The organism is Streptomyces sp. NPDC102270, from assembly GCF_044766405.1.
Classification (GTDB): Bacteria; Actinomycetota; Actinomycetes; order Streptomycetales; family Streptomycetaceae; genus Streptomyces.
In genome coordinates this window covers 39118-154460 of the sequence record NZ_JBIWLX010000001.1, presented here as the reverse complement: position 1 = coordinate 154460, position 115343 = coordinate 39118, and the positions used below count along the sequence as shown (strand labels likewise).

Genomic DNA, 115343 nt, shown 5'->3' with positions numbered 1-115343 from the left:
ATGGGGCTCGCCGTCTTCCGGATCATGGCGGTCATGGCCGTCAACGGCGGCTTCCTCTTCGTGCTCACCCTGTACGTGCAGGGCGGCCTCGGCTACAGCCCGCTGCGGGCCGGACTCTCCTTCGCGCCGACCGCGGTGGTCTTCGGCATCGTCGGACTGACCTGGCGCCACTGGCCCGCGTCCTGGCAGCGGCTGCTGACGCCCGCCGGGTTCCTGATCACCGCCCTGGGCGCGCTGGGCGTGGGCCTGGCGCTGAAGGGCGGCGGCGACGGCGGTGTCGCGCTGTACGCCGCGTACGCCGGCGTGGGCGTCGGGCTCGCGCTCGCCTTCAGCCCCACGCTCACCGGGGCCCTGGCCACGGTGGAGCCCCGGCACGCGGCGGACGCCAGCGGCCTGCTCGCCACGGTCACCCAACTCGGCCAGCTGATCGGCGTCGCGGGGTTCGGCACACTGTTCTTGAACCGGCTTGAGTCACTCGGCCCCTCCGAGGCGTATACCTCTGCGGAGGCGCTGTGGGCGTGCATGTTCGCGCTGGCCGGGACCGCCGCGGTGGGCGCCGTGTCCGGACTGGTACTCAGGCGTCGCTGACCGTATTGGTCCGGCCGTGGCAGAATCAAACGGCCGGAAGGGGGCGCGGCCCGACGGGAGGGAGTAGTGATGCCTGCGAGCATCCTCGTGGAGGGCGGCCACCTCCGCGAAGCGGCGTCGACAAAGGACACGACGGTCCGCCTCATCTGCCCTTCCTGCGGTTCTGTCCACGTGGCCCAAGTACTCGGCGACAACGGCGGAATCTCCTACGTGTGCACGGCCTGCGGCCACAGCTGGAGCTGAACGATGGGTGCACACAGGCGAAAGTGCGACTGGTGCGGCAGCGGGACGCCGATCGTACGGGACATGGAGCCGGTCAATCCCGACTACCAGTACTGGTGCGAGGAGTGCGCGCGGGCGCTGATCATAAAAGGCGACCCCATCGAGACGTACCGCGAACTCGAGGGTGAGCCGATCTACGGCCGTCTCCTCGAAGAACACTGCACGCTGAAGCGGTTCTACTCGTTCGTGACCGCTTGACGTCGTCCCTGCTGCCCGCAGGGAAACGATTTGGTGTTCCCCCCGGTGGACCGTGTAATGTTGGCGTCGCCGCCAGGGAAGCCGGGCGGAGCGCAGCACGGGGCTATAGCTCAGTTGGTAGAGCACCTGCATGGCATGCAGGGGGTCAGGAGTTCAAATCTCCTTAGCTCCACACAAAGATCCCGCCAGATCATTTGATCCGGCGGGATTGCTGCGTTTCCAGGGGGAGTTGTCCGCATACGACGAAGGGGGCCGCCCGGATTCCGGGCGGCCCCCTTCGTGACGTCGGCTCAGCGGCCCAGCGCACGCCTCCCGCGACCCTGGGACAGCACCGGCAGGTTGCGGGTGGGGCCCTTGTCGCGCGGGCTCTCGTCCTCCAGGCGCAGGGCGAGCGCCGGGCAGCGACGCACCGCGCGTAGAGCCTTGGCCTCGGCGTAGCGCGGCACCTGAGCCTGGGCGACGGTCGGGAAACCGTCGGCACCGAGCTCGAACACCTCGGGGAGGATGTCGGCGCACAGGCCGTGGCCCCGGCACAGCGTCCAGTCGACGTAGATCTTCTGACGGCTGGGACCGGTCTCCTCGGCCTCGCCGCCGCCTGAGATGCCGGTCGCCATCCTGCCGCCCTCGAAGAGCGGCAGAACGCCCTCCACGGGCCGTCCGCAGCCGTTGCCGAGGACATGGGCGGCCAGGTCGTCCGTGAACGCCTTGATGGTCGACTCCAGGAACATCGCGGAGCCGTCCGGGTGGGAGCACGCGCCACGCCGCTTCACGTTCTTGGCGACCTGCTTGAGCGCCTCCAGGGCGGCGGGACCGCCGCCGTTGAGGATGTCCTCCATGCCGCGCGCGGCGGCCGGCAGACCGAGGTAGCAGGGGCCGCACTGGCCCGCGCTCTCCTCGGCCAGCCACTGCGCCACCCGCAGCGACTCGCCCAGCGGGCAGGTCTCCTGAGTGATCGGCAGGATCGCGCCGGCGCCGAGCGCGCCGCCCACGGCGTCCAGGGAGTTGCGGGAGACGATCGCCTCGTTGACCGTGGCCGCGTCGATCCACTTGCCGTGGTAGCCGCCCGTCAGCACACCCTGCGGGACCGGCGGGGCGCCGGCCAACTGCAGGACGTAGCGCAGGGGTACGCCGGTCGGGACCTCGATCACCATGGGGCGCGCGACAGCGCCGGAGACCGTGAGCAGGACGGTGCCCGGCTCGTCGTACAGCCCGGTGTTGCCGTAGCGCTCCGGGCCGATGCGCGCGGCGATCGCCAGCTGCGCGAAGGTCTCGGCGTTGGACAGGAGCGTGGGTGCGCCGCCGACGCCGTTCTGCGATGCGCTGACCTTGCGGCCGGGCGGGATGGCCGGGCCGCCGTCGATGGAGCGGATCAGCGACGCCGCCGCTCCGGTGACCATACGGACGGGATTGCGCTGCACGCGTGCGCGTAGCGCCGATCTGCGGCCGTTGCTGAGGCCGCGCTCGGCGAGGGCGGCCTCCATGGAACGCTGCGTGGACTCCCGGGTGACCCCGATCACGAGGGTGCGGGCACCCAGGGCCTCGGCGGCCAGGAGAGCGCCGTCCAGGATGAGGTGCGGGGCCCGGTTGATGAGGACCGTGTCCTTGCGGCAGGCGGGTTCGTCCTCGCTGCCGTTGACGACGACGACCGGCCGGACACCGCGCTTGATCGCCGCTTCGGCGACCGAGCGCAGCTTCTTGTGGAAGGGGAAGCCGGCACCGCCGCGCCCCTTCAGGTTGATGGCTTCGGAGAGCTTCGCGAGTTGCTCGCCGCCCATGGGTTCGAGCGGCCCATGCACCTTCAGGTGCATGGGCAGGTCAAGTCGTTCGACAAGGTCGAAGCCCGACGTGAGCTGGGGAAGACCGACCACGCGGACTTCTGGTACGTCGGGCAGGGCCTCGTTCACCTATAGCCTCCGGAAGGCGTGTTCCAAGGTTCGCCCGGCCCCGGTGAGTCGAAGTCGTACGACTGACCGGGCGTTGGTTCAGCGGCGGGACCGGTGTTGTACGTGTCGTTCGGGTTATACGTGCCGTAAAGGGTGTTCGACTCACCGGTGTCGCGTACATCACCCGTGAGATAGCTGGCCGTGCCCGAATTGCCGCCATAAGTGGGGATGTTGTACCCCGTGTCCTGGAGTGGGTCGTAGACCGACGGGGGTGCCTCGCCGACCGGCGGCGGGGACGGGATCGGCCAGCTGCCGGAGGTGCTGCCGCCGCCGTCCACGCGCGCGATGGGATCGGTGGCGGCCTGCATGTCCATCGGCATGTCCATGCGCGCGGTCTGGCCGGTGTCGTAGGGCTGCTGTGCGCCCGGTGACATGGCGCGGTAGGCGGCGGCGAATCCGCTGCCCGCCGGTTCCGGGGCGGGCGGGGCCTGGTAGGCGGGTATGGAGCCGGTCTGCGTCAGGCCCTCGTAGCCGGGCAGGGAGGACTCCGAGCGCCGGCCGGCGGACTCCGGTGCCCTGCGGCGGCCCTCGCGGCCCGGTCCGGCGCTCTCCGCGGCCCTCCTGGCCCGGCTGGCCTCCAGCTCCTCGCGGCCCGGACGCTCCTCGGCGCCGAGGAGCATGGCGACCCGGTCGGTGATCTTGCGCTTGAACGGGCGCGGAGCCGCGCGCAGGGCGAGGGCCGCGATGACGCCGAGCACGCAGAGCGCGTACATGTAGGTGAAGATCGGGGCCTTTACCGCGCGGCCCGCGTACAGGCCGTGGATCAGGCCGGCGCACCAGGCCGGGTAGGCCAGCATGTGCATCGCCCGCCAGCGGGCCGCGACCGGGGCCGGGGACGCGAACCGGTTGCGCAGGGCGCCGGTGATGCCGACGAAGATCATGAGCTGGCCGGCCAGGGTGCCGAGACCTATGAGGCCGCCGCTGCTGCTGAAGCCCAGCCCGAACGGGATGAACGCGGCGATCCACGTCGTGTGCTCAAGGGTGAGTTTGATCCCGACGTGCAGCAGAAGGAAGGCGATCGAGCCGACGGCGGTGATCCGGTGCACACCCTGGGCCACGATCCGCTGGCGGGTGTTGAGGACCAATCGGTCCTGCGCGACCAGCCCCCAGATCACGGAACAGGTGAGGAGGACAAGCGTCACCACGCCCGCCCCGAAGTTGAGGAAGTCCTGGAGCCAGACACCTCCGTACACCACGACCAGAGGAATGGTCAGCAGAAAGACGGCCGTCGCCACCCCATAGGCCGACCGGCCGGTCCTGGGGAGTGTGTTGTTGCTACTACGAGGGTTCATGGGGGCAACTCCGAGCGGTTCGGGAAGGCGGTCCCGCTGCCGCACTCTAAGTGGCGCCATACCGATGGGTACGGCGTTTGAGTTATTGCGTTGTTATCAAACGGCCGTGGGGCTGGTGCGATGCCCCTTAGTAGCTGTTACGCGAAGTAATCATTGACCTTGGTTCAGTTCCTGTCGGATCGGACGGTGCTCTCGACTGCGGCGGCGAGTGCGGCACCCGGTGCCAAAGAGGCATACGTAAGCTCGTCGCGGCTTGCTCAACGGCTGCGGTACTCTGACGCCATGCGTGCCGTACGCCTTCTGCTTAGCGAGCCGCGCTGATCAGTCCCGACCACCGGTGAAGACGTGGTCGGAATCGGCGCGGCGTCCCCTCCTGTGCGAGGGGATTTTTCGTTTCCGGACGACACAGCCGCTGGCAGAGACGATCGATGGAGCTTTGAGGACCATGAGCGAGACGAACCCCGCTGCCCCCGCCGAGGTGGCCGCGCCGCACCGCTACACGGCCGCCGTCGCGGCCGAGATCGAGGCACGCTGGCAGGACTTCTGGGACGCCGACGGCACCTACGCGGCGCCGAACCCCAAGGGTGACCTGGCGGGCGACCCCGAGCTGGTCGCGCGGCCCAAGAAGTACATCATGGACATGTTCCCGTATCCCTCCGGTGCCGGCCTGCACGTCGGCCACCCGCTGGGCTACATCGCCACCGACGTCTTCGCCCGCTTCCAGCGGATGACCGGCCACAACGTCCTGCACACCCTGGGCTTCGACGCCTTCGGCCTGCCCGCCGAGCAGCACGCCGTACAGACCGGCGAGCACCCCCGGGTCACCACCGAGGCCGCCATCAACAACATGAAGTCCCAGCTGCGCCGGCTGGGCCTGGGCCACGACAAGCGCCGGTCGTTCGCCACGATCGACCCGGACTACTACAAGTGGACCCAGTGGATCTTCCTGCAGATCTTCAACTCCTGGTACGACGACAGGGCGAACAAGGCCCGCCCGATCTCCGAGCTGGTCGCCGCCTTCGAGTCCGGTGAGCGCGCGGTCCCAGGTGGCCGTTCGTGGGACGCCCTGTCCGCGGCCGAGCGTGCCGACGTCCTGGGCGGGTACCGCCTGGCGTACGCCTCCGACGCGCCCGTCAACTGGTGCCCGGGCCTGGGCACCGTGCTGGCCAACGAGGAGGTCACCGCCGACGGCCGCTCCGAGCGCGGCAACTTCCCGGTGTTCAAGGCCAAGCTGCGCCAGTGGAACATGCGGATCACCGCGTACGCCGACCGTCTGCTGGACGACCTGAACGAGCTGGACTGGCCCGAGGCCATCAAGCTGCAGCAGCGCAACTGGATCGGCCGCTCCGAGGGCGCCCGCGTCGACTTCCCCGTCGACGGGGAGGCGATCACCGTCTTCACCACGCGCCAGGACACGCTGTTCGGCGCGACCTACATGGTGCTGGCCCCCGAACACCCGCTGGTCGACAAGTTCACACCGCAGGAATGGCCCGAGGGCACGCACGACGTGTGGACCGGCGGACACGCCACCCCCGCCGAGGCGGTCGCCGCCTACCGCGCGCAGGCCGCCTCCAAGTCGGACGTCGAGCGGCAGGCCGAGGCCAAGGACAAGACCGGCGTCTTCACCGGCGTGTACGCGACCAACCCGGTCAACGGCGAGCAGATCCCCGTCTTCATCGCCGACTACGTCCTGATGGGCTACGGCACCGGCGCGATCATGGCCGTACCGGCGCACGACACGCGTGACTTCGCCTTCGCGCGCGCCTTCGAGCTGCCGATCCGCTGCGTGGTCGAGCCCAGCGACGGCCGGAGCACGGACACCTCGACCTGGGACGACGCCTTCGCCTCGTACGACGCCAGGATCGTCAACTCGCACGGCGAGGACGTCTCCCTGGACGGCCTGGGCGTGACCGAGGCCAAGGCGCGCATCACCGAGTGGCTGCAGCGCAAGGGCATCGGCGAGGGCACCGTCAACTTCCGGCTGCGCGACTGGCTGTTCAGCCGCCAGCGCTACTGGGGCGAGCCCTTCCCGATCGTCTACGACGAGGACGGCATCGCCCACTCGCTGCCCGAGTCGATGCTGCCGCTGGAGCTGCCCGAGGTCGAGGACTACTCGCCGCGCACCTTCGACCCGGACGACGCGGACACCTCTCCGGAGACCCCGCTGTCCCGCAACCAGGACTGGGTCAACGTCACCCTGGACCTGGGCGACGGACGCGGACCCCGCCCGTACCGCCGCGAGACCAACACCATGCCCAACTGGGCCGGTTCCTGCTGGTACGAACTGCGCTACCTGGACCCGCACAACAGCGAGCAGCTGGTCGACCCCGAGATCGAGCAGTACTGGATGGGCCCGCGCGCGGGACAGCCGCACGGCGGAGTCGACCTGTACGTCGGCGGCGCCGAGCACGCCGTGCTGCACCTGCTGTACGCGCGCTTCTGGTCCAAGGTCCTGTTCGACCTGGGACACATCTCGTCGCCCGAGCCGTTCCACAAGCTGTACAACCAGGGCATGATCCAGGCCTTCGTCTACCGCGACAGCCGGGGCTTCCCGGTGCCGGCCACCGAGGTCGAGGAGCGCGACGGCCAGTTCTTCTACGCGGGCGAGCAGGTCAAGCGCGAGCTGGGCAAGATGGGCAAGTCCCTGAAGAACGCCGTCACCCCGGAGGCGATCTGCGAGGAGTACGGCGCCGACACGCTGCGCCTGTACGAGATGGCGATGGGCCCGCTGGACGTCTCGCGACCGTGGGACACGCGCGCGGTGGTCGGCCAGTACCGCCTGCTGCAGCGGCTGTGGCGCAACATCATCGACGAGGCCACCGGCGAGGTGACCGTCGTCGACGCCGAGCCCGACGAGGCCACGCTGCGTGCCCTGCACAAGGCGATCGACGGGGTGCGCCACGACCTGGAGGGTCTGCGCTTCAACACCGCCATCGCCAAGGTCACGGAGCTGAACAACCACCTGACCAAGGCGGGCGGCCCGGTCGCGCGACCGGTCGCCGAGGCGCTGGTGCTGCTGATCACGCCGCTGGCCCCGCACATCGCCGAGGAGCTGTGGCGCCGGCTGGGCCACACCGAATCGGTCGTCCACCAGGACTTCCCGGTCGCCGACCCGCAGTACGTCGTGGACGAGACCGTGACCTGCGTGGTTCAGGTCAAGGGCAAGGTCAAGGCCCGCCTGGAGGTCTCGCCGACCATCTCCGACGACGAGCTGGAGAAGGTCGCGCTGGCCGACGAGAAGGTCGTGGCGGCGCTGGACGGGGCGGGCATCCGCAAGGTGATCGTGCGGGCGCCGAAGCTGGTGAACATCGTTCCCGCGTAAGGCCCCCTAAGGGTCGCGTGCGGGCAGGTTCGGGGTTCTTCCGGAACTCCGGACCTGCCCGTCGCGTTTACCTTTGAAGAGCGGCGAGTGCCGTGTCGGGGCGGAGGAGGAGTTTCGTGGAAGCAGTGATCGCGGTCGTGGCCCTGCTTTTCGTGCTCTTCGTGGCCCTCGGCGCCTACGCGACGGTGAAGGTGGTCGGGGCCGCCAAGCGCGGTGTGGACCGCACCATCACCCAGGCCCGGCGCACGGTCGAGGATCACACCCTGCGGGCCAAGTCCTTCGCCCAGCTCGGCCCGGCGGGCGAACTGGCCCAGCTGCGGCTGAAGCTGCGCACCTCGATGCGGGCCACCCAGGACGCGCTGCACGCGGGCGTGGCCGAGGACGCATCCCTCAAGGAGTCCCTCGGCCTCTTCCAGCGGCTCAGTGCCCACGGCCACGAGCTGGACGGCGAACTCAAGCGCCTGGAGTCCGAGCCCGACCGGGCGACGCTCACCGAGCGCCTGCCGGGCCTGCGGGAGCGCACCGAGCGCATCACACAGTCGGCGGACTCCCTGCGCTGGGCTGCACGCGACCGCGCCCACCGTTTCGCCGACGACGACCTGGACACACTGAGCGCGCAGATCGACGTCGAGTCCGGCGCCCTGCGGCACTGGACGAAGACCGAGCCCGCCGCGACACCGCCCCCGTGGCCCGAAGCTTCCGCCGCCGACGCCGGCCCCGGGCAGCAGACCTGGCCCGAGACGTCCCGCTCTCGCACCGCCGAGGAGCCGACGCGGCCCGCGATCACTCCGCCGGGCCCTCGACCCACCTATCCCTGGCAGAAGAAACCCCGTCCTGAGAGCACGACTTGATCCCGACACGGCGGCCCCGGGTGACAGGGGCTGGGCTGCCACCCGGACGCTACGGCAGGTAACCTCCAGCTCATGTCCCGCCATGTCGCGATCGTCACGGATTCAACGGCCTACCTGCCGCAGGGGACGATGGAGCGGCACGGCATCACAGCGGTACCCCTGACCGTGGTCCTTGGTGACCGCGCGCTGGAGGAGGGCACCGAGATCACGGCTCGGTCGCTGGCCCAGGCGCTTCAGAAGCGACGCCCCGTCACCACCTCGCGACCCAGCCCCCAGGCTTTCGCGGAGCACTACCGCAAGGTCGCCGAGTCCGGCGCGACCGGCATCGTGTCGTTGCACCTGTCCGCCGAGCTCTCCGGAACCTACGACGCCGCCGTCATGGCGGCGCGTGAGTCGCCGGTGCCGGTGCGCGTGGTCGACACCGGCATGATCGCCATGGCTCTCGGGTTCTGCGCGCTCGCCGCCGCCGAGACCGCGGAGACGGGCGGCACGGTGGACGAGGCGGTCACCGCCGCGGAGAAGCGGGCCGCGGGCACGTCCGCCTACTTCTACGTCGACACCCTCGACTATCTGCGCCGTGGCGGCCGGATCGGGGCCGCGCAGGCCCTCCTCGGTTCCGCGCTCGCCGTCAAGCCGCTGCTGAAGCTCGTCGGCGGTCGGATCGAGCCGCTGGAGAAGGTGCGGACGGCGTCCAAGGCCATCGCCCGCCTGGAGGAGATCGCGGCCGAACGGGCCGGCAGCGCGCCGGTCGACATGGCGGTCCATCATCTGTCCGCCCCCGACCGGGCGTCGGCCCTCGCGGACCGTCTGCGGGCGCGGGTGACCGGACTTGCCGACCTGCATGTGAGCGAGGTCGGGGCGGTGATCGGGGCGCACACGGGGCCCGGGCTGCTGGGGGTCGTGGTCTCGCCCCGGTGACGGAACCGCCCGAGGTGCCGGAATCACTCGTGTGGGTGGCGGAGTTTTCCACAACCGGTGGGTAATCCCCGGGAATTGACCAAGATCATCGCGAGATCGCGGACCTGTCCGATCCTCGGCGCATGGCACTTCGATCACGCTCACGCACAGCGACACCGACCAGCGGGCCGGGCCGCGGCCCTCATTCCGACGGACGCTCACGTCACCGCCGACCGCCCCTCACCCGGGGCCGGGTCCGGCCTCGGCATGCCGATTCGGCGGAGGAACTCCAGCGACGGGCGGAGGTGCTCTTCGCCGAACGGGCGGGGGAGCGGGGGGACTTGGGGAAGGGGCCGCCGGGTGGGGACGGTGAGGTGGCGGGGGGCGGTCCGGAGCGCCTGGAGGCTGCCGGTGCCGTCGGTGGTGCCGAGCCGGGTTCGGCAGGCGGTGCGGTCGGATTCGTGGAGGAGACCCGGTGGGGGGCGGGTGCTGCCGAGAAGGCTGTGCGGGACGGTGGTTTCGCGGAGGGGGCGCGGTGGGACGGCGGTCCTGCGGAGAGGGTCCGGCCTGATCTTGGTTCCGCGGAGAGGGTCTGGCCTGACGTTGATTCCGCTGAGGGGTTCCTGCGGGATGGTCGTTCCGCCGGGACGGGCCTGCGGGACGGTCGTTCCGCCGGGACTGCCCTGCGGGACAGTGGTGCTGCGGAGGGGGCTCCGCGGGATCGCGGTTCTGTGGACGAGGTCCTGCGGGGCGGTGGTCCTCGGGAGGAGGCTTGGCGAGACGCCGATGGCGGGCGTGGTGCCTGGCGAGGTACCGATTCCGGCGGCGGGGACTGGCGGGAGCGGGCCGGGTCGGCTCTGCGGGAGCGGATGCCCGTGTGGCTGCAGGCGCGGTGCGGGCTGGAGCGGCGGAACGTGGTCGCGCTCTCGGTACTGCTCGTCGTGGCCGCGGTGTTCGCACTGCAGCACTTCTGGACGGGCCGGGCACAGTCCGTCCAGGCGCCCGAAGTGATGCGCGCGGCGGCTCCGTTCGGGCAGTCCGGCGCGGGTGGACGGCGAGAGGTGGCCGAGCCGGCCGTCTCGGGCGGGACTTCGAACGCGGCGGGACCGGCCGGGGCCGAGATCGTCGTGGACGTCAGTGGAAAGGTCCGGGAGCCCGGAATCCAGCGGCTGCCGGCCGGTTCGAGGGTCGCCGACGCGTTGAAGGCGGCCGGTGGCGTGCGGCCGGGCACGAAGACCGACACGCTCAACCGCGCGCGGTTCCTCGTGGACGGCGAGCAGGTGGTCGTCGGCGGCCCGGCCGCACCGGCTCCCGTGCCCGCGCCCGGCATGGGAGGTCCCGTCGCCGGGGTGCCGGCCGGTGCGGCTGCCGCTCCCGTCTCCTTGAACACGGCCACCCTGGACCAGCTCGACACTCTGCCCGGCGTCGGCCCCGTGCTCGCCCAGCACATCGTCGACTACCGCACCCAGCACGGCGGCTTCCGCTCGGTGAACGAACTGCGCGAGGTCAACGGCATCGGCGACCGCCGCTTCGCCGATCTGCGGAATCTCGTACGGCCATGAGGTACGGCTCGGAGGTGCGGCGAAGGCAGGAGGACGAGGCGCGTGCGCGGGCCACCGTGCACGCCGTCTCGGGGAAGCGGCTCGGGGATGCTCACCCGCGGCAGGAAGGGCCTACGGATCTGCGGCTGGTACCCGCGGCGCTCGCGGCCTGGGCCACGGCCGCCGTGACCCTGGACGCGTCGCCGTGGTGGATCACGGGGGTGGTGGCCGGCTGTCTGGTCCTCGCCTGCGTGCTGGTGTCGGGACGATGGCGCGGAACGCGGGGTCTCGGTGGGGGAGGCCGGGTGCCGGTGGCCGCTGTGCTCCTCTGTGTCGCGGCGGCCGCCGTGTCCGCCGGACTGCACGGGGCCGATCTGCGGCGGGGACCGGTGCCCGCGCTGGCACGGCAGTACGCCACCGTGACCGCCGAGGTCCAGGTGACCTCCGACCCCCGGCTGACGCGACCTCGGATCACCGGGGACCACGCGGCCCCCACCGCCGTCGTCATCGGTGCCGACGTCCGGCGGGTGGAGACGGAGGACGGGAGGGTGGTGGCGACACGGGCGCCGGTGCTGTTGATCGTCGACGCGCGTGCGGGAGCCGGCTCGGGCACGGAGGTGGTCGCCACCGGTCGCCGTGGGAGCGGTGGGTCGACGCCCGGGCCGGCGCCGGCCGTGGAAGGTCCCGCTCGATCGCCCTGGCTCGGGTTGTTGCCGTCCACATGGGTGCGGGTCACCGCGCGTGCCGCGCCGCCGTTGGTGGCGGGCGACCGAGTCGCGGCCGTACTGCGGGTACGGAACCGGGGAGGGCCCGAGGTTGTCAGGGAGGCGTCGGGGACGCAGCGGTTCGCGGGGCGGTTGCGGGCGGGTCTGCGGGAAGCCACCGACGGGTTGCCGGCGGATGCCCGGGCCTTGCTGCCGGGGCTGGTCGTCGGGGACACGGCGCGGATCACACCCGAGTTGGACGAGGCATTCAAGGAGACCGACCTCGCGCACACGCTCGCCGTCTCCGGCAGCAACCTCACGATCCTGCTCGCCCTGCTCATCGGGCCGCCCGGCCTCGCCCAACTCGTCGAGCGACGGGGACTGGCGCCCCGCCTCGGGGTGTCACTGCGGACGACGGCGCTGCTCGGCGGCGGACTCACACTCGGATTCGTCGTGGTGTGCCGGCCGGACCCGAGCGTGCTGCGGGCCGCGGCCTGCGGGGCCGTCGCCTTGCTCGCCCTCGCGACCGGACGCCGCCGCTCACTGATCCCGGCGCTGGCGACGGCCGTACTGCTGCTGGTGCTGTACGACCCGTGGCTGGCCCGTAGCTACGGCTTCCTGCTCTCCGTGCTGGCGACCGGCGCCCTGCTCACGCTCGCGCCTCGCTGGAGCCTGGCGTTGCGACGACGCCGGGTGCCGCCGCGGCTGGCGGAGGGATTGGCAGCCGCTGCCGCCGCGCAGGCCCTGTGCGCGCCGGTGGTCGCCGTGCTTTCGGCGCGGGTGAGCCTGGTGGCGGTGCCGTGCAATCTGCTCGTGGAGTTCGCGGTCGCCCCGGCCACGGTGCTGGGCTTCGCGGCGCTGGCGACGGCACCCCTGGCGATGCCGGTGGCCGAAGCGCTTGCCTGGTGCGCGAGTTGGCCCGCCGGGTGGATCGCGGACGTCGCCCGGACCGGCGCGTCGTTGCCCGGCGGGGGAGTGGACTGGCCGGGCAGCTGGGTGGGGGCGGGGCTGCTCGCCCTCGTCACCGGGCTCCTGCTGCTCGTCGGGCGGCGGTTGCTGCGACATCCCTGGTGGTGTGCCGTCTGCGCGATGGTGTTCGTACTCGCGGTCGTGCAGCCGCCGCCGCTGACCCGGGTGATCACGGGATGGCCGCCACCGGGCTGGCGGTTCGCGATGTGCCTCGTCTTCCCTGTTGGATCTACGTGTTGGAGCGGATCTTGTTGGGGTGGTACGTGCCTGGTTGGCGTGTGTATTGGGTGCCGGAGAAGCGGGTCGTTGTACCCGAGCGTGTACCTGAGTTGGCGGACTGGACGGACTTGTCGGAAAGAGAAGAGCGCACAGGGATCCACTCGGGAGACCCGATCTTGTTGTCGCCGGACTGTCGGATCGACGAGTTGCTGGGCACGTACTTGTGCCGCTCGTCGTTCGTTCGGCTGGAGCCGGAGACGAAGCGCAACTACACGGTGGACTACTGCGTGTTCTTCGACTTTTTATGGAGCCGGGGCAAGGTCTGGACACAGGCCACGGCAGACGATCTCTGGGATTTCGAGGACTGGCGGACGCGGTCTGTGAGGAACCCGAACAAGGTGGGCCCGGACCGGTGGAACCGGGGCCTTGCGGCGATCACCCGCCTCTACGGGTGGGCGGCAGCTCAAGGGCACATCGAGGCGAGTCCCGTGGTCATGCGATCGGCGGTCGGTCGGCACGGAGAAGTGATCGCGATTCCTGAGGCGCGCGCGAAGAACGCCAGGGCGAGCAACGTGCGTTGGCTGACGCCGCGGGCTTTCCGAAGGTGGGTCGACGTGGGGTTGCGAGGCCACAGCGCGTCTGGGGTGCCCACGCCGGGCTGGCGGGGTCGTCTAGAGGACCGCAACACAAGCTTCGCCGAGGTGCTGATGTCGTCGGGGATGCGGCTGACGGAGGCCGCCTCGTTGCTGACCTTCGAGATGCCCCGCACTGAGTTAGGCGGCGGCCGCTACTACACGGGCAGGCTGGCCCGGGCTGTCACGAAGTCGAAGAGGGCGCGGACCTTCTACGTCGCGGCCCCGGTGCTCGGCGCGGTCGAGGGCTATGCGGAATCGACGCGGGCGGCGGCGGTGCGGCGCGCCCAGGCCAAGGGCCGGTACGACGCCCTTCCCGTCCGGCGGGTCGTCACGCACCAGACGGGGTTCGCGCGGAGGCTGTTGCACTGGGTCGACCAAGACGGAGTGGCGGGCCAGACGCCGTTGACGGAGGCGACGGTGGCGGAGCGGATGGTGTTGTTCACCGAGGGTTCGGAGGGGCCGGAGCCGTTGTGGTTGTGGTTGAACGAGCAGGGGCTGCCGTTTCATCCGCTGTCGTGGGAGAACGTCTTCCGCTCCGGGTCGGAGCGCTGCCGCGAGGTCCTTGGCGGGGTGACGGTCGAGCCGCCGTTCTGCACGCCCCATATGTGCAGGCACAGCATGGCTCTGCACATGCTGGTGGTGCTGCACTTCGTGATGGACCAGCGCCTTGGCCTGACGGCGGAGGAGCGCAGGGACTTCCGACTTCTCTACGGTGACCCCTGGCGGATGGTCCAGGACCTGCTGGGCCATGCCCAGGTTGAGACGACTCGGGACATCTATCTCGCGCCGGTCGCGGACCTTCAGCTGAGGGCCTTGCTCGCGGACCCCGAACCGATGGGTGAGGACGGGGGCGGGGCGCGCTCGGACGCCTGGGTGACCTCGCTGCTGGCCCGCATCGCCCAGGAGAGTGAAGGCATCCAGGACGTCGACACTCTTCTGGAGCCGGCATGAGCCGCCGCGGCCGCAGGGCCGCACTGCCGGATGGGCCTCACCACCGGCCCGCGGTCCTGGAGCCCGCTACGCTCGTAGTCCACCACCGTGATCGTCAAGGGCGCGCCGCTGTCTTCGACTTCGCCGAGCTGCCCGTGGCCGCGGCGATGCAGCGCTCTCTGGTCGCATTGTTCGCGGCCCGTTGCGCTCCCGGCGGAGGGTGGGACTCCTTCCAGACCAGCCGCGGCAACTGGTACTCCGTGCGCGCGTTCAGCAAGTTCCTCGCCTGCGAGCAACCGTCACCCGACGATGTCCCTGACCTGAGTCCAGCCCACTGGCATGCCTGGCGGCTGAGCCGCCCCGCCTCGGTGACCGGCTACAAGATCTATCGCGAGGTCGCGAGCCTGTTACGCGGCGACCCCCGGCTCAGCGCATCGACCCGGGAGGCCATGGCCAAGCGCATGCGCAGGGTCAAGACGCAGGAGAAGGCCTACACCCCCGAGGAGTTCGACGAGGTCCGCCGCACCGCACGGAAGATCTTCCGGACGGCGCTGCTGCGGATCCGTGAGAACACCCGCATGCTCACCGAGTGGCGCGAGGGCCGCTTCCCGCCTGGGAGCGCGGAGTGGGTGACTGGCGAGGCCCTGGACGTTCTGGCGCGCACAGGCAACGTTCCCTTGCAGGAGAACTTCCCCTCCGGCCACAGCCGGTGGCGCCCGGTTACCCGCGTCGCACGGGTGCTGGGCGGCGAGGGCGCCGAGCACACCTGGACTCGGCTCTATCTGGGCCTGGGGGAGGCCTGCGCGCTGGCCGTGCTGCTGGTGACCGAGTACGGGGTGAACGCGACGACGGTCTGCGAGATGCCCGCGCCCCGCGCGACGCCGGACGCGGAGGCGAACGAGATGCTGGTCTATCGCGTCGAGTTGGAGAAGCGACGCCGCGGCGCCAGCCTGCACCACGAGACCCGCAACCTCGCCGACTTCGGCGCCGCCTCACCGGGCCGGCTGATCACGGAAGCGCTGGAGGCCACCGCGCACGCGCGCGCTTTCACCGCGGCGGCCGGAGCGAGACGGGACCGCCTGATTGTCTGGCATGAGCACGCAGGCCAGCGTCGGCAGCTCGGTGACCTCGACGGCTCGAAGATCGGTCCGTTCACCGTGGGCCTGAGCACGGAAAACGTGTCGCAATGGGCAACCCGCCTGGGCCTGCCGGGATCAGTGATGCGCCGCAGCCGCAAGACCGTCAATGTGATCCACCGCCGTGGACCCGCCCAGAACACCCAGGACACCCACGACAGTATCTACGTGCTGCCGGACCCCCAGGCCCACCAGGTGGCGATCCCGGTGATCGCCGCCGGAGCCGAGGCCGCGATGGAATCGGCCCGGCGCACGGTCCTCCGCGCCGAGTTGGTGGACGCTCCGCGCCCGGGCGATCAGGAGACCGCGACGGCCGGCTGCCGCGACTACACCCATAGCCCCTTCACGACGGGCGGAGTGAACTGCCGGGCCTCGTTCCTGCTCTGCACCGCCTGCCCGAACGCCCGCATCGCCCCGGCCCACCACCCTCGCCTTGCCCACCTTCATGCCGCGCTGGAGAACCTCCGGGGTGTCCTCGGCACCGATGTCTGGACGGCGGACTGGTCCGAAGCCCACGCCCGGCTCGAAGGCCTCCGCCACCGGCTCGGGTCCGCGGTCTGGGATGCGGCCCTGGGCGCCGCCGCCGACACGGACCGCGAGATGATCGACCAGCTCCTGAACGGAACCTTTGACCTGTGACCTCCCCGGCCCACGACCTTGTGCTGCTGCCCGGCCCGGACACCCCCGTCATCCCCGGCCACCTGGTGGTCGCGACCGAGCCCGGGCCGATCGCCCGCTTCGGCGACGCCCGCTGGCCGCTGCTGCCGCTCATCGACAACCCCAGCGCGGACCGCTCAACGATCCTCTGGGAGCCTTTCCCGCCGGCCCTGCGGGAGGAACTCCGTCACCTGGCCTGGCAGCTGATCAACAGGAGCCTTCCCGAGACATTTGTGACCGGCCGGAGCGGAGCCTGGCGCACCCGCCAGTCCCCGACCGGCATCTACCAGACCGTGCTCATCTGGCGGCAGTTCGCCTCCTGGCTCACCGGCCGGGGCATCACGACGCTCGCGGCCTGCACGACCGAGACGTTCCTCGACTACAACCACGGCCTGCTCGACGGAGGAGGCCTGAGCCGTTCCTCAGTCCAGTACCGGCTCAGCGCGCTGCTGCGGCTCTGGGCCTTCGATGCCGAGGGCCCCGCTCCCCTCGGCATCGGGGAGCCGCCCTGGCTGCGGGAAGGCGTCGACGACTACCTGCCCGCCGCGAGTGGCGGCGGCGAGAACGCCACCGAGCCGATCAGCGAAGCGACCATGGGCCCGCTGCTGGTCTGGGCCCTGCGCGTGGTCGAGGACTTCTCCGAGGACATCCTCGCCTCTTGGCGCGACTACCAGAAACTGAAAGAGGCGGGCGAGAACAATGCCTCCACCGCCGAGGGACTGGCCGCTGCCAAGGCCTATCTGGACGGCCTCATAGCTCACGACCTTCCCTTCCCGACCGTCCACCACGCGCGCGGCCGCGCACTGGCCACCACCTACATCGCCGCGGTCACCGGGGCCGCGACCCGGCAAGTCCAAAACGCCATACGCCGAGCGGGACGCAAGGAACACCTCGCCCGGTCACCGGACATCCGCTGCCCCCTGCCCACGCAGATCACGGGCACGGTCGCCGGACGACCCTGGACCGACCACGTCAACTACTCCGAAGCTCACATGCTGATGCGCCACCTGGGCACGGCCGCGTTCATCGTCATGGGCTACCTCACCGGGATGAGGACCGGCGAGGTGCTCGGGCTCCGTTCCGGCTGCTGTCCGCCGGTGGCCTCCGGCCGCCACCTGATCTACGGGCACGTCTTCAAGACCGCCCGCGACGAACACGGCAACCACCTCTCCAGCGGCATGGAACGGGAGGTCCCCTGGGTCGCGATCACCCCCGTGGTCAAAGCGATCCGCGTCCTCGAACGAATCGTCCCCCACGGGGCCTTGCTCTTCGACGCGACCACCCACGACTTCGCCCGCCAGCGCAAGCAGACCGGCTCCCTGAAGGCCATCTCCTTCAGCCAGCGCATAGGCGACTTCGTCCCCTGGGTGAACGAGCTCGCGAAAAAGCTCGGCAGACCGCACGAAGCAGTCCCCGACGACCCGCACGGCGCCGTCGTGTCCTTACGCTTCCGCCGCACCCTGGCCTGGCACATCGCCCGCCGCCCCGGAGGACTGGTCGCCCTCGCCATCCAATACGGCCACATGCGCACCACCATCAGCGGCGGCTACGCCTCCCGCAGCCGCGACGGCATCCACGAACTCCTCGACACCGAGACCGCCTTCGCCACCGCGGACAACCTCGCCGGCCTCCACGAAGACCTCGCAACTGGCGGCGGACTCTCCGGACCCGCCGCCCGCCGGGCCCTCCACGCCGCGACTCAGGCACCGGCTTTCGCCGGCACCACCATCACCGCCCGCCAGGCCCGTGACCTCCTACGCAACCCCGCCCTCGCAGTCCACGACAACCCCCATGCGCTCCTGCTCTGCGTCTACAACCGGGACAAGGCCCTCTGCCACCGCCTCGGCGCCCACGACACACCACACCTCGACCGATGCGTCCCCACCTGCGCGAACATCGCCCGCACCGACCTCCAGGCCGAGCAACTCATCGTCCAGGCGGGAGAGTTGGAGAAACAGGCCGTGTCACCGATGGTCCCCGCACCGCTCGCCGACCGCCTCCAGAACAAGGCAGCTGGCCTCCGCCACCTTGCCGAACAGCACGACCAGAACCGGATCACGCTCCAGGAGAAGCCCGCATGAGCCCCGCACCCGACGAGCGTGACCGCATCCGCGCGGCTATGCACCGCATCCTCGCCGGCACCCCCGAACACTCCAACGGCGCCCTGACCATCGTCGCTCTCGCCGCCGAAGCCCAAGTCCCCCGCAACGCCCTCACCCAGCGCCACCCGGACCTCAAGAACGAGTTCTACGACAAGGTGCGCGCCCGCGGACAGACCCCCGACAGTGAGAAGCGGCTGCGCCAACAGGTCAGGAAACTCAAGGAACTCCGGGCGGCAGACGCCGAGGAACTGCGCCAGCTCCGCTCGGACAACCAAGCTCTGGTCGGCGCCCTGCACCAGAGCGTGATGGAGAACCGTCAGCTCCGCCAACAGCTCGCCGAGCAACCTCGAAACCTCCGCGTCCTTCCCAACCAACCTCGTCCGTCAGGCCACGGAACACGGGAATGAACGCCCGGCAGGGACTCAAGAGCCCTGTGATCAGCCAGTTCTCTCGGAGGACTGCTTACGGCAGGTCTCCTCACACAGGCCTGGAAAAAAGATCTTGTCTTGACAGTGTGAGGTTCTCAGGACCTCGCCGTCACACTCCACAGGAGCGGATGACGCGCACGTCTCTCCTGCCGTCACAGGACGGCTAGCACGCGGAGAGGGACGCCACCGAAATGCAGGCCCGATCCAACCTTGCGGGGCAGTCGCCGGCAGTGAACGAAGCCACTCGCCGACAGCACTGGCCCAAGTCTCTCCTCCGGGAGGGGCCGAGGCGGAATTCCAGCCGGGATGCCGCCAGTGGATGAGAAGCCGACTATCAGCGAATGGCTGATCGAAAACTTCTACGTGATCCACATGTATATGCGGCGAGGGGAGGCAGACCCCGAAGTCGCAGCGGAACTCGCACAGGAAGCAATCGCGAGGATCTCCGCAGCGGAAAACCGAGGCGTGGATATCGGAAACATCAGACCCTACGCCTACGGAGTCGCGCGAAATGTCCTGATCGACCATTACAGGGTCAAGGGGCGTTTCAAGTTCTCCGAGATCGAGGACAACATCCCTGATCCGCGAGAATCTGCCGAATACGTTCACGGGCTCCGTGACCTGCTTCGTCCCGAGATCAAGAAACTGCCTCGTCGGCAGCGCCAGATTATCTGGCTCCGCTACTACGAGGATAAGTCCCCGAAGGAAATCGCGGACGAGCTCGGGATCGGTGCGGCGACCGTGCACAACATCCACAGTCTGGCTCTGAGGCGCCTTCGAGAGGCCCTCATCCAGCAGGGGATCGAATACAGGAGGGCGTAATTGAGCATCGAGGCCATGCTGCGCCGCGATGCTCAGGCCCTCGCCCGGAGCATGAACGACGCTGAAAGGCAGCAACTGCGGGACGAGATCTTTTCCGCAGACGATGCTTCGGACAGTTCGGCCGCTGGCCGGTCCGGCAACCTTCGGGTTGCCGGACCGGCCCCCGGTCGGGGCCTGAGCGAGAGGGAAGAAGCACTATCCGTCTCGGGAGGGGATCACACGATCCTTGACCGATACCGAGAGGAAGGAGTCAGGCACGCGGCGAGCGCACGCCGCGCGGCAGAACTTCTGGAACTCATCGGGGACGACGAGTCGGCTGGGCGCTGGTGGCGCACCGCAGCACGACTTGGTGACCCCGACGCCATCGACTACGTCGATGCGTTTCTTGGCACACAACCGAACCACGGCGCACTAGCGCCGCAGAGAACAGAACGGAGGTGAATACCTGTGAATAACCGAGGACCCGCTCTCGCCTACAGGACCCGCGGGTTCGGAACGGCCGTGCTCGCAGTCTTGACCACGGCTCTCGTCAGCTGGCTTGCCAGCTTGCTGACTGCATGAAATCGAGGGGCTATGGTCTTCTCGTGTCGCCTCCACAAAAAAGGCGAGTGGAGTCGCTCGCTTAGTTTGATCATGTGGAATAGGGGTCAACGGCTCACTATGCGACATGAGTAGACCACGACAGGTGCCCTCCAGCCTTAAAAGGCTGGGGGGCATCTTCTTTTTTCCCTGTGAGGTTTCCATTCCCCCTGCGTCTCACGAGGCAACACTGCTTACAGGGAGGGGCGCGGCATGGGATCCGCATCCGGCGAGGGAAATGCGCACGAGGCGTCGAATAGGGCCAGGAGCACACGGGGGAAGATCATTCGTCGAGTTCTCCTCAAGATCGGGATCGGCCTCCTGGCGCATGAGGCGATCGAGGAGCTTGACGACCTGCTCGATGACATCTCGGAGGCCGCGCGCGACGCGATCGAGGATGCAGGAGAGGGCACCACGAGCTGATCATGGTTGCAGCGGCCCGCCGCTCCCGTTCGGGGCGCACCGTCCACACCGCTCGGTCCCTCCGGAGAAATCCTGAGGGATTGTCAGCACCGAGGGTTATCCTCACAGATGGCTCAAAAGAGGACCCCGGCGCCGTCGAGGTCGACGGGCACCGGGGTCGCTCCTGATTGGCGTCTGGAACCTACCTCGAACACAACACCGAAGGCACGCAGTGTCATGTTGTTGTGATCATTGCCTCTCGACACGGCACGCCGGGCCTCCTCGCAGAAATCGAGGAAGGATTCCCAGGCAAAGTGCAACTGGTCAGCGCACACATCACCGACTACCGGTCCGTCGAGGACTCCGACATATTCGACATCGAGAAGGACGTCACCTGCCTCGTCGGCAAGAACGAGTCGGGCAAGACGACCCTTCTCCAGGCGCTCTTCCGGGTCAACCCCGTGGAGTCCGCCTCCTTCGACGAGGTGGTCGACTTCCCCGCCCGCAAGACCCGCGACCGCAAGCGGCTCCCGGCCGGCAAGAAGATCCCCGTGGTCCGGGCGACCTTCCGCTTCGACGACACCGAGATGAAGGCCATCGAGGAGGAGCTCGGCCCGAAGGCCATGAGGAGCCCCGAGTTCGAGGTCGTCATCGGCTACCGGGACAACTCCAAGACCTTCAACTTCGCCTACAACGAGGCCGCGGTCGTCGACCACCTGCGCTCCGCCCTGGACCTCCCGGCCGCGGCCGCCAAGGCCATCGGCAGTGCAAAGACCATCACGGACCTCCTCGACGCCCTTGACGGGCTGGAAGAGCCGCCGTCCGGCGCGACCGAGCTGGCCGATCGCATCCGCGGCTGGCGCGAGAGCAGGCTCGGGCTCCACCTGATCGACCAGTACGCCACCCCGTCCATGCCGAAGTTCGTCTACTTCGCGGACTACGACACGATGCCGGGCAAGGTCGCGCTGCCCGACCTGATCCGGCGCCGAGCATCGGGAGACATCACCCGCGGCGAGCGGGCACTGCTGAGCCTGCTGGACATCGCCGGGGTCTCACCGGAGGAGTTCCAGGACTCCGACCAGCACGAACGGCTGATCCGTGAGCTGGAGAACTCGGGCAACGTCATCTCGGACGAGGTCTTCGAGTACTGGTCCCAGAACACCGAGCTGGAAGTACGCCTGGAGGTCCTGTCTGCCGAACCGGGGGCCCAGCCGCCCCTCGACGAGGGACCGATCCTTCAGATCCGGGTCTTCAACCGTCGGCACCGCGCATCGGTGCCCTTCGACGATCGGTCCCGCGGGTTCGTCTGGTTCTTCAGCTTCCTCGCCTACTTCAACGAGGTGGAGGCGGCGGGCACCACGAACCTGATCCTCCTACTGGACGAGCCGGGCCTGTCCCTCCACGGCCGGGCCCAGGAAGACCTGCTCCGGCTGATCGACGACCGCCTGGCTCCCAAGCATCAGGTCATCTACACCACCCACTCGCCGTTCATGGTCGATCCTGACCACCTTCAGAGAGTCCGGACAGTCGTCGATATGGAGCGCGGCGGCGCGAAGGTCTCCTCGGAGATCTTCAAGGCCGACGAGGACACTGCCTTTCCGCTGCTGACCGCGATGGGCGTCGAGATGACCCAGACCCTGTTCGTGGGCGAGCACACCCTGCTCCTGGAAGGCCCCAGCGACCTGATCTACCTCGACGTCCTCACGGACATCGCCGAGACGAACGGCTCCGTCGGACTCGACCCGCGCTGGGTCAAGACGCCCATCGGCGGCTCCGGGAAGCTGTCCACCTTCGTGACCCTCCTGGGCGCGAACAAGCTGAACGTTGCCGTCCTTGTCGACTCCAGCACCAAGGACGTCGGGGCCGTCCAGCGCCTCCGGGACAACAACCAGCTCGCCAAGAACGGACTCGTTGAGATCAGCGAGTTCACCGGCACGGCCGACGCAGACGTCGAGGACCTGTTTGACCGGGCCTTCTACCTCGAACTCGTCAACCGCGCCTACGCCTCCGAACTCACCAAGCCGATCAGCGCCTCTGAACTCAACGCCAAGGACCCTCGCGTCGTCCGGCAGATCGAGGCGGTGTTCAGGAAGCGGAAGATCGACACAAGGTTCAACCACTACAAGCCGGCGGCGGTTCTCCTCCGAGAGCAGGCTGCGCTGGTTCCGCGCATCGACCCTGCGACGATCACGCGAGCCGACCAACTGTTCAAACGACTCAACGCCCTGCTCCCCAAGCGATGAGTCGAGTCTCCGCCTGAGCGTCTCCCTGGCCAGCGCCCTGCCCTCAGTTCGACAAGCAGAACTTGACAGGGAAGACGTGGGCCAGGGCGACGCGACGGTGCTCGCGGCAGGGGAGGGGACGGGCGTGGTCGTGGACGCCGGCCCCGATCCGGCACTCGTCGACGGCTGTCTGCGCACACTCGGCATCACCAAGGTGCCGCTCGTGGTCCTGACCCACTTCCACGCCGACCATGTGGCAGGGCTGGCCGGGGTGCTGCGGGGGCGGTCGGTCGGAGCGATCGAGACCACCGGGCTGGAGGAGCCGGTGGACCAGGCCGAGTCCGTTCACCGGGAAGCGGCGGCCCGGCGGATTCCGGTGACACGTGCGGCAGCCGGGGAGGAACGGCGCACGGGAGCCCTGGCCTGGGAGGTGCTGTGGCCGCCGGCGGATCCGGCTGCGGCCGCGGAGGACGGCCCCAACGACGCCAGCGTCACGATGCTCGTACGGTCGGCCGGGCTGCGCTTCCTCCTGCTCGGGGACCTCGAACCCCCGGCCCAGCAGGAGCTGTTGAGATCGCCTGCGGGTGCGCGGCTGGCCGGGGTGGACGTCCTCAAGGTCGCCCACCATGGTTCGGCCTACCAGGACCCGGAGCTGATACGCCGGGCCGCCCCGCGGCTCGCGCTCATCTCCGTCGGCGCCGACAACACGTACGGCCACCCGGCTCCCGCTACGGTCGCCGCGCTGCGGGCCGGGGGTGCGGTGGTGCTGCGGACGGACCGGGACGGGTCGCTGGCGGTCGCCGGGACGGGCGATGGAAACGGTGGTGGTGGCGCGGGCGGTGGGGGACTGTGGGTGGCGCGAGACTGGGGGCATGAATCCGACACAGGTTGACGCATACCTCCGCCGCCTGGAAGTCCAGCACCCGGCGTGGCCAACCGTGGAGGTCCTGCGCGAGCTGCATCTGCGCCATCTGCAGACCGTGCCCTTCGAGAACCTGTCGGTCCACCTCGGCGAGGAGATCGTGCTGGAGGAGGAGCGGCTGGTGGAGAAGGTGGTCGGTGCCCGGAGGGGAGGGTTCTGTTACGAGCTGAACGGGGCGTTCGGGGCATTGCTGGCCGCGCTCGGCTTCGACGTCACGCTGCTCGCGGGCCGGGTGTACGGGGAGGAGGGGCGGCTCGGGATCCCGTACGACCATCTCGCGCTGCGGGTACGGACGGTGGACGGGGGCGAGTGGCTGGCCGATGTCGGGTTCGGGGCGCACAGTCACTATCCGCTGGCGTTCGGGGCGCGGGGTGAGCAGGAGGATCCCGGGGGCACTTTCCGGATCGTCGAGGCGGGGCCCGACGCGGCGGGGGTGCGCGGCGGGGACGGCGCGGTGAAGAAGGGAGGGGGTGACGCCGCGGACCTGGATGTCGTCATGGACGGCAGGAGTCAGTACCGGCTGGAGGTGCGGCCCCGGGTGCTCGGTGACTTCGCGGCCGGGGCCTGGTGGCACAGCACCTCGTCGGCCTCGCACTTCACCCAGTCCCTGGTGTGTTCGAGGGTCACGGAGGACGGCGGGCGGATCACGCTCAGCGGGCGGGTCTTCAAGGTGACGGCCGCCGACGGGGCGCGGGAGGAACGGGAGTTGGAGACGGACGAGGAGGTGCTGGGGGTGTACCGGGAGAGGTTCGGTATCGAGCTCGGCCGGGTGCCGACCGTACGTGAGCCGGAGGGGCGGGGCGGGTCGCGGGGATGAGTGGCCCGGGCACTGGGGCCGGCCTGGAGAATGGTCCCGTGAGCGATGTGAGACATGTGCTGGTGCTGCCTGATCGGGATGCCGCGGAGGAGGTCGTCCAGGCTCTCTCGGAACGGTTCGGGGTGGATGAGGAGCCGCAGGTCGTTCGGGACGCGTTGGCGGGGGAGGACGATGCGGAGGACGCGCAGTGGCTGGTGGTGCTGCGGGATGCGCCGGGCCGGTTGGATCCCGGGGAACTGGAGGAGTTCGTGGGGGAGTGGGACGGGTGGCGGGAGGAGCCCTGAGGCCCGGGCTCGGACGGCTTGGGGGCTTGAGGTGGGCTGAGGGGCAGCGTTCACGGGGTTGCGGGTGGGGGCGTGGGGGCCGGCGAGAGGCCGGTTTCACACTTCCGCGCTGTCGGGGGCGGCATCTTCGCAGCGGGACGATCTCTCGGATGGGGCCATAGACGGACCTCCCCGTGAACGGCGCCGAGGGCGGATGGAGGAAGACGGCCGGCTTGGCTGCGCGGACAGCGTTGCCGGGCGGCGTGAGGGTGCCCGTCCCAGGGTGCGGGGACTGCGCGAGGAGTCTCGTCGGCGCCCGTAGTCACGGCGCTGTCAGTGCCCCGTGCCATGCTGTACGCGATGGCCAAGAAGACTGCTCATGACGACCCTCTCGCCTCCGTGACCCTTGCTGTGGGGCAGGAGGAGCTGCTGCTCGACCGGGCTGTGCGGGAGGTGGTCACCGCTGCCCGGGCCGCTGATGCGGATACGGATGTGCGGGATCTGACTCCGGACCAGTTGCAGCCGGGGACGCTCGCCGAGTTGACCAGTCCGTCGTTGTTCGCGGAGCGCAAGGTCGTGGTCGTGCGCAATGCGCAGGATCTGTCCGCCGACACCGTCAAGGACGTGAAGGCGTATCTCGGGGCGCCCGCCGAGGAGATCACCCTGGTGCTGCTGCACGCGGGGGGAGCCAAGGGCAAGGCGCTGCTCGATGCCGCGCGGAAGGCGGGGGCGCGAGAGGTCGCCTGCCCGAAGATGACCAAGCCCGCGGACCGGCTGGCCTTTGTGCGACAGGAGTTCCGGGCGACCGGGCGGTCCGCCACGCCCGAGGCGTGTCAGGCGCTGGTCGATGCGATCGGGAGCGATCTGCGGGAGTTGGCGTCCGCCGTGACCCAGCTGGTCGCCGATGTCGAGGGGACGATCGACGAGGCTGTCGTGGGGCGGTACTACACAGGGCGGGCCGAGGCTTCCAGTTTCACCGTCGCCGACAGGGCCGTGGAGGGGCGGGCCGCGGAGGCGTTGGAGGCGTTGCGGTGGTCCTTGTCGACCGGGGTCGCGCCGGTCCTGATCACCAGTGCGCTGGCGCAGGGCGTGCGGGCGATCGGGAAGCTGTCGTCGGCTCGGGGCGGACGGCCCGCTGATCTCGCGCGTGAGCTGGGGATGCCGCCGTGGAAGATCGATCGGGTGCGGCAGCAGATGCGGGGGTGGACGCCGGATGGTGTCTCTGTCGCGCTGCGTGCCGTGGCCGAGGCGGACGCCGGGGTGAAGGGCGGGGGGGACGATCCCGAGTACGCCTTGGAGAAGGCCGTCGTGGCGATTGCTCGGGCGGCCCGGTCTCGGGGGCGGGGATAGTCGGGCGGCGTTGTCGTTCGACGGTGTTCCTCGGTTCTAGCGGCCGGTGTTCGTCGTTTGTAGAGGCCGGTGTCGTGGCCGACGGGCCGACCAGCCCCGCTTGCCCGGCGACGGCGACGGCGACGGCCACCCCGTCCGGTTCGGCCGCCTCTCCTTCGCTCGGCACGAGTGCGGGCGGGCGGCACCCGCGGCCGGCGGCGAGGCGGACCTTGCTGGTCTGACGGAGTCGTGCGGGGCCTGATCAGGTCCCGCAGACGCGGCTGTTCAAGCGGCGTGGCTCCGGGTCGGGAATCCGAAGCCCTCCCGCGCTCCCCCCGGACCTATCGGACGAGGGCGGAGACGAGCAGGGCGAAGGCGGCGATGATGACGGCGACGCGGACGTAGTGCCAGCGCTCCCAGCGGTGCAGCTGCTCCTTCCAGTCGGCGGGCCGGTTCTCGGGGGTCCAGGTCTTGTTCCGGTTGTTGATCGGGACGAGCAGCAGTATCGACATGACCACGCTGACGATCAGTAGCCCGGCGGCGGTGACGACGAGTCCCGCACCGTGGTGGTGCCATCCGGCGATGGCCCAGATCGTGCTGAGGACGAGCGAGCCGATGTACCAGAACGGCATCAGGGCGCCGAGCATCCGGCCGCCGTGGGCGTGGCCGAGCTGGCCGCTGTCCTCGGGAAGAGCGTCCAGGATCCGGTTCATGATGAAGGCGACGGAGAACTCCACCCCCACCATCAGGCCGACGATGACGGTGGTGACGACCTCGAGTGCGTTGAGCATGACGATCCCTCCCGTGAACTAGCATTGCTAGCAGATGAGGCAACGCTAGCAATGCTGCCGCTCGATTGTCTAGCGGTGCTAGGATTCGTTTCATGTCTGTACAGGAACGCAAGCAGCGCGAACGGGCGGAGCGCGAGCGCCTCATCGTGGCGACAGCCCGCGAACTCGCCGAGCAGCAGGGCTGGGACGCAGTCACCACCCGCCGGCTCGCCGAGCGCATCGAATACAGCCAGCCCGTTCTCTACAGCCACTTCCGGGGCAAGCGCGAGATCATCGGCGCCGTCGCCCTTCAGGGGGCCGCCGAACTGGCGACGGCGGTGCGGGCCGCGACCTCCGCCGCGGACCGCCCCCGCGCCAGGGTCGTCGCCCTGGCCCGCGCCTACCTCGACTTCGCCGCACGCAACCCGGCGGTCTACGACGCCCTGTTCCAGCTCGACGGCGGCCTGGCGTACGCGCAGGAGGACACCCCCGAGCCTTTGAAGGACGCGTTCGCCGCCCTGCTGGAGACTCTCGGTGAGGTCGCCGGCGACGACGTCCAACCGGGGCTCTTCACCGAGCTGTTCTGGGCGGCCCTGCACGGCCTGGCGACCCTGACCCGCGCGGGCCGCCTGCTGCCCGAGGACGCCGAGCCGAGGGTGGAGCTCCTGGTGGACCGGCTCGCCATCCTCTGACACACCGCCCCGACGGGCCGGCAGCCGGGGCTCTCGGGCCCGGTCGCCGCCCGCCCCAGCAAAGCTTCCGGTCACTCGCGCCCGCACGGCGCAGCCGCGGATCACCTGGTCCCGCCACCCGAACGGGGCGCTCGTCCGGAGGTCGCGATGCGATGCTCTGACCGTGTACGGCCCCGGCCCGCGCGGTGCCGCTGCGCTCGCCCCCGCCATGTGGTGCGTTCACCGGGACAGACAGCGCTCCCCCCCGCGCCCCCGTCTCACCCCGCCCCCATCTCACCCCGCCCCCACCAAGGTGCTCCCCCCACCCCCCAGGAGGAGAATCGGACGGGTCAGCCGAACATCGCCGGACAACGGAGAGGTGGCGGTCGTCATGGCTGAGCATCCGCACGCAGCGCTCGTTCGTAAGGGGTTCGAGGCGTTCGCCCGTGGGGACATGGACACCCTGCGGGATTTGACCGCGATGGATGCCACGCATCACGTGCCCGGTAGTCATCCGCTCTCGGGAGACTTCAAGGGGCAGGACGCGATCATCGACATGTATCAGAGGCTGGGGCAGGAGACCGGCGGGTCGATGCGGCTGGAGATGCGCGGGATCGCCGTCGACGGGCGTGGGCACGCCGTCGGGATGTTCCGGTTCACGGCCGAGCGGAAGGGGCGGCGCCTGGACGACACCGGATGCATCGTGTTCCGGATCGTCGGGGACAAGGTCACCGACCTCGACGAGTGTGTCGCGGACATCGACAAGAGCAACGAGTTCTGGGCGGACTGAAACCCACGGCCTCGGACCCGCCATTCCACAGCCCCACCTCCCACAGCCCCACCTCCCACAGCCCCACCTCCCACAGCCCCATCACCCACCGCTCCACACCTCCACCGCCCCACAACAAAGACCCCGGCCCCCCGCCCTGGGGAAGGGCGAGCGGACCGGGGTCTTCGGTTCAAGCTTTCGGAGTCACGCCCGCGTGGCGAACGCAGGCCGCGCGTGGCTCCTGGGGGCCGGTCGGGAGCGGATGAGAGAGGGCCCGCTCTGGTCCTTCCGGCGGTTCGGTCCCGTGGCTAGACGTACGGAACCGGTCAGATCAGAAGAGGTCAGCCCTGGAGGGAAGCAACCTTCGAAGCAAGCGCCGACTTCTTGTTGGCGGCCTGGTTCTTGTGGATGACGCCCTTGGAGACGGCCTTGTCGAGCGCACGCGCTGCAGCGCGCTGGTACTCGGTGGCCTTCTCGACGTCACCCGCGGCAGCGGCCTCGCGGGCCTTGCGGATCGCGGTCTTCAGGGAGGACTTGACGGCCTTGTTGCGCAGCCGGGCCTTCTCGTTGGTCTTGATCCGCTTGATCTGGGACTTGATGTTCGCCACGAATGAGCCTCTACAGGTTCAGGCACGGGCAAGGAGGATTTTCACGAAGGAAAACCCAGGGTCCCGTACCAGGTGATTTCTCGGAGTTGTGCCTCGCGCTGAGAGGGCATGAGGACACAGCCACTCAGAGTACCAGCGGCTCCACGAGTGGCCCAAACCGGTCGCCGGTCCCCGCCCGTGGGACCATGGAGGCTACGTATCGATCCGACCCGAGACCGCAGACACTGCGGACGCCTCAAGAATCAGGACCCTGCGTGCCCGCGATCCCCAGCCACGTGCCCGAGCCGAGCCGTACCGACCCGGCTCTGATCCGCAACTTCTGCATCATCGCGCACATCGACCACGGCAAGTCCACGCTCGCCGACCGGATGCTCCAGCTGACCGGCGTGGTCGAGCAGCGCCAGATGCGTGCTCAGTACCTCGACCGCATGGACATCGAGCGTGAGCGCGGAATCACGATCAAGTCGCAGGCGGTGCGTCTGCCGTGGGCCCCGACCCACGACAAGAGCAATACGCACATCCTCAACATGATCGACACCCCGGGGCACGTCGACTTCACCTACGAGGTCTCGCGGTCGCTCGCCGCCTGTGAGGGCACGGTCCTCCTCGTCGACGCCGCCCAGGGCATCGAGGCCCAGACCCTCGCCAACCTCTACCTGGCGATGGAGAACGACCTCAAGATCATCCCCGTACTGAACAAGATCGACCTGCCGGCCGCCCAGCCGGAGAAGTTCTCCGAGGAGCTCGCCAACCTCATCGGCTGCCTGCCCGAGGATGTGCTCAAGGTCTCGGCGAAGACCGGTGTCGGCGTGGACGCGCTCCTGGACCGGGTGGTCCGCGACGTCCCCGCTCCGGTCGGTGTCAAGGACGCCCCCGCCCGCGCGATGATCTTCGACTCGGTCTACGACTCCTATCGCGGTGTCGTGACGTACGTCCGTGTCATCGACGGTCAGCTCAACAAGCGCGAGCGCATCAAGATGATGTCGACCGGCGCCACCCACGAGCTCCTCGAGATCGGTGTCTCGTCCCCCGAGATGACGCCGGCCGACGGTATCGGCGTCGGCGAGGTGGGCTACATCATCACCGGTGTGAAGGACGTCCGTCAGTCCAAGGTCGGTGACACCATCACCAGCAAGGACAAGGGCGCCACCGAGGCCCTCGGCGGGTACAAGGACCCCAAGCCGATGGTGTTCTCCGGTCTCTATCCGCTCGACGGCTCCGACTACCCCGAGCTGCGCGACGCCCTCGACAAGCTCCAGCTCAACGATGCCGCGCTGGTCTACGAGCCGGAGACCTCCGCGGCCCTCGGCTTCGGCTTCCGCGTCGGCTTCCTCGGCCTGCTGCACCTGGACGTCATCCGTGAGCGCCTGGAGCGCGAGTTCAACCTCGAACTCATCGCCACCGCGCCGAACGTGGTCTACCGCGTGATCATGGAGGACGGGAAGGAGCACACGGTCACCAACCCGAGCGAGTTCCCCGAGGGAAAGATCGACAAGGTCTTCGAGCCGGTCGTCCGGGCCACGATCCTCGCTCCCAGCGAGTTCATCGGATCGATCATGGAGCTCTGCCAGACCCGTCGCGGCACCCTCCTCGGCATGGACTACCTCTCCGAGGACCGCGTCGAGATCCGGTACACACTCCCCCTCGCCGAGATCGTCTTCGACTTCTTCGACAACCTGAAGTCCAAGACCCGCGGTTACGCCTCCCTCGACTACGAGCCCACCGGCGAGCAGGACGCCCAGCTGGTGAAGGTCGACATCCTGCTCCACGGCGACCGGGTCGACGCCTTCTCCGCGGTCACCCACCGGGACGCCGCGTACGCGTACGGCGTACGGCTTGTCGCCAAGCTGCGCGAGCTGATCCCGCGCCAGGCCTTCGAGATCCCCATCCAGGCCGCCATCGGCTCCCGGGTCATCGCCCGCGAGACCATCCGCGCCATCCGCAAGGACGTCCTCGCCAAGTGCTACGGCGGTGACATCTCCCGTAAGCGGAAGCTGCTGGAGAAGCAGAAGGAAGGCAAGAAGCGGATGAAGATGGTGGGTTCCGTGGAGGTTCCGCAGGAGGCCTTCATCGCGGTGCTCTCCAGCGATGACAGCGCGGGATCGGGCAAGGGCAAGAAGTAACCGCGGGTTACAGACGGTTACCCGTCGAATCGGATGGAAAGGGGTCCGTCGTGCGCAAGTGCGGCGGGCCCTACGCGTGCGTAACGTCGCGCTCTGTACGAAGTGACAGGCCGCCGCCCCTTACGAACGGGTCGGTCGCGCCTTACTCTGATCTCTGCTCGATAGTTACTCGCGAGTTAAACAACAGCCGCAAACCTGAGAGCCGGCCGCACTGCCGCGGGCCCCGGAGGATGTCGTGAGCGACACACAGACACTGATCGAGAACCGCCCGCCGAGTGTGGCGACCCTCTTCCTGGAGCGCGTTGCGAGCACACCGGACGCCGAGGCGTACCGCTACCCCGTCCCGGCCTCCGGCCAGGGCCCGGACGAGTGGAAGTCGCTCAGCTGGGCGCAGGCCGCGGAGCGGGTGCACGCCATCGCGGCCGGGCTGATCGAGCTGGGGGTGCAGCCCGAGCAGCGGGTCGCCCTGGCCTCCTCGACCCGTATCGACTGGATCCTCGCGGACCTCGGCATCATGTGCGCGGGTGCCGCCACGACCACGGTCTATCCGCAGACCAACGCCGAGGAGTCGGCGTTCATCCTCTCCGACTCCGAGAGCCGGGTGCTGATCGCGGAGGACGCGGCGCAGCTCGCCAAGGCGGTCGCGAAGAAGGCCGAGCTGCCCGATCTCACCCACGTGGTCGTGATCGACCCGGCGGGCGTCGAGACCAGCGACTGGGTTCTCACCCTCGCCGAGCTGGAGGCCCGTGGCGCGGCCCGGCTGGAGAAGGACCCGGACCTGATCAAGGAACGGGTCGGTGCGATCAGCAAGGACCAGCTCGCCACGCTGATCTACACCTCCGGCACCACCGGCCGCCCCAAGGGCGTACGGCTGCCGCACGACAACTGGGCGTACATGGCGAAGGCCATCGCCGCGACCGGGCTGATCAGCGGCGAGGACGTGCAGTACCTGTGGCTGCCGCTCGCCCACGTCTTCGGCAAGGTGCTCACCTCCGGGCAGATCGAGGTCGGCCACGTCACCGCCGTCGACGGCCGCGTCGACAAGATCATCGAGAATCTGCCGGTCGTGCAGCCGACGTACATGGCGGCCGTCCCGCGCATCTTCGAGAAGGTCTACAACGGGGTCGCGGCGAAGGCCCGCGCGGGCGGCGGCGCCAAGTACAAGATCTTCCAGTGGGCCGCCGAGGTGGGCCGTGAGTACGCCAAGGCCACCCAGGACAACTTCCGGCGCACCGGGGTCGCCTCGGCGCCCTTCGGACTGAGCGCCAAGCACAAGGTGGCCGACGCGCTGGTCTTCGCGAAGATCCGGGAGGCGTTCGGCGGAAACCTGCGGGCGTGTGTCTCCGGCTCCGCCGCGCTCGCGCCCGAGATCGGGTACTTCTTCGCCGGCGCCGGCATCCACATCCTCGAGGGCTACGGCCTCACGGAGTCCTCCGCGGCCTCCTTCGTGAACCCGGGCGAGGCCTACCGCACCGGTACGGTCGGCAAGCCGCTGCCCGGCACGGAGGTCCGCATCGCGGACGACGGGGAGATCCTGCTGCGGGGCCCGGGAATCATGGAGGGCTACCACGGGCTGCCGGAGAAGACGGCCGAGGTCCTCGAGGCCGACGGGTGGTTCCACACCGGGGACATCGGTGAGCTGTCGCCCGACGGGTACCTGCGGATCACCGACCGCAAGAAGGACCTCATCAAGACGTCCGGCGGCAAGTACATCGCGCCCGCCGAGGTCGAGGGGCAGTTCAAGGCGGTGTGCCCGTACGTGTCCAACATCCTGGTGCACGGCGCTGACCGGAACTTCTGCACCGCGCTCATCGCGCTGGACGAGGTGTCCATCCTGGAGTGGGCCAAGGAGAACGGGCTCGAAGGGAAGTCGTACGCGGAGGTCGTCGCCGCGCCCGTCACCGTCTCCATGGTCGAGGGCTATGTGAAGCAGCTCAACGAGGGGCTTCAGCGGTGGCAGACGATCAAGAAGTTCCGGCTGCTGCCGCGGGATCTCGACGTGGAGCACGGTGAGATCACGCCGAGTCTGAAGCTGAAGCGGCCTGTGGTGGAGCGGGAGTACAAGCACCTCATCGAGGAGATGTACGCGGGCTCTCGCGAGGCGTGAGGGGTGGCGGGGCTGGTCGCGCCCACGCGGCGAAGTCGCATATCGATACAGCCCCGCGCCCCTGAGGAACCTCACCGTTTCTCCAGAAGGCGCCGGAGTTCCTTCACCTGAGTGCGCTGCGATTCCGTCAACTCGTCCTCCAGGGCCGCCAGTCGCTTGCTCACCTCCTCGTAGTCGGCTCGTTGCCGTGCCAGCAGCCGCTCCAGCTGCTGGTTCTTCCTGTGCAGTTCCAGGAACACGCTCACCTTCGCCCGCAGCACCCACGGGTCGAACGGCTTGGTCAGATAGTCCGCCGCCCCCGTCGCGTAGCCGCGGAAGGCGTACCCCGAGTCGTCGTCCGTGCCCGTGAGGAAGATGATCGGGACGTCCTTCGTCTGGTCCAGGCGTTTGATGTTCGCCGCCGTCTCGAAGCCGTCCATGCCCGGCATGCGCACGTCCAGGAGGACCAGCGCGAACCGGCGGCGGAGCAGGGCCTTCATCGCCTCCTCGCCCGAACGGGCGCGGACCAGTGGTTCGTTGAGGGACCCGAGGACCGCCTCCAGTGCGATCAGGTTGTCCTCCATGTCGTCGACCAGGAGGATGCCCGCACCGTCGTCGGTCCTTGCCTCAGCGTTCATGTGACTGCCTCATTCAGTCGTCGGTGGGCTGAACCACCGCCTCCTCGGTCTCGGTCCGCTCCTGCGTCCGGGCGCCCTCGGGGTCCAGGAGGGCGCATACGACGGTCAGCAGCTGGTCGACGTCCACCGGCTTGGGTACGTAGTCGTTGGCGCCGCGCGCGATCGACTTCTCACGGTCTCCGGGCATCGCCTTCGCGGTGAGCGCGACGATGGGCAGACCGGTCCAGCGCGGGGCGCGGCGGATGGCGGCGATGGTCTCGTAGCCGTCCATCTCCGGCATCATGATGTCCATCAGGACGAGCTCGACGTCCGGGTTGCGCTCCAGGGTCTCGATGCCCTCGCGGCCGTTCTCCGCGTACAGGACCGGCATGCCGACGCGGCCCAGCACATGGGTGAGGGCGAAGACGTTGCGGATGTCGTCGTCCACGATCAGCACCCGCCTGCCGGACAGCACCTGGCCCGCCCGGCCCGACTTCCACGCCTCCAGCTTGGTGGGCGCGGGCCACGAGTCCTCGGCGTCGTGGGCGGTCGGACAGGGCTCGGTGGACAGGTCCTCCGGGCTCGGCAGGGAGTGGTCCTCGGTGGTCGGGCCGGTCGCCGTGTGGCCGGGGCCGGCGACGGGGACGTAGAGCGTGAAGGTGGACCCCTTGCCGGGTTCGCTCTCGGCGACGATCCGGCCGCCCAGCAGGCCCGCGATCTCCCGGCTGATGGACAGACCGAGCCCCGTGCCGCCGTACTTGCGGTTGGTCGTGCCGTCGGCCTGCTGGAACGCCTCGAAGATCACCGGGAGTTTCTCCCGCGCGATGCCGATGCCGGTGTCGGAGACCGCGAAGGCCACCACGTCGTCGCTCTCGCGGACGTACCGGCGCTCGGGGTCCTTGATGCGGGTCACGCGCAGTTCGACCCGGCCCGAGGCGGTGAACTTGATCGCGTTGGAGAGCAGGTTGCGCAGGATCTGCTGGAGGCGCTGTTCGTCGGAGTACATCTCGCGCGGCACGGCCTCGCCGACCGCCACCTCGAAGGCCAGCCCCCGGTCCAGGGTGAGCGGGCGGAAGGTGGCGTGGACGTAGTCGAGCAGCTTGATGAGCGGCAGCTTCTTCGGGCGTACGTCCATCCGGCCGGCCTCGATCTTCGACAGGTCCAGGATGTCGTTGATCAGCTGGAGCAGGTCCGAGCCCGAGCGGTGGATGGTCGTCGCGAACTGCACCTCCTGGTCGGAGAGACGGCCGTCCGGGTTGTCGGAGAGCAGCCTCGCCAGGATCAGCAGGGAGTTCAGCGGGGTGCGCAGTTCGTGCGACATGTTCGCCAGGAACTCCGACTTGTACTGCGAGGACGTCGCCAACAGGGCGGCCTTCTCCTCCAGTTCCGCGTTGGAGCGCTGCAACTCCGCCTGCTGCATCTGGAGTTCGTCCGAGCGCTCCTGGAGCTGCATCGCCAGGCGCTGGGACTCGCCCAGCAGGGACTCGGTGCGGGAGTTGGCGATGATGGTGTTGATGGCGACGCCGATGGTGTTCACGAACTGGTCGAAGAACGCCAGGTGGACATCGGAGAAGCGGGAGAAGGACGCCAGCTCGATCACGCCGAGGAGCTTGTCCTCGAAGAGGATCGGGATGATGACGACACTGCTCGGGGCCGCCTCACCCAGCCCGCTGTTGATCTTGATGTAGTCCGGCGGGGCCTCCTCCACCAGGATCCGCTTCTTCTCGCGGGCCGCCTGGCGCACCAGACCGTGGACCGGCATGCCGCCGGTGTCGACGGTCGCGCCCTGCGCCGAGCCGTAGCCCGCGATGAACGCCAGTCCCTTCGCGGGAACGGCGGTGTGCAGCGAGGCTCCGTTCTCGTCCGGGTCGGCCAGGAAGAACGCGCCATACTGGGCGTTCACCAGCGGGGTCAGCTCGCGCAGGATCAGGTCGGCGACCTCCATCAGGTCCCGGTGGCCCTGCATCAGGGCGGCCAGCCGGGCGAGGTTGGACTCCAGCCAGTCCTTGGCCCGGGTCGTCTCGCGGAGATTGGCCACCATCAGGTTGATGTTGTCCTTGAGCTCGGTGACCTCGCCCTGGGTCTCCACGGTGATGGCGCGGGACATGTCTCCCTGGGCCACCGCCGAGGCGACCTCGGCGATCGCGCGGACCTGGGTGGTCAGGTTGGAGGCCAGCTCGTTCACGTTGGTCGTCAGGCGCTTCCAGGTGCCGTACACGCCCTCGACGCGTGCCTGGCCGCCGAGTTGGCCCTCGCTGCCGACCTCACGGGCCACGCGGGTGACCTCGGAGGAGAAGGAGGAGAGCGTGTCGACCATGGTGTTGATGGCGGTCTTCAGCTCCAGGATCTCGCCGCGCGCGTCGACGTCGATCTTCTTGGAGAGGTCGCCGTTGGCGACGGCCGTGGTCACCTGGGCGATGTTGCGGACCTGCGAAGTGAGGTTGTCGGCCATGTAGTTGACGTTGTCGGTCAGGTCCCGCCAGACCCCGGAGACCCCAAGGACCTGGGCCCGGCCGCCCAGCCGGCCGTCGGTACCGACCTCGCGGGCCACCCGGGTCACCTCGTCGGCGAAGGCCCGCAGCTGCTCCACCATCGTGTTGACGGTGTCCTTCAGTTCGAGGATCTCGCCGCGGGCGTCGACCGTGATCTTCTTGGAGAGGTCGCCGTTGGCGACGGCGGTCGTCACCTGCGCGATGTTCCGGACCTGCGACGTCAGGTTCAGGGCCATGAAGTTGACGTTGTCGGTGAGGTCCTTCCAGACGCCCGACACGCCCCGCACCTGGGCCTGACCGCCGAGGTTTCCCTCGGTGCCGACCTCGCGGGCCACGCGGGTGACCTCGTCGGCGAAGGCGGAGAGCTGGTCGACCATGGTGTTGATGGTCGACTTCAGTTCCAGGATCTCGCCCTTCGCCTCGACCGTGATCTTCTTGCCGAGGTCGCCCTGGGCCACCGCCGTCGACACCAGCGCGATGTTGCGGACCTGGGAGGTCAGGTTGTCCGCCATGAAGTTGACGTTGTCGGTGAGGTCCTTCCAGACGCCCGACACGCCCCGCACCTGGGCCCGGCCGCCGAGGTTTCCCTCGGTGCCGACCTCGCGGGCCACGCGGGTGACCTCGTCGGCGAAGGCGGAGAGCTGGTCGACCATGGTGTTGATGGTCGACTTCAGCTCCAGGATCTCGCCCTGCGCGTCGACCGTGATCTTCTGACTCAGGTCACCGTTGGCCACCGCCGTCGTCACCTGGGCGATGTTCCGCACCTGCGACGTCAGGTTCGAAGCCATGAAGTTGACGTTGTCGGTGAGGTCCTTCCAGACCCCGGACACCCCGCGCACCTGGGCCCGGCCGCCCAACTGCCCCTCGGTGCCGACCTCGCGGGCCACCCGGGTGACCTCGTCGGCGAAGGCGGAGAGCTGGTCGACCATCGTGTTCACGGTCAGCTTCAGTTCGAGCAGCTCGCCCGTCGCCTCGACCGTGACCGTACGGGTCAGGTCGCCGCGGGCCACCGCCGTGGTCACCAGGGCGATGTCCCGGACCTGGGCGGTCAGCCGGGAGGCCATGGTGTTGACCGCCTCGGTCACATCGCGCCAACTCCCCGAAAGCCCGGTCGCCTTGGCCCGCCCGCCGAGCCGGCCCTCGGTGCCGACCTCGCGGGCCACCCGGGTCACCTCGCCGGTGAACAGGGAGAGCTGGTCGACCATCTTGTTCACGGCCCGGCCCAGCCGTCGCAGATCACCGCGCAGCTGCCGGTTGCCGTCGTGCAGGTCGACCCGCTGGGTCAGATCGCCGCCGGCCACCGCGTCCAGGACCCGGGTCGCGTTGGCGGCCGGGACCACCAGGGCGTCGAGCAGCTGGTTCACGTCGTTGACCCGGGAGGTCCAGGTGCCCTGCCCCGGGCTGGGGGAGAGCCGTTCGTCGAGCCGGCCGTGCCGCACCAGCTCCCGCTTCACCCGGTTGACCTCACCGGTGAAGTGGACATTGCGGTCCACCAGCTGATTGAAGACAGCCGTCAGTTCGGCCACGATCCCGTCCCCGGACTCCGGCATCCGGCGGAAGGCACCGTCGCGGGCAGCGGTCATCGCGGCGAGCAGGGGACGCAGATCCGATGCTCGAATCCGGTCGGCGTTCTGTCCTTCTTCGAGCACAGGCGTACCACTGTTCTCACTCATGGCGGCCCACTTCGGTAACTCGGCGCTTATGGGCGTGGCCAGTCTGTCACTCTGTCCGCATCGACCGAGGTGTATTCGTCCGAACTGCTCCGGGAGACGGACATGGGGGCCATTCCTGCGCAACGGGAGTCCGTTGCCCGTGCGTCCGATCCGCCCGTGCGGGGCGGCGACGGCACGCTCCCGCACGTCCACGCAGCCTTCCCCGGCGGCCCGCTCGCTCCGGGCTCGGCCCGCGCCCTGTTACGGGCGGCGGTCGCCGAATGGGCCGAACTCGCCCTGCCCGGAACCGAGTTCCTCAGCGACCGGCAGGGCGACGACGCCGTGGTCGTGGTCAGTGAACTCGTCACCAACGCCGTCGTGCACGCGGGCACCGACATCGAGGTGGACTGCCGTCTGGAGCCGCACACCGGCGCCCTCGTCGTCGAGGTCCTCGACCACCACCCCTCCCGCGCCCCTCGCGACGGCGACCCCGAACCCTCGTACGGCACGGCGGAGTACGGGCGCGGACTGCGCCTGGTCGCCGCCCTCGCCGAGACCTGGGGCATCACCTACCGCACCGGCGCCAAGACCGTGTGGGCGCAACTGCCGCCGGGAGGGAAGGACGCCCTCGACGGGCTCCAGGCGTACGCCGGGGAGAAGGCGCGCGAGCGGGGGCTGCGGGTCGCCGCGATACTCGCCCCGGAACCACCCCCCAACCAGGCCCCGGCTCCGGCCCCGCCCGCGTCCCACGGTGAGCCCGACCGGGACTGGCTCGATCGCGGTGCCCTGTCCTTCCTCGCCGAGGCCTCCGACCTGCTCGCCGGGCAGCTCGACGAGAACCTGGTCGCCGCGCTCGCCGGCCAGCTGATCGTGCCGCGGCTGGCCGACTGGTGCGCGGTGTGGCTGGAGGACGAGGTCGCCGGCCGCTGGGGCGCCCCCCGCCCGGGCGAGGACGGGACGGGCTGGGGCGAGGGCGCTGTGTCCGGGCCCCGGCTGGCCCGCGTGTGGCACTGCTCCGAGACCCGGATCGAGGACCTGCGGCAGGCGCTGGAGAAGGAGTCACCGGGCCCCTCGGGGCCGGACCACTCCGGGCCCGTGCCGTTCCCCTGGCCCGGCGAGGCACTGGGCCCGCACGGCACACACGGCTCCGCGCTCGCCTACCGCCTCACCGCAGGCGGCCGCCCGCTGGGCACCCTGGTCATCGGCAGGGCCGGGCTGATCTCCTTCCCCGACGAGATCACCGGGCTCGTCGAGGACCTCAGCCGCAGGGTCGCGCTCGCCATCGGCGCGGCCCGCCAGTACGCACGCCAGGCCACCATCAGCGCGGTCCTCCAGCGCGGTCTGCTGCCCGGCGCGGTCGCCGAGATCCCCGGGGTGCGCAGCGCCCTGGTGTACGAGCCGTACGACAAGGGCGGACCCAGCGGCGACTTCTACGACCTCTTCCCGGCCGGCGACGGCCGCTGGTGCTTCGCCGTCGGCGACGTCCAGGGCAAGGGCCCCGAGGCGGCCGTGGTGATCGGGCTGGCGCGGCCCTGGCTGCGGCTGCTGGCCCGTGAGGGCTACCGCGTCGCCGATGTCCTGGACCGGCTCAACCAGCTGCTCCTCGACGACGCCACGGAGGCCGCCGACGCCGCCGCACGAGCCCTGGCGGCCGCGGGCGGACGTCCCATGAACCCCGGCGACGGCCCGCAGAACCGCTTCCTCTCCCTCCTGTACGGCGAGCTCGCGCCCTTCGACGGCGGAGTGCGCTGCACCCTCGCCTCCGCCGGACATCCGCTGCCGCTGCTGCTCGGCTCGGACGGTGAGGTCCGTACGGCCGCGCGCCCGCAGACCCTGCTCGGGGTCGTCGAGGACGAGACGTACACCAGCGAGACCTTCGAGCTGCGGCCCGGCGACACCCTGCTGTGCGTCACCGACGGGGTGACCGAGCGGCGCAGCGGCCCCCGGCAGTTCGACGACGAGGACGGGCTCGCGGAGGCGCTCGCCGGGTGCGCGGGGCTGGACGCCGAGCTGATCGCGGAGCGGATCAAACGGCTGGTCCACGAGTTCGGGGCACGGCCGCCGGAGGACGATCTGGCGCTGCTGGTGCTGCAGGCGGAGTAGGTGCCCGCGGGGTGCTGGACAATGGAGGACATGCCTTCCGCACTCCCCGACGGCGAACCCGTCCCCGACGACGGCTCACTCCCCGCGTCCGCGCTCACCGGGTCCGCCGACCGCCCTCTCGGCTTCTACCTGCACGTTCCGTACTGCGCGACCCGCTGCGGCTACTGCGACTTCAACACCTACACCGCGACCGAGCTGCGCGGTTCGGGCGGGGTGCTGGCCTCCCGCGACAACTACGCGGACACCCTGATCGACGAGATCCGCCTGGCCCGCAAGGTCCTGGGCGACGACCCGCGCCCGGTGCGCACGGTGTTCGTCGGGGGCGGTACGCCGACGCTGCTGGCCGCCGGGGATCTCGTACGGATGCTGGGGGCGATCCGTGACGAGTTCGGGCTGGCCGCGGACGCGGAGGTGACCACCGAGGCGAACCCGGAGTCGGTGGACCCGGCGTATCTGGCGGCGCTGCGGGAGGGCGGCTTCAACCGGGTGTCCTTCGGGATGCAGAGCGCGAAGCAGCACGTCCTGAAGGTGCTGGACCGCACGCACACGCCGGGGCGGCCCGAGGCGTGCGTGGCGGAGGCCCGCGCGGCGGGGTTCTCGCACGTCAACCTCGACCTGATCTACGGCACTCCCGGCGAGTCCGACGACGACTGGCGGGCGTCCCTGGAGGCGGCGATCGGCGCCGGCCCCGACCACGTGTCGGCGTACGCGCTGATCGTCGAGGAGGGCACGCAGCTGGCCCGTCGTATCCGTCGGGGTGAGGTGCCGATGACGGACGACGACGTGCACGCGGACCGTTATCTGATCGCGGACTCGGTGCTGGCGGAGGCCGGATTCGACTGGTACGAGGTGTCGAACTGGGCTACCTCCGAGGCGGGCCGCTGCCTGCACAACGAGCTGTACTGGCGGGGCGCCGACTGGTGGGGCGCCGGACCCGGGGCGCACTCGCACGTGGGCGGGGTGCGGTGGTGGAACGTGAAGCATCCGGGCGCGTATGCGGCTGCGCTGGCCTCCGGGAAGTCACCCGGAGCGGGCCGCGAGCTGCTCTCGGAGGAGGACCGGCGGGTCGAGCGGATCCTGCTGGAGCTGAGGCTGCGCGAGGGGGCGCCGCTGTCGCTGCTCCGGGAGGAGGGTCTGACCGCCTCTCGGCGCGCGCTGGGGGAGGGGCTGCTCGAGGAGGCGCCCTACGGGGAGGGCCGGGCTGTACTGACGCTCCGGGGGCGGTTGCTGGCGGACGCGGTGGTGCGGGATCTGGTGGATTAGGCGCCTGGTGGGAGATGACTCGGCGGAATTGTGTGGCGGCTGCGGGCCGGTGGGGGCTGGTCGCGCCCACGCGGCGGTAGCCGCACATCGATACAGCCCCGCGCCCCTGAGCAGGTTGCGGCTGCGGTCGGTCACACGCTGATGTAGCTGCACGCCACAACGAACCCGCAGCCGTACGTCCCGCCCGCAGGCTCGCCGCGCGTATCCGCTACGGCGCCGTGACGAAGTCGATCAGTTCCTCCACCCGCCCCAGCAGCTCCGGCTCCAGGTCCCGGTAGGACCCCACCCGTTTCAGGATCGCCTGCCACACCGCGCCCGTGTTCTCGGACGGCCAGCCCAGAGCCTTGCACACGCCGGTCTTCCAGTCCTGGCCGCGCGGTACCCGTGGCCACGCCTCGATGCCCAGGGCCGACGGCTTCACGGCCTCCCAGATGTCGATGTACGGGTGTCCGACGACCAGGGCATGCTCGCTGGTCACCGACGCGGCGATACGGGACTCCTTGCTGCCCGGCACCAGGTGGTCCACCAGGACGCCGAGCCGGGCGTCCGGGCCCGGCGCGAATTCGGCCACGATCGACGGCAGGTCGTCCACGCCCGCCAGGTACTCCACGACCACGCCCTCGATGCGCAGGTCGTCGCCCCACACCTTCTCCACCAGCTCCGCGTCGTGACGGCCCTCGACGTAGATACGGCCGGCGCGGGCCACGCGTGCGCGTGCGCCGGGGACGGCCACCGACCCGGACGCGGTACGGGAGGGTCGTACGGGAGACGCGGCCGTCGGTCTGACCAGGGTCACCACCCGGCCCTCCAGGAGGAAACCGCGTGGCTCCAGCGGGAACACCCGGTGCTTGCCGAAGCGGTCCTCCAGAGTGACCGTGCCCGCCTCGCAGCGGATCACCGCGCCGCAGAAGCCCGTGCCCGGTTCCTCGACCACCAGACCGGGCTCGGCGGGCACCTCCGGCACCGGCTTGGGCTTCTTCCACGGAGGGGTCAGGTCGGCGGAGTACTGGCGCATTCGGATGACGATAGGAGAACCGGCCCGGGGATCACTACGACACGCCGAAACGCGCGGCCAGCGCGTCCCGCTGCGCCCTCACGAACGCCGCGTCCACCACCGCTCCGTGACCGGGCACGTACAGCGCGTCCTCGCCGCCCAGTGCCAGCAGCCGGTCCAGCGCGGCGGGCCAGTGCGCCGGTAGGGCGTCCGGGCCCGCCTGCGGTTCGCCCGACTCCTCGACCAGGTCGCCGCAGAAGACGACCTCCGGGGCGCCGGGCACGAGGACGGCGAGGTCGTGGGCCGTGTGGCCGGGGCCGAGGTTCGCCAGCAGGACCTGGCGGCCGTCGCCGAGGTCGAGCGTCCACTCGCCCGAGACGTGATGCCGGGGCGAGACGAGGGCGTCCACCGCCTCATCGGCCACCGCCGGGTCCAGTCCGTTGCGCACCGCGTCCGCCCGCAGTTCCGCGCGGCCGCGCCGCCCCGCCAGCACCGTCTCCACGCCCACCGCGCCGAACACCTCCGCCCCCGCGAACGCCGCCGCACCGAAGACATGGTCGAAGTGGGGGTGGGTGAGCGCGAGATGGGTCACACGGTGGCCGGCCAGTTCCTCGGCCTGCGCACGCAGCCGGGCACCCTCCGCGAGGCCCGAGCCCGCGTCCACCAACAGGGCCGTGCCCGCGCCGATCACCAGGCCCGCCGTACAGTCCCAGCCCGGCAGCCGGCACCGTCCCACCCCGGCCGCGACCCGCTCCCACCCGAGCTCTTCCCAAGTCACCGTCATACCGCGACGCTAGCCGTACGACCGGTCACGCCAGGACCAGCCTTGCCCAGGGAGTACCCCACCGCCGTACACTGGCCCGGGGACGCTGGCACTCGGGCGGACAGAGTGCCAGGGCAAGGCGCCAAGGGAACGACTTCTGGAGGTGTGCGCGATGCTGAGTGAACGCAGGCTTCAGGTGTTGCGCGCCATCGTCCAGGACTATGTCGGCACCGAGGAGCCGGTCGGGTCGAAGGCCCTGACCGAGCGGCACAACCTCGGAGTCTCCCCGGCGACCGTCCGCAACGACATGGCGGTCCTGGAGGACGAGGGGTTCATCGCCCAGCCGCACACCAGTGCCGGGCGGATCCCGACCGACAAGGGCTACCGGCTGTTCGTCGACAAACTGGCGGGCGTCAAGCCGATGACCGCGCCCGAGCGCCGCGCGATCCAGAACTTCCTCGACGGCGCCGTGGACCTCGACGACGTCGTGGCCCGCACCGTGCGGCTGCTCGCGCAGCTCACGCGGCAGGTCGCCGTCGTGCAGTACCCGTCCCTCACCCGCTCGACGGTGCGGCACGTGGAACTGCTCTCGCTCGCCCCCGCGCGCGTGATGCTCGTGCTGATCACGGACACCGGCCGGGTCGAGCAGCGCATGGTCGACTGCCCGGCCCCCTTCGGCGAGGCCTCGCTCGCCGATCTGCGGGCGCGGCTCAACAGCCGGATCGCCGGGCGGCGGTTCGCGGATGTGCCGCAACTGGTCGAGGACCTGCCCGAAGGCTTCGACGTCGAGGACCGGGGTACGGTCTCGACAGTGCTCTCCACTCTTCTGGAGACGCTCGTCGAGGAGAACGAGGAGCGGCTGATGATCGGCGGCACCGCGAATCTCACCCGCTTCGGACATGACTTTCCCCTCACGATCCGGCCCGTCCTGGAGGCTCTCGAGGAGCAGGTCGTTCTCCTCAAGCTCCTTGGTGAGGCCGGGGATTCGGGCATGACCGTACGTATCGGTCACGAGAACGCCTACGAGGGACTCAACTCCACTTCGGTGGTGTCGGTCGGTTACGGTTCGGGCGGCGAGGCAGTCGCCAAGCTCGGCGTGGTCGGACCGACCCGCATGGATTACCCGGGAACGATGGGAGCGGTACGCGCAGTGGCACGGTACGTCGGACAGATCCTGGCGGAGTCGTAAGTGGCCACGGACTACTACGCCGTTCTCGGCGTGCGCCGCGACGCGTCGCAGGATGAGATCAAGAAGGCGTTCCGTCGGCTCGCGCGCGAGCTGCACCCGGACGTCAACCCGGATCCCAAGACCCAGGAGCGGTTCAAGGAGATCAACGCCGCCTACGAGGTGTTGTCGGACCCGCAGAAGAAGCAGGTCTACGACCTCGGCGGTGACCCGCTCTCGCAGGCCGGCGGCGGTGGCGCGGGCGGCTTCGGGGCCGGTGGGTTCGGGAACTTCTCGGACATCATGGACGCGTTCTTCGGTACGGCGTCGCAGCGGGGTCCGCGTTCGCGCACCCGGCGCGGCCAGGACGCGATGATCCGGCTGGAGATCGAGCTCGACGAGGCGGCCTTCGGTACGACGAAGGACATCCAGGTCGACACGGCGATCGTCTGCACCACCTGCAGTGGTGAGGGCGCGGCGCCGGGGACCTCGGCTCAGACGTGTGACATGTGTCGCGGCCGCGGTGAGGTGTCGCAGGTGACGCGGTCCTTCCTGGGCCAGGTCATGACGTCCCGCCCGTGCCCGCAGTGCCAGGGCTTCGGCACCGTGGTCCCGACCCCGTGCCCGGAGTGCGCCGGCGACGGCCGGGTCCGCTCGCGCCGCACGCTCACGGTCAAGATCCCGGCCGGTGTGGACAACGGCACCCGGATCCAGCTCGCGGGCGAGGGCGAGGTGGGCCCCGGTGGCGGTCCCGCCGGTGACCTGTACGTCGAGATCCACGAACTCCCGCACTCGCAGTTCCAGCGCCGGGGCGACGACCTGCACTGCACGGTCACGCTCCCGATGACCGCGGCCTCCCTCGGCACCAAGGTCCCGCTGGAGACCCTGGACGGCCTGGAGGAGGTCGACATCCGCCCGGGCACCCAGTCCGGCCAGTCGATCCCCCTGCACAGCCGGGGCGTCACCCACCTGCGCGGCGGCGGCCGGGGCGACCTCATCGTCCACGTCGAGGTCCAGACCCCCACCAAGCTGGACCCCGAGCAGGAGCGCCTCCTGCGCGAGCTGGCCAAACTCCGCGGCGAGGAACGGCCCACGGGGCAGTTCCAGCCGGGGCAGCAGGGACTGTTCAGTCGGTTGAAGGATGCGTTCAACGGTCGTACGTGAGCTGGGGGGCGACTGCCGGGGGTCCGGGGGTTGTCCCCCGGGCAGACAGAGTCAGCCGGGCCAGCAGGGACTGTTCAGTCGGTTGAAGGACGCGTTCAGCGGGCGTACGTGAGCTGTCCAAGGGCCGATTCGGACTTGTTCGGAGGACGTGACAACATGCCGTCATGTCCTCCGCACTGACCGATCTCTTCCCTCATCCGATCGTGCAGGCCCCCATGGCGGGCGGCGTCTCCGTGCCGCGCCTCGCCGCCGCCGTGTCCGATGCGGGCGGGCTCGGATTCCTCGCCGCCGGGTACAAGACGGCCGACGGGATGTACCAGGAGATCAAGCAGCTGCGCGGGCTGACCGGACGCCCCTTCGGCGTCAACCTCTTCATGCCGCAGCCGGAGTATGCCGACCCCGCCGCCGTCGAGGTCTACGCCCACCAGCTGGCCGGGGAGGCCACCTGGTACGACACCGAGCTCGGCGACCGCGACAGCGGCCGTGACGACGGGTACGACGCCAAGCTCGCCGTGCTCCTCGACAACCCCGTGCCGGTGGCCTCCTTCCACTTCGGCATCCCGAGCAGCGAGGCCCTGGAGTCGCTGCGCCGCGCCGGCACCTTCACCCTCGTCACCGCGACCACTCCCGAAGAGGCCCTCGCCGTGCAGTACGCGGGCGCCGACGCGGTCATCGCGCAGGGCGTCGAGGCCGGCGGTCACCAGGGCACCCACCGCGACCTCCCCGAGCAGGACGGCGCCGGCCTCGGACTCCTCTCCCTGGTCGCCCAGATCCGCGAGACGGTGACCATCCCGGTCGTCGCCGCCGGCGGCATCATGCGCGGCAGCCAGATCGCCGCCGTCCTCGCCGCCGGCGCGAGCGCGGCCCAGATCGGCACGGCGTTCCTCGCCAGCCACGAGTCCGGCGCCCACGACGTGCACAAGCAGGCGCTGACCAACCCCCTCTACGTCCGCACCGAGCTGACCCGCGCCTTCTCCGGCAGACCGGCCCGTGGCCTGGTCAACCGCTTCCTGCGCGAGCACGGACCGTACGCGCCCGCGGCCTACCCCGAGGTCCACCACCTCACCGTCCCGCTCCGCAAGGCCGCCGCCAAGGCCAAGGACGCGCAGGGCATGGCGCTGTGGGCGGGCCAGGGTCACCGGATGGCACGCGACCTGCCCGCGGGGCAGCTCGTGGAGATACTCGCGGCCGAACTCGACGCAGCGAGGACAGCGTTGTCGGGCAAGGGAGACCTGCGATGACCGCACCGGTGTTCGTGGTCGAGCACTTCGACGCGGGCGGCGACGGACGGTACGTCCTCGACGGCCCCGAAGGCCGCCACGCCGTCTCCGTGAAGCGGCTGCAGCCCGGCGAGGACGTCATCCTCACCGACGGCGCCGGACGCCGGGCCGACTGCGTGGTGTTCGCCGCGGAGGGCAAGGACCGGCTGATCGTCCAACTGGGCCCGGTGCGCGAGGAACCCCGGGCGCAGCCCCGCATCACCGTCGTCCAGGCCCTCCCCAAGGGCGACCGCGGTGAACTCGCCGTAGAGACCATGACCGAGGTCGGCGTCGACGCCATCGTGCCCTGGCAGGCGGCCCGCTGCATCACCCAGTGGAAGGGCGACCGGGGCCTGAAGGCGCTCGGCAAGTGGCGGGCCACCGCACGCGAGGCCGGCAAGCAGTCCCGCCGGGTCCGCTTCCCGGAGATCGCGGACGCGGCAAGTACCAAGCAGGTTGCCGCACTTCTCGCCAATGCCGACTTCGCCGCCGTGCTCCACTCCGACTTCGAACGCGGCAGTGTGCCGCTGGCCACCGCCGAACTCCCCGACGAGGGCGAGATCGTGCTGGTCGTCGGCCCCGAAGGAGGCGTCGCCAAGGACGAGTTGGCGCTCTTCGAGGAGGCCGGTGCGCGCGCCTACGTCCTCGGGCCCACCGTGCTGCGCACGTCGACCGCCGGAACCGCGGCGACCGCTCTGCTCCTCGGCCGTACCGGCCGCTGGTCCTGACCCCTGGAAGGACGGCCGTGGAACTCGCCCAAGTACGCTTGCTCGTCACCGACTTCGCCGCCTGCTACCGCTTCTACGCCGAGGTCCTCGGCCTCAAGCCCCAGTCGGGGGCGGTGCAGGGGCCGTACGAGAAGTTCAGCCCCGCCACCGGCTCGGCGGGCATCGCCCTGCAGGACCGGTCGATGATGGCGGCGGTCCTCGGCGAACTGGGTGACACGGCCACCGGCCACCGCTCCCTGGTCGTGCTGCGCGTCGACGACCTGGACACCTACTGCGAGCAGATCGCCGCCCGCGGCGCCACCCTGCTGCACGGCCCGTCCCCGATGACGGACCGCATGCGCGTCGCCCACCTCAAGGACCCGGAGGGGAACCTGGTGGAGCTTCAGGAGTGGCTGCTGCTGCGCACCTGAGCACCGCGGCACCCGACCGGCGCACAGGTGGCCGTATGCGCCCTACCGTCCCGGGCGGGACGGTGGCAGGCTGCCCTGCATGGTGGCGTTGAGACGGAACCGGCGTCGGCCGCGCGGGGTGCGAGCAGCGGGTGCGATGGGGGTTGCCGTGCTGGCCGTGGGCGGGGTCGCCGCCTGCGATCCGACCGGTGCGGTCAGCTCCGCGACCGTGGCGTACACCACCGACCAGCTGGTCACCAAGGAGCTGAACCGGCAGAAGGCCGACGTGAGTTGGCTGACCTGCACGGCCTCCTACGACAACGGCGACCGGACACCGAGTTCCAGTGTGAACACCGTCGCCACCGTCGACTGCGACGGCAAGACACGGGACGGCAAGGACATCACCGTCAAGGGCAAGGTGACCCGGACCGTCAGCGGCGCGTGTGTGCGCGGGGACCTCACCGCCACCGTCGGCGGCAGACAGTGGTTCCGCGTCGACGGGCTCGGCGACTGCACCGCCACACCCACGCCCCCGGCCGGTGACCCGCGGCAGCCCGGCCCGACCGTCACCGTGACCGTCACCAAGACGATCTGGTGCCAGAAGGACCCGCAGTGCTGGCCCGACGGCAAGTGATCGAAACCTCTGTGCACGGCCACCGCCCGTGCGTAGGGTAATCGGGTGACACAGCCTGCGACGTCTGCATATCTCCGGTTTCCGCACCTGCGGGGCGAGTTGGTGGCCTTCACCGCCGAGGACGACGTGTGGCTCGCGCCGCTCGACGGCGGACGTGCCTGGCGGGTCAGCGCGGACAACGTGCCGGTCACCCACCCCCGTATCTCGCCCGACGGCACCACCGTCGCCTGGACCTCCGCCCGCGACGGCGCCCCCGAGGTGCACATCGCCCCGGCCGACGGCGGACCGGCCAGAAGGCTGACCCACTGGGGCAGCGCACGCACCCAGGTACGCGGCTGGACCCGGGACGGCGAGGTCCTCGCGATCACCACCCACGGCCAGGCCAGCCTGCGCCGCAGCTGGGCGCACACCGTCCCGCTCGACGGCGGACCCGGCACCACCCTGCCGTACGGCCCCGTCGGCCATGTCGCCCACGGCCCGGCGACCGTGATCCTCTCCGCGCCCATGGGTCGCGAGGCCGCCTGGTGGAAGCGCTACCGAGGCGGTACGGCGGGCAAGCTGTGGATCGACCGCGACGGCGACGGCGAGTTCGTACGGCTCCACGAAGAGTTGGACGGAAACCTGGAGTACCCCGTGTGGGCGGGCGACCGGATCGCCTTCCTCTCCGACCACGAGGGCACCGGAGCCGTCTACTCCTCCCTCGCCGACGGCTCCGACCTGCGTCGGCACACCCCCCTCGACGGCTACTACGCCCGGCACGCGGCAGGCGACGGCACCCGGGTCGTCTACACCTCCGCCGGCGAGCTGTGGATCCTCGACGACCTCGACGGCGCCGAACCGCGCTGCCTGGAGGTCCGGCTCGGCGGGCAGCGTGCCGACCGGCAGCCCTTCCCCTTGGACGCCTCCCGCTGGTTCGGCTCGGCCGCCCCCGACCACACCGCACGCGGCAGCGCGGTCGCCGTACGCGGAGCCGTCCACTGGGTCACCCACCGCTCCGGCCCGGCCCGCGCGCTCGCCGCCGAACCCGGCGTCCGGGCCCGGCTGCCGCGCACCTTCCGCACCGAGGGCGAGGAGTGGGTGGTGTGGGTGACGGACGCGGAGGGCGACGACGCCCTGGAGTTCGCACCCGCCACCGGCCTCGCCCCCGGCGCCACCCCGCGCCGCCTCGCCGCGGGACAGCTCGGCCGCGTCCTGGGCCTCGCCATGGCCCCCGACGGCAGCCGGGCCGCGGTCGCCGCGCACGACGGCCGCGTGCTGCTCGTCGAGCGGGAGACCGGCGAGGTCCGCGAGGTCGACCGCAGCGAGGACGGCGACGTACGGGGCCTGACGTTCTCGCCCGACTCGGCCTGGCTCGCCTGGTCGCACCCCGGCCCCGCCCCGCTCTGCCAGCTCCGCCTCGCCAACACCACCGACCTGTCGGTCACCGAGGCGACCCCGCTGCGCTTCCAGGACTACGCCCCCGCCTTCACCCTCGACGGCAAACACCTGGCCTTCCTGTCCAACCGCTCCTTCGACCCGGTCTACGACGAGCACGTCTTCGACCTCGCCTTCGTCGTCGGCGACCGCCCGCACCTGATCACCCTGGCCGCGACCACCCCGTCCCCCTTCGGCCCGCAGCGACACGGGCGCCCCTTCGAGGCCCCCGACAAGGACGAGACCCCCGACAGCGAGGGCACCCCGGCCACCCGTATCGACCTCGAAGGGCTCGCCGACCGGATCGTGCCCTTCCCGGTGGAGGCCGGCCGCTACTCCAACCTGCGCGCGGCCAAGGACGGCGTGCTGTGGCTGCGCCACCCCGTCCAGGGTGTCCTCGGCTCCTCCCGGGCCACCCCCGACGACCCCGACCCCAAGACCGACCTCCAGCGCTACGACCTCGCCCAGCAGCGCCTCGAGCACCTCGCCGTCGACGCCGACCACTTCGCCGTCAGCGGCGACGGCAAGCGGGTGCTGCTGTGGACCGACGGCCGTCTGAAGGTCGTACCGAGCGACCGCCGCGCCTCCGGTGACGACGACAGCGACACGAACATCTCCGTCGACCTCGGCCGCATCCGGCAGACCGTCGACCCGTCGGCCGAGTGGCGGCAGATGTACGAGGAGACCGGCCGCATCATGCGGGACCACTTCTGGCGGCCCGACATGAGCGGCGTCGACTGGGACGGCGTCCTGGACCGCTACCGCCCGGTCCTGGACCGCCTGGCCACCCACGACGACCTCGTCGACCTCCTCTGGGAGGTGCACGGCGAACTCGGCACCTCCCACGCCTACGTCACCCCCCGCGGCGGCCACGGCGGTCACGGCCCCCGGCAGGGCCTGCTCGGCGCCGACATCTCCCGCCACGACGACGGCCCCCAGGGGTCGCCGCAGTGGCGCATCGACCGCATCCTGCCGACCGAGACCTCCGACCCCGCCGCCCGCTCCCCGCTCGCCGCACCCGGTGTCGCGGTGCGTGCCGGGGACGCGATCGTCGCCGTGGGCGGCCGGCCGGTCGACCCGGTCACCGGCCCCGGCCCGCTCCTGGTCGGCACGGCCGGCCGGCCGATCGAACTCACCGTCTCCCCGTCCGGCGGCGGAGACCTGCGCCACGCCGTGGTCGTCCCGGTCTCCGACGAGGAGCCCCTGCGCTACCACGCCTGGGTCGCCGACCGCCGCGCCTACGTCCACGAGAAGTCCGGCGGACGGCTCGGGTATCTGCACGTCCCGGACATGCAGGCCCCGGGCTGGGCCCAGATCCACCGCGATCTGCGCGTCGAGGTGGCCCGCGAGGGCCTGGTGGTCGACGTGCGCGAGAACCGCGGCGGCCACACCTCCCAGCTCGTGGTCGAGAAGCTGGCCCGCCGGATCGTCGGCTGGGCGGTACCGCGAGGGATGACCCCGTACAGCTACCCGCGGGACGCGCCGAGGGGCCCGGTCGTCGCCGTGGCCAACGAGTTCTCCGGCTCCGACGGCGACATCGTCAACGCGGCGATCAAGGCGCTGGGCATCGGCCCCGTCGTCGGTACCCGCACCTGGGGCGGGGTCATCGGGATCGACAGCCGCTACCGCCTGGTCGACGGCACGCTGATCACCCAGCCGAAGTACGCCTTCTGGCTGGAGGGCTACGAGTGGGGCGTCGAGAACCACGGGGTCGACCCGGACGTGGAGGTCCTCCAGAGGCCGCAGGACTACGCGGCGGGCCGGGACGCCCAGCTGGACGAGGCGGTGCGGATCGCCCTGGAGGCGCTGGACAGCAGTCCTGCCAGGATTCCGCCGGCTCTGCCTGACTAAGATGCCCCCGAGATCCGAGGCGAAAGGAACACCATGCCAGGGGAACCCCAGGGCGACTGCCTGTTCTGCAAGATCGTCGAAGGCCAGATCCCGGCCACGATCGTCCGGGAGACGGACACCACCGTCGCCTTCAGGGACATCAACCCCCAGGCCCCCACCCACGTCCTCGTCATCCCCAAGGCCCACTACGAGAACGCCGCCGTCCTCGCCACCGCCGCCCCGGAACTGGCCGCGGACGTCCTCCGGGCCACCGAGGCCGTCGCGGAGCAGGAAAAGCTGGACAGCTACCGCACCGTCTTCAACACGGGCACCGGCGCCGGACAAACGGTCTGGCACGCCCACGCCCATGTGCTCGGCGGCCGCGGCCTCCACTGGCCCCCCGGGTAACTCCCCGTGTCCGTACGTGAATTGGTCGTCCTCGGCACCGCCAGCCAGGTCCCCACGAGGCACCGCAACCACAACGGCTACCTACTGCGCTGGGACGGCGAGGGCTTCCTCTTCGACCCCGGCGAGGGCACCCAGCGCCAGATGCTGCGCGCCGGGGTAGCCGCCCACGACCTCCACCGGATCTGTGTCACCCACTTCCACGGCGACCACTCCCTCGGCCTCGCCGGCGTGATCCAGCGCATCAACCTCGACCGGGTCCCGCACCAGGTCACCGCCCACTACCCGGAGTCGGGGCAGCGCTTCTTCGACCGCCTGCGGTACGCGACGGCGTACCGGGAGACGGTTCAGCTCACCGAGGCGCCGGTCGCGGCCGACGGGGTGCTCGCGCGGACCGGCGGCTACACACTGGAGGCCCGCCGGCTCTCCCACCCCGTCGAGTCCTACGGCTACCGCCTCACGGAACCCGACGGCCGCCGCATGCTCCCCGACCGCCTCGCCGCGCACGGCATCAAGGGACCCGACGTCGGGCGGATCCAAAAGGAAGGCTCCCTGAACGGCGTCCTCCTCGACGACGTCAGCGAGGTCCGCCGGGGCCAGCGGTTCGCGTTCGTCATGGACACCCGCCTGTGCGACGGCGTCCACGCCCTCGCGGACGGCTGCGACCTGCTCGTCATCGAGTCGACCTTCCTCGACGAGGACGAGCGACTCGCCGTGGAACACGGTCATCTGACCGCCGGTCAGGCCGCGAGAGCCGCCCGGGACGCCGGCGTACGGCATCTCGTGCTCACCCACTTCAGCCAGCGCTACTCCGAGCCGGCGGAGTTCGAACGGCAGGCGCGGGCGGCGGGGTACGAGGGCGAGCTGACCGTGGCCCACGACCTCCTGAGGGTGCCGGTTCCGAAACGGCGGTAAAGCGGCCGTACGATGCTTTGATGTCCCTCCCCAAAGCTGAACTGCACCTGCACATCGAAGGCACCCTGGAGCCGGAGCTGGCTTTCGAGCTGGCCGCGCGCAACGGCGTCGAGCTGCCGTACGCCACCACGGACGAACTCCGCGAGGCGTACCGGTTCGAGGATCTCCAGTCCTTTCTGAACCTGTACTACGAGCTCATGGCCGTCCTGCGCACCGAGCGGGACTTCGAGGACCTGGCGAACGCCTATCTCGCCCGGGCCGCCGCGCAGGGGGTGCGGCACGCGGAGATCTTCTTCGATCCGCAGGCGCACCTCGCGCGGGGCGTGGAGATGGGGACCGTGGTGGCGGGGCTGTGGCGGGCGCTGGGCAGCAGCTCGCAGAACCATGGCGTCTCGACGCAGCTGATCATGTGCTTCCTGCGGGACGAGTCCGCCGAGTCGGCCCTTCGGACGCTGGAGGCCGCGAAGCCGTATCTCGACCGGATCGTCGGGGTCGGGCTCGACTCCGCCGAGGTGGGGTATCCGCCCGTGAAGTTCCGCGAGGTGTACGAGGCCGCCGCGGCGCTGGGGCTGCGGCGGGTGGCGCACGCCGGGGAGGAGGGGCCGCCGGAGTACATAGTCGAGGCGCTGGACGTGCTCGGGGTGGAGCGGATCGACCACGGGCTGCGGTGCATGGAGTCGCCGGAGCTGGTCGCGCGGCTGGTGCGGGACAGGATTCCGCTGACCCTGTGTCCGTTGTCCAACGTGCGGCTCCGTACGGTGGATGTGCTCGCCGATCATCCGCTGCCGGCCATGTTGGATGCGGGGTTGATGTGCACGGTGAACTCCGACGACCCGGCTTATTTCGGGGGTTATGCGGGGGACAACTTCGATGCGGTGCGCTCGGCGCTGGGCCTGGGCGAGGAGCGGTTGCGGGAGCTGGCCCGCAACTCCTTCCTCGCGTCCTTCTTGGAGCACGATGAGGAGCTGCGGGCCCGGTATCTGGCGGAGGTCGAGGCTTACGAGTTCTGAGGGCGCGTTGTCGTCCGCGGCGCCGTCGTGGCTGGTCGCGCCCACGCGGCGGCGCCGCATATCGACACAGCCCGCGCCCCTGAAAGCCAAAAGCACTCAGGCTGCCGTTGCTTTGTCGTACACCTGGGTGTCCACCTGGATCTCCACGACCGGCAAGGTCCGCCGCCCCGCGCCCGTCGCCACCGCCGTCATGGGTACGGCTATCAGCAGCAGGCCCGCTGCCAGGACCGTGCCCATCACCGGGAAGCCGGCCTCGGATGCGAGCAGGCTTCCCGTCAGGGGACCCGCTGCCGTGCCCAATGACGACGCCGAGCCGACCAGGACCGCCCAGCGGCCCCGGGGATCCAGGGAGGCGGCCAGGCCGATCACGTACGACAGGACGATCGGGTAGAGCGTGTTCCAGGCGATCTCGCCGGTCGCGAAGGACGTCAGGTCGCTCGCGGAGGCGCTCAGGGTGATGCAGGCGGCGATGAGGACCGTGCCGCCGCCGATGGGGAGCGCGCGGCCCAGCCGGGGGCCGAGGGCGCCCGCGCCGACGACGCCCAGCAGGCCCGCGCCGAGCGCGATCGCGAACACCGCGCCGACCGTCGCCTCGGAGAGGTGGGCCTGGGTGAGGCCGATGCGGCCGCTGACGCCCCAGAGGGCGTTCTGGGCGAGGGACCAGCAGGGCAGGGTCGCGGCGAGGAGGAGGCCGGCGCGAAGGTGGGGGAGCGGAGTGCGGGTCTCCCGGCTCCGGGCGGGGGCCGTGCGCCGGGGCAGACGACTCGTCAGGGGCCAGACCGCCAGGGCGGTGAGGGCGATCGCGGCGAGGGGCTGGCCGTGGCCGGGGCCCAGGTGAGGGACGGTCAGGTAGACGGCACCGGCGAGTGCGGAGACGCCGAGCAGGCCGACCGTGGTGGCGCGGTGCGGGTCCGGCTGGGCGGCGATGCCGGTGGCGGCCACCGCCGTCGCCGTACCGGATCCGAAGCCGCCGATCAGGGCCCCCACGACGACGGCCGGGACGGCGTGGGCGAGGGCGGCGCCCCCGTAGCCGAGGACGGCGAGGGCGAGGCCGGTGCGGGCGAGCGTGCGGGGGCCGACGCGGTCGACGCGGGAGGCGAGCAGGAAGCCCGCCGCCGCCGAACTCAGCAGCAGCGCGCTGCCGACGGCACCCGCCTCGGTGGCGGTGAGCGCAAGCCCGGAGTCGAGTCTGCCGACGGTCGTCGGCAGGAGGTAGGGGGCGAGATACCCGGCCGCGAAAAGGGCAATGAGGGGCCAGGGCAGGGTGGAGCGAGGGGCGGACACGGGCGTTCCCAGGGCATGCGAAAGAAGCGGCTCGAAAAGGGGGTTGGGCGCAGGCCGTCGACGGACAGGAACGCGCGAAGAATTTGTATCAAGCACACGGTTGCGGAAGTAGACCGGGTCGCGTGATGTGGATCACGTACCGTTTGGGCTGAGGGAAGCCGGGTAGAAGAGGCCGTCCCTGGCCCGCCCCTAACGCCAGCTGGGAGCGCCTCCCGCACCCGGAGCCGTCGCCTCGATCTTGCTCCTGATCTCGCGCATCACCGCGATGATCTGCTGTTCGTGGTCCGGCGTCAGCCGGACGACCGGGACCGAGCAGCTGACGGCGTCCTGGGCGGGGGAGTCGTAGCGCAGGGCGAAGCCGAAGCCGACGATGCCGAGGACGCCCTCCTCCCGGTCGACCGAGTAGCCGCGGGCGCGCACCTCGGCGAGGTCGGCCAGCAGGGACTCGCGGGTGGTGTGGGAGTTCGGCGTGAGCGCTTCGTACGGCCCCTCGGGGAGCCTTTCGTCGGGCCACTCGGCCAGCAGCGCCTTGCCCAGCGCGCCGACGTGCGCGGGCAGCCGCCGGCCGACCCGGCTGATGGTCCGCAGGTACTCGTGGGACTCGCGCGTCGCCAGATAGGCCACGTCCCGGCCGTCGAGCCGCCCCATGTGGATCGTCTCGCCCAGCGCCTGGGACGCCTCGTCGAGATACGGCCGTACGACCCGGACGCGCGGGTCGGAGTCCAGATAGCTCGTGCCGGTGAGCAGGGCGTGGATGCCGATGCCGTAGAGCGAGCCGGTGATGTCGGTGCGGACCCAGCCGCGCGAGATCAGGGTCTGGAGCAGCGCGTACATCGAACTGCGCGGCACGCCCAGTGCGTCCGCGAGCTCCTGGAGCCGTGCCGGGCGGTCGCCGCGCGCGGCCAGCAGCTCGAGGAGTTCGACCGTGCGGGCCGCCGACTTCACCTCGCGGACACCGCCGGTCTCCGGGCGCTCGGCCCCTGTCTCTGACATGCACCGATCGTAATCGGCCCCTCAAACCTGACACCGACCCATTGACGGACGGGGTTCGCCTACCTAATCTCCATCTTCATACGTAGATTTCGTCTACATAGGGAGATGAGGGTGACCCCGGACCCGGACACGGCCCGACGACTGCGGGACGGCATGGCGCGCGGCGTGCTGTCGTTCCCGCTCACGAGCTTCCACGACGACGGCACCCTCGACCCGGACGGCTTCCGCGCCCACGTCGCCGCCCAGATCGCCACCGCCCCCGGCGCGGTCTTCCCCGCCTGCGGCACCGGGGAGTTCTTCTCCCTGGACGAGGACGAGTACCGGCAGGTCGTCACCATCACGGTCGAGGAGGCCGGCGGGCGGGTGCCCGTCGTCGCCGGCATCGGCTACGGCTGGGCGCAGGCCGTCCGCTTCGCCCGGATCGCCGAGGAAGCGGGAGCGGACGCCCTGCTGGTCCTCCCGCACTATCTGGTCGCCGCCCCGCAGGACGGCCTGGTCGCCCAGCTGGAGCAGATCGCGGCGCGGACCGGACTGCCGCTCATCGCCTACCAGCGCGGCCAAGTCGCGTTCGGCGTGGGCGCGTTCAAGCGCATCACCGAGATCCCCGGGGTCATCGGACTCAAGGACGGACACAGCGACCTCGACCGGCTCCAGCGCCTCACCCTCGCCGCCCCCGAGGGCTTCCTGTTCTTCAACGGCGCCTCCACCGCCGAGGTCCAGGCCCGCGCCTACGCCACCGTCGGCGTCCCCGCCTACTCCTCGGCCGTCCACGCCTTCGCCCCCGAGATCGCCGACGCCTTCTTCGACGCCCTGCACGACGGCGACCGGGGCGACGGCACGGTCGAGAAACTGCTGCGCGACTTCTACGTCCCGCTCGTCGAGCTCCGCGACCGGGTGCCCGGATACGCCGTGTCGCTGGTGAAGGCGGCGGCACGGCTGCGGGGACGTCCGGTCGGACCCGTGCGCGCGCCGCTCACCGATCCGTCCGACGCCGACCTGACGGACCTCCGTCGGCTGCTGACCACCGGTCTCGACCTCGTAGGAGCCGCCCTGTGAACCTCACGATCACCGATGTCCGGTTGACGCCGATCCTCGTCGCCGATCCGCCGCTGCTCAACACCCAGGGCGTGCACCAGCCCTACACGCCCCGGCTGATCGTCGAAGTCGAGACCGCGGACGGGGTCGTGGGCGTCGGCGAGACGTACGGCGACACCAAGTACCTGGAGCTGGCCCGGCCGTTCGCCGCGAAGCTGATCGGGCGACAGGCCGGCGATCTCAACGGACTGTTCACGGTCGCGGACCAGATGGCGGTCGATTCCTCCCGGGTCTCCGGGCAGGTCGACGTCGGCGGGCTGCGGGGCGTGCAGACCGCCGACAAACTGCGCCTGTCCGTCGTCTCCGGCTTCGAGGTGGCCTGTCTCGACGCGCTGGGCAAGTCACTCGGGCTGCCCGTGCACGCGTTGCTCGGGGGCAAGGTGCGGGACGCGGTCGACTACAGCGCGTACCTGTTCTACAAGTGGGCCGCCCATCCCGAGGGCGTCGCCTCCGAGAAGGACGACTGGGGGGCGGCCCTCGACCCCGCGGGAGTGGTGGAACAGGCCCGGCTGTTCACCGAGCGGTACGGCTTCACGTCCTTCAAGCTCAAGGGCGGCGTCTTTCCGCCGGACGAGGAGATCGCGGCGGTCAGGGCGCTTGCCGAGGCGTTCCCCGGGCATCCCCTGCGGCTCGATCCCAACGGGGCCTGGAGCGTGGCGACTTCGCTGAGGGTGGCCCGGGAGCTCGGGGACGTCCTGGAGTATCTGGAGGATCCCGCGCTGGGGACCGCCGCCATGGCCGAGGTGTCCGCCGGGACCGACGTGCCGCTGGCCACCAACATGTGTGTGACGACCTTCGCGGAGATCAAGGAGGCGTTCGCCCGGGACGCCGTCCAGGTGGTCCTCTCCGACCACCACTACTGGGGCGGACTGCGGAACACCCAGCAACTCGCCGCGATCTGCCGGACCTTCGGGGTGGGGGTGTCCATGCACTCCAACACCCATCTGGGCATCTCGCTGGCCGCGATGACCCAGGTGGCGTCCACCGTGCCGAACCTTCACCACGCCTGCGACTCGCACTACCCCTGGCAGTCGGAGGATGTGCTGACCGAGCGGCTGGTCTTCGAGGACGGGGCCGTACGCGTTTCCGACGAGCCCGGGCTCGGTGTCGCACTCGACCGGGAGAAGGTGGAGTTCCTGCACCGGCGGTGGCTCGACGACGACGGTTCCCTGCGGGAGCGGGACGACGCGGCGGCGATGCGGGTCGTCGAGCCGGGATGGGAGACGCCCGCCGTACCTCGCTGGTAGCACCGGCAGGAGGTCGCGGCCCCGACGGTTGCCGAGTGCGGGCTTCCGTCGGGGCGCACGGTCGTGACGAAGGACGTCAAGGCGGGGGCGGAAAGCACCCTCGGCCGTCTGTCCGGTTACAGGCCCCAGCCCCAGCGCAGTTGTGCCACGCCCGAGGAGTTGTTCACCGCAAGTGAGCTGCCGCTCTGCCGGGTGATCGAATAGGTGTCGCCCGAGCGCAGGCCGGGCCAGTAGACGACGCCCATCTGACGGGACCTCGTCAGGTCCGTGGTGGCGGCGAAGTACGCGGTGAAGGTGTTGCCGTCCTGGTTCCCGCCGTAGTAGTTCAGCCCGGTCGTCATCGGGGCACCGGCCTCGTCGATGATGGTGCGGGACGAGTACGAGCCGAGCCGGTTGCTCAGGTTGGTGGTCCACGCCGAGCGGGTCGTGTCCGAGGCCCAGTATCCGTAGAAGTGCAGCGACAGCAGCGTGCCGTTCAGGGCGCTCGCCGCTCCGACGCCCGTGACGTTGTCGTTGTAGCCGGTGCCGCTGATGAGGACCCGCCCGCGGGGGGTGCTCGAATGCCGGGACAGCCACGACGAGCAGAGCGACACCCAGTCGTTCAGGCTGTAACCGAACGGCTCGTTCATCGGTTCGAAGTAGACGTTGCCGTTGCTGCCGTAGTCGCTGATGACCTTGTCCCACATGGTGTTCCATGCGTTCAGGTCATCGACTTTGCCGTCCTTGTTCGCTTCCCAGTAGCCGAAGATGACCTTCATGCCGTGGGACAGGGCCGAGTCGGCGGCGCCCTTGTACCGCGCCCACCAGTCCGAGTTGACGCTCTGCGGGTTGATCGGCAGCCGCACGGTGTTCGCGCCGAGTTGCTGCTGGAAGCCGCTGATGATGCCGTCGGCCTTGGAGCGGACGCTGTCGTAGCTGTCCCCGGCCGTGAGGCCGGTCGGGATCACCCAGCCGTCCACGTAATTGTCGCGGCTGTCCGCCCAGTTGACTCCGCGGAAGTCGTTCGTGGCGGCGGATGCGCCATGGGAAACGGTCAGCAGTGGCGCGAGGAGTGCTGCGACCAGGAAGGCGCGCAGACGGGTGCGAGAGTGGAGGCGATTCACACGAACTCCATTGTTCGATTGCTCGATTTTCACTTCTCGATGTTTACGTAAACATCGCCCTGACGTGGGGCTACCCAGCTGAAGACGGGGGAGTTTCTGAATGCTGACCCTCCACGGATTTAGTGTCAAGAGCCTGTCAGGAGCCGTATCCCGTGTGACAGCGGCACGTTGTCGGTGCTGTGGTGCAGACTGGCCTGATCCGCACCACGTCAGGGAGCGCACCGTGATCGCCTCCGCCTCCGCCTCGTCCGTCGGAAAGCACCACCGCGACCGGCCCCGGGTCGACCCGCTGGCCGCCCTGCGCACGCCGGACGACCCGCCCTGGGACGTGTACCTCACGGGCCCCGTCTTCCTCGACATCGTCTTCACCGGACTCGACTCCGCCCCGGTGCGCGGGACCGAGTCCTGGGCCCGCGGGATGGGGTCGAGCCCCGGCGGCGTCGCGAACATGGCTACGGCCCTGGCCCGGCTCGGGCTGCGTACCTCGCTGGCCGCGGCCTTCGGCGACGACCACTACGGCGAGTACTGCTGGGACGCCCTCGAACAGGGCGAGGGCATCGACCTCACCCCGTCCCGCACGGTCCCGGGCTGGCACTCCCCGGTCACCGTGTCGATGGCCTACGAGGGCGAGCGCACCATGGTCTCCCACGGCCACGAACCGCCCCCCGAGGAGCCCGCGCCGGACTGCCCCCCACGCGCGCGTGCGGCCGTCGCGTCGCTGGAGCCGGGCAAACGCGCCCCCTGGATCGCCCAGGCCGCGAGCAAGGGCACCTCCATCTTCGCCGACGTCGGCTGGGACGAGACCGGCGCCTGGGACCTCGCGGGCCTCGCCGACCTCGAACACTGCGAGGCCTTCCTGCCGAACGCGGAGGAAGCCATGCGCTACACCGGCGCCTCCTCCCCCCGCGAGGCCGCGCACGCGCTCACCGAACATGTACCGCTCGCCGTGGTCACCCTCGGCGCGGAGGGCGCGTACGCGGTGGACCGGCGTACCGGGGAGGCCGCCGAGGTCCCGGCGATCGAGGTCGAGGCGCTCGACCCGACCGGCGCCGGGGACGTCTTCGTGACCGGCTTCGTCACCGGCACCCTCGCGGGCTGGCCGCTGGCGGACCGGCTGGCCTTCGCCGGCCTGACCGCCGCGCTCTCCGTCCAGGAGTTCGGCGGTTCCCTGTCCGCGCCTGGCTGGTCCGAGATCGGCGCCTGGTGGCGCAAGGTCCAGTCCGTCACCTCCCAGGACCCGACCGCGCTGCGACGGTACGCTTTCCTGGCGGACCTGGTCCCGGAGGAGGAGTCCCCGACCTGGCCACTGCGCCGGGCGGTACCGACGATCGGCTTCGGCCGGTCGGCGTGAGGGTGGGGGCGGGGGTCGGGGGTATTGCTGCGGGGCGGGCCTGTCCCTGCGGCTTGTCGAGGGGCGGCTCGTCAGTACGGCGGGAGGTCGGGCCGGCTGACCGGGCTGGGTGACATCTGCACTGGTGGACCTGTCTCCGTGGCTCGCCGACCTGAGCCGGCCGCAGGACTTCCGGTCCGCCGAACCTTGGATCGTCGAACCCTGGATCGGCGCGAGGGCCGCACGTCTGTGCCGCCGCAGCCCGGGGCCGGGGCGTATCGCCGCCGGACGGTCCGCCTCCGTGGCGCGCCGGGCAGGTCGGCCCGTCAGTGGCCGCCCGCCCGCTCCAGTACCGACGCCACCTGCTCCCGGACCACCTCTCGGGCCGCGGCCGGCAGCGCACCGATCGGCGTACCGCTCAATGCGTCGAGCACGCTGTCCGCGCCCGGGTCGCAGGGCACGCTCTCGCTCAGGAAGTCGTAGCCGTCGCGGACCGCCACGCGCAGGACGGGGCGGTCGCCCGCGTGGACGGCCGTGGCGACGACCAGCGGCGGCGGGCCGCCCGGGGCCTCGGCCACCTTGCGGTAGCCGCTGACCAGGGGATCGCTCCAGTGCAGGCTCAGCAGCAGCGGCTTCTTGGCGAGCACCTCGGCGAGATCGGCCTCGAAGGGACCCTCCGCCGCCAGCACCCGCGCGCGAGCGCCCAGCACGAGGGCCGCGGGCAGCAGACAGCGCAGGGTGCTGCCGACGACGTTCCCGCCGACCGTGGCGGCCCGGCGCACCGCCCCGGTGCCGATGCCGGCCGCGGCCCGGTGCAGCACCTCCGGCACCCGCTCGTCGATCCGGTGCAGCAGGACGGCCGCCCCCACTTCCCCGGCCCCGAGAACGTTCGCCTCCGGCACCTCGCGCAGCGACACGGCCTGCTCCGGGAAGCCGTCGCGTTGCCAGGCGGCCCACACCAGCGTGGCGCCGCCGACGGGTACCGCCCCGTCGGTCAGACACTCCTGTGCCTCGGACAGGGACGTGGGCAGACGCAACAGCACGGTCTTCCTTCTTCGAACAGTCGGTGACTTCGAACACGCATGCAGTGAGCGCATTCTTTCCGGGGGCCCGGGGGAGCATGCAGGGCTCACCGCTGCATACAGGGCGCCCCGACCGTCGAAAAGCCCTACGGCGTTGTCACTGCACCGTCGTACTCTTGACACCGTGAGGCCGCCTTCCACTGCGCGGCCATGACGAGGAGGAACCGCAGGCGTTGATCGCCGGCCCATGACTCAGACACCCACAGGTCACAGCCCCGCGCAGGGGCAGGCGAGAGCACAGTTCACGGTCCCCGCCCAGCACCCCATGGTCACGGTCCTGGGATCCGGCGACTCCCTCCTGCGCGTGATCGAGAAGGCCTTCCCGGCGGCCGACATCCATGTCCGGGGCAACGAGATCAGCGCGACAGGCGCGGCGGCGGACGTCGCCCTCGTCCAGCGCCTGTTCGACGAGATGATGCTGGTGCTCCGCACCGGACAGCCGATGACGGAGGACGCAGTGGAACGCTCGATCGCCATGCTGCGGGCGAGCGAGAACGGGACGAGCGACGGCCAGGAGACCCCGGCCGAGGTGCTCACGCAGAACATCCTGTCCTCGCGCGGCCGCACCATCCGCCCCAAGACCCTCAACCAGAAGCGGTACGTCGACGCGATCGACAAGCACACGATCGTCTTCGGCATCGGCCCCGCCGGTACCGGCAAGACCTACCTCGCCATGGCGAAGGCGGTGCAGGCCCTGCAGTCCAAGCAGGTCAACCGCATCATCCTGACCCGCCCGGCGGTGGAGGCGGGAGAGCGGCTGGGCTTCCTGCCCGGCACCCTCTACGAGAAGATCGACCCGTATCTGCGCCCGCTGTACGACGCCCTGCACGACATGCTGGACCCGGACTCGATCCCGAAGCTCATGGCTTCGGGGACGATCGAGGTGGCGCCCCTCGCGTATATGCGAGGTAGGACCCTTAATGATGCTTTTATCATTCTGGACGAGGCCCAGAACACGAGCCCCGAGCAGATGAAGATGTTCCTCACCCGGCTCGGCTTCGACTCGAAGATCGTCATCACCGGTGACGTGACGCAGGTCGACCTGCCGAACGGCACCAAGTCCGGGCTGCGGCAGGTGCAGGACATCCTGGAGGGTGTGGACGACGTGCACTTCTCCCGCCTGTCCTCCCAGGACGTCGTACGGCACAAGCTGGTCGGCCGTATCGTCGACGCGTACGAGAAGTACGACACCGAGAACGGTACGGAGAACGGCACCCACAAGGGCGGCCGGAACAAGCGGAAGTAGACAAGCCAGCACCATGTCGATCGACGTCAACAACGAGTCCGGAACCGAGGTCGACGAGCAGGCGATCCTCGACATCGCCCGCTACGCGCTCGCGCGGATGCGCATCCACCCGCTCTCCGAGCTCTCGGTGATCGTCGTGGACGAGGACGCCATGGAGCAGTTGCACATCCAGTGGATGGACCTGCCGGGGCCCACCGACGTCATGTCGTTCCCGATGGACGAGCTCAGGCCGCCCAGCAAGGACGACGACGAGCCCCCGCAGGGCCTCCTCGGCGACATCGTGCTGTGTCCCGAGGTCGCCAAGCGGCAGGGCGAGGAGGCCGAGACGCAGCACTCCATGGACGAGGAGCTCCAGCTCCTCACCGTGCACGGGGTGCTGCACCTGCTCGGGTACGACCACGAGGAGCCTGACGAGAAGGCCGAGATGTTCGGTCTGCAGGCGGCCATCGTGGACGGCTGGCGGCAGGAGAAGGGGCTCACCGGTCCGTCCCCCGCGCCGACCGTCTCATGAGCCTGCCCCTGGTCTCCGGCGCGATCGCCCTGGTCGTCGTCGCCTGGCTCGCCGCCTGCGCGGAGGCGGGCCTCGCGCGCGTCTCCAGCTTCCGCGCCGAGGAAGCCGTACGCAACGGCCGGCGGGGCAGCGCCAAGCTCGCGCAGATCGCCGCCGACCCGACCCGCTATCTCAACGTGGCACTGCTGGTGCGCGTCGCCTGCGAGATGGCGGCGGCCGCCCTGGTCACCTACGCCTGCCTCCAGGAGTTCCCGGGCACCACCCGCGCCCTGCTGGTCGCGATCGGGGTCATGGTGCTCGTGTCGTACGTGGCGGTGGGTGTCTCCCCGCGCACCATCGGGCGTCAGCATCCGCTCAACACGGCGACCACGGCGGCGTACGTCCTGCTCCCGCTGGCCCGGATCATGGGCCCGATCCCGTCGTTGCTGATTCTCATCGGCAACGCGCTGACCCCCGGCAAGGGCTTCCGCCGGGGCCCGTTCGCCTCCGAGGCGGAGCTGCGCGCGCTGGTCGACCTCGCCGAGAAGGAGTCCCTGATCGAGGACGACGAGCGCCGGATGGTGCACTCGGTCTTCGAACTGGGTGACACGCTGGTGCGGGAGGTCATGGTGCCGCGCACCGACCTCGTCGTCATCGAGCGCTTCAAGACCATCCGGCAGGCGCTGACGCTCGCGCTGCGTTCGGGCTTCTCGCGCATCCCCGTGTCCGGGGAGAGCGAGGACGACATCGTGGGGATCGTGTATCTGAAGGACCTGGTCCGCAAGACGCACATCAGCCGGGACGCGGAGTCGGAGCTGGTGTCCACCGCCATGCGGCCCGCGGCCTTCGTGCCCGACACCAAGAACGCCGGTGACCTGCTGCGCGAGATGCAGCAGGACCGCAACCACGTCGCCGTCGTGATCGACGAGTACGGCGGCACGGCCGGCATCGTCACCATCGAGGACATCCTGGAGGAGATCGTCGGTGAGATCACCGACGAGTACGACCGGGAACTGCCGCCGGTGGAGGACCTCGGCGACGACCGTCACCGCGTCACCGCCCGCCTCGACATCACCGACCTGGGCGAGTTGTACGGGCTCGACGAGTACGACGACGAGGATGTGGAGACCGTCGGGGGGCTGCTGGCGAAGGCGCTGGGCCGCGTTCCCATCGCCGGGGCGTCCGCGGTCGTCGAGCTTCCGGACGGGCGGGAACTGCGGCTGACCGCGGAGGCCGCCGCGGGGCGCCGGAACAAGATCGTGACGGTTCTTGTGGAGCCGGTGGGCGCCCTCGAACCCGCCGAAGAGGAGAAGGTGTCCGAGTGACCCCCCAGGAGCTGCGCGCCCTCTGCCTGTCCTTCAACGAGACCGTGGAGGACTTCCCCTTCCGGCCGGAGGTCTCCGTCTTCAAGGTGCTCGGCAAGCTCTTCGCCCTGACCACGCTGGACGCGCGGCCCCTGACGGTCAACCTCAAGTGCGACCCGGAGGACGCGATTCGGCTGCGCGCCGACCATCCCGGGCTGATCGTTCCCGGCTACCACATGAACAAGCGCCACTGGAACACCGTCACCGTCGACGGCGAGCTCCCGGACCGTCTGGTCCGGGAGCTCGTCGAGGACTCGTACGACCTGGTGGTGGCGGGTCTACCGCGCGCCGAGCGGCTCCGCCTCGACCGCCCCTGAGCGCACCCGCAGTCCCACCGCGACCAGTGCCGCCGCCACCAGCACGACGAACGTGTCCAGGGCGAGGACCGTGTGGACGCCGGACAGCAGGTCGTCCGAGGTGGTGGCGAGGACGCCCAGCAGCGGGATGCCCACGGTGATGCCGACCTGCTGGGTGGAGGTGACCAGGCCGGTGGCCAGGCCCTGCTCCTCGTCCGGGACACCGGAGGTCACGGTGATGCCGTACGAGATGATCGCGCCGAGGTGGCACATGCTGGCCAGGGAGACGGCGGCCGTGGCGAGCCAGACGGACCAGTTCCCGGTGCCCAGGCCCAGCAGGGCGGCGATCAGGGCGCCCTGGCCGACGAGCGAGCCGACCAGGGTGCGGCGCGGGCCGAAGCGGCCGATGACCTTCGGGGCGTAGGTGCCGGCCACCGCCGACAGGACGCCCTGCACGCCGAAGACCAGGCCGGTCTCGAAGGCCGACAGGTGCAGGACCTCCTGGAGGTAGAGGGTCAGCACGAAGACGACCGTCGACATCATCGAGAAGGTGACCAGACCACCGATGTTGCCCCACGCCACCGTGCGGCGGCGCAGCATGGGCAGGGACACCAGGGGTTGTGCGGTACGGGACTCGATCGTGACGAAGGCGGCGAGGAGCAGCAGGCCGGCGATCAGGGTGACGAGGACGTCCGTACGGCCGAAGCCGTGGTCGGCGGCCGTCGAGAGGGCGTAGATCAGGGAGAGCAGGCCGCCGGTGACCGTGATCGCGCCGGGGACGTCCAGGCGGGGGCGGTGCGGGGTGCGGGATTCGGGCAGCAGGCCGGGGGCCAGGGGCAGCACGATCACGGCGAACAGGGAGAGCAGCCCCATCGTGGAGCGCCAGCCGAGGGTGTCGGTGAGGGTGCCGCCGGCCACCATGCCGACGGTGAAGCCGAGCGAGAGCAGGGTGCCGGAGATGCCCAGGGCACGGTCGCGGGCGGGGCCCTCGGGGAAGGTCGTGGTCAGCAGGGACATGCCGGTCGGCACGATGGCCGCCGCGCCGAGGCCCTGCAGGGCGCGTCCGGCGAGGAAGGACGCCGGGTCCCAGGCGAGGGTCGCGAGCACGGAGGCGGCGCCGAAGAGGGCCAGGCCCGTGAGGAACAGCTTCCGGCGTCCGTACAGGTCGCCGATGCGGCCGAACAGGAGCAGGAAGCCGCCGGACGGCAGTGCGAACGCCGTGACCGCCCACTGCAGGGCGGAGGGGCTCATGCCCAGGTCGGCGCCGAGGACGGGCAGGGCGACGTTCAGGACGGAGAAGTCCAGCGCGACCATGAACTGGGCGGCGCACAGGACGAACAGGACGAGCTTGTCGCGCGTCGACAGCCGGGGGGTGTCGAGCGCATCGGGGACGGAATCTGTGGTGTCGATCGCCATGGGCAAGAGCCTGCGGGCGCCGGAATAGCCGTGGGGAGCCGCAAGTTGTGCTGGTGGTGGCACCACCAGGCAGCAGCGAGGGGGATGCGTTCGTGCCCGAGGTCGTACCCAAGAGTGAGCGGCACCGTGAGCTGCGGGAGTTCCTGATGAGCCGGCGGGCCAGGGTCTCGCCGGCCGAGGCCGGACTGCCGGACGGCGGGGCGCGGCGGCGGACGCCGGGGCTCAGGCGGGAGGAGGTCGCGGTGCTCGCCGGGGTGGGTGCCTCCTGGTACCAGTGGCTGGAACAGGGGCGGGACATCTCGGTGTCCCCGCAGGTGCTCGACTCCGTCGGGCGGGTGCTGCGGCTCAGCAACGCGGAGCGACGGCATCTGTACGTCCTCGCCGGGCTGAACCCGCCCGCGCCGGAACCGGCCGCCGATCACGGGTGCGAGGGGCTGCGGCGGCTGATCGACGCGTGGATGCCGTATCCGGCGCACATCATGGACGCGTACTACAACTGCGTGCTGTACAACGACGCGGCGGGCTGGGTGCTCGGCATGCGGCCGGAGAACACCCAGAACTGTCTCGTCGACTTCTTCACGGACCCGCTGTACCGGTCGCGATCGCACAGCTGGGAACAGAACGCGCGCACGGTGGTCGCCCAGTTCCGGGCGGCCTCGTCCGCGCGCCCCGAGGACGAGGGCTTCCAGGAGGTGCTGGCCCGGGTGCGGTCGGCGAGCGCGGAGTTCACCGAGCTGTGGGAGCGGCGGGACATCGAGGACGCCGGAGTGATCCGCAAGGAGCTCGACCATCCGCTGGTCGGTCTGCTGTGCGTGGAGTCCACGGCGATGAGGGTACCGGCCCGCTCAGACCTGACGGTCGTCCTGCACACCCCGCTGGACGAGGCGAACACAGCGGCCAAGCTGGAGTGGCTGGCGTCCCCGGAGGGGCGGCGGGGGGCGATGTATCCGGTGGCGGGGTGATGTGTCCGGTGACGGCGGACGGCTGCCGGGCGGGGGGTGTCTCCCATGGCAGGCGGTGCGTTTCGCGGTTGGCAACGGACGGGTGACGGGGAGCGCTTCCAGAGGCTGGTGGGCCCCCTGATCCGCGGTGCCCCGGTGGTGGGCGGCGGACCCTGGCCGGTGGCCCGGTGGCCCGGTGGCCCGGTGGCCCGGTGGCCCGGTGGCCCGGTGGCCCGGTGGCCCGGTGGTGGGTGGACCCGTGGCGCTGTCGGCGTGGGTTCGGTTCGTATGCTCGGTTCCATGACCGACAACAGTGCGCTTGACCCCGAGGACCGCAAGATCGTCACCCTGGCCCGTTCGGCGCGGGCCCGTAACGGGGTGCCCGAGGGGGCGGCCGTACGGGACGAGACCGGGCGGACGTATGTGGCCGGGACCGTCGAGCTGGCGTCGTTGAAGCTGAGCGCGCTGCAGACGGCGGTGGCCATGGCGGTGGCGTCCGGGGCGAAGTCCCTGGAGGCGGCGGCCGTGGTGACGGATGCCGAATCGGCCTCCGAGCAGGACCTGGCCGCCGTCCGGGATCTGGGCGGGCCCACGACTCCGGTGCTGGTGGCCGGGGTCGACGGCACCGTGCGCAGTACCGTGACCGCCGGCTGACACCCCGGTGACGGTTGGCCGGAATTCCGGCTTGCCGTTCCTCGTCCCACGCGCATCAATGGAACCGGATATTCCGACGGACCGTCAGATTCCAGTTCACCCGGCGTCCCGCACCACGCCCCGTGAACGCCGGCCGTCCGTCGGGATGCACCCCCCCGTCCATCCCCACATGGCACTCCCCACCACGGGAAGGGAACCGGATTCCATGAAAGGCAAGCGCACAGGCACTGGTGCGGCACTGGTCGTCGGCACGCTCGCGGCCCTCGGGCTCGCGTTCGCCCCCACCGCCGCGGCCGTCACCCCGGACACCGCGACCATCGACGCGGACTGCGGCCTCTACGGCAGCGGCCAGGCCACCCTGACCGCGGCCCAGGACGGCACCGCGGCCACCGTCACGGTCACCTCGGCGATCAACGCCCCGCTCGCACTCGACGAGGACTCGATCTCCTCGACGCTCACCTTCGTGAACGCGAACGGCGGCACCACCACCTTCTCCGGCACCGAGAACCCCGCCATCGCGGCCGGCGACCCCGTCACGGTCGGCCCCCTCAACGGCACCGTGGCCTCCGGCGACAGCCTGGAGTCGTACGGCGGTTCGCTCCAGATCGTCGTCTTCGGGATCACCGTCACCTGCACGGCGACCGGTCCGCAGTCGCCCGGACCCTTTGTGTTCGACTGATCCTCCCGGCACGTCACGTGGTTGCCGCAGGAACTGACAGAGCGTCAGGTTTCTGCGGCAACTCCATTGACTTCTCACGCGATCCACACATCAATGCCCCCTGTCGGCACAGGACTTCAGGAGCTTCCGGAGGGGGCACATCCATGGGTTCGACGACTCGAAGACGCCGTATGGCGTCCTTTGTCGGGGCGACCGCACTCGCGGTCACCGCGGGCGGCGCACTGGCCTGTCCGGCCGGTGCCGCCACCAACGTGGACTTCGCCACGCACTGCATCCCGCCCGCGGTCGCGGGCATCCCACCGATCGACGGCACCACGACGGCCGCCATCGCCGTGGACAACACCAGCCCCAAGGTGGGCGACACCGTCACCGTGACCTACACGGTGGTCAAACCCGCCGCCAGCAACCCCACCGCCATCGCACTGCCGGCCGACATCATGACGCCGACCGGCAAGGTCACCCTCGGCGGGGCCCAGACCGGCGCCGTGACGGTCGCCGGACCGAAGAAGAACGACCCGGTGCCGGGCAACGGCGCCTTCCCGTCGTTCTCGATGACTGGCACCTTCAAGGTCACCTCACCCGGCGCGATCACCCTGTCGCCAGGCGACTACAACATCCACACCAGCTACATCCTCGAACTGGACACCCCCTGCACGGTGATCACCCCGCCCGCCCCGGTCTCCGAGACGGTCACTGCGACGGACGCGACCCCCGTCAACCAGCGGGACATCGCACTGGGTTCGGCCTCCGGGAAGCCCGGTGACAGCGTCACGGTCACCGGCAGCAAGTTCACCCCCGGTGCGGCGGTCACCCTGGCCGGGCGGGCCGGCGCCGCCCAGACCGCGGACACCGCCACCGTCACCGCCGACTCCTCGGGAACCTTCAGCGGATCACTCGTCGTCAAGGACAAGACGACGACCGGTGTCGTGGCGTACGAGGGCAGCGCGTGGAGCGACGCCAAGGGGGCCGGGCCGAAGGCGTACGTCGTCATCGACGACACACCCGTTCCCGCCGGCAGTCAGAAGGTCACCACCACGGTGAAGGCCGGCACGCTGTCCATGTCCCAGGCCGGGGACTCCGTCAGCCTCTCGCCGGTGGACTACGGCACGGGCGGGCCCTCGACCGGTGACCTGAACAAGGTGACCGTCAAGGACTTCCGCGGCGGACCCGCCGGCTGGTCACTCACCGGCAAGGTCACCGACTTCACCGGACCCGGCGCCAAGATCGACGCCGGTGCGCTGAGCTGGAGCCCCACCTGCGCCACCAAGGCGGGCAGCCCGAGCACCTGCCAGGCCGGTTCCGCCGGTCCGGTCGGATCCTCGGGGGCGACTCTCGCGTCCACGCCCAACGCCGCGCTCACCGGCGGCGAGTTCACCGCGGGCGCCGGACTCTCCCTGAACGTACCGGCGTTCACGCCTCCCGGCACGTACTCCGGCGTTCTCACCCTCACGCTCAGCTGACCGTACGGGCGCCCGCACCCGCCCGTCCGTCCTTCTCGCACCCGTGGGGGTCCGCACCCATGCGCAAGCTGTACGTCCTTCTCCCGGGCCTTCTCCTCAGCCTGTTCCTGGTCACGGCCGCCGCGCCCGCGTACGGCGCCGACAACGGCAGCTGGTCCGTGTATCCCGCCGCCTCGCAGATCGCCGCGCGGCCCTACTTCTATCTCTCCGCCGACCCCGGGCAGAGCATCGACGACAAGGTGGTCGTCAGCAACAGGACCGCTCGGCCGCTGACCTTCCGGCTCTACGCCGCCGACGCCTACAACACCGCCCGCGACGGCGGTTTCGCCGTGCGGACGATCGCCGAGAAGCAGCGCGGGGTCGGGGCCTGGGCAAAGCCCGCGAAGTCCCGGGTGACCGTCCCCGCGCACGGCAAGGTCACCGTGCCCTTCACGCTGTCGGTGCCCGAGGGCGCCGAACCGGGCGACCATCCCGGCGCGCTGGTGGCACTGGACGAACGGATCGACAAGGGCGACGGCGCGGTGGCGCTCGGGGTCCAGCGGGCCGTCGCGGCCCGGATCTACCTTCGCGTCGGCGGGCCCACCGTCCCGGCGATCGCCGTCGAGGACGTCCACGTCAGCCACCACCAGCCGCTGGTGCCGGGGTTGGGGGACAGCGGTGCGACGATCTCGTACACCCTGCGCAACACCGGCAACGTCACCCTGAACCCGAAGGTGGAGCTGCGGGCGACGGGACTGTTCGGGCGCACGCTGCTCGCCCGTGAACTCGCGCGCATCCCGGGAGAGTTGCTGCCCGGCCAGCGGGTGCGGCTGAGCGAGCCGTGGCGGGGCGCACCGCAACTCGACTGGGGTGACGTGAAGTTGACGGCGAGCGCGAAGGAAACGCGGGAGTCGGCGAGTGCGAGTTTCTTCGCCTTGCCGTGGTTGGTCGCCGTTGTTCTGTCGGTGGCGGTGATGGTGGGCGGGGGGTTGTGGGTTCGTTTGCGGGTGCGGGCCGGTGGGGGCTGGTCGCGCCCCGCGGCGGAGCCGCACATCGATGCAGCCCCGCGCCCCTGAAAGCCCTCCCGCGCCCCTCGCTCTAAAGCGCGTCCGGCCCGCGCTCGCCCGTCCGTACCCGTACGACCGTCTCCACCGGCAGCGCCCACACCTTGCCGTCGCCGATCTTGCCCGTGTGGGCGGCCTTGACGATCGCGTCGATGACGGCGTCCGAGTCGGCGTCGTCCACGACGACCTCGATGCGGACCTTGGGAACCAGGTCGACCTGGTACTCGGCGCCGCGGTACACCTCGGTGTGGCCGCGCTGACGGCCGTAGCCGCTGGCCTCGGTCACGGTCAGGCCGTGGACGCCGATCTCCTGGAGCGCGGTCTTGACCTCGTCGAGGCGGTACGGCTTGACGATCGCGGTGATGAGCTTCATGCCTGGGTCTTGACCTTCTGGGCGTGGGGGACGGAGGACGCGCCGACCGGGGCACCGTGGCCCAGGACGCCGTGATCGTATGCGGTCTCGGCGTGCACCGTAAGGTCCAGGCCGGTCTGCTCGTGCTCCTCGTCGGCCCGGAAGCCCAGCACCTTGTCGATCAGCTTCCCGATGCCGTACGTCACCAGGAAGGCGTACGCCCCCACGGCGACCACGGCCATCAACTGCTTGCCGAGCTGGGCGAGGCCGCCGCCGTAGAGCAGTCCCTCGGTGCCGCCGGTCATCTCCTTCACTGCGAACACGCCGATCAGGAGTGTGCCGATGACTCCGCCGACCAGGTGGACGCCGACGACGTCGAGTGAGTCGTCGTAGTTCAGCTTGAACTTCCAGCCCACCGCGTAGGAGCAGACGACACCGGCGGCGAGGCCGACGACGAGCGCGCCGAGGAGGGAGACCGAGCCGCAGGACGGGGTGATCGCGACCAGGCCCGCGACCGCGCCGGAGGCGGCGCCCAGGGTGGTGGGGTGGCCGTCGCGCTTCTGCTCGACGAAGAGCCAGCCGAGCAGGCCGGTGCAGCCGGCGGCGAGGGTGTTGAGGAAGGCGGCGGCGGCGAGGCCGTTGGCGCCGAGGGCCGAGCCCGCGTTGAAGCCGAACCAGCCGAACCAGAGGAGCCCGGCGCCGAGGACGACCATGGGGAGGTTGTGCGGGCGCATGGCGTCCTTCTTGAAGCCCAGACGCGGGCCGAGGACCAGCGCGAGGGCGAGACCGGAGGCGCCGGAGGTGATCTCGACGGGCAGACCGCCCGCGAAGTCGAGCGCGCCGAGCTTGTCCAGGACCCAGCCGCCCGGGCCCCACACCCAGTGGGCGACCGGAACGTATACCAGCAGCGCCCAGACCGGGACGAACACCAGCCACGCCCCGAACTTCGCGCGGTCCGCGATCGCGCCGCTGATCAGCGCCGCCGTGATGATCGCGAAGGTGAGCTGGAAGGTGGCGAAGAGGAGGGTGGGGACGGTGCCGTGGACGCTGTCGGGGCCGAGGCCGCCCATCCCGGCGTGCTCCAGGTCGCCGATCAGGCCGCCGAACGTGTCGTCGCCGAAGGCGAGGGAGTAGCCGGCGGCCAGCCACACCACCGTGACCAGGGCGATCGACACGAAGCTCATCATCAGCATGTTGAGGACGCTCTTCGTGCGGACCATGCCGCCGTAGAACAGGGCGAGCCCCGGGGTCATCAGCAGGACGAGAGCGGTGGCGGCGAGCAGCCAGGCGGTGTCACCGGTGTCGATACGCGCTGCTGCTTGTGCGGCGGCGAGGGGCATGGAGGTCTCCAACGAGGTGGGGGCTCGTCAGAGGGTCACCGGAGTGCGTTTCCGGTTGAGCACGTCGGTGTTTCCGTGATGTTTCATTGCGTGGAGGTTTCGGGAAGCTCACCGGAACGCGGGTGCTCGGGCGCTTGTACGGCGGGGCTCTGTGGATCAGGGAGAATGGGGCGCATGAGCGTTCGCAGTCAGTCATCCGAGCCGTCGGCCTCGTCGCAGGCACCCCACCGCGCCGGCTTCGCCTGTTTCGTGGGCCGCCCCAACGCGGGCAAGTCCACCCTCACGAACGCTCTCGTCGGGCAGAAGGTGGCGATCACCGCGAACCAGCCGCAGACGACGCGGCACACGGTGCGGGGGATCGTGCACCGGCCCGACGCCCAGCTGATCCTGGTCGACACCCCCGGGCTGCACAAGCCGCGCACGCTGCTGGGGGAGCGGCTGAACGACGTCGTACGCACCACGTGGGCCGAGGTCGACGTGATCGGGTTCTGTCTTCCGGCGAACGAGAAGCTCGGGCCCGGGGACCGTTTCATCGCGAAGGAACTCGCGGGGATCAAGAAGTCCCCGAAGGTCGCGATCATCACGAAGACGGACCTCGTCGACTCCAAGACGCTGGCCGAGCAGCTGATCGCCGTCGACCAGCTCGGCAAGGAGCTGGGCATCGAGTGGGCGGAGATCGTCCCGGTCTCCGCGACCGCCAACAAGCAGGTCGACCTGCTGGCGGACCTGCTGGTCCCGATGCTTCCCGAGGGCCCGGCGCTCTACCCCGAGGGCGACCTCACGGACGAGCCGGAGCAGGTCATGATCGCCGAGCTGATCCGCGAGGCCGCGCTGGAGGGCGTCCGCGACGAACTCCCGCACTCCATCGCGGTGGTCGTCGAGGAGATGCTCCCCCGAGAGGACCGCCCCGCCGACAAGCCCCTCCTCGACATCCACGCTTTCGTCTACATCGAGCGCCCCAGCCAGAAGGGCATCATCATCGGCCCCAAGGGCAAGCGCCTGAAGGAGGTCGGCATCAAGTCCCGCAAGCAGATCGAGGCCCTCCTCGGCACACCCGTCTTCCTGGACCTCCACGTCAAGGTGGCGAAGGACTGGCAGCGGGATCCTCGGCAGTTGCGGAAGCTGGGATTCTAGAGGCCTTTACGGAGTCGCCTCCTGCGGGGTCAGGTCCTGCAGCCCCACCACCCTCAGCAGTTGCAGTCGTTCGTACGCCTCCGTTCCCGGGCGGGCCGTGTGGACGACCAGGAGGTGGTGGTGTTCGTGGCTGACCATGACCTCGCAGTCGAGTTCCAGCAGGCCCACCACGGGGTGGACGAAGCGTTTCGTCGCCCTGTTGCGCTGGGACACCTCGTGTTCGTCCCACAGGCGCGCGAACTCCTCGCTGGCCGACCGGAGTTCGGTCACCAGCGCGGTCGGTTCCGGATCGTCGGGGCGGGCCGCGGCCACCGCGCGCAGGGTGGCGACCTGGGTGCGCGCGTGCTCCGCGAGGTCCTCCTCGGGGAAGAGCGTGCGCGCCGCGGGGTCCAGGAAGAAGCGCCGGACCAGGTTGCGATCGCGCCACGGCCGGGACATCGCGTCGCCCACCAGCGCCTTCGCCATCGCGTTCTGCGCCAGCACCTCGCCGCAGTCGTTCACCACCTGCGCCGGGGTGTCGTGCAGCCGGTCCAGGATCAGCAGCAGCCCCGGGCGGACATGCGCCGACGCCGTCTCACGGCGCGGCGGCTCCTCGCCGGTCAGGTGGAACAGATGGTCCTGCTCCACGTCGGTCAGGCGCAGCGCCCGGGCCAGCGCGGTCAGCATCTGACGGGACGGCCGCGGGCCCCGGGACTGCTCCAGCCGCGTGTAGTAGTCCACCGACATCCCCGCCAGCTGGGCCACCTCCTCGCGGCGCAGCCCGGGCGTGCGGCGCCGGGCGCCCGGCGACAGACCCACGTCGGACGGGTTCAGCCGGGCGCGGCCACGGCGCAGGAAGTCGGCGAGTTCGGCTCGGTTCACTCCTCCAGCGTGCGGCACCCGGTCCGGCTTATCCAGGGCCTGCCGATCCCCCGATCAAGAGGTCTCTCCCGGTGCCCGCCCGGCCGTTCCACGCTGGTCCGGACGAGAGGAGCAGCACATGCTGACACTGGTGACAGGTACGACGGGACAGGTCGGCCGGCGCTTTGTGCCCAGGCTGCTGGCGCAGTCCCGGCCCGGGATGGGGGTCCCCCCGCTCGAGCGAAGCCGAGAGTGGGGGAAGGTACGGGTGCTGGTGCGGGACACGGCCCGCGGTGAGCCCTTCGCCGAACTCGGCGCCGAGGTCGTCGTAGGAGATCTCCGCGATACGGACGTGCTCGGCAAGGCCGTCGCCGGGGTGGACGCGGTCGTGAACGTCGCCGCGTCTTTCCGGGGCGTGCCGGACGAGGAGGCCTGGGCCGTCAACCGGGACGCGGCCGTGGAACTGGGCCGTGCCGCGGTGGCTTCCGGCGTTCGACGGTTCGTGCAGGTCAGCACCGGTCTTGTGTACGGCCGGGGGCGCGGGCGCCCGGTGACGGAGGAGGACGAGAGCCGGCCCGGCGGGTCCATGTGGGGTGCCTATCCCGCGTCCAAGGCGGAGGCCGAGCGGGAGCTTTTCGCGCTGGAGGGGCTCGACGTGCGGGTCGGGCGGCTTCCCTTCGTCTACGGCGAGGGGGATCCGCATCTCGCCCAGTCCCTGATGTGGGCGAAGAACTGGGCGTCGACCCAGCGGCTGCACATGGGGCACCATGCGGATGTCGCCCAGGGGCTGTTGCGGATCCTGCACGCACCGGGGATCTCGGGGCGGGTGTACAACATCGCCGACGACGCGCCTGTGACGGCGGTGGAGTTGTATCAGCTCAACGGGGTGGAGATCCCGGGTGAGTTGTACGAGCGGGTCGATCCCGATCCGTGGCTGGTGATCATGTCCACCGAGCGGATTCGGCGGGAGCTGGGGTATCGGCCGGTGTATCCGTCGGTTTATGCAGCTCGGGAGGCCGGGGCGTTGTGATGCTTCGGCCGGTGGGCGTGTGCGGGTCGTCGTGGCTTGTCGCGCCCGCGCGGCGGAGCCGCACATCGATACAGTCCCGCGCCCCTGACGGCCTCTAGTCGACGTTTTTTATACGGCCGACCAGCACCGCCCCCGCCAACCCCACCACCGCCGCCACCCCGTACAGCACCCGGTATCCCCCCAGGTGCGTGACGATCGGTGCGGCGATGGCGGGGGCGGCCACCTGGGGCAGCGAGTTGGCCACGTTGATGACGCCCAGGTCCTTGCCCCGGTCGAGAGCCGTCGGCAGGACGTCCGTCATCAGCGCGAAGTCGACCGACATGAACACCCCGAGGCCCACCCCCAGCAGCGCCGCCACGACGATCGCGCTCGGCCAGGTCTGCCACACGGCGAGCACTCCCGTGGCCACCGCCATCAGCACGCCGGACCAGCGCACGAACGGCTTGCGGCGGCCCACCCGGTCCGACCAGACGCCGCCCACGACCACGGTGGCCAGCAGCGCCACGCTGTCCACCGCGGTCAGGATCAGCACGCCCCGCTCGGGGTCGTCGTAGTGCAGGCGGTCCCGCAGGTAGTACAGCAAATACAGAAGCACCAGCGCGTTGCTGAGGTTGATCAGGAAGCGGGTCACCCAGGCCCAGGCGAAGTCCGGGTACCGGCGCGGGCTCAGCCAGAAGCCGCGCGCGAACGACCGCCAGGACCAGGTGGGACGGTCCGCGGGCCTCAGTGTGAGGTCCCGGTGGCGGAGCACGTACGGCAGGACGCCCGCCAGCGTGAACACCGCGCAGGCGGCATAGCCCGCCGCGATCCCGCCCGCCGCCGTCGCGAGACCCGTGCCGGCGACCGCGCCCAGGATCTGCGCCGCCCCGATCCAGCCGCCCACCGCGCCCCGCTGGAACCGCGGCACCCGGTCCGGGACGGCTGCCGTGACCGCCGCGAAGGACGCGTTCAGGGTCAGCTGGACCAGACACCAGCCCAGCGTCATGACCCACAGCCCGCCCGCCCCGGCGAGCAGCAGAAGCGACAGCGCGCCGCCCGCCGCACCGGCCACGATCCACGGGCTGCGGCGGCCCCAGCGGGCCGTGGTGCGGTCCGAGAGCGCGCCGAAGAACGGGTTCGCCGCCAGCGACACCACCGCGGCCACCCCGGTCACCCAGGCCAGCAGGGTCTCCTTCGACATACCGGTGCCGGGCGCGAAGTCCTCCGCCTGCCGGGCCAGCAGGATCTGGAGGGGGCCGTACCAGCCCACCCAGATCGCCACGTTGGCCAGCGAGAGGGACGCGGTCCAGCCCTTGCCGACGCGTTCGACGGGCTCCGAGAGGGCCGTGCTCACCGCTGTGTCCGGAGCAGCTCCCGGTACCACGCGTACGACGCCTTCGGGGTCCTGGCCAGCGTCTCGAAGTCGACGTGCACCAGCCCGAACCGGCGCGCGTACCCCTCAGCCCACTCGAAGTTGTCCATCAGCGACCACACGAAGTACCCGCGTACGTCCACGCCCGCCTCGACCGCCCTGTGGAGGGCGCGGATGTGGCCGTCCAGGTAGGAGATCCGGTCCTGGTCGTCGACGCCCTCGTAGGAACAGCCGTTCTCGGTGATGACGACGGGCGGGAGACGGTCGCCGTAGCGCTCGTGGAAGGTGGTGAGGAGTTCGGTGAGCCCCTCGGGCACCACCGGCCAGCCGAAGTCCGTCACCGGGACGCCCTCGATCTCCTGGACGGAGAAGGGGAGTTCGGCCGGGATCGTCAGTCCGCCGAACTCGATGTCCTCGCCCTGCGGGGCGCCCACACGGGTCGGGGCGTAGTAGTTGACGCCGTAGAAGTCGAGCGGCTCGCTGATGACCTTGAGGTCGGCGGCCACGTCGCCCGGCATCAACTCACCCAGTCCTGAAGGGTATTCACCCAGCAGGACCGGCTCGGCGAACAGCCGGTTCAGCAGCAGGTCGTAGAAGTCCGCCGCCTCCAGATCCGGTTGCTCCTGGGAGGCCGGCCAGGTCGGGCCGTGCGAGTTGGCGATCCCGATGTCCGTGGCGCCGGCCGCGCGCAGGGCCTGGACGGCCAGGCCGTGGCCCAGGAGCTGGTGGTGGGCGGCGGGCAGCGCGTCGAACATCAGCTGCTTGCCCGGGGCGTGGGCGCCGAGCGCGTGGCCGAACAGGGTGTGCTCGGCGGGCTCGTTGAGGGTGATCCACTTCTTGACGCGGTCGCCGAGCCGGTCGGCCACCAGGGACACGTACTCGGCGAACCGGGAGGCCGTGTCCCGCTCCAGCCAGCCGCCCCCCTCCTGAAGCGTCACCGGCAGGTCCCAGTGGAAGAGCGTCGGGACCGGACGTACGCCCGCCGCGACCAGTTCGTCCACGAGACGGTCGTAGAAGTCGAGACCGCCCTCGGAGCGCACCCGCGGCCAGGAGATGGAGAAGCGGTACGCGTCCACGCCCAGGCCGGCCAGGAGGGAGACGTCCTCGCGGTAGCGGTGGTAGTGGTCGCAGGCCACCGCCGCCGTCGAGCCGTCCTTCACCCGTCCCGGTTCGGCCGTGAAGGTGTCCCACACGGACCGCTCGCGCTTGTCCGCCGCGCCCTCGATCTGATGGGCCGAGGTGGAGACGCCCCACAGGAAGCCGGCCGGGAACTGGGGGAGGGGATGCTCTTGAGTCGCCATGCGCCGGATCATCCGTACCGGCGGGTAGGGAAGTCAACGGGCAGGCGGGAACAAGCAGTTACGCGCCCTCTTTGAGTACTTTCGAGATCAGCTGCCGCTGCTCCTCCGTCAGCCGGGGATCGGCCGCGTACACCGTCCTGCCGTCCACGGTGATCTCGTAGCTGAAGCCGTCCGGAACCCCGATGGGACGGGTGCCCCGGCCGGCGGCGAGGGCCTTCTCGGCCAGGGCCTGCCATTCGTGGGCATCGGGCCGCCCGGAGGTGTCGACCTCCTTGTGCCGCTCGATGCCCGCGAACCCGCCCGTGCGCCGCACCTGAATACGCATGGGTCCCTGTCTAGTACGAACTCACAGGATCCGCACCCCGACCTGCTCCCAGGCCTTCGACACGGCCTGGAGTTCGTCGCCCTCGCTGAAGCGGGCCTTCGCCGCCGCGACCGTGAGCTTCGCGAAGTCGGTGAACAGGGCCCGCGCGGAGAGCTCGCCGCCGGTCAGGACGTCGTACCAGATCTGTCCCGCCTTCTCCCAGGCGTGGCCGCCGAGGGCGCTCGCGACCAGGTAGAACGCGTGGTTGGGGATACCGGAGTTGATGTGCACGCCACCGTTGTCGCGGCCGGTGCGGACGTAGTCGTCCATCGTCGCCGGCTGCGGGTCCTTGCCGAGCACGTCGTCGTCGTACGCCGTACCCGGCGCCTTCATCGAGCGCAGTGCCTTGCCGGAGACGCTGGGCGCGAGCAGGCCCGCGCCGATCAGCCAGTCGGCCTCCGCGGCGGTCTGGCCGAGCGTGTACTGCTTGATGAGCGAGCCGAAGACATCGGACATCGACTCGTTGAGGGCGCCCGGCTGCCCGTAGTACGTGAGGTTCGCCGTGTGCTGCGTGACGCCGTGGGTGAGTTCGTGGCCGATGACGTCGATCGGGATGGTGAAGTCGAGGAAGATCTCGCCGTCGCCGTCGCCGAACACCATCTGCTCGCCGTTCCAGAAGGCGTTGTTGTAGTTCTCGTCGAAGTGGACGGTGGCGTCGAGCGGGAGGCCGTCGCCGTCGATGGAGTGGCGCGCGTAGGCCTTCAGGTAGAGGTCGAAGGTGGCGCCGAGACCGGCGTAGGCGCGGTTGACCGTGGCGTCCTGGCCGGGCTCGGAGCCCTCGGCGCGGACCTTGCTGCCCGGCAGGCCGGTCTGGTGACCGGCGTCGTAGACGGTCCGCAGCGGGCGGTCCGACGGCGCCTTCGCCGTCGGCGCGGCCGCGAGGCCGAACTCGGTCGTCACACGGCGGCGGCCGCGCAGCTCGCTGTCGCGCATCAGGGTGCGCCGGGCGGGACCGGAGAGTGCGGGGTCGTCGTTGCGGGCCAGCTTGTCCAGGACGTGTGGCGGTACGACGGTGCAGAAGACGGGCTCGAAGCCCCCGTTGGTCGTCATGCCCGGCACCCTTGCACTGAGTCATGACTGTGTCACTAGCCGCAACCATGATTGGTGAAATATACGGACAGGGAAGCGCACGCTCCGTGACGAAGTGGTATGGCGCACTTTTTGTCCGCTTCACTCCCTTTCGATTCCCTGGTCCCGCATACTGATACAGCACCCCGCACCGAGAGCGGCTCCGCTAGCATTCTGCGCATCATGCGTTTCGGGCTGCTTCTTCTTAGCTGCCGCGGCGAGGGCCTGTAGTCCAGGTCGACTCCCTCCCCGCGGAGCTTCGCGTTGCGTGTCGGCCGTCCTTCCCGGACATCCTGAGGAGCCCCGCAATCATGGCGAACCGCCAGCAGCCCACCACCATGCCGATCCACAAGTACGGCCAGTACGAGCAGGTCGACATCCCGGACCGCACCTGGCCGAACAACCGGATCACCGTCGCCCCCCGCTGGCTCTCCACCGACCTGCGCGACGGCAACCAGGCCCTGATCGACCCGATGTCGCCCGAGCGCAAGCGCCGGATGTTCGACCAGCTGGTCAAGATGGGCTACAAGGAGATCGAGGTCGGCTTCCCGGCCTCCGGTCAGACCGACTTCGACTTCGTCCGCTCCATCGTCGAGGAGCCGGGCGCGATCCCCGACGACGTCACGATCTCCGTACTGACACAGGCCCGCGAGGACCTGATCGAGCGGACCGTCGAGTCGCTGAAGGGCGCCAAGCGCGCCACCGTCCACCTGTACAACGCCACCGCTCCCGTCTTCCGCCGCGTGGTCTTCCGCGGCTCCAGGGACGACATCAAGCAGATCGCCGTCGACGGCACCCGCCTGGTGATGGAGTACGCGGAGAAGCTGCTGGGCCCGGAGACGGAGTTCGGCTACCAGTACAGCCCCGAGATCTTCACCGACACCGAGCTGGACTTCGCCCTGGAGGTCTGCGAGGCGGTGATGGACGTCTACCAGCCGGGTCCGGGCCGCGAGATCATCCTCAACCTGCCCGCCACGGTGGAGCGTTCGACCCCCTCCACGCACGCGGACCGCTTCGAGTGGATGCACCGCAACCTCTCCCGCCGCGAGTACGTGTGCATCTCGATCCACCCGCACAACGACCGCGGCACCGCCGTCGCCGCCGCCGAGCTGGCGCTGATGGCCGGCGCCGACCGCGTCGAGGGCTGTCTGTTCGGACAGGGCGAGCGCACCGGCAACGTCGACCTGGTCACCCTGGGCATGAACCTGTTCTCGCAGGGCGTCGACCCGCAGATCGACTTCTCCGACATCGACGAAATCCGTCGTACGTGGGAGTACTGCAACCAGATGGAGGTCCACCCGCGCCACCCGTACGTGGGCGACCTGGTCTACACGTCCTTCTCCGGCTCCCACCAGGACGCCATCAAGAAGGGCTTCGACGCCATGGAGGCCGACGCGGCCGCGAAGGGCGTCACCGTCGACGACATCGAGTGGGCGGTGCCGTACCTGCCGATCGACCCCAAGGACGTCGGCCGCTCCTACGAGGCCGTCATCCGCGTCAACTCGCAGTCCGGCAAGGGCGGTATCGCCTACGTCCTGAAGAACGACCACAAGCTGGACCTGCCGCGCCGGATGCAGATCGAGTTCTCGAAGCTCATCCAGGCCAAGACGGACGCCGAGGGCGGTGAGGTCACCGGGTCCGCCATCTGGGCGGTCTTCCAGGACGAGTACCTGCCCAACCCCGAGAACCCGTGGGGCCGTATCCAGGTCAAGAACGGGCAGTCTACGACCGACACGGACGGCGTGGACACGCTGAAGGTGGAGGCCACCGTGGACGGCGTCGACACCGTCCTGACCGGCTCGGGCAACGGCCCGATCTCGGCCTTCTTCGACGCGCTGGCCAAGGTCGGCATCGACGCCCGGCTGCTGGACTACCAGGAGCACACGATGAGCGAGGGCGCCTCCGCGCAGGCCGCCTCCTACATCGAATGCGCGATCGACGGCAAGGTTCTGTGGGGAATCGGGATCGACGCGAACACGACGCGTGCGTCGCTGAAGGCGGTCGTCTCCGCCGTCAACCGAGCCGCTCGATAATCACCCTGACCGGCGGTTTCGGGGCCTTGGTCGCTGCATACGGCGATCAAGGCCCCGTCGTTTATCGGCCATCGGCGCGTGGAGGTCACGGGTAGGTCTCGTCGGGGGTGCTGACTCCGCCTCACTCATGTGGCTAACATCACGCAAGCGCGGCGATGTTGCCGCGAGGTTACGCGGAGGTGCGACGTGCTGCCAGAACGGGGACGAAACGGCCGTGCCACCAGGCCTGCGCGCCTCCTGGGTACCCGTACCGCGTGGACGACCGTCGGCGACGGCGAGTTCTTCTGCCCCGGCTGCGGGGGCGACCGCAACTTCCGGCGGCTGACGGGCCGTCGCCGTCTCGTCCTCCTGGGCGTCCCGGTGCTGCCGCGCGGCGACACCGGCCCGGTGGTGGAATGCGCGGCCTGCGGGCGCCACTTCGGCACCGACGTCCTCGACCACCCGACCACGACCCGTTTCTCGGCCATGCTCCGCGACGCCGTCCACACGGTCGCGCTCGCAGTCCTGGCGGCGGGCGGCACCTGCTCGCGCACCTCGCTGGAGACCGCGGCCGCCACGGTCCGCGCGGCGGGCTTCGACGACTGCACCGAGGGCCAGCTGGAGGCCCTGGTCGAGGCCCTCGCCGAGGACACCGGCCGGGTCTACGACCGCCCCTGCGGGGCCGGCCTCGCCATAGAGCTCCACGAGGCCCTCGACCCGCTCGCCCCCCACCTCGCCCCGCCGGGCCGCGAGTCGATCCTCCTCCAGGCGGCCCGCATCGCCCTCGCGGACGGCCCGTACACCCCGGCGGAGCGGGACGTCCTCACGACGGTGGGCTCGGCCCTGACGATCTGCGCGGACGACGTGGCACGGCTCCTGGCAGCGGCGCGGACGCCGTCCTGACGCTTTTGCCGTGGGCTCGGCCCTGACAACGTGACCAGGCTGCTCGTGACGGGCCCGGACGCCCTCCTGATACTCCCCGGGGAGTAGTCCGCGCCCCGGGTCACCCGTGGCAGTAGCCCCCGACTCGCCCTCCCGCCCGACGAACTGCGGGCCTTGCGCCGGGAGTCTGGAAGCGATTCAGACGTCCGACCGGAGGGAGGCCCGTCATGGGGGCCGCAAAGATGAGCGCACGGCGACGACGTGCCCTGCCCTGGCTCGTGCTGGGGCTGTGGATCGTCGTGCTGGCGGCCGTGTCGCCGTTCGCGTCGAAGCTTGCGGACGTGCAGCGGGACCGGGCCGTGGACTATCTGCCGGCGAGCGCGGACTCGACGCAGGTCGCGAAGATCCAGGACCGGCTGCCCGGGGGCGAGGCCACGCAGATGGTCGTCGTCTACCACCGGGACGGGGGGCTGACGGCGGCCGACAGGGCGACCGCGGCCGGGCAGATCGGGCGGATCGCGGACGCGCACCCGCTCACCGCCGAGCCGCAGGGCATTCCGTCCAAGGACGGGACCACCGTGATGTATCCCGTCGCCAGCACCGAGCCGGGCACCGACGAGAAGGCCCGCGACCTCCTCGTCAACGACGTGCGCGACATCGCGAAGGGCGGGAACGGGCTCGGCGTCGAGGTCGGCGGGGAAGGGGCGCTCGCCACCGATGCGGGCGAGGTCTACGACTCGCTCGGCGGCCCGCTGCTCTACACCACCGCCGCGGTGGTCGCGCTGCTGCTGATCGTCATCTACCGCAGCCCGCTGCTGTGGCTGGTGCCGCTCGGGGTCGCGGGAATGTCGGAGTTCCTGGCGCGGGCCGTCGCCTACGGCCTCCACCAGGGGTTCGGGACCGCCGTCACCGGTCAGAGCGGCGGCATCATGACGATCCTCGTGTTCGGCGCCGGCACCGACTACGCGCTGCTGCTCGTCTCCCGGTACCGGGAGGAGCTACGGCGCACCGAGCGGCCGTACGACGCCATGGCGGCCGCGCTGAAGGGCTGCGGGCCCGCCGTACTCGCCTCCTCCGGGACCGTGGCCGCGGGACTGCTGTGCCTGCTCGCTGCCGACCTCAACAGCAGCCGCGGAATGGGCCCGTTGGGGACGGTCGGGGTGCTGGTCGCGCTCGCCGCGATGATGACGCTGCTGCCCGCGGTCCTCGTCCTGCTGGGGCGGCGCGTCTTCTGGCCGCTCGTGCCCCGCTACGGCAGCATCCCCAAGGTCCGCCGGTCGCTGTTCGCCGCGATGGGCAGCTCGGCCGGACGGCGGCCGCTCACCGTGCTGGCCGGCGGGGCCGTGCTGCTCGGGGCGCTCGCGCTGGGCGTGCTGAACCTGCCCGGCAGCCTCAAGCAGGAGGACTCCTTCACCAGCAGGCCCGACGCGGTCGCTGCCATGGAGACGCTCGCCGAGGCCTACCCGGAGCGGGGCACCCAGCCCATCACCGTCATCGCCCCGGCCGACCGCGCCGACGCGGCCCTCGCCGCGGCCCGCGGCACCGCGGGTGTCGACAGTGCGCGCAAGGGCCGTACCGGAGACGGCTGGACCGAGATCTCCGTCACCGCGAGGAACGCTCCCCAGTCCGCCGGGGAGACCGCGACCATCAAGGCCCTGCGGAACGGACTCGACGGCTCCTACGTCGGCGGGCCCAGTGCCCAGCAGCTCGACCTGAAGGACACCAACGCCCGGGACCGGACGATCGTCGTGCCGATCGTCCTCGTCTCTGTGCTGCTCATCCTGATCGTCCTGCTGCGGTCCCTCGTCGCGCCGCTGCTCCTCGTGGCGGCCGTGGTCGCCGTGTGGGCCGCGGCCCTCGGCATCGGCGGACTGGTCTTCGGGCCGGTGTTCGGGTTCGAGGGCACCGATCCCGGGCTCGGGCTGCTGTCCTTCGTGTTCCTGGTCGCCCTCGGCGTCGACTACGGCATCTTCCTGATGCACCGCATGCGCGAGGAGTCCCTGGCCGGCGCCGAACCGGTCACCGCCGCCCTCACCGTGCTGCGGACCACGGGCGGGGTCATCGCCTCCGCCGGACTCGTCCTCGCGGCCACCTTCGCGGTGCTCACCAACATGCCGCTGGTCCAACTCGTGGAGCTGGGCTTCGTGATCGCGGTGGGCGTCCTCCTCGACACCTTCCTCGTCCGCACCTACCTGGTCACCAGCGCGGCCGTCGCGCTGGGGCGGAAAGTGTGGTGGCCGGGGGCACTGTCCCGGGCGCCCGAGCCGCCGGTCCGGACCGAGCGCCAGCCGGAACCCGTGTGACGAGGTCGCTCCTGGGCGCCCTTCCCTCCCGGAAGGGCGCCCTCCGCCCCGAGGATGACACCGTGCACCAGACCACGAGGCCCCGGCTGGGGGACCGGATCATGGCGGCGGTCAACCGCGACCCGCGGACCACCCCCCACGGCACCCGCAACGACGCGCTCCTCGCCGTCGTGCTGGCGGTGGCGGCCGTGTGCGCCGGCCTGTTCATCGACGACGGCCGCCGCCCGGACGCCCTCGGCTGGACGCTGCTGCTCGCCGCCCACGTGCCGCTCGTGTGGCGCCGCCGCCGTCCGCTGCTCGTGCTGGCCGCGATGGTGGCGCTGATTGCGCCGTACCACGCCCTCGACAACAACCACGCGGCCCCCACCCTCGTCGCCTACGTCGCCCTCTACACGGTCGCCGTCACCGGCCGCCCTCTGCGGACGGTCCTGACGGGCGCCGTCGTGCTGAGTGTCTCGCTGACCGTGATGCTCACCGTCAACGCCCACCGGGCCCTCGAACTGCTGCAGACCTCCGGCTGGATCATCGCCGTCCTCTTCTGCGGCATCGACGTCCGCTACTACCGCCAGTACGTCGCCTCCATCGTCGAGCGCGCCGTCCGCGCCGAACGCACCCGCGAGGAGGAGGCCCGCCGCCGGGTCGCCGAGGAACGGCTGCGCATCGCCCGCGACCTGCACGACCTGCTCGCCCACAGCATCACCCTGATCGGCGTCCAGACCTCCGTCGCCGCGCACGTCCTGGCCGCCGACCCCGAGCGCCTGGACCGGGAGGCGGTCGCCACCGCACTCGACGACATCTCCGAGACCTGCCGCACCGCGCGCGGTGAGCTCCGTACGACGCTGGAGGTGCTGCGCGACCACGGCCCCGCGGACACCCGTGGCCCGCTGCCCGGCCTCGACGGTCTGCCCGACCTCGTCGCGGCGGCACGCCTCGCGGGCGCCCGCGTCGAACAGGACCTGAGCATCCGCGCCGATCCACCGCCCGCCGTCGGCGCCGCCGCCTACCGGATCGTCCAGGAGGCGCTCACCAACGCGGTCCGGCACGCGGGCCCCACCCCCGCCGTACGCCTGAGGCTGTACGACGAACCGGGCGCCCTGCGGGTGTCGGTGACCGACGACGGCACCGGGCCCGTCCCGGGCGGCAGCCCCGGCTTCGGACTGGTCGGCATGCGGGAGCGGGCCCGCAGTGTCGGTGGCACACTCGACGCCGGACCACGCCCGGACGGCGGGTTCGAGGTGACGGCGGCGCTGCCGCTCACCGTGGGGGAGGGAACCGTATGACCATCCGCGTGCTGCTCGCCGACGACCAGACCCTGGTGCGGGCCGCGTTCGCCATGCTCGTCGAGTCGGCGCGGGACATGGAGGTCGTCGCACAGGCGGGCAGCGGACGGGAGGCCGTGGAGGCGGTCCGCGCGGTGCGGCCCGACCTGGTGGTCATGGACATCCGCATGCCCGACCTCGACGGCATCGAGGCGACCCGGCTCATCGCGGCCGACGAGGAGCTCGCCGGGGTGCGGGTGCTCGTCCTGACCACCTACGACACCGACGAGAACATCGTCGAGGCGCTGCGCGCGGGGGCCTCGGGCTTCCTGGTGAAGGACACCCGGCCGGCCGAACTCCTCGACGCCATCCGCACGGTGGCGGCCGGCGAGGCGCTGCTGTCCCCGGGACCGACGGGACGGCTGATCGAGCGGTTCCTGCGCAGCCCCTCGGTGCCGGCGCCGGGTGGTGGGCCCGAGTGCCTCTCCGACCGGGAGCGCGAGGTGCTGGCCCTGGTCGCGCGGGGCCTCAACAACACCGAGATCGCGGGCGCACTGGGCCTGAGCCCCCTCACCGCGAAGACCCACGTCAGCCGGATCATGGGGAAGCTGGGGGCGCGGGACCGGGCCCAACTGGTCATCGTGGCGTACGAGTCGGGCATGGTCACTCCGTGGGCCACAGAGACCCGCGGACAGTGAGGGGGCGCCGACCCCTGTACGGCGCCCCCCGAGCTGTCCCGCTACTGCACCTGCTGGTATGTCGTGTCCTCGTCGGAGTCGTAGATCAGCTTGCCCCCCTTGTCGTAGCCCTTGATGTGCGGGTTCCTGGTGACCTGTTCGGTCAGGGTGCCGGAGGCGACGAACCAACCGTGGTCGAGGACCGCCTCGCCGCCGACGCCGCCGTACGAGACGGTCACCTTGGCCACGCTCGGTTCGACCGTGCCGATGAAGCCCCAGCTGAACGGCAGTTTCCAGTGGCCCTTGTCCAGGAACGACTGCTGGTAGAGCTTGTTGGCGTTGATGTCGGCCAGCACGGGCGGGGAGTCCGACTGCCGGTCGCTGCCGCTGCTGATGTTGTACCCGGAGGCTTCGCCGTCCTTGATGTTGCAGATCAGCCGGATCTGCTTCGGCTTCTCCTGCACGGCGACCACGAAGATGCCGTCACCGGGTGAGTTGCTGTCGCCGGTGCTGTTGACCGCCAGGATGATCCGGTAGTCCTCGGCCTTGCCCGGATCCGAGCCGTGGGCCCCCTGGGCGATGTTCCGCCGTTGCAGCGCGAGGCACTTGTCGAGCCCGTCCACGGCCTGCTCCAGCGTGATTCCGTCCCGGAGCTGCCCCGCCGTGGCCGGTCCCGCCGGCCCGCTGGGCGTGGGGGAGGGGGTGGGTGTCGGTGTGGCACTCGCCGACGCCGTGGGTGTCGTCGCCGTGTCGGCCGACCCCGTCCCCGCGCCGCCCACCGCGAACGCCCCCACTGGTACCGCGGCCAGGGCCACCAGAGCCGCCCCGGTCACCGCCACCCGCCGCCGTCGCTCGACCACGCCCTGGCGGCGGATCTGCGGATACGGCACCGGCGAGGGCCGGATCGTGTACGCGTCCTCGGAGAGCAGCTCCCGCAGTCGCTCCTCGAAGTCCCGCTCCTCTTCGCTCATTTGGTGCCTCCCTGCGGTGCGCGGTCCATGACCTGCGCGAGCCCCGGATACGTACGCAGCTTCGCCAGTCCCTTGGACGCCTGGCTCTTGACGGTGCCCTGTGAGCAGCCGAGCACCTCGGCGGCCTCCGCCTCCGACAGGTCCTCCCAGTAGCGCATCACCACCACGGCCCGCTGCCTGGGCGGCAGTTGGGCCAGGGCGGCCATCAGCACCCCGCGTTCGTCGACCCGGGCCACCGCCTCGTCGCGGCCCGCCCGCTCCGGCGGTGCGTCGGTCAGCGACTCCTTGACCCGCCGCTTGCGGAAGCGGTCGCTGTTGCAGGTGACGAGCATCCGGCGGACGTACGCCTCCGGGTTGTCGCTGCCCGCCACGCGCCGCCAGGAGCGGTACGCCTTCGCCAGCGCCGTCTGCGTCAGGTCCTCGGCGAGATGGGCGTCGCCGGTGAGCAGATAGGCGGTCCGCACGAGGTGCGACCACCTGGCTCTGACGAATTCCTGGAACCGGTCCTCTTGTTCGGCCTGCATCTTCTGGCACCCTCCCTCGCCCACCAGACCACGGTGGGGGCGGATTCGGTTGCCCGAGCGTCGATGACGGGTTCGAATGAGGTCATGAAGGGGTGGGACGAACACGACCCGGGCGTCCTGCGGCTGCCGTCCGGGCGTCTGGTGCGGGGCCGCGGCCTGCGGCACCCGCTGGATCCGGCCGCGCCGGCACCGTCGTACGGCGTCTATCTGCTCGGCGGCACTCCGCCGGAGGTCCCCTGGGCCTCCCGCTGGGTCCGCTGGCCGGACTTCCGCCTGCCGGCGGACCACAGCGAGGCCCGCGAGGTCCTGGTCGACGCCTGGGAACGGTCGGCCGCCGAGCGGGTCGAGATCGCCTGCGGAGGCGGCCGCGGCCGCACCGGAACGGCCCTGGCCTGTCTGGCGGTGCTGGACGGAGTGCCCCCGGAGGAGGCGGTCGCGTACGTGCGCGAGCACTACGACCGCCGCGCGGTGGAGACACCCTGGCAGCGGCGGTACGTCCGGCGGTTCTGACCGGTCAGCCCAGGGCGCCGGCGACCACCGCGGCCGCGTCGGCGACCAGCGCGTCGACCCGTACGGCGTCCTGCGCGGGCATCGTCGACAGCACGGACAGGACGATCGGGTCACCGGCCCCGGTCCAGACGACACCGACGTCGTTGTTGGTGCCGTAGGAGCCGCCGCCCGTCTTGTCGGCGACGGTCCACGTCTTCGGCAGGCCTGCGTGGAAGCGGTCGACGCTGGTCGTGTTGCTCAGCAGCCAGTGCGTGAGCAGCTCCCGGTCCCGCCGGTCCAGCGCGTCGCCGAGGACCAGCCGGCCGTAGGTGCGGCCGATGGCGTACGGGCTCGTCGTGTCCGTGTGCCGCCACGGCTCGGCGGTGTTGAGCTCGGGCTCCCAGCGGTCGAGGCGGGTGATCCGGTCGCCGAGGGAGCGGGCGAAACGGGTGATCGCGGTGGGGCCGCCGAGTTCGCGCAGGAGGAGGTTGCCGGCCGTGTTGTCGCTGTAGGTGATGGCCACTTCGGCGAGCTCGGCGATCGTCATGCCCTCGGCGAGGTGCGCCTCGGTCTGGTCCGAGCCCGGGATCACCAGGTCGTCCTCGGTGTAGTGGATCCGCCGGGCGAGCACCTCGCCGTCGCGGTCGAGATCGCGCAGGACGGCGGCGGCCGCGAGGGCCTTGAACACGGAGCACATCGGGAAGCGCTCGTCGGCGCGGTACCGGACGGACCGCCTGGCCGTGAGGTGGTGCGCGAAGACGCCGAGCCGGGCGTCGTACCGCTCCTCCAGCGCGCGCAGCCGGGTGCCGACGGCGTCCTCGGCGGCGTACGCGGTCGTGCCGGTCAGGACGGTGGCCGTGCCGGCGGCCAGGAGGGCGCGGCGGGACAGTTTTCCGGAGCCTAAGATCTTTCTCTCCTTCGCTCGGGGACGGAAGCCGATCTCTTCAGTGATCGACGCCGTCGGTCATCCCTTGGTTGCACCGCCGTAGACCATCGGCCGACGGACAGGGCCGCCCGCGGCCGACACAGTGGCGGCATGGAGAAGACAACGGGGATCAGCCGGGCACAGTTCCTGACGGGAGCGGCGGCGCTGGGGGCGGCGGCGGTGCTGCCGACCGGCCGCTCGGAGGCGACCGGGCGCGGACTGGAACGCCACGGTGTCGTCTACACCGTCGGCGCGGGCGAGACGCCCGGCACCGCCTGGAGCACCGCCCGGATGCGCCGGGACATCCGGGCCATCCGCGAGGACCTGCACGCCGACACCGTCGACGTCACCGGCGACGGTGTCGAACGCCTCACCGCCACCGCCGCCGAGGTGGCCGAACGCGGACTGCACGTCTGGCTCCAGCCGACCCTCGGGGACGTCCCGCAGCGGGACATCCTCGACCACCTGGCGGAGTGCGGCCGGTTCGCGGAGCGGCTGCGCCGGCAGGGCGCGAGCGTCGAGCTCGGCGTGGGCTGCGAGTTCTGGCTGTTCGTGCCGGGCATCCTGCCGGGGGACACGGCCCTGGAGCGGATCGAGAACCTGGTGAACGGCACCTACGACCGGGTGCGGATGCAGCGCGAACTGGCCCGCTTCACCGCGAGGGCGGCCGAGGTGGGCCGCTCGGTCTTCCAGGGCCGCCTGAGCTACGCCGCCGCCCAGGACGACGAGGTCGACTGGAACCTGTTCGACGTGGTCGGCATCGACTACTACTCGTACTTCCGCCGACCACAGGACTACGTACGCGAGTTGAGGCAGTACCAGCGCTTCGGCAAGCCCGTCGCCATCACCGAGTTCGGCACCTGCACCTTCGTCGGTGCCCCCGAGGCCGGCGGCATGGGCTGGGACATCGTCGACTACGACAAGGACCCGCCGGAGATCAAGGGGCACGTCGTCCGCAGCGAGCACACCCAGGCCGTCTATCTCACGCAACTCCTCGATGTCTTCGAGTCGATGGGCCTCTACGCCGCGATGGCCTTCGAGTTCCTCACCGCCGACGCCCCGCACCGCCCCGACGACCCGCTTCACGACCTCGACATGGCGAGCTACGGCATCGCCAAGGCGATCAAGGACCGCCCCGACGACCCGCGTTCACCCTGGCACTGGGAACCGAAGGAGGCGTTCCACGCGCTGGCCCGCCGGTACGGACGGTGCGGTCAGCGGCAGTAGAGGTCCTTCGCGGGCCGCTTGCCGGTGGCCAGGAAGCGGGACACCGTGGCGTCGCCGCACGCGGTGCCGTTGTCGAGGTAGGCGTCGTGGCCGGTGGAGTCGTTGGTGACCATGACGGCACGCCGGCCGAGCGCCTCGCGGAGCTTGAGGGCACCGCTGAGCGGGGTGGCCACGTCCCGTTCGTTCTGCACCATCAGGATGTTGGACGGTCCGCGGTCGCCGACGTGCACGGGTGCCTCCCTCGGCTCCCACGGCCAGGCGGTGCACGGCATGGCGTTCCTCGGCATGCCCCCGGTCAGCGGGAACTCGGCCCGGCTCCTGGCCACGCCCTCGCGGTAGAGCGCCTGGTCGTCCGGCCAGTCGACGTCGTTGCAGATGGTGGCGGCGCCGACCGCGGCGACGTTCTGGAGGACGGCCTCGGGCGGGCCCGTCGGCGCGGGCGGCACCGTGCCCTTCCTGGCGGCGAGGATCAGCTTGGCGAGGGCCGGGTAGCCGTCGGGGTCGTAGAAGGAGTCGAGCATCGTCTGGCGCAGGACGTTGCCGTTCAGCTCCTCGGGGTTGGCGCCCGGCCAGGGGATCGGCTCGCGGTCCAGGCGGGCGGCGAGCTTCAGGAACAGGGGGCGGACCTCGGTGGCCGTGTCGGCGAGGCGGTCCGGGTTGCCGGGTGTCGAGGCCCACTCGGCGAACTCGGGAAAGTTGTCCTCGGCACCCCGCTCGAACGCGGCGAGCCAGGCGCGCTCCCCCAGCACCGGGTCCGGGTTGTCGTTGCTGTCCAGGACGACACGGTCGGTGCGCCGCGGGAACAGCTGGAGGTAGGCGTCGGTGACATAGGTGCCGTAGGACACGCCCCATATGGACACCTTGCGCTCGCCGAGCGCGGTGCGGACGCGGTCGAGGTCACGGGCCTCGTTGAGGGTGCTGATGTGCCGGACGAGTTCGCCGCCGTTGCGGGCGCAGGCCTCGGCGACGCGCCGGCCCGCGGCCATGTTCGCTTCGACCGAGCCGTCCGGGGCGGGCCAGGGCAGCAGGGTCGTGCGGGCCAGGTCCCGGTGTTCGAGCCCGCAGTCGACGGCCGTCGAGGGCGCCATCCCGCGCGGCGCGAACCCGATCAGGTCGTAGGCCTCCCGCACCTTCTCCGGCAGCTTCTGACCCTTGCCCGAGGGGTCGTTCATGCTGTCGCCGCCGGGCCCGCCGGGGACGAGCAGCAGGGCACCGCGCCGGGCCTCCGGGTTCTCGGCGGGAATACGGGAGACGGCGATCTCGATCTTCGGGCCGTCCGGGTCGGCGTAGTCCATGGGCACGGCGACGGTCGCGCACCGCTGGCGCGGATCGAGGCCGCCGCCCTCGCACTCGGTCCACCGGAGACCACCGGCGGCGGACGCGCTGAGCGGTGTCAGGACGCCGAGGACGACACCGGAGGCGGCGGCGATCAGGGCGAGGCTCTTCGTCATCTGCTTCATGCCAGGAGCCTCGCGGATCATCCGCCCCGATCCCATCCGGTCAACTGGCGGATTCCCAGGGGGGTTTACCCCAGGGCAGCGCCCGTCGTCGCGGACTTCGACGACCACGGTTCCCGCGTAGGGGAGAATGGGCTCATGAGTCTGTTCCGCTACGACGGCGTCGCGCCGCGCACCCGGTGCGGAGGCGTGCGATGAGTCTCTTCCGGGACGACGGGGTCGTGCTGCGGACGCAGAAGCTCGGCGAGGCGGACCGGATCATCACGCTGCTCACGCGCGGGCACGGAAGGGTGCGGGCCGTGGCCAGGGGTGTGCGGCGGACCAAGTCGAAGTTCGGGGCGCGGCTTGAGCCCTTCTCCCACGTCGACGTGCAGTTCTTCGCGCGGGGCAGCGAGCTCGTCGGGCGCGGCCTGCCGCTGTGCACACAGAGCGAGACCATCGCGCCGTACGGGGGCGGGATCGTCTCCGACTACGCCCGGTACACCGCCGGGACGGCCATGCTGGAGACCGCCGAGCGGTTCACCGACCATGAGGGCGAGCCGGCCGTGCAGCAGTATCTGCTGCTCGTCGGCGCCCTGCGCACCCTCGCCCGGGGCGAGCACGCGCCCCACCTCGTCCTCGACGCCTTCCTGCTGCGCTCCCTCGCCGTGAACGGCTACGCGCCCAGCTTCAGCGACTGCGCGCGATGCGGCATGACCGGCCCGAACCGCTTCTTCTCCGTGGCCGCCGGCGGCTCGGTCTGCGTGGACTGCCGGGTGCCCGGCAGCGTCGTACCGTCGCCGCAGACCCTGGAGCTCCTCGCCGCGCTGCTTACGGGAGACTGGGAGACCGCGGACGCGAGCGAGCCGCGGTACGTCCGGGAGGGCAGCGGGCTGGTGTCCGCCTACCTGCACTGGCACATGGAGCGCGGGCTGCGCTCCCTTCGGTACGTGGAAAAGTCGTAGAGCACCACTGAGGAGACGAGAAGCACCATGGCCGTAAACGGGATGCTGGGGCGCCGGCGGCGCGAGTACAGGGCGCCGGAGCCGCACCCCTCCGGTGCCCGCGCGCCCAAGCTCCCCGGTGAGCTGATCCCCGAGCATGTGGCGATCGTCATGGACGGGAACGGGCGGTGGGCCAAGGAGCGCGGGCTGCCCAGGACGGAAGGGCACAAGGTCGGCGCCGAGCGGGTCCTGGACGTGCTCCAGGGCGCGATCGAGGCCGGCGTGAAGAACATCTCGCTGTACGCCTTCTCCACCGAGAACTGGAAGCGCTCGCCCGACGAGGTCCGCTTCCTCATGAACTTCAACCGCGACTTCATCCGCAAGACCCGTGATCAGCTCGACGAGCTGGGCATTCGCGTCCGCTGGGTGGGGCGGATGCCCAAGCTGTGGAAGTCCGTCGCCAAGGAGCTCCAGGTCGCCCAGGAGCAGACCAAGGGCAACGACAGGCTCACCCTGTACTTCTGCATGAACTACGGCGGCCGGGCCGAGATCGCCGATGCCGCCCAGGCCCTCGCCGAGGACGTGAAGGCGGGCCGCCTCGACCCGTCCAAGGTCAACGAGAAGACCCTCGCGAAGTACCTGTACTACCCGGACATGCCCGACGTGGACCTGTTCCTGCGGCCCAGCGGCGAACAGCGCACCTCCAACTACCTGCTCTGGCAGAGCGCGTACGCCGAGATGGTCTTCCAGGACGTCCTGTGGCCCGACTTCGACCGCCGCGACCTGTGGCGGGCGTGTGTCGAGTTCGCCTCCCGGGACCGCCGCTTCGGCGGGGCCGTCCCGAACGAGGAGCTCCTCAAGATGGAGGAAGCGATGAAGGGCGAGCCGGAGGACTGACCTCCGACCCGCCCCCTCGTCGTCGTTCAGGGGATCAGCTCGTCGTCACCGCCGTGTCGTCGATCACGAAGCTGGTCTGGAGCGAGGAGTCCTCGACGCCCGTGAACTTCAGGGCGACCGTCTGACCGGCGAAGCCTGCCAGGCTGAAGGACTTCTGGACGTACCCGGAGGCCGCGTTCAGGTTGGAGTACGTGGCCAGGGTCGTCGACCCGGCGGTCACCGTCAGCTTGTCGTACTGCGTGCTGGTGGTGGTCTCCGCGGTGTCGACGTGCAGGTAGAAGGTGAACGTCGTTCCCGTGCAGCCGCTCGGGATCGTCACCGACTGGGAGAGCGTGTCGGTGTGGGTGGAGCCGTAGCCGTCCAGCCAGGCCTTGTAGGAGCCGGTGCGGGCGGCCTGGCTGCTGGAGTTGGTGATCACTCCGCTGCTCGCGGTCCAGGTCGTGCTGCCCGACTCGAAGCCCTGGTTGCCGAGGAGCTGGCTCGAGGTGCAGCTGCCGCCGCCCGACGAGTTCACCGTCCAGGTGAAGGACGCGGTACCGGTTGCTCCGGTGCCGTCGGTCACCGTGACCGTGGTGCTGTAGCTGCCGGCCGTGGTCGGGGTTCCGGAGATCACGCCGGTGGAGCCGCTGATCGACAGACCGGTGGGCAGTCCGGAGGCCGCGTAGGTCAGTGAGCCGCTGTTGGTGCTGCTCGCGCTGACCTGGAGGCTCACGGCCGTCCCGACCGTGGTGGTCTGGCTGCCCGGGTTGGTCACCGTCACGCCGGTCGACGGCACGGTGATGTGGCTGCCGACGTTGATGCCCGCGAAGGCGTTGCCGACCCCGGCGTACTGCGCGGAGCTGGTGCCGTAGAGGGCGGCGGCCGCGTTCAGGGCGGCGGTGCGGGCGCCGGCGTAGTTGGTGCTGGACGTCATGTACGTCGTCAGCGCCTTGTACCAGATCTGCAGGGCGGCGGCCCGGCCGATCCCGGCGACGGCGACACCGTCGGAGGTCGTGCTGTTGTACGTGACCCCGTTGATGGTCTTGGTGCCGCTGCCCTCGGAGAGCAGGTAGAACATGTGGTTCGCGGGCCCGGACGAGTAGTGCACGTCGAGGTTGCCGACCCCCGAGTACCAGCTGTCCGCCGAGCCGCCGTCCTTGCTCGGCTTGTCCATGTACCGCAGCGGCGAGCCGTCGCCGTTGATGTCGATCTTCTCGCCGATGAGGTAGTCGCCCACGTCGGAGGAGTTGTTGGCGTAGAACTCCACGCCGGTGCCGAAGATGTCGGAGGTGGCTTCATTCAGGCCCCCCGACTCACCGCTGTAGTCGAGGCCCGCCGTGTTGGAGGTGACACCGTGGCTCATCTCGTGACCGGCCACGTCCAGCGAGGTCAGCGCGTGGGTGCTGCTGGTGCCGTCGCCGTACGTCATGCAGAAGCAGCTGTCGTCCCAGAAGGCGTTGACGTACGCCGAGCTGTAGTGGACGCGGCTGTAGGCGGCGACCCCGTCGTTCTTGATGCCGCTGCGGCCGAAGGTGTTCTTGTAGAAGTCCCAGGTCGTCTGGGCCCCGTAGTGGGCGTCCACCCCGGCGGTCTGGGTGTTGGAGCCGGAGCCGGTGCCCCAGACGTCGTCGGCGTCGGTCATCAGGGTGCCGGTGCCCGACGTGCCGTTGTTGAGGCTGTACGTCTTGTGGCCACCGCGCGTGGTGTCGTACAGCTGGTACGTCGAACCGGAGAGCGTGGTGCCCATGGTGACCGTGCCGCTGTACTGGCTGTTGCCGGTGCCGGTCTCGATGCCCTCGTAGCGGGAGAGTTCGGCGCCGGTGGTGGCGTCGGTGATGACGTGCAGCTTGCTGGGCGTGCCGTCGTCCTGGAAGCCGGAGACCACCGTCTCCCAGGCGAGCTTCGGGGTGCCCGAGCCCGCCCAGATCACCTTGCGGGCGCCCTGCGCGGCGGGCTTGTCGGCGTCGAGGGCCTTGGCCGTCCTGAGGGCCTTGGTCTCGGCGGCGGCCTTGCCGAAGGTGGCGGTGGTGGACTTCACCGAGACGGTACGGCGGTTGTTGTTGAAGGTCGCGCCGAGCGTGCCCGTAGCCTGTGCGGCCGGGGGCGTGTGCACGACCAGGTCGCCGCCGAGGACGGGCAGACCGTCGTAGGTGCGCTCGTAGCGGGTGTGGAGGGTGCCGTCGTTGTCCTTGACGACGTCCTTGACGACCAGTTTCTCCTTGGCGCCGAGGCCGAGGGAGTCGGCGGTCGCCCCGGCCCTGCCGGACGCGCTCTTGATCAGTGCGGTGCGCTGGGCGGGGGAGAGCTTGGCTTCCAGTCCTCCGGTGCGCAGTGGACCGAGGTGGGGGGAGGCGGGCCCGGCGGCGGCGGGGACCGTCTGGACGCCTATGGCGAGGAGGGAGGCCGCGGCCACCAGGGACGCGGCGGCGGCTGATCTTCGTGGGGAGGGTCTCACTCGTACTCCTACTGCTACGACGGGGTGGAGGTGCCGTGCGGGAACTGCGTGAGAGCTGGGGGGAGCGTGGCACTGTTGACCCGTCCATGTCATGCAAAGGAGGCCGAGACAAGGGTTAACCCTCGACTCGGCTGTGATTTCCCTGTGGGGTCAGGCCTGGGCGGCCGCGCAGTCCGCGCAGGTGCCGAAGATCTCCACGGTGTGCGCCACATTGACGTATCCGTGCTCGGCGGCGATGGCGTCGGCCCACTTCTCGACGGCCGGTCCCTCGACCTCCACGGCTTTGCCGCAGACCCGGCAGACCAGGTGGTGATGGTGGTCGCCGCTGGAGCAGCGGCGGTAGACGGACTCGCCGTCAGAGGTGCGCAGGACGTCGACCTCGCCCGCGTCGGCGAGGTTCTGGAGGGTGCGGTAGACCGTGGTCAGACCGACGGCGTCGCCCTTGTGCTTGAGCATGTCGTGCAGTTCCTGCGCGCTGCGGAACTCGTCGACCTCGTCGAGGGCCGCCGCCACGGCGGCCCGCTGCCGGGTGGCGCGGCCCTTCACGGGCGGTCCTGCGGTCGTCACGGGTTCCTCCTTCGTTCGGCACCTGCCGGGCCATTGTGCCAGCCCGGCCTGTGCTCGGTCAGACGCCGACCGTGCCGTCCGCCTCCCGACTGGCCGGAATCACACACTCCGCGGGGTCCGGGGCGGGCTGCGCGGCGGCGGCCGCCCGGGCCCGTCGCCTGGCCAGCGGGGTCGCGAGACCCGTCAGCACGACGAAGGCCCCGATGGTCAGCAGCACGATCGTCGCGCCGGGCGGGACGTCCTGGTAGTACGAGGTCACGGTGCCGCCGATCGTCACGGTCACGCCGATCGCCACCGCGACCGCGAAGGTGGCCGCGAAGCTCCGGGTGAGCTGCTGCGCCGCCGCCACCGGCACCACCATCAGCGCGCTGACCAGCAGCAGCCCGACCACGCGCATGGCCACGGTCACCGTCACCGCGGCCGTGACCGCGGTCAGCAGGTTGAGCGCGCGCACCGGGAGACCGGTGACCCGTGCGAACTCCTCGTCCTGGCTGACCGCGAAGAGCTGCCGGCGCAGCCCCAGGGTGACGAGCACCACGAACGCGGCCAGCACACAGATCGCCGTCACGTCCGACTCGGAGACCGTGGACAGCGAACCGAACAGGTATGACGTCAGGTTGGCGTTCGAGCCGCCGGGCGCGAGGTTGATGAACATCACGCCGCCGGCCATGCCGCCGTAGAAGAGCATCGCGAGGGCGATGTCGCCCCGGGTCCTGCCGTACCAGCGGATCAGCTCCATGAGGACCGCGCCGAGGACCGAGACCACGGTCGCCATCCACACCGGCGACCAGGAGAGCAGGAAGCCGAGGCCGACGCCGGTCATGGCGACATGGCCGATGCCGTCGCCCATCAGGGCCTGGCGGCGCTGGACGAGGTAGATGCCGACGGCGGGGGCGGTGATGCCGACCAGGACGGCGGCGAGCAGGGCCCGCTGCATGAAGGCGTAGTCGAGGAAGTCCATCAGCTCAGCAGTCCCGTACGGATCGGCTCGTGGTCGTGGGGGTGGACGTGGTCGTGGCCCGGCAGGGCGTGCTGGCCGACCGCGCGCGGGGGCGGGCCGTCGTGCTGGACACAGCCGTCGCGCAGGACCACCGCCCGGTCGATCAGGGGCTCCAGCGGGCCCAGTTCGTGCAGTACGAGCAGGACAGTGGTGCCCTGGGCGACCTGCTCCCCGAGCGTCCGCGCCAGCACCTCCTGGCTGGCCAGGTCCACGCCCGCCATCGGCTCGTCCATGATCAGCAGTTCGGGTTCGGCGGCGAGCGCGCGGGCGATCAGTACCCGCTGGTGCTGGCCCCCGGAGAGGGCGTTGACGGAGTCCTTCGCGCGGTCCGCCATGCCGACCAGCTCCAGGGCCCGGCGCACGGCTTCCTTGTCCGCCTTGCGGAGCACGCCGAAGCGGGCGCGGGACAGGCGCCCGGAGGAGACGATCTCGGTGACGGTCGCGGGGACGCCCCCCGCGGCGGTGGTGCGCTGCGGGACGTACCCGACCCGGGCCCAGTCCCTGAACCGCCCGCGCGGGGTGCCGAAGAGCTCGATCTCCCCGGCGGACGCGGGGACTTGGCCGATGATCGTGCGGATCGCGGTGGACTTGCCGGAGCCGTTGGCACCGAGCAGCGCGACGACCTCACCGCGGTGCACGGTGAGGTCGATGCCGCGCAGGACGGGCCGCGAGCCCAGGTCGGCGCGGACTCCGCGCAGCGCGATGACGGACTCGCTCATGCCGTCCTCCGGTGTCATTTCGCTCCCAGGGCGCTCTGCAGGGCCTTGAGGTTGGCTTCCTGTACCGCGAAGTAGTCCTTGCCGCGGGACTTCTTGGTGATGCCCTCGATCGGGTCGAGGACGTCCGTCTTCAGCCCGGCGTCGGAGGCGATGGTCTTCGCGGTCCTGTCGCTGACCAGCGTCTCGTAGAACACGGTCGTGACGCCGTCGGCCTTCGCCATCTTCTCAAGGTCCCTGACGCGGTTGGCGCTCGGCTCCGACTCCGGGTCGAGGCCGTTGATGGCCTCCTCGGTGAGGCCGTAGCGCTCGGCGAGGTAGCCGAAGGCCGCGTGGGTGGTGATGAAGACCTTGGTGCCGGTGTTCTTGAGCCCGGTCTCGAACTTCGTGTTCAGGGTGTCGAGCTTCTTCACCAGCGCCGCGGTGTTGGCCTTGTAGTCGGCCGCGTGGTCCGGGTCGGCCTTCTCGAAGGCCTTGCCGACGCCCTCGGCGACCTGGGAGTAGCGCACCGGGTCGAGCCAGATGTGCGGATCGAGGCCGCTCAGTTCCTCGTCGGCGTGGTCGTCGTGCTCGGCCGCGTGGCCGCCGACCTCGTTGCCGTGCTTCTCCAGCTCGGTGAGGGAGGAGGCGTCGATCTTGGTGGCGACCCCGGACTGGTCCACCGCCTTGTCGACGGCGGGCTGGAGGTTCTTGAGGTACAGCACCGCGTCCGACTTCTCCAGCGCCACGGTCTGCTTGGCGCTGATCTCCAGGTCGTGCGGCTCCTGGCCGGGCTGGGTGAGACTGGTGACGCTCACATGGTCCCCGCCGATCTGCTCGGCGAGGAAGGCCATCGGGTAGAAGGACGCGACGACGTCGAACTTGCCGGTGTTGCCGGCGGCGGCGCTGTCGGTGGAGCACGCGGAGAGGGCGGCGAGGGCACCGGCGGCAGCGACCACGGGTATGAGGCGACGTCGTACGTTCATGACAGTCATTTTCATCAAATATGGAAACCGTTGTCAACAAAGCCCGGGCCGCGAACCGATTTGATACGAGGGGTGGCGGCGCCGGTAACCTGAGGCATTCGCTGCCGTCCCGTAATGAAGAGAGCACCGTGGCCGCCGACAAGATCGACACCATCGTCAGCCTGAGCAAGCGCCGTGGCTTCGTATTCCCCTGCAGTGAGATCTACGGTGGCCAGAAGGCCGCCTGGGACTACGGACCGCTGGGTGTCGAGCTCAAGGAGAACCTGAAGCGTCAGTGGTGGCGCTACATGGTGACGTCCCGTGAGGACGTGGTCGGTATCGACTCGTCCGTGATCCTGGCGCCCGAGGTCTGGGTCGCGTCCGGTCACGTGGCCACCTTCTCGGACCCGCTGACCGAGTGCACCTCCTGCCACAAGCGGTTCCGCGCGGACCACCTGGAGGAGGCCTACGAGGCCAAGAAGGGGCACGCCCCGGAGAACGGCCTCGCCGACGTGAACTGCCCCAACTGTGGCAACAAGGGCCAGTTCACCGAGCCCAAGCAGTTCTCGGGTCTGCTCTCCACCCACCTCGGCCCGACCCAGGACACCGGCTCCATCGCCTACCTGCGTCCCGAGACCGCGCAGGGAATCTTCACCAACTTCGCCCAGGTGCAGACCGCTTCGCGCAAGAAGCCGCCGTTCGGCATCGCGCAGATGGGCAAGTCCTTCCGCAACGAGATCACGCCCGGCAACTTCATCTTCCGCACCCGCGAGTTCGAGCAGATGGAGATGGAGTTCTTCGTCAAGCCGGGCGAGGACGAGAAGTGGCAGGAGTACTGGATGGAGCAGCGCTGGAACTGGTACACCGGCCTCGGTCTCCGCGAGGAGAACATGCGCTGGTACGACCACCCGGCGGAGAAGCTCTCCCACTACTCCAAGCGCACCGCCGACATCGAGTACCGCTTCCAGTTCGGCGGCAACGAGTGGGGTGAGCTGGAGGGCGTGGCCAACCGCACCGACTACGACCTCACCGCCCACTCCAAGGCCTCCGGCCAGGACCTCTTCTTCTACGACCAGGAGGCCGGCGAGCGCTGGACGCCGTACGTCATCGAGCCCGCTGCCGGTGTCGGCCGCGCGATGCTGGCGTTCCTGCTCGACGCCTACGTCGAGGACGAGGCGCCCAACGCCAAGGGCAAGCTGGAGAAGCGCACGGTACTGCGCCTCGACCACCGCCTGGCCCCGGTGAAGGTCGCGGTGCTGCCGCTCTCCCGCAACCCCGAGCTGTCCCCGAAGGCCAAGGGCCTCGCCCAGACCCTGCGCCAGAACTGGAACATCGAGTTCGACGACGCCGGCGCGATCGGCCGCCGCTACCGGCGCCAGGACGAGATCGGTACGCCGTACTGCGTGACGGTCGACTTCGACACCCTCGAGGACAACGCGGTGACGGTCCGCGAGCGGGACTCCATGAAGCAGGAGCGCGTGTCCCTCGACCAGATCGAGGGCTACCTGGCGGGCCGGCTGATCGGCTGCTAGGTCCACCCGGCTGTCTTTGGCCCCCGATACAGGCCTCGCTCTGGCCCTGTATCGGGGGCTGTTCCATGTCCAGGCTGGGCCCATGAGCCTCGCCTTTCTCCTCACCACCCTCGTGGTCGTCGCCACTCCCGGGACGGGGGTCGTCTACACCCTCGCCGCCGGGCTCTCCCGCGGGCGGCGCGCGAGTGTCGTCGCCGCGTTCGCCTGCACCCTCGGGATCGTGCCGCACGTCCTGGCCACGGTCACCGGACTCGCCGCGCTGCTGAACGCCAGCGCCGTGGCCTTCGAGGCGGTCAAGTACGCCGGGGTCGCCTACCTCCTGTACATGGCCTGGGCGACCGTGCGGGACAAGGAGGTGATCGACGTCGACCAGGACGGCGCGCCCCGGTCCGCGGGCCGCGTGATCGTCAAAGGGGTGCTGATCAACCTCCTCAACCCGAAGCTGACGATCTTCTTCTTCGCGTTCCTGCCCCAGTTCGTGAACCCGGCCCAGCCGCATGCCGTGCCGCGCATGCTGGCGCTGAGCGGGATCTTCATGCTGGCGACCTTCGTGGTCTTCGCCGGGTACGGGGTGCTCGCCGCCTCGGTCCGCAGTCATGTGATCTCGCGGCCCCGCGTGATGGCCTGGCTGCGGCGGAGTTTCGCGGGGTCCTTCGTGCTGCTCGGAGCCAAGCTGGCCACGACTGACGGATGAAGCTGACACATGACAGCTGACAGATATTGAAATCTGTCAGCTGTCATGGCAGGGTGGTCGCCATGACGATGCGAACCCGAACCCTCGGCACCACCGGCCCCCAGGTCTCCGCCCTCGGCCTCGGCTGCATGGGCATGTCCGGTATGTACGGCGAGGCGGACCGCGCCGAGTCGATCGCCACCATCCACGCCGCTCTGGAGGCCGGCGTCACCCTGCTCGACACCGGCGACTTCTACGGCATGGGCCACAACGAACTGCTGATCAGCGAGGCACTGCGCACCGCTCCGGCCGCCCTGCGCGAGAACGCGCTGCTCAGTGTGAAGTTCGGCGCCCAGCGCGACCCGGACGGCGCGTGGCACGGCTACGACGCCCGCCCGGCCGCCGTGAAGACCTGGGCCGCGTACTCCCTGCAGCGCCTCGGCGTCGACCACATCGACGTCTACCGCCCCGCCCGGCTCGACCCGCAGGTGCCGATCGAGGAGACCGTCGGGGCGATGGCGGAACTCGTCGAGAAGGGGTACGTCCGCCACATCGGGCTGAGCGAGGTCGGACCGGAGACCATCCGCCGGGCCGCCGCCACCGCCCCGATCGCCGACCTCCAGATCGAGTACGCGCTCATCTCCCGCAGCCCCGAGCGGGAGATCCTCCCCGTCCTGCGCGAGCTCGGCATCGCCGTCACCGCGTACGGAGTGCTCTCCCGCGGGCTGATCTCCGGCCATCTCACGGCAGAGCGGCAACTCGCCACGAACGACTTCCGCGCCCACTCGCCCCGTTTCCAGGGCGAGAACCTCCAGCACAACCTCGCCCTGGTCGAGTCCCTGCGCAAGATCGCCGAACAGAAGGGCGTCACGGTCGCGCAGATCGCCATCGCCTGGGTGGCCTCCCGGGGCGACGACATCGTGCCGCTCGTCGGCGCACGGACCCGCGAGCGGCTCGGCGAGGCGCTGGGCGCCCTGGACGTGACCCTGGACGCCGCCGACCTCGCCGCCATCGAGGACGCCGTACCGGCGGACGCGGCGGCCGGCGAGCGGTACCCGACGCCGCAGATGGCCATGCTCGACAGCGAGCGATGAGCGGCGAACGGTGAGCGGCGAACGATGAACACCGTGCCGGGTACCGTCTAGGCATGCCCCCGACCATCGAGATCCTGACCGGCGAGCGCATCCTCGAAGCCACCGAGGAGGTGCTGCGCCGCCACGGCCCGGCCAAGGCCACCGTGGTCGACGTGGCACGCGCGCTCGGCGTCAGCCATGGCAGCGTCTACCGGCACTTCCGGACGAAGGCGGCGCTGCGGGAGGCCGTGACGAAGCGGTGGCTGGACCGGGCGACGGGCGTACTGGCCGCGATCACCGACGAGGACCGTACCCCGGAAGCCCGGCTGCGGGACTGGCTCGCCGCGCTCTTCGAGGCCAAGCGCCGCAAGGCGGGCGACGATCCGGAACTCTTCGCCACGTACTCGGTCCTGGCCGGTGAGAACGGAGTGGCGGTCACCGAGCACCTCACCGAGCTGACCGACCAGCTGACCCGCATCGTCCAGGACGGCATCGACGCGGGCACCTTCACCGTCACCGCCCCGGCCACCACGGCCCGGGCCCTCTTCCAGGCCACGGCCCGCTTCCACGACCCCGGCTATGCCGGTGAGTGGGAAAAGCCGGGCGCCCAAGAGGAGTTCACGGCGCTGGTGGACCTGCTGGTACGCGGCCTCAAGGCCTGACCGCCGCCGCCCTCGCCACGTCTTCCCTCGCTACGTCTTCGACGGGTCCACCGTCGCCTGGTGGGCCTCCGCCAGATGTTCCTCCGCCTTCAGCCAGGGCAGGAACTGGGCTGCCTTGCGCCAACCACAGGTGTCACATCTGATCGTGCGCTGCGCGCCCTTGCGCTGCACCTGGACGACGTGCTCGCGGCCGTGCTGGTCCCAGCGGCTCACCTTGCTCGTGTTGCTCGTGCCGATCTGCACCATGTGCCTCGCCTCCGGCTAGGAGTGTGCAGCAAGAACAACATCAACAGCAGTGGCAACAGCAGTATCTTCACGGGGCGTTCGCCGGGACCGAGCCCGGTCGGCGGTCCGGTCAGTCGACCGTCCGCGGCAGCCGCAGGCTCAGTACGCCGGTCAGCGCCACCCCGGCCAGCTGGACGAGGAGCGTCGTGACCAGGGCGTCCCGCATGCCCATGCCCGGCACCAGGGCCAGGAAGAGACTGCCCAGCGTGGCCACGCCCAGGGCCAGGGCGGACTGCTGGGTGGTGACCATCACGCCACTGCCCACACCGGCCCGCGCGGGCGGCACCTCGGACAGGACGATCCTGAAGATGACGGGCAGTTGGAGGGCCTGGCCGACTCCGGCGATCGCGCCGCCCGGCAGGAGAGGCAGCAGACCGAGGTCCGGCCACGAGGAGCGGGCCGCCAGGATCATCAGGCCCAGGCCGACCGCCTGGATCAGCGCGCCCGCGGTCACCACCCGGGTGCCGTAGCGGGAGATCAGCCGCGGCCCGGCGATCGACGTGCACAGGAACGTCACCGCGAGCGGCACCAGCGCGAGGCCCGCCTGCACGGGGCTGCGGCCCGCTCCCTCCTGGAGGGCGACCGCGATCACGAACATGAAGCCGGCGAAGCCCATGGAGAAGGGCAGGATCAGCAGCAGCCCGCGGCGCAGGGACACCAGCTCGAACAGGCTCGGGGGGACGAGCGGCGTACGGCCCTTGCGGTCCGCCCTGCGCTCCACCGCGAAGAACGCCCCCGCCAACAACGGGAACGCCGCCAGCGACAGCCACGTCCACAGCGGCCAGCCCGCCGCCCTGCCCTCGGTCAGCGGGGCGAGCAGCGCCAGCAGGGTCGCGGCCAGCAGGACCGTGCCCGGGCCGTCCACCGGTTCCGGGCGGGGGGAGCGGGTCTCGGGGACCGTACGGGCCGCGAGGATCAGCCCGGCCAGGACGACCGGGACGTTCACCAGGAACGCCGCCCGCCAGCTCGTGCCCGCGATGTCGGCCGCCACCAGGACCCCGCCGAGGATCTGCCCCGCCACCATGGCCAGGCCCGCTGTCGCGCCGTACAGGCCCATCGCGCGCGCCCGGCGGGGCCCGGCCGTCGCCGACTGGATGGTGGCGAGGACCTGCGGCAGCATCGCGGCCGACGCGGCGCCCTGCGCGACCCGCGCCGCGACCAGCGTCCACGCGGTCGGTGCGAGCCCGCACGCCAGGGAGGTCAGCCCGAACGCCAGCATGCCGCCCAGGAACAGCCGGCGCCGCCCGAACAGGTCGCCGAGCCGGCCGCCGAGGACGAGCAGGACGGCGTACGCCAACCCGTACCCCGCCACGACGAGTTCGAGGACCGACTCGCTCGCGGACAGGTCGGCGCCGATGCTGGGCAGGGCGACGTTGACGATGAAGAAGTCGATGAGGGGCAGTGCCGCGGCGAGCAGCACCGTGAACAGTCCCAGGCCCCCCAACTCGGACGGCGCTGCGGCACGGACGGGGTGTGGAGTGGTGGTTTCGGTCGTCACGCCCATGAGCCTGCGCCCGCCCCAAGACGGGTACCAGAGTCTTCTTATCCTGGTAGAAGAACCACCTGGCAACAGGGTCCGGGTGCGGGCAGGCTGGAGGCATGACCACCATGGCCCAGGAGACAGCCGTACCGCAGACCGCGTCCCTGTCGTCCCGCTCGTCCCTCTCGTCGATCCGGCGCCATGAGCTCGCCGCCTTCCTGCGCCACCGGCGTGAGCACATCACCCCCGAGCAGGTCGGTCTGCCCCGCGGCCGCAGGCGCCGCACCCCGGGCCTGCGCCGGGAGGAGGTCGCCCAGCTCTCCGCGGTCGGCGTCACCTGGTACACCTGGCTGGAGCAGGCCAGGGACATCCAGGTCTCCGTGCAGGTCCTGGACGCCCTCGCCCGGACGCTGCTGCTGGACCCGAGCGAGCGCTCGCACCTCTTCCAGCTCGCCGGGGCGGTCGACCCGACCCCGGCCACCGTCTGCCCGTCGGTCACCCCCGCCATCCGGCAGGTGCTCGAACAGCTGGAGCCGGTCCCGGCGTGTGTGCAGAACAGCCGCTACGACATCCTCGCCCACAACCGCACCTACGGCCTGCTGTTGTGCGACCTGGACGCGGTGCCGCCCGAGGACCGCAACTGCATGATCCTCTCCTACACCAACGACGACTGGCGTTCCTCGATCGTCCACCTGCCGGAGGCGCAGCGCCTGATGGCCGCCCGCTTCCGCGCCACCATGGCCGGCCACCTCGCCGAGCCCGGCTGGAAGATGCTCCTGAAACGGCTGCGCACGGAGTCCCAGGAGTTCCGCGAGGTCTGGGACCGGCACGAGATCATCGAACACCGCAGCCGCCGCAAGGAGTTCATGAACCGCTACGTCGGCCATGTCAGCGTCGACCACACCGACCTCTGGCTCGGCCCCGAAGCCGGCCCGCGCATGGTGACCTACGCCCCGGCGGACGAGGAGTCCAGGCGTCGCCTGGAGAGGCTGCACGCGATCGCCCTGGAGCGGGACCCCGCCCGCACGCCGTGAGCGCGATCTCGGCGCGTCCTCTTCCACGACGCCGCCGACCCCCGCGCCCGACCTGTTGTCGCCGGTGGGGATGAGTGTGCGGAGTGCGGGAACTCGGTCGGTCGGAAGAGAAGACCCCCCACAGGCGAGGCGCGTCATGGCCGAGCAGAAGTCGTCGCAGCAGACAGCAGAGTCAGGGTCACCGGCACCGGCACCGGCACAGCAGCTTCCGCAGCCGCTGCGGGCGGCCGTGTCGGTACTGGGAAAGGTTCCCGGGGCCGGGACGGTGGGCCGGGTGGCAGAGGGGGCGCTGGACCGGGTCGGCGCGGTGTCGCCGCGTGGCCGACGGCTCGCGGTGTACGCAGGGGCCGGGGTGCTCGGTGTCGCGGGCATCGTCGAGTGGCCCGTCGCGGTCACCGGGGCGGCGGTGGCGTGGCTGACACAGCCCAGGCCGGGGGAGCGGGCGGAGCCGGAGGACGCCGGCCGGCCCACACCCCGGGTACTGGCGTCGTCCCACGGCACACCGCGCACCCCACGGGGCGGGCAGCCGGTCTCGTCCCCGGCAACGCCCTCCGACCGGCTCCCTCCGCACGAGACGGCGGCGGAGCCGCCCGGCCGACGCGGCCCCGGGGGCTCCACGGCAGGCCGTACCCGTTCCGGCGACTGAGGACGCGCGATGAACCGAGGACTCACGACGGCCGCCGCGGGCCTCGTCCTGGCCGGCCCCCGCCTGCTCGCCCGGGGCACCCCCGCCGCGGTCGGCGTGGCCGCGGGGGCGATGGCCGGAACGGCCCGGGCCGGCGTACGCACCGCGGACTTCGCGGCCCGCGCGACGAGGGCCGCCCGAGCGGCCCTGCCCGGAGCGCCCCAGCACTGGCGGGCGGGCCAACGGGTCCATGTGCCGCTGCGCACGGAGGCGGACGCGGGACACGGAGCACAGGGTGCGGCCACCGAACCGGCCACCGAACACGCCACCGAACACCGCGCCCGCCGCCTCGCCGTCGCGCTCGCCGAGCATCCCGACGTCGCTCTCGCCTACTGGGACCAGGGCCTCGGGCGGCTCGTCGTGACCGCGGTGGAGGGAGCGGCCACCGAGCGGGTCACGGAGCGGGTCTCGGCGCTCGCCGAGCGGTACGGCCTGGTGGCGGACGGCCAGAATGTCGAGGAGCTCGCCCACCCCGGTGACCCCGGCTCCATACGCACCGCCGCCCTCGCGCTCGCGGCCGACGCCGTCGGAGTCGCCGCCGCGTTCACCGGGTCCGCGCTGCGGCTGCCCGCCTCACCGCGGCCGGTGACCGCGGTCGCGACCCTGCTGCGGGAGAACCCCCGCTTCAGGGGCTGGCTGCGCGGACGGCTCGGGAGCGCCCGCATGGACGTGGCGCTGGCCGTCGCGAACGCCGCCGTGCACGGCGCCGGCCAGAGCCCCACCTCCCTGCTGCTCGACGGAACCCTGCGCACCTGCCAGCTGGCGGAGGCGGTCGTACGGACGGCCACCTTCGAAGCCGTCCACGACGACCTGTGCGTCCCGGACCGGGACAGCCTGCCCGCCGACCTCGCCCTGCGCCCGGCCCCGCGTCCCTCACCCGCCCAGGAGTACGCGGGCAACGCCGCCGCCGGCAGCATCGCGGGCGCCCTCGCCGCGCTCCTCGTCAAACACGACGTGACGGAGGCCGCGGAGGCCGTCCTCGCGGGCTCACCCAAGGCCGCGCGCTACGGCCCCGCCGCCTTCCACGCCGTCCTGAGCACAGCCCTGTCCCGCTCCGGCGTCCTGGTGCGCGACCCGGACCGGTTGCGGCAGCTGGAGACCGTCGGCACCGTCCTGCTGCACCCGAGCGCCCTGCGCACCCCGGGCGCGGGCGCCGACCCCTGGGCCGAACCCGTGCTGGACGCGGCCCGGCGCGCCGGACTCCGCGTCGTCGTCGTGGACGACCCCGCCCTGGCCGACTTCACCGGCCTCGCCGACCAAGTCGTGGACGCCGGGCGGCCGTTGCGGGACATCGTCGACCAACTCCGCGACGGTGGTGACGAAAGCGGTGGCGTTCTCACCGTCGCCCGCCCCCAGGACGCCGACATCGTCGCCGGACTCCTGCGCGGTGACGTGGCGGTGTCGCTCACCGACGGCGGCTGCGCGGTCGCCTGGGGCGCCGACGTGCTCGCCCCGCACGGACTGCCCGATGTCTGGCGGCTGTTGACCGCCGTACCGGCGGCCCGCGCGGTCGGCCGCCGCTCCCAGACCCTGGCCCGCTCGGGCGCCGCCCTGTCCGGGCTCCTCGTCGCCGTCGGCGAGTCCGGCCGCGGCCGACGCCGTACGCCACTCCCCGGCCTCCGGCACGCACCCGTCGACGCCGCCGCGGCCGCCGCCCTCTTCTCCGGCACCCGCGCCGCCCTCCGCGTGGCCGGCGCGAGCCCCCCGCACCCGCGTCCCCGGGTCGCCTGGCACGCCCTGGACCCGGACGACGTACGCGACCGGCTCGAACAGGAGGCACCCCCGGAGCCGACGCTCGTCGAGCAGACGACCGAACGGGTCCGCACCACCGCCGACACCGTCGTACGACTGCCCGTGCTGGCCCCCGTCCGGTGGTCGGCGCAGCTCGCCCGGGCCGTGCGCGGGGAGCTGGACGACCCGCTCACCCCCGTCCTGGCGGTCGGCTCGGCCGCGTCGGCGATCCTCGGGTCCGCGATGGACGCCCTGCTGGTGGTCGGCGCCCTCGACCTGAACGCCCTCGTCGGCGGACTCCAGCGGCTGCGCGCCGAGCGGGCCCTGTCCGGGCTGCTCGCCCAGCAGAAGCAGAAGGCCCGGGTCGCGGAGGAGGACGCGGAACCGCGTGTCGTCGACGCCGCCAAGCTGAGCCCGGGGGACGTCATCGAACTCACGCTGGACGACGTCGTGCCCGCCGACGCCCGGCTGCTGTGGGAGGACGGCCTGGAGGTCGACGAGTCCGCGCTGACCGGTGAGTCCCTCCCGGTGGACAAGTGCACCGAGCCGAGCCCGCGCGCCCCCGTCGCCGAACGGCACTGCATGGTCTTCGAGGGGACGACCGTGGTGGCCGGAAACGCCCGCGCGGTCGTCGTGGACACCGGCGACCGCACCGAGGCCGCCCGCGCCGTCACGCTCGCCGCCCGTACCCCGGCCGCCGCCGGAGTCCAGGCCCGGCTCCAGGAACTGACCCGCACGGCACTGCCGTTGACGATGGCGGGCGGCGCCGCGGTCACCGGGCTCGCCCTGGTACGCGGCACGCCCCTGCGGCAGGCGGTCACCGGCGGGGTCGCGGTCGCGGTGGCCGCCGTACCGGAAGGGCTGCCGCTGGTGGCCACGGTCGCGCAGCTGGCGGCGGCCCGCCGGCTCAGCGCGCACGGTGTCCTGGTCCGCGCCCCGCGCACCCTGGAAGCCCTGGGCCGCATGGACACCATCTGCTTCGACAAGACCGGCACGCTCACCGAGAACCGGCTGCGCCTGGTCCGGGTCAGCGACGCGGACGGCACGGTCCACCGCCTCGACGAGCCCGGCGCGGACGGCCCGCTGCGGATCGCGGCCCGCGCCTGTCCGCAGCTCGACGGCGACTCCGGGCAGCGCCCGGCCCACGCCACCGACGAGGCCGTCCTGGACGCGGCCGCTCCCGACGAGGAGTGGACCCAGCTGGAGGGCCTGCCCTTCGAGGCCGGCCGCGGTTACGCCGCCGCCGTCGGACACCCGGGCGACGGCTCCCCGGTCCTGGTGCTCAAGGGGGCCCCGGAGACCGTCCTGCCCGCCTGCGCCGACCTGCCCGCCGACGCCTCGGACCTGGCCCACTCCCTGGCGGCCGACGGCCTGCGCGTCCTGGCGGTGGCCCGGCGTCCCCTCGGCGGCGACGTTGACGGTGACGGTGACGAGAAGGCCGTACTCGAAGAGCCTTTGCAGGACCTGGAGTTCGTGGGTCTCCTCGCCCTCGCCGACGTCGCCCGGGAGACCTCCCCGGCCCTCGTGCGCGGGCTGCGCGAGGCCGGCGTACGGCCCGTCGTGCTGACCGGCGACCACCCGCAGACCGCCCGCGCCATCGCCACCGACCTCGGCTGGCCCGAGGACGCCACGGTCGTCACCGGCGACGAACTGGCCGCCGCCGACCGCTCGGCCCGCTCCCGGATGCTGCGCGACGCCGATGTCGTGGCCCGGGTCGCGCCCGAGCAGAAACTTCAGGTCGTGGAGGCCCTCAGGGACGCGGGCCGGGTCGTCGGCATGGTCGGCGACGGCGCCAACGACGCGGCCGCCATCCGCGCCGCCGACATCGGCGTCGGCATCAGTGCCCGCGGCTCGGCCGCCGCCCGCAACGCCGCCGACCTCGTCCTGACCGGCGACGACCTCACCGTCCTCATCGAGGCCGTCCGCGAGGGCCGCGCCCTGTGGCACAGCGTCGCCGACGCCATCGCCATCCTGATCGGCGGCAACGCGGGCGAGGTGGGCTTCGGCATCCTCGGCACGCTCCTGTCGGGCGCCGCGCCCCTGTCCACCCGCCAGATGCTCCTGGTGAACCTCTTCACCGACCTGTTCCCGGCGATGGCCGTGGCGGTGACGCCGACGGAGAAACCGACGGAGGACGAGCCCTCGGTCGACACGATCCTGGGCACCTCCCTGACCCGCCAGATCCGCGACCGCGCGATCACCACCTGCCTGGGCGCCACCGTGGCCTGGCTGATCGGCCGCTTCACCCCGGGCACGGCCCGCCGCTCGACGACGATGGCGCTGTGCGCGGTGGTGGGCACACAGCTGGCCCAGACCTGGGCGGACCGCCGGGAGAGCCCGCTGGTCCGCGTGACGTCACTGGGTTCGGCGGCGGCGTTGATCGCGCTGGTGGAGACACCGGGCGTGAGCCAGCTGTTCGGCTGCACACCGCTGGGGCCGCTGGCGTGGGCGGGGGTGGCGGCGGCGATCGTGCTGGCGCTGGCGGGGCAGAGGTTTGTACCTGCTGTGGAGCGAACGGTACTGAATCAGCTGCGCTGAGTTGACGCACCTTAGGGGCGCGGGGCTGTGTCGATGTGCGGCTACCGCCGCGTGGGCGCGAGCAATCCCCACCGGCCAGCAGCCGCCGAACTACGCGCTGACGCCCGCCGCCTCGCGAACCTCAACCGACTCCAGCCGCTCAGCCGTCCGCTCAGCAGAACGCCGGGCCCACGGCCCAGTGGTCACCGCCCCCAGAACCAACACCGCGACCCCGCACCCGGCCAGAATCCACCACCCCGGCACCGCGGCGGACACGAACGCGTCCTTGTACGAAGACGCACCCACCCCCGAGGCCAGCACCGCCCCGATCACCGCGACCCCGAGGGTCTGTCCCAGCTGACGGCTCGTGGACGCGACCGCGGCGGCAACCCCCGCCTGGGCCCGCGGCATCCCCGACACCGCCGTGTTCGTGATCGGCGCGTTGACGAACCCGAACCCGATGCCGAACAACAGGTACCCGAGGAACAGCGTCACATCGGACGTCTCCGCGTCGAACGCCGCGAAGAGCACTCCGCTCACCGTCATGGCGACCCCCGCGACCACCAACGGCAGCCGCGGCCCCCGGCTCCCCACCAGCCGCCCGGCCAGCGGTGCGCACAGGAACATCGGCACCGCCATCGGCAGCATCCACAGGCCGGCGTGCAGCGCGTCCAGCCCCCGTACGTTCTGCAGATACAGCGTCGACAGGAACAGGAACCCGCCGAGACCCGCGAACGCGCTGATCGCGATCACGGTGGCCCCGCTGAACGGCGCGGACCGGAAGAACCGCAGGTCGATGAGGGGCTCGTCACGCCGGGGCTCGTACCAGAGCAGTCCCGCCAGCGCGACGACGGCGACGACGGCGAAGGGCAGGACGTAGGAGAACCCCGAGGACGGCGCCTCGATGATCGCGTACGTCAGCGAGCCGAACAGCGCGATCACCAGGAGCTGTCCGACCGGGTCGGGGCGGCGGGCCCTGGGCGCCCGGGACTCGGGGACGTACCGCAGGGTGAGCAGCAGGGCCGCGAGCCCCACCGGCAGGTTGACCCAGAAGATGGAGCGCCAGCCGACCGAGTCCACGAGCACCCCGCCGACCAGCGGTCCCGCGGCCATGGAGATGCCGACGACCGCGCCCCACACACCGATCGCCCGCGCCCGCTCGCGCGGGTCCGTGAAGGTGTTGGTGATGATCGACATCGCGACCGGGTTGAGCATCGAACCGCCCACCGCCTGCACCATCCGGAAGGCGACCAGCGCCTCCAGGTTCGGCGCGGCCGAGCACAGCGCGGAGCCGATCGTGAAGACGATCAGGCCGGCCATGAAGACCCGCTTGCGGCCGATCCGGTCGGCCGTGGAGCCGGCCAACATCAGCAGCGAGGCGAGGACCAGCGTGTACGCGTCGATCGTCCACTGGAGGCCCGCCGTGCTCGCGTCCAGGCCGCGCTGCATGGCGGGCAGGGCGACGTTGAGGGCGGTGGTGTCGAGGCTCACGATCAGGAGGCTCATGCAGCAGATCGCGAGCACCAGCATGCGTCGGCGAGGACTGAGCTCGGGCATGCGCTCCATCGTACGCCGATATCAATAGTGCGTCTAACTAATGGTCGCTACATGATCGATGTACGAGGCGTTCGCGCGGTGCGTGACAATGGGGGAATGTCCACGACCGCGCTCACCGAGAAGACGCCCCTGCGGATCGGCCCGCACACCGCCCAGCCGCCCGTGGTTCTGGCCCCGATGGCCGGGATCACGAATGCTCCCTTCCGCACGTTGTGCCGGGAGTTCAGCGGGGGCAAAGGGCTGTTCGTCAGCGAGATGATCACGACCCGGGCGCTGGTCGAGCGCAACGAGAAGACCATGCAGCTGATCCACTTCGACGAGAGCGAGAAGCCTCGTTCGATCCAGCTGTACGGCGTCGACCCCGCCACCGTCGGCAAGGCCGTCCGCATGATCGCGGAGGAGGGTCTCGCCGACCACATCGACCTGAACTTCGGGTGCCCGGTGCCGAAGGTGACGCGCAAGGGCGGCGGATCCGCGCTGCCCTTCAAGCGGCCGCTGCTCCGGGCGATCCTGCGGGAGGCCGTGAGCGGGGCGGGGGACCTGCCGGTCACGATGAAGATGCGCAAGGGGATCGACGACGATCACCTCACCTATCTGGACGCGGGGCGGATCGCGGTCGAGGAGGGCGTGACGGCGATCGCTCTGCACGGTCGTACCGCCGCCCAGCACTACGGCGGCACCGCCGACTGGGACGCGATCGCCCGCCTGAAGGAACACGTGCCGGAGATTCCCGTCCTCGGCAACGGGGACATCTGGTCGGCGTCGGACGCGCTGCGGATGGTGGCGTCCACCGGCTGCGACGGGGTCGTCGTGGGGCGGGGGTGTCTGGGGCGGCCGTGGCTGTTCGCGGACCTGGTGGCGGCGTTCGAAGGGCGTCCGGAGGACATCGCGCGGCCTTCGCTGCGCGAGGTGGCGGATGTCATGGTCCGCCACGCCACGCTCCTCGGCGAATGGATCGGTGACGAGTCCCGCGGTGTCATCGACTTCCGCAAGCACGTGGCCTGGTATCTGAAGGGCTTCGCGGTCGGCAGCGAGATGCGCAAGCGGCTGGCGATCACGTCGTCGCTGTCGGAACTGCGGTCCGGTCTGGACGAGCTGGACCTCGACCAGCCGTGGCCGACGGGCGCCGACGGGCCGCGTGGCCGTACGTCGGGCAACAACCGGGTGGTGCTGCCGGACGGTTGGCTGAAGGACCCGTACGACTGCGCGGGGGTCGGCGAGGATGCGGAGCTGGATACGTCCGGGGGCTGAGCGGCTTTCGGGTGCGGGTTGGGTGGGTGGCGGGCGTTGTGCGCAGTTCCCCGCGCCCCTGAATGCCTGCGGCGGCCTGTGCGGCGCCGGTGGGGGGCGGGTGTGTTCGCCCCCCACCCCGATCCCGTCCTGGCACAGGCGACTGCAACCCCCTAGGGGCGCGGGGAACTGCGCGACCAGCCCCCACGGCCCCGCAGCCGCCCGACAACCTGACCCGGCGCCCCCTCAGGCGCCCCGTCCGAGCCCAGCGCAGCGGTACCGCGGGGAACTGCGCGACCAG

98 protein-coding genes, 1 tRNA gene and 1 pseudogene (1 of these 100 running past the window's edge) are annotated in these 115343 nt (G+C 70.8%); 68 read left to right on the top strand and 32 right to left on the bottom strand.

The window, feature by feature from the left end; all coding sequences use genetic code 11:
- From ACIRP7_RS00650 to ACIRP7_RS00635, 4 genes are all read left to right on the top strand, one after another.
- On the top strand, positions 1–588 hold the end of the coding sequence (locus ACIRP7_RS00650; RefSeq protein WP_403651962.1) for an MFS transporter. Its footprint begins 885 nt before the window's first position; the window shows 588 of its 1473 coding nt (coding positions 886–1473); the start codon falls outside the window, past its left edge; its stop codon occupies positions 586–588.
- 69 nt (positions 589–657) lie between these two features.
- The gene (locus ACIRP7_RS00645) at positions 658–831 is read left to right on the top strand and encodes a hypothetical protein (protein ID WP_352383877.1); all 174 of its coding nucleotides are present in this window, start codon (positions 658–660) and stop codon (positions 829–831) included.
- 3 nt (positions 832–834) lie between these two features.
- Entirely contained in the window at positions 835–1068 is a 234-nt protein-coding gene (locus tag ACIRP7_RS00640) for a hypothetical protein (protein WP_003976229.1), read from the top strand.
- Positions 1069–1167: 99 nt separating this feature from the next.
- Positions 1168–1240: transfer RNA gene (locus ACIRP7_RS00635), tRNA-Ala, on the top strand.
- 118 nt (positions 1241–1358) lie between these two features.
- Here the strand turns inward: ACIRP7_RS00635 and ACIRP7_RS00630 are convergent.
- The gene (locus ACIRP7_RS00630) at positions 1359–2972 is read right to left on the bottom strand and encodes an NADH-ubiquinone oxidoreductase-F iron-sulfur binding region domain-containing protein (protein WP_403651958.1); all 1614 of its coding nucleotides are present in this window, start codon (positions 2970–2972) and stop codon (positions 1359–1361) included.
- Positions 2969–4303 (bottom strand): cytochrome b/b6 domain-containing protein, encoded by a 1335-nt coding sequence (locus ACIRP7_RS00625; protein ID WP_403651955.1) that lies wholly within the window; start codon positions 4301–4303, stop codon positions 2969–2971. Before ACIRP7_RS00625 ends, ACIRP7_RS00630 begins: the two co-directional genes overlap by 4 nt.
- A gap of 445 nt (positions 4304–4748) precedes the next feature.
- Here ACIRP7_RS00625 and leuS point away from each other — a divergent pair, with 445 nt between their 5' ends.
- The 17 genes and pseudogenes from leuS to holA all read left to right on the top strand — a co-directional run bounded on the left by leuS (position 4749) and on the right by holA (position 26071).
- Positions 4749–7625 (top strand): leucine--tRNA ligase, encoded by a 2877-nt coding sequence (gene leuS, locus ACIRP7_RS00620; RefSeq protein ID WP_403651952.1) that lies wholly within the window; start codon positions 4749–4751, stop codon positions 7623–7625.
- 116 nt (positions 7626–7741) lie between these two features.
- Complete coding sequence (locus ACIRP7_RS00615; protein ID WP_403651950.1) at positions 7742–8476, top strand: hypothetical protein; 735 nt, start codon at positions 7742–7744, stop codon at positions 8474–8476.
- Between the two features lie 72 nt (positions 8477–8548).
- The gene (locus ACIRP7_RS00610) at positions 8549–9394 is read left to right on the top strand and encodes a DegV family protein (RefSeq protein WP_403651947.1); all 846 of its coding nucleotides are present in this window, start codon (positions 8549–8551) and stop codon (positions 9392–9394) included.
- An 848-nt stretch (positions 9395–10242) separates the two neighbouring features.
- Entirely contained in the window at positions 10243–10935 is a 693-nt protein-coding gene (locus ACIRP7_RS00605) for a helix-hairpin-helix domain-containing protein (protein WP_403651944.1), read from the top strand.
- Positions 10932–13190 carry a ComEC/Rec2 family competence protein gene (locus ACIRP7_RS00600; RefSeq protein WP_403651941.1) on the top strand — a complete coding sequence of 753 codons (2259 nt, stop codon included), beginning with the start codon at positions 10932–10934 and terminating at the stop codon, positions 13188–13190. Before ACIRP7_RS00605 ends, ACIRP7_RS00600 begins: the two co-directional genes overlap by 4 nt.
- Positions 13094–14392: an integrase gene (locus tag ACIRP7_RS00595; RefSeq protein WP_403651939.1), complete on the top strand. Its 1299-nt coding sequence runs from the start codon at positions 13094–13096 to the stop codon at positions 14390–14392. The genes ACIRP7_RS00600 and ACIRP7_RS00595 overlap by 97 nt, the downstream gene beginning before the upstream one ends.
- 347 nt (positions 14393–14739) lie before the next feature.
- The gene (locus tag ACIRP7_RS00590; protein WP_403651936.1) at positions 14740–16146 is read left to right on the top strand and encodes a hypothetical protein; all 1407 of its coding nucleotides are present in this window, start codon (positions 14740–14742) and stop codon (positions 16144–16146) included.
- The gene (locus ACIRP7_RS00585) at positions 16143–18245 is read left to right on the top strand and encodes an integrase (protein WP_403651933.1); all 2103 of its coding nucleotides are present in this window, start codon (positions 16143–16145) and stop codon (positions 18243–18245) included. Before ACIRP7_RS00590 ends, ACIRP7_RS00585 begins: the two co-directional genes overlap by 4 nt.
- Complete coding sequence (locus ACIRP7_RS00580) at positions 18242–18673, top strand: hypothetical protein (protein WP_403651930.1); 432 nt, start codon at positions 18242–18244, stop codon at positions 18671–18673. The genes ACIRP7_RS00585 and ACIRP7_RS00580 overlap by 4 nt, the downstream gene beginning before the upstream one ends.
- 336 nt (positions 18674–19009) lie before the next feature.
- The gene (locus ACIRP7_RS00575; RefSeq protein WP_403651927.1) at positions 19010–19516 is read left to right on the top strand and encodes an RNA polymerase sigma factor; all 507 of its coding nucleotides are present in this window, start codon (positions 19010–19012) and stop codon (positions 19514–19516) included.
- Positions 19517–19957, top strand: a complete 441-nt coding sequence (locus ACIRP7_RS00570; protein WP_403651925.1) for a hypothetical protein — start codon at positions 19517–19519, stop codon at positions 19955–19957.
- Between the two features lie 351 nt (positions 19958–20308).
- A complete protein-coding gene (locus tag ACIRP7_RS00565) occupies positions 20309–20518 on the top strand; it encodes a hypothetical protein (RefSeq protein WP_403651922.1) in 210 nt (69 codons plus the stop codon).
- A 293-nt stretch (positions 20519–20811) separates the two neighbouring features.
- Entirely contained in the window at positions 20812–22740 is a 1929-nt protein-coding gene (locus tag ACIRP7_RS00560; RefSeq protein ID WP_403651919.1) for an AAA family ATPase, read from the top strand.
- A 73-nt stretch (positions 22741–22813) separates the two neighbouring features.
- Positions 22814–23611 (top strand): annotated as a pseudogene (locus tag ACIRP7_RS00555) (ComEC/Rec2 family competence protein); the annotation flags it as partial.
- A complete protein-coding gene (locus tag ACIRP7_RS00550) occupies positions 23592–24458 on the top strand; it encodes an arylamine N-acetyltransferase (protein ID WP_403651917.1) in 867 nt (288 codons plus the stop codon). The pseudogene ACIRP7_RS00555 and the gene ACIRP7_RS00550, both read left to right, overlap by 20 nt.
- Before the next feature lie 38 nt (positions 24459–24496).
- On the top strand, positions 24497–24742 hold the full coding sequence (locus ACIRP7_RS00545; RefSeq protein ID WP_403651915.1) for a hypothetical protein: 246 nt from the start codon (positions 24497–24499) through the stop codon (positions 24740–24742).
- Between the two features lie 339 nt (positions 24743–25081).
- Complete coding sequence (gene holA / locus ACIRP7_RS00540; protein ID WP_403651912.1) at positions 25082–26071, top strand: DNA polymerase III subunit delta; 990 nt, start codon at positions 25082–25084, stop codon at positions 26069–26071.
- Positions 26072–26391: 320 nt separating this feature from the next.
- Here the strand turns inward: holA and ACIRP7_RS00535 are convergent, their stop codons facing one another.
- Entirely contained in the window at positions 26392–26841 is a 450-nt protein-coding gene (locus ACIRP7_RS00535) for an anthrone oxygenase family protein (RefSeq protein WP_403651910.1), read from the bottom strand.
- Between the two features lie 92 nt (positions 26842–26933).
- Here ACIRP7_RS00535 and ACIRP7_RS00530 point away from each other — a divergent pair, with 92 nt between their 5' ends.
- Positions 26934–27512 (top strand): TetR/AcrR family transcriptional regulator, encoded by a 579-nt coding sequence (locus ACIRP7_RS00530; protein WP_403651907.1) that lies wholly within the window; start codon positions 26934–26936, stop codon positions 27510–27512.
- Positions 27513–27882: 370 nt separating this feature from the next.
- On the top strand, positions 27883–28281 hold the full coding sequence (locus ACIRP7_RS00525) for a nuclear transport factor 2 family protein (RefSeq protein WP_403651905.1): 399 nt from the start codon (positions 27883–27885) through the stop codon (positions 28279–28281).
- A 320-nt stretch (positions 28282–28601) separates the two neighbouring features.
- Here ACIRP7_RS00525 and rpsT read toward each other — a convergent pair whose 3' ends face one another.
- Entirely contained in the window at positions 28602–28868 is a 267-nt protein-coding gene (gene rpsT, locus ACIRP7_RS00520) for a 30S ribosomal protein S20 (protein WP_125193247.1), read from the bottom strand.
- Between the two features lie 254 nt (positions 28869–29122).
- On the opposite strand from rpsT, the gene lepA reads away from it, so the two are divergent.
- Both lepA and ACIRP7_RS00510 read left to right on the top strand, forming a co-directional pair.
- The gene (lepA, locus tag ACIRP7_RS00515) at positions 29123–30991 is read left to right on the top strand and encodes a translation elongation factor 4 (RefSeq protein WP_403651902.1); all 1869 of its coding nucleotides are present in this window, start codon (positions 29123–29125) and stop codon (positions 30989–30991) included.
- A gap of 235 nt (positions 30992–31226) precedes the next feature.
- Positions 31227–33098, top strand: coding sequence for an AMP-dependent synthetase/ligase (locus tag ACIRP7_RS00510; RefSeq protein ID WP_403651900.1), 1872 nt, complete (start codon positions 31227–31229; stop codon positions 33096–33098).
- Between the two features lie 71 nt (positions 33099–33169).
- Here ACIRP7_RS00510 and ACIRP7_RS00505 read toward each other — a convergent pair whose 3' ends face one another.
- Together ACIRP7_RS00505 and ACIRP7_RS00500 are read right to left on the bottom strand one after the other, a co-directional pair.
- Positions 33170–33715 (bottom strand): two-component system response regulator, encoded by a 546-nt coding sequence (locus tag ACIRP7_RS00505; protein ID WP_403651897.1) that lies wholly within the window; start codon positions 33713–33715, stop codon positions 33170–33172.
- A gap of 13 nt (positions 33716–33728) precedes the next feature.
- Positions 33729–37859, bottom strand: a complete 4131-nt coding sequence (locus ACIRP7_RS00500; protein ID WP_403651895.1) for a HAMP domain-containing protein — start codon at positions 37857–37859, stop codon at positions 33729–33731.
- Between the two features lie 102 nt (positions 37860–37961).
- Between ACIRP7_RS00500 and ACIRP7_RS00495 the strand changes: the two genes are divergently transcribed.
- Together ACIRP7_RS00495 and hemW are read left to right on the top strand one after the other, a co-directional pair.
- Positions 37962–39941, top strand: a complete 1980-nt coding sequence (locus tag ACIRP7_RS00495; RefSeq protein WP_403651893.1) for a SpoIIE family protein phosphatase — start codon at positions 37962–37964, stop codon at positions 39939–39941.
- Positions 39942–39971: 30 nt separating this feature from the next.
- Positions 39972–41204: a radical SAM family heme chaperone HemW gene (gene hemW / locus ACIRP7_RS00490; RefSeq protein WP_403651890.1), complete on the top strand. Its 1233-nt coding sequence runs from the start codon at positions 39972–39974 to the stop codon at positions 41202–41204.
- A 208-nt stretch (positions 41205–41412) separates the two neighbouring features.
- On the opposite strand, the gene ACIRP7_RS00485 is transcribed toward hemW, so the two are convergent.
- Both ACIRP7_RS00485 and ACIRP7_RS00480 read right to left on the bottom strand, forming a co-directional pair.
- Positions 41413–42219, bottom strand: a complete 807-nt coding sequence (locus ACIRP7_RS00485; protein WP_403651887.1) for a DUF3097 domain-containing protein — start codon at positions 42217–42219, stop codon at positions 41413–41415.
- Positions 42220–42253: 34 nt separating this feature from the next.
- Positions 42254–42982 (bottom strand): MBL fold metallo-hydrolase, encoded by a 729-nt coding sequence (locus tag ACIRP7_RS00480; RefSeq protein ID WP_403651885.1) that lies wholly within the window; start codon positions 42980–42982, stop codon positions 42254–42256.
- A 151-nt stretch (positions 42983–43133) separates the two neighbouring features.
- On the opposite strand from ACIRP7_RS00480, the gene hrcA reads away from it, so the two are divergent.
- The 10 genes from hrcA (at position 43134) to ACIRP7_RS00430 (ending at position 53873) form a co-directional block, all read left to right on the top strand.
- Positions 43134–44150 (top strand): heat-inducible transcriptional repressor HrcA, encoded by a 1017-nt coding sequence (gene hrcA / locus ACIRP7_RS00475; RefSeq protein WP_007381950.1) that lies wholly within the window; start codon positions 43134–43136, stop codon positions 44148–44150.
- Positions 44151–45290 (top strand): molecular chaperone DnaJ, encoded by a 1140-nt coding sequence (dnaJ, locus tag ACIRP7_RS00470; RefSeq protein WP_403651882.1) that lies wholly within the window; start codon positions 44151–44153, stop codon positions 45288–45290.
- Positions 45291–45454: 164 nt separating this feature from the next.
- Positions 45455–46531 (top strand): nitronate monooxygenase, encoded by a 1077-nt coding sequence (locus ACIRP7_RS00465; RefSeq protein WP_403651879.1) that lies wholly within the window; start codon positions 45455–45457, stop codon positions 46529–46531.
- Complete coding sequence (locus ACIRP7_RS00460) at positions 46528–47277, top strand: 16S rRNA (uracil(1498)-N(3))-methyltransferase (RefSeq protein ID WP_403651876.1); 750 nt, start codon at positions 46528–46530, stop codon at positions 47275–47277. Before ACIRP7_RS00465 ends, ACIRP7_RS00460 begins: the two co-directional genes overlap by 4 nt.
- A 17-nt stretch (positions 47278–47294) precedes the next feature.
- Entirely contained in the window at positions 47295–47687 is a 393-nt protein-coding gene (locus tag ACIRP7_RS00455) for a VOC family protein (RefSeq protein ID WP_403651874.1), read from the top strand.
- A 79-nt stretch (positions 47688–47766) separates the two neighbouring features.
- On the top strand, positions 47767–48300 hold the full coding sequence (locus ACIRP7_RS00450) for a hypothetical protein (RefSeq protein WP_403651871.1): 534 nt from the start codon (positions 47767–47769) through the stop codon (positions 48298–48300).
- 45 nt (positions 48301–48345) lie between these two features.
- Complete coding sequence (locus tag ACIRP7_RS00445) at positions 48346–51564, top strand: S41 family peptidase (RefSeq protein ID WP_403651869.1); 3219 nt, start codon at positions 48346–48348, stop codon at positions 51562–51564.
- Positions 51565–51597: 33 nt separating this feature from the next.
- On the top strand, positions 51598–51951 hold the full coding sequence (locus tag ACIRP7_RS00440; protein WP_403651866.1) for a histidine triad nucleotide-binding protein: 354 nt from the start codon (positions 51598–51600) through the stop codon (positions 51949–51951).
- Positions 51952–51957: 6 nt separating this feature from the next.
- Positions 51958–52863 (top strand): ribonuclease Z, encoded by a 906-nt coding sequence (locus tag ACIRP7_RS00435; RefSeq protein ID WP_403651863.1) that lies wholly within the window; start codon positions 51958–51960, stop codon positions 52861–52863.
- Between the two features lie 20 nt (positions 52864–52883).
- The gene (locus ACIRP7_RS00430; RefSeq protein WP_403651861.1) at positions 52884–53873 is read left to right on the top strand and encodes an adenosine deaminase; all 990 of its coding nucleotides are present in this window, start codon (positions 52884–52886) and stop codon (positions 53871–53873) included.
- Positions 53874–53969: 96 nt separating this feature from the next.
- Here ACIRP7_RS00430 and ACIRP7_RS00425 read toward each other — a convergent pair whose 3' ends face one another.
- Both ACIRP7_RS00425 and ACIRP7_RS00420 read right to left on the bottom strand, forming a co-directional pair.
- Entirely contained in the window at positions 53970–55157 is a 1188-nt protein-coding gene (locus ACIRP7_RS00425) for an MFS transporter (RefSeq protein WP_403651858.1), read from the bottom strand.
- A gap of 189 nt (positions 55158–55346) precedes the next feature.
- Positions 55347–56150 (bottom strand): IclR family transcriptional regulator, encoded by an 804-nt coding sequence (locus tag ACIRP7_RS00420; protein ID WP_403651855.1) that lies wholly within the window; start codon positions 56148–56150, stop codon positions 55347–55349.
- Positions 56151–56303: 153 nt separating this feature from the next.
- Between ACIRP7_RS00420 and ACIRP7_RS00415 the strand changes: the two genes are divergently transcribed.
- Both ACIRP7_RS00415 and ACIRP7_RS00410 read left to right on the top strand, forming a co-directional pair.
- Complete coding sequence (locus ACIRP7_RS00415) at positions 56304–57206, top strand: 5-dehydro-4-deoxyglucarate dehydratase (RefSeq protein WP_403652997.1); 903 nt, start codon at positions 56304–56306, stop codon at positions 57204–57206.
- Positions 57203–58492 (top strand): glucarate dehydratase family protein, encoded by a 1290-nt coding sequence (locus tag ACIRP7_RS00410; protein WP_403651852.1) that lies wholly within the window; start codon positions 57203–57205, stop codon positions 58490–58492. Before ACIRP7_RS00415 ends, ACIRP7_RS00410 begins: the two co-directional genes overlap by 4 nt.
- Before the next feature lie 116 nt (positions 58493–58608).
- Here ACIRP7_RS00410 and ACIRP7_RS00405 read toward each other — a convergent pair whose 3' ends face one another.
- On the bottom strand, positions 58609–59595 hold the full coding sequence (locus ACIRP7_RS00405; protein WP_403651849.1) for a cellulase family glycosylhydrolase: 987 nt from the start codon (positions 59593–59595) through the stop codon (positions 58609–58611).
- 223 nt (positions 59596–59818) lie between these two features.
- On the opposite strand from ACIRP7_RS00405, the gene ACIRP7_RS00400 reads away from it, so the two are divergent.
- Positions 59819–60946, top strand: coding sequence for a carbohydrate kinase family protein (locus ACIRP7_RS00400; RefSeq protein WP_403651846.1), 1128 nt, complete (start codon positions 59819–59821; stop codon positions 60944–60946).
- A gap of 305 nt (positions 60947–61251) precedes the next feature.
- Here ACIRP7_RS00400 and ACIRP7_RS00395 read toward each other — a convergent pair whose 3' ends face one another.
- A complete protein-coding gene (locus ACIRP7_RS00395; RefSeq protein WP_403651844.1) occupies positions 61252–61968 on the bottom strand; it encodes an FAD binding domain-containing protein in 717 nt (238 codons plus the stop codon).
- A 226-nt stretch (positions 61969–62194) separates the two neighbouring features.
- Between ACIRP7_RS00395 and ACIRP7_RS00390 the strand changes: the two genes are divergently transcribed.
- The 4 genes from ACIRP7_RS00390 to ACIRP7_RS00375 are packed head-to-tail and all read left to right on the top strand — an operon-like array spanning position 62195 to position 65424.
- Positions 62195–63253 carry a PhoH family protein gene (locus ACIRP7_RS00390; protein WP_403651842.1) on the top strand — a complete coding sequence of 353 codons (1059 nt, stop codon included), beginning with the start codon at positions 62195–62197 and terminating at the stop codon, positions 63251–63253.
- Positions 63254–63266: 13 nt separating this feature from the next.
- Positions 63267–63764: an rRNA maturation RNase YbeY gene (ybeY, locus tag ACIRP7_RS00385; RefSeq protein ID WP_403651839.1), complete on the top strand. Its 498-nt coding sequence runs from the start codon at positions 63267–63269 to the stop codon at positions 63762–63764.
- Complete coding sequence (locus ACIRP7_RS00380; protein ID WP_403651837.1) at positions 63761–65068, top strand: hemolysin family protein; 1308 nt, start codon at positions 63761–63763, stop codon at positions 65066–65068. Before ybeY ends, ACIRP7_RS00380 begins: the two co-directional genes overlap by 4 nt.
- Positions 65065–65424, top strand: a complete 360-nt coding sequence (locus ACIRP7_RS00375) for an MmcQ/YjbR family DNA-binding protein (RefSeq protein ID WP_352383801.1) — start codon at positions 65065–65067, stop codon at positions 65422–65424. The genes ACIRP7_RS00380 and ACIRP7_RS00375 overlap by 4 nt, the downstream gene beginning before the upstream one ends.
- Here ACIRP7_RS00375 and ACIRP7_RS00370 read toward each other — a convergent pair.
- On the bottom strand, positions 65386–66819 hold the full coding sequence (locus tag ACIRP7_RS00370) for an MFS transporter (RefSeq protein WP_403651834.1): 1434 nt from the start codon (positions 66817–66819) through the stop codon (positions 65386–65388). The two genes, ACIRP7_RS00375 and ACIRP7_RS00370, sit on opposite strands and share 39 nt — an antisense overlap.
- Positions 66820–66965: 146 nt before the next feature.
- Between ACIRP7_RS00370 and ACIRP7_RS00365 the strand changes: the two genes are divergently transcribed.
- The 5 genes from ACIRP7_RS00365 (at position 66966) to ACIRP7_RS00345 (ending at position 71608) form a co-directional block, all read left to right on the top strand.
- Positions 66966–67781, top strand: coding sequence for a helix-turn-helix transcriptional regulator (locus ACIRP7_RS00365; protein WP_403652994.1), 816 nt, complete (start codon positions 66966–66968; stop codon positions 67779–67781).
- A 279-nt stretch (positions 67782–68060) separates the two neighbouring features.
- Positions 68061–68414 carry a cytidine deaminase gene (locus ACIRP7_RS00360; RefSeq protein WP_403651831.1) on the top strand — a complete coding sequence of 118 codons (354 nt, stop codon included), beginning with the start codon at positions 68061–68063 and terminating at the stop codon, positions 68412–68414.
- Positions 68415–68619: 205 nt separating this feature from the next.
- Positions 68620–69093: a hypothetical protein gene (locus tag ACIRP7_RS00355; protein WP_403651828.1), complete on the top strand. Its 474-nt coding sequence runs from the start codon at positions 68620–68622 to the stop codon at positions 69091–69093.
- Between the two features lie 143 nt (positions 69094–69236).
- Positions 69237–70553 carry a beta-xylosidase gene (locus tag ACIRP7_RS00350; RefSeq protein WP_403651825.1) on the top strand — a complete coding sequence of 439 codons (1317 nt, stop codon included), beginning with the start codon at positions 69237–69239 and terminating at the stop codon, positions 70551–70553.
- Between the two features lie 59 nt (positions 70554–70612).
- The gene (locus tag ACIRP7_RS00345; protein WP_403651822.1) at positions 70613–71608 is read left to right on the top strand and encodes a WxL protein peptidoglycan domain-containing protein; all 996 of its coding nucleotides are present in this window, start codon (positions 70613–70615) and stop codon (positions 71606–71608) included.
- 22 nt (positions 71609–71630) lie between these two features.
- Here the strand turns inward: ACIRP7_RS00345 and ACIRP7_RS00340 are convergent, their stop codons facing one another.
- Both ACIRP7_RS00340 and ACIRP7_RS00335 read right to left on the bottom strand, forming a co-directional pair.
- Positions 71631–71969, bottom strand: coding sequence for a P-II family nitrogen regulator (locus ACIRP7_RS00340; protein WP_356017762.1), 339 nt, complete (start codon positions 71967–71969; stop codon positions 71631–71633).
- A complete protein-coding gene (locus tag ACIRP7_RS00335; protein WP_403651819.1) occupies positions 71966–73288 on the bottom strand; it encodes an ammonium transporter in 1323 nt (440 codons plus the stop codon). Before ACIRP7_RS00335 ends, ACIRP7_RS00340 begins: the two co-directional genes overlap by 4 nt.
- Positions 73289–73453: 165 nt before the next feature.
- Here ACIRP7_RS00335 and era point away from each other — a divergent pair, with 165 nt between their 5' ends.
- On the top strand, positions 73454–74422 hold the full coding sequence (gene era, locus ACIRP7_RS00330; RefSeq protein WP_403651816.1) for a GTPase Era: 969 nt from the start codon (positions 73454–73456) through the stop codon (positions 74420–74422).
- Positions 74423–74428: 6 nt separating this feature from the next.
- Here the strand turns inward: era and ACIRP7_RS00325 are convergent, their stop codons facing one another.
- Positions 74429–75283, bottom strand: a complete 855-nt coding sequence (locus ACIRP7_RS00325) for a helix-turn-helix transcriptional regulator (RefSeq protein ID WP_403651813.1) — start codon at positions 75281–75283, stop codon at positions 74429–74431.
- Between the two features lie 118 nt (positions 75284–75401).
- Between ACIRP7_RS00325 and ACIRP7_RS00320 the strand changes: the two genes are divergently transcribed.
- A complete protein-coding gene (locus tag ACIRP7_RS00320; protein WP_403651811.1) occupies positions 75402–76292 on the top strand; it encodes an NAD-dependent epimerase/dehydratase family protein in 891 nt (296 codons plus the stop codon).
- A gap of 94 nt (positions 76293–76386) precedes the next feature.
- On the opposite strand, the gene ACIRP7_RS00315 is transcribed toward ACIRP7_RS00320, so the two are convergent.
- The 4 genes from ACIRP7_RS00315 to ACIRP7_RS00300 are packed head-to-tail and all read right to left on the bottom strand — an operon-like array spanning position 76387 to position 80358.
- Complete coding sequence (locus tag ACIRP7_RS00315; RefSeq protein ID WP_403651808.1) at positions 76387–77625, bottom strand: MFS transporter; 1239 nt, start codon at positions 77623–77625, stop codon at positions 76387–76389.
- Positions 77622–78944: a GH1 family beta-glucosidase gene (locus ACIRP7_RS00310; protein ID WP_403651805.1), complete on the bottom strand. Its 1323-nt coding sequence runs from the start codon at positions 78942–78944 to the stop codon at positions 77622–77624. Before ACIRP7_RS00310 ends, ACIRP7_RS00315 begins: the two co-directional genes overlap by 4 nt.
- Positions 78945–79002: 58 nt before the next feature.
- Positions 79003–79269, bottom strand: a complete 267-nt coding sequence (locus tag ACIRP7_RS00305) for a protealysin inhibitor emfourin (RefSeq protein ID WP_352383775.1) — start codon at positions 79267–79269, stop codon at positions 79003–79005.
- 21 nt (positions 79270–79290) lie between these two features.
- Positions 79291–80358, bottom strand: a complete 1068-nt coding sequence (locus tag ACIRP7_RS00300; RefSeq protein WP_403651802.1) for a M4 family metallopeptidase — start codon at positions 80356–80358, stop codon at positions 79291–79293.
- A 329-nt stretch (positions 80359–80687) separates the two neighbouring features.
- On the opposite strand from ACIRP7_RS00300, the gene leuA reads away from it, so the two are divergent.
- The 5 genes from leuA (at position 80688) to ACIRP7_RS00275 (ending at position 87530) form a co-directional block, all read left to right on the top strand.
- Positions 80688–82409, top strand: coding sequence for a 2-isopropylmalate synthase (gene leuA / locus ACIRP7_RS00295; protein WP_403651799.1), 1722 nt, complete (start codon positions 80688–80690; stop codon positions 82407–82409).
- A 186-nt stretch (positions 82410–82595) separates the two neighbouring features.
- Positions 82596–83291: a TerB family tellurite resistance protein gene (locus ACIRP7_RS00290; RefSeq protein ID WP_403651796.1), complete on the top strand. Its 696-nt coding sequence runs from the start codon at positions 82596–82598 to the stop codon at positions 83289–83291.
- A gap of 206 nt (positions 83292–83497) precedes the next feature.
- On the top strand, positions 83498–85573 hold the full coding sequence (locus ACIRP7_RS00285) for an MMPL family transporter (protein WP_403651793.1): 2076 nt from the start codon (positions 83498–83500) through the stop codon (positions 85571–85573).
- Positions 85570–86853: a sensor histidine kinase gene (locus ACIRP7_RS00280; RefSeq protein ID WP_403651790.1), complete on the top strand. Its 1284-nt coding sequence runs from the start codon at positions 85570–85572 to the stop codon at positions 86851–86853. Before ACIRP7_RS00285 ends, ACIRP7_RS00280 begins: the two co-directional genes overlap by 4 nt.
- A complete protein-coding gene (locus tag ACIRP7_RS00275) occupies positions 86850–87530 on the top strand; it encodes a response regulator (RefSeq protein ID WP_403651788.1) in 681 nt (226 codons plus the stop codon). Before ACIRP7_RS00280 ends, ACIRP7_RS00275 begins: the two co-directional genes overlap by 4 nt.
- Before the next feature lie 41 nt (positions 87531–87571).
- On the opposite strand, the gene ACIRP7_RS00270 is transcribed toward ACIRP7_RS00275, so the two are convergent.
- Together ACIRP7_RS00270 and ACIRP7_RS00265 are read right to left on the bottom strand one after the other, a co-directional pair.
- Positions 87572–88480 carry a hypothetical protein gene (locus tag ACIRP7_RS00270; RefSeq protein WP_403651785.1) on the bottom strand — a complete coding sequence of 303 codons (909 nt, stop codon included), beginning with the start codon at positions 88478–88480 and terminating at the stop codon, positions 87572–87574.
- On the bottom strand, positions 88477–89004 hold the full coding sequence (locus ACIRP7_RS00265) for a SigE family RNA polymerase sigma factor (protein WP_403651782.1): 528 nt from the start codon (positions 89002–89004) through the stop codon (positions 88477–88479). The genes ACIRP7_RS00270 and ACIRP7_RS00265 overlap by 4 nt, the downstream gene beginning before the upstream one ends.
- A gap of 63 nt (positions 89005–89067) precedes the next feature.
- Between ACIRP7_RS00265 and ACIRP7_RS00260 the strand changes: the two genes are divergently transcribed.
- Positions 89068–89514 (top strand): protein phosphatase, encoded by a 447-nt coding sequence (locus ACIRP7_RS00260; RefSeq protein ID WP_403651779.1) that lies wholly within the window; start codon positions 89068–89070, stop codon positions 89512–89514.
- A gap of 4 nt (positions 89515–89518) precedes the next feature.
- Here the strand turns inward: ACIRP7_RS00260 and bla are convergent, their stop codons facing one another.
- Positions 89519–90400 (bottom strand): class A beta-lactamase, encoded by an 882-nt coding sequence (gene bla / locus ACIRP7_RS00255; protein WP_403652991.1) that lies wholly within the window; start codon positions 90398–90400, stop codon positions 89519–89521.
- Positions 90401–90529: 129 nt separating this feature from the next.
- Here bla and ACIRP7_RS00250 point away from each other — a divergent pair, with 129 nt between their 5' ends.
- The gene (locus ACIRP7_RS00250) at positions 90530–91645 is read left to right on the top strand and encodes an abortive phage infection protein (RefSeq protein WP_403651776.1); all 1116 of its coding nucleotides are present in this window, start codon (positions 90530–90532) and stop codon (positions 91643–91645) included.
- Here ACIRP7_RS00250 and ACIRP7_RS00245 read toward each other — a convergent pair.
- Positions 91633–93105 (bottom strand): alpha/beta hydrolase, encoded by a 1473-nt coding sequence (locus ACIRP7_RS00245; RefSeq protein WP_403651773.1) that lies wholly within the window; start codon positions 93103–93105, stop codon positions 91633–91635. The genes ACIRP7_RS00250 and ACIRP7_RS00245 overlap by 13 nt on opposite strands.
- Positions 93106–93296: 191 nt before the next feature.
- Between ACIRP7_RS00245 and recO the strand changes: the two genes are divergently transcribed.
- Positions 93297–94046, top strand: coding sequence for a DNA repair protein RecO (recO, locus tag ACIRP7_RS00240; protein WP_053851441.1), 750 nt, complete (start codon positions 93297–93299; stop codon positions 94044–94046).
- Positions 94047–94073: 27 nt separating this feature from the next.
- Positions 94074–94922 (top strand): isoprenyl transferase, encoded by an 849-nt coding sequence (locus tag ACIRP7_RS00235; protein ID WP_403651770.1) that lies wholly within the window; start codon positions 94074–94076, stop codon positions 94920–94922.
- 34 nt (positions 94923–94956) lie between these two features.
- Here the strand turns inward: ACIRP7_RS00235 and ACIRP7_RS00230 are convergent, their stop codons facing one another.
- The 5 genes from ACIRP7_RS00230 to ACIRP7_RS00210 form a co-directional block, all read right to left on the bottom strand.
- Positions 94957–97356 carry a M4 family metallopeptidase gene (locus ACIRP7_RS00230; RefSeq protein WP_403651767.1) on the bottom strand — a complete coding sequence of 800 codons (2400 nt, stop codon included), beginning with the start codon at positions 97354–97356 and terminating at the stop codon, positions 94957–94959.
- Between the two features lie 150 nt (positions 97357–97506).
- Complete coding sequence (locus tag ACIRP7_RS00225; protein WP_123989037.1) at positions 97507–97923, bottom strand: Fur family transcriptional regulator; 417 nt, start codon at positions 97921–97923, stop codon at positions 97507–97509.
- A gap of 58 nt (positions 97924–97981) precedes the next feature.
- Positions 97982–98884: a metal ABC transporter permease gene (locus ACIRP7_RS00220; RefSeq protein ID WP_403651763.1), complete on the bottom strand. Its 903-nt coding sequence runs from the start codon at positions 98882–98884 to the stop codon at positions 97982–97984.
- Positions 98884–99660 (bottom strand): metal ABC transporter ATP-binding protein, encoded by a 777-nt coding sequence (locus ACIRP7_RS00215; protein WP_403651760.1) that lies wholly within the window; start codon positions 99658–99660, stop codon positions 98884–98886. Before ACIRP7_RS00215 ends, ACIRP7_RS00220 begins: the two co-directional genes overlap by 1 nt.
- Positions 99657–100604 carry a metal ABC transporter substrate-binding protein gene (locus ACIRP7_RS00210; protein WP_403651758.1) on the bottom strand — a complete coding sequence of 316 codons (948 nt, stop codon included), beginning with the start codon at positions 100602–100604 and terminating at the stop codon, positions 99657–99659. The genes ACIRP7_RS00215 and ACIRP7_RS00210 overlap by 4 nt, the downstream gene beginning before the upstream one ends.
- A 128-nt stretch (positions 100605–100732) precedes the next feature.
- Between ACIRP7_RS00210 and ACIRP7_RS00205 the strand changes: the two genes are divergently transcribed.
- The 4 genes from ACIRP7_RS00205 to ACIRP7_RS00190 all read left to right on the top strand — a co-directional run bounded on the left by ACIRP7_RS00205 (position 100733) and on the right by ACIRP7_RS00190 (position 104523).
- Entirely contained in the window at positions 100733–102115 is a 1383-nt protein-coding gene (locus ACIRP7_RS00205; protein ID WP_403651755.1) for a glycine--tRNA ligase, read from the top strand.
- A gap of 82 nt (positions 102116–102197) precedes the next feature.
- Positions 102198–102809: a LysE family translocator gene (locus ACIRP7_RS00200; RefSeq protein WP_403651752.1), complete on the top strand. Its 612-nt coding sequence runs from the start codon at positions 102198–102200 to the stop codon at positions 102807–102809.
- Positions 102810–102871: 62 nt separating this feature from the next.
- Positions 102872–103882, top strand: a complete 1011-nt coding sequence (locus ACIRP7_RS00195) for an aldo/keto reductase (RefSeq protein ID WP_403651749.1) — start codon at positions 102872–102874, stop codon at positions 103880–103882.
- A 53-nt stretch (positions 103883–103935) separates the two neighbouring features.
- Positions 103936–104523, top strand: coding sequence for a TetR family transcriptional regulator (locus ACIRP7_RS00190; protein ID WP_403651747.1), 588 nt, complete (start codon positions 103936–103938; stop codon positions 104521–104523).
- A gap of 30 nt (positions 104524–104553) precedes the next feature.
- Here the strand turns inward: ACIRP7_RS00190 and ACIRP7_RS00185 are convergent, their stop codons facing one another.
- Positions 104554–104769: a hypothetical protein gene (locus ACIRP7_RS00185; RefSeq protein ID WP_403651744.1), complete on the bottom strand. Its 216-nt coding sequence runs from the start codon at positions 104767–104769 to the stop codon at positions 104554–104556.
- A 109-nt stretch (positions 104770–104878) separates the two neighbouring features.
- Positions 104879–106312 (bottom strand): MFS transporter, encoded by a 1434-nt coding sequence (locus ACIRP7_RS00180; protein WP_403651741.1) that lies wholly within the window; start codon positions 106310–106312, stop codon positions 104879–104881.
- A 95-nt stretch (positions 106313–106407) separates the two neighbouring features.
- Between ACIRP7_RS00180 and ACIRP7_RS00175 the strand changes: the two genes are divergently transcribed.
- The 3 genes from ACIRP7_RS00175 to ACIRP7_RS00165 all read left to right on the top strand — a co-directional run bounded on the left by ACIRP7_RS00175 (position 106408) and on the right by ACIRP7_RS00165 (position 112276).
- The gene (locus tag ACIRP7_RS00175; RefSeq protein ID WP_403651739.1) at positions 106408–107322 is read left to right on the top strand and encodes a helix-turn-helix transcriptional regulator; all 915 of its coding nucleotides are present in this window, start codon (positions 106408–106410) and stop codon (positions 107320–107322) included.
- Positions 107323–107596: 274 nt separating this feature from the next.
- Entirely contained in the window at positions 107597–107968 is a 372-nt protein-coding gene (locus tag ACIRP7_RS00170) for a hypothetical protein (protein WP_403651735.1), read from the top strand.
- 9 nt (positions 107969–107977) lie between these two features.
- On the top strand, positions 107978–112276 hold the full coding sequence (locus ACIRP7_RS00165; RefSeq protein WP_403651732.1) for an HAD-IC family P-type ATPase: 4299 nt from the start codon (positions 107978–107980) through the stop codon (positions 112274–112276).
- A gap of 90 nt (positions 112277–112366) precedes the next feature.
- Here the strand turns inward: ACIRP7_RS00165 and ACIRP7_RS00160 are convergent, their stop codons facing one another.
- Positions 112367–113812 (bottom strand): MFS transporter, encoded by a 1446-nt coding sequence (locus tag ACIRP7_RS00160; RefSeq protein WP_403651729.1) that lies wholly within the window; start codon positions 113810–113812, stop codon positions 112367–112369.
- A gap of 96 nt (positions 113813–113908) precedes the next feature.
- On the opposite strand from ACIRP7_RS00160, the gene dusB reads away from it, so the two are divergent.
- The gene (dusB, locus tag ACIRP7_RS00155) at positions 113909–115063 is read left to right on the top strand and encodes a tRNA dihydrouridine synthase DusB (protein WP_352383720.1); all 1155 of its coding nucleotides are present in this window, start codon (positions 113909–113911) and stop codon (positions 115061–115063) included.
- The last annotated feature ends 280 nt before the right edge of the window (positions 115064–115343 follow it).

Bases quoted from the DNA above. Each gene is read 5' to 3' on its own strand.
- ACIRP7_RS00645 (WP_352383877.1), top strand. From the start codon at position 658: ATGCCTGCGAGCATCCTCGTGGAGGGCGGCCACCTCCGCGAAGCGGCG.
- ACIRP7_RS00640 (WP_003976229.1), top strand. From the start codon at position 835: ATGGGTGCACACAGGCGAAAGTGCGACTGGTGCGGCAGCGGGACGCCG.
- ACIRP7_RS00625 (WP_403651955.1), bottom strand. From the start codon at position 4,303: ATGAACCCTCGTAGTAGCAACAACACACTCCCCAGGACCGGCCGGTCG.
- leuS (WP_403651952.1), top strand. From the start codon at position 4,749: ATGAGCGAGACGAACCCCGCTGCCCCCGCCGAGGTGGCCGCGCCGCAC.
- ACIRP7_RS00610 (WP_403651947.1), top strand. From the start codon at position 8,549: ATGTCCCGCCATGTCGCGATCGTCACGGATTCAACGGCCTACCTGCCG.
- ACIRP7_RS00605 (WP_403651944.1), top strand. From the start codon at position 10,243: ATGCCCGTGTGGCTGCAGGCGCGGTGCGGGCTGGAGCGGCGGAACGTG.
- ACIRP7_RS00600 (WP_403651941.1), top strand. From the start codon at position 10,932: ATGAGGTACGGCTCGGAGGTGCGGCGAAGGCAGGAGGACGAGGCGCGT.
- ACIRP7_RS00580 (WP_403651930.1), top strand. From the start codon at position 18,242: ATGAGCCCCGCACCCGACGAGCGTGACCGCATCCGCGCGGCTATGCAC.
- ACIRP7_RS00565 (WP_403651922.1), top strand. From the start codon at position 20,309: ATGGGATCCGCATCCGGCGAGGGAAATGCGCACGAGGCGTCGAATAGG.
- ACIRP7_RS00550 (WP_403651917.1), top strand. From the start codon at position 23,592: ATGAATCCGACACAGGTTGACGCATACCTCCGCCGCCTGGAAGTCCAG.
- holA (WP_403651912.1), top strand. From the start codon at position 25,082: ATGGCCAAGAAGACTGCTCATGACGACCCTCTCGCCTCCGTGACCCTT.
- ACIRP7_RS00535 (WP_403651910.1), bottom strand. From the start codon at position 26,841: ATGCTCAACGCACTCGAGGTCGTCACCACCGTCATCGTCGGCCTGATG.
- ACIRP7_RS00530 (WP_403651907.1), top strand. From the start codon at position 26,934: ATGTCTGTACAGGAACGCAAGCAGCGCGAACGGGCGGAGCGCGAGCGC.
- ACIRP7_RS00525 (WP_403651905.1), top strand. From the start codon at position 27,883: ATGGCTGAGCATCCGCACGCAGCGCTCGTTCGTAAGGGGTTCGAGGCG.
- ACIRP7_RS00505 (WP_403651897.1), bottom strand. From the start codon at position 33,715: ATGAACGCTGAGGCAAGGACCGACGACGGTGCGGGCATCCTCCTGGTC.
- ACIRP7_RS00500 (WP_403651895.1), bottom strand. From the start codon at position 37,859: ATGAGTGAGAACAGTGGTACGCCTGTGCTCGAAGAAGGACAGAACGCC.
- ACIRP7_RS00495 (WP_403651893.1), top strand. From the start codon at position 37,962: ATGGGGGCCATTCCTGCGCAACGGGAGTCCGTTGCCCGTGCGTCCGAT.
- hemW (WP_403651890.1), top strand. From the start codon at position 39,972: ATGCCTTCCGCACTCCCCGACGGCGAACCCGTCCCCGACGACGGCTCA.
- ACIRP7_RS00485 (WP_403651887.1), bottom strand. From the start codon at position 42,219: ATGCGCCAGTACTCCGCCGACCTGACCCCTCCGTGGAAGAAGCCCAAG.
- ACIRP7_RS00480 (WP_403651885.1), bottom strand. From the start codon at position 42,982: ATGACGGTGACTTGGGAAGAGCTCGGGTGGGAGCGGGTCGCGGCCGGG.
- hrcA (WP_007381950.1), top strand. From the start codon at position 43,134: ATGCTGAGTGAACGCAGGCTTCAGGTGTTGCGCGCCATCGTCCAGGAC.
- ACIRP7_RS00465 (WP_403651879.1), top strand. From the start codon at position 45,455: ATGTCCTCCGCACTGACCGATCTCTTCCCTCATCCGATCGTGCAGGCC.
- ACIRP7_RS00460 (WP_403651876.1), top strand. From the start codon at position 46,528: ATGACCGCACCGGTGTTCGTGGTCGAGCACTTCGACGCGGGCGGCGAC.
- ACIRP7_RS00450 (WP_403651871.1), top strand. From the start codon at position 47,767: ATGGTGGCGTTGAGACGGAACCGGCGTCGGCCGCGCGGGGTGCGAGCA.
- ACIRP7_RS00440 (WP_403651866.1), top strand. From the start codon at position 51,598: ATGCCAGGGGAACCCCAGGGCGACTGCCTGTTCTGCAAGATCGTCGAA.
- ACIRP7_RS00430 (WP_403651861.1), top strand. From the start codon at position 52,884: ATGTCCCTCCCCAAAGCTGAACTGCACCTGCACATCGAAGGCACCCTG.
- ACIRP7_RS00420 (WP_403651855.1), bottom strand. From the start codon at position 56,150: ATGTCAGAGACAGGGGCCGAGCGCCCGGAGACCGGCGGTGTCCGCGAG.
- ACIRP7_RS00415 (WP_403652997.1), top strand. From the start codon at position 56,304: ATGGCGCGCGGCGTGCTGTCGTTCCCGCTCACGAGCTTCCACGACGAC.
- ACIRP7_RS00390 (WP_403651842.1), top strand. From the start codon at position 62,195: ATGACTCAGACACCCACAGGTCACAGCCCCGCGCAGGGGCAGGCGAGA.
- ybeY (WP_403651839.1), top strand. From the start codon at position 63,267: ATGTCGATCGACGTCAACAACGAGTCCGGAACCGAGGTCGACGAGCAG.
- ACIRP7_RS00380 (WP_403651837.1), top strand. From the start codon at position 63,761: ATGAGCCTGCCCCTGGTCTCCGGCGCGATCGCCCTGGTCGTCGTCGCC.
- ACIRP7_RS00370 (WP_403651834.1), bottom strand. From the start codon at position 66,819: ATGGCGATCGACACCACAGATTCCGTCCCCGATGCGCTCGACACCCCC.
- ACIRP7_RS00365 (WP_403652994.1), top strand. From the start codon at position 66,966: ATGAGCCGGCGGGCCAGGGTCTCGCCGGCCGAGGCCGGACTGCCGGAC.
- ACIRP7_RS00360 (WP_403651831.1), top strand. From the start codon at position 68,061: ATGACCGACAACAGTGCGCTTGACCCCGAGGACCGCAAGATCGTCACC.
- ACIRP7_RS00355 (WP_403651828.1), top strand. From the start codon at position 68,620: ATGAAAGGCAAGCGCACAGGCACTGGTGCGGCACTGGTCGTCGGCACG.
- ACIRP7_RS00350 (WP_403651825.1), top strand. From the start codon at position 69,237: ATGGGTTCGACGACTCGAAGACGCCGTATGGCGTCCTTTGTCGGGGCG.
- ACIRP7_RS00345 (WP_403651822.1), top strand. From the start codon at position 70,613: ATGCGCAAGCTGTACGTCCTTCTCCCGGGCCTTCTCCTCAGCCTGTTC.
- ACIRP7_RS00340 (WP_356017762.1), bottom strand. From the start codon at position 71,969: ATGAAGCTCATCACCGCGATCGTCAAGCCGTACCGCCTCGACGAGGTC.
- ACIRP7_RS00335 (WP_403651819.1), bottom strand. From the start codon at position 73,288: ATGCCCCTCGCCGCCGCACAAGCAGCAGCGCGTATCGACACCGGTGAC.
- era (WP_403651816.1), top strand. From the start codon at position 73,454: ATGGGGCGCATGAGCGTTCGCAGTCAGTCATCCGAGCCGTCGGCCTCG.
- ACIRP7_RS00320 (WP_403651811.1), top strand. From the start codon at position 75,402: ATGCTGACACTGGTGACAGGTACGACGGGACAGGTCGGCCGGCGCTTT.
- ACIRP7_RS00310 (WP_403651805.1), bottom strand. From the start codon at position 78,944: ATGGCGACTCAAGAGCATCCCCTCCCCCAGTTCCCGGCCGGCTTCCTG.
- ACIRP7_RS00305 (WP_352383775.1), bottom strand. From the start codon at position 79,269: ATGCGTATTCAGGTGCGGCGCACGGGCGGGTTCGCGGGCATCGAGCGG.
- ACIRP7_RS00300 (WP_403651802.1), bottom strand. From the start codon at position 80,358: ATGACGACCAACGGGGGCTTCGAGCCCGTCTTCTGCACCGTCGTACCG.
- leuA (WP_403651799.1), top strand. From the start codon at position 80,688: ATGGCGAACCGCCAGCAGCCCACCACCATGCCGATCCACAAGTACGGC.
- ACIRP7_RS00285 (WP_403651793.1), top strand. From the start codon at position 83,498: ATGGGGGCCGCAAAGATGAGCGCACGGCGACGACGTGCCCTGCCCTGG.
- ACIRP7_RS00275 (WP_403651788.1), top strand. From the start codon at position 86,850: ATGACCATCCGCGTGCTGCTCGCCGACGACCAGACCCTGGTGCGGGCC.
- ACIRP7_RS00270 (WP_403651785.1), bottom strand. From the start codon at position 88,480: ATGAGCGAAGAGGAGCGGGACTTCGAGGAGCGACTGCGGGAGCTGCTC.
- ACIRP7_RS00265 (WP_403651782.1), bottom strand. From the start codon at position 89,004: ATGCAGGCCGAACAAGAGGACCGGTTCCAGGAATTCGTCAGAGCCAGG.
- ACIRP7_RS00260 (WP_403651779.1), top strand. From the start codon at position 89,068: ATGACGGGTTCGAATGAGGTCATGAAGGGGTGGGACGAACACGACCCG.
- ACIRP7_RS00250 (WP_403651776.1), top strand. From the start codon at position 90,530: ATGGAGAAGACAACGGGGATCAGCCGGGCACAGTTCCTGACGGGAGCG.
- ACIRP7_RS00245 (WP_403651773.1), bottom strand. From the start codon at position 93,105: ATGAAGCAGATGACGAAGAGCCTCGCCCTGATCGCCGCCGCCTCCGGT.
- recO (WP_053851441.1), top strand. From the start codon at position 93,297: ATGAGTCTCTTCCGGGACGACGGGGTCGTGCTGCGGACGCAGAAGCTC.
- ACIRP7_RS00235 (WP_403651770.1), top strand. From the start codon at position 94,074: ATGGCCGTAAACGGGATGCTGGGGCGCCGGCGGCGCGAGTACAGGGCG.
- ACIRP7_RS00220 (WP_403651763.1), bottom strand. From the start codon at position 98,884: ATGGACTTCCTCGACTACGCCTTCATGCAGCGGGCCCTGCTCGCCGCC.
- ACIRP7_RS00215 (WP_403651760.1), bottom strand. From the start codon at position 99,660: ATGACACCGGAGGACGGCATGAGCGAGTCCGTCATCGCGCTGCGCGGA.
- ACIRP7_RS00210 (WP_403651758.1), bottom strand. From the start codon at position 100,604: ATGAACGTACGACGTCGCCTCATACCCGTGGTCGCTGCCGCCGGTGCC.
- ACIRP7_RS00200 (WP_403651752.1), top strand. From the start codon at position 102,198: ATGAGCCTCGCCTTTCTCCTCACCACCCTCGTGGTCGTCGCCACTCCC.
- ACIRP7_RS00195 (WP_403651749.1), top strand. From the start codon at position 102,872: ATGACGATGCGAACCCGAACCCTCGGCACCACCGGCCCCCAGGTCTCC.
- ACIRP7_RS00190 (WP_403651747.1), top strand. From the start codon at position 103,936: ATGCCCCCGACCATCGAGATCCTGACCGGCGAGCGCATCCTCGAAGCC.
- ACIRP7_RS00185 (WP_403651744.1), bottom strand. From the start codon at position 104,769: ATGGTGCAGATCGGCACGAGCAACACGAGCAAGGTGAGCCGCTGGGAC.
- ACIRP7_RS00180 (WP_403651741.1), bottom strand. From the start codon at position 106,312: ATGGGCGTGACGACCGAAACCACCACTCCACACCCCGTCCGTGCCGCA.
- ACIRP7_RS00175 (WP_403651739.1), top strand. From the start codon at position 106,408: ATGACCACCATGGCCCAGGAGACAGCCGTACCGCAGACCGCGTCCCTG.
- ACIRP7_RS00165 (WP_403651732.1), top strand. From the start codon at position 107,978: ATGAACCGAGGACTCACGACGGCCGCCGCGGGCCTCGTCCTGGCCGGC.
- ACIRP7_RS00160 (WP_403651729.1), bottom strand. From the start codon at position 113,812: ATGCCCGAGCTCAGTCCTCGCCGACGCATGCTGGTGCTCGCGATCTGC.
- dusB (WP_352383720.1), top strand. From the start codon at position 113,909: ATGTCCACGACCGCGCTCACCGAGAAGACGCCCCTGCGGATCGGCCCG.